The following is a 115,343-nucleotide window of genomic DNA, read 5'->3' on the forward strand; positions in this document are numbered from 1 at the left end:
TTCTTCGAGCTGGACATCCCCGAGCGTCAGCACTGGAATCAGGCGCTGATGCTCAAGCCTCTGCAAACGCTGGAGGCCTCTTGTCTTCAGTCGGCATTGACGGCGTTGGTCGAACAGCACGACGCGTTGCGTTTGGGTTTCTCTCAACAGGACGGCCAATGGCAGGCCACCTTCGGCATGCAGAACACTCGTGAGCTGCTCTGGACCCATGAGCTGGACAGCATCGAGCGTTTGTCTGAGCTGGCCGATGAAGCGCAACGTAGCCTGGACCTGAAAAACGGGCCGCTACTGCGTGCCGTGCTGATCAACCTGCCACAGGGCGAACAGCGCCTGCTGCTGGTGATTCATCATCTGCTGGTGGACGGTGTGTCATGGCGGGTGTTGCTGGAAGACCTGCAACAGGCTTACATCGCCCTGGCAGCAGGTCAGCCAGCGCTGCTGCCGGCGAAAACCAGTTCGCTGAAAAGCTGGGCCGAGCACTTGCAGGCCTACGCGCAAAGCCCGGCGCTGGAGCAGGAGTTGGGCTACTGGCAGGCGCAATTGCAAGACGTCAGCGACGCCTTGCCGTGTGATCATCCGCATGGCGGCCAGCGACAGCAGCACGCGCTGTCGGTGGTCACGCAACTCAATGGCGATCTGACCCGGCAACTGCTGCAGGACGCCCCGGCGGCCTACCGCACGCAGATCAATGACCTGCTGCTGACCGCGCTGGCGCGGGTGGTCAGTCGCTGGACCGCGCAACCCCATGCACTGATTCGTCTCGAAGGCCATGGTCGCGAAGACCTGTTCGACGCACTGGACCTGAGCCGCACGGTGGGTTGGTTCAGCAATGTGTACCCGGTCAGGCTCACCCCACAGGCCTCGCTGGCCGATTCGATCATGACCATCAAAGAGCAACTGCGCGCAGTGCCCGACAAGGGCATCGGTTACGGCGCGTTGCGTTACCTGGGCCGCGAATCGGCGCGGCAGACCCTGCAAGCCTTGCCGCTGGGCAGCATCGTGTTCAATTACCTGGGGCAGTTCGACGGCAGCTTCGACGCACCGCAGGCACTGTTCACACCCTCCGCCGACAGCAGCGGTGCCTCACAGAGTGCCGCTGCGCCGCTGGCTGCGCCGATCAGCATCAACGGTCAGGTCTATGCCGGTGAGCTGCGGCTGAGCTGGACCTTCAGTGGCGCGGTGTTCGAGCGCGACACCATGCAGCGCCTGGCCGATGAGTACACCGCCGAATTGCAACAGCTGATTGCCCATTGCACCACCGAAGGCGTGGCGGGGGTGACCCCGTCGGACTTCCCGCTGGCGTGCCTCAGTCAGTCGCAGTTAAGCCGTTTGCCGATACCTGCCGGGCAGATCGAAGACCTCTACCCGCTGGCACCGATGCAGCAGGGCATGCTGTTCCACACCTTGTTCGAGCAGGAGGCGGGCAATTACATCAATCAGATGCGCATTGAGGTCAGCGGCCTGGACGTGCCGCGTTTCCGCGCCGCCTGGCAGGCCACGCTGGATGCCCATGAGGTGCTGCGCAGTGCTTTCATCAGCCATCTGCAGCCAGCGCTGCAAGTGGTCTTGCGTGATGTGCGCATGCCTTTTGTCGAGCTGGATGCCCGGACGCAGTCGTCCGGCTGGATCGACCAATGGGCCGATGCCGACCGCCGGCAGGGTTTCGAGCTGGTCCACGGGCCGTTGCTGCGCCTGGCCGTATTGCGCACCGGCGAGCAGAGCCATCAGCTGATTTACACCAGCCATCACATCCTCATGGATGGCTGGAGCAGCTCGCGCCTGCTCGGTGAAGTGCTGCAACGCTATAGCGGCCAGACACAGCCGAGGCAGGTCAGCCGCTATCGCGATTACATCGAATGGTTGCAGCGCCAGGATGCCGGGCTCAGCGAGCGTTTCTGGACCGATCAACTCGCCAGACTCGATGAGCCCACGCGTCTGGTTCAGGCCTTCAAGGCGCCTGAGAACGGCCAGGGGCACGGTGATTACCTGCACTTGATCGACGCCGAGAATACCCGTCAACTGAGCGAGTTTGCCCGTGAGCAGCGCGTGACCCTCAATACGCTGGTGCAATCGGCCTGGCTGCTGGTGCTGCAACGCTATACGGGGCAGTCCAGCGTCACCTTCGGCGCAACCGTGGCCGGGCGTCCGGCTGATCTGCCGGGTGTCGAGGAGCAGCTCGGGCTGTTCATCAATACCCTGCCGGTGATCGCCAGCCCGCGTGCCGAGCAACGGGTGGCGGAGTGGGTGCAACAGGTGCAGGCGCAGAACATCGCCTTGCGCGAGCATGAACACACGCCGCTGTACGAGATTCAGCGTTGGGCCCGCAGCGCTGGCGAGGCGCTGTTCGACACCATTCTGGTGTTCGAAAACTACCCGGTGTCCGAAGCCCTGCAACAGGCTGCGCCGCCCGGGCTGGTGTTCGGCGGCCTGCGTACGCAGGAGCAAACGCATTATCCGCTGACCCTGGTGGTCAATCTCGGCGAAACCCTGTCGCTGCGCTTCAGCTACGCCCGCGAGGCGTTCAGTGAGCAACACATGGCGCAGTTGTCGGCGCATTTCCAGCAGGTCCTGCAGGCGCTGACGCATGACGCACAGACGGCGCTTGGCGAACTGGCGCTGTTGAGCGACCGTGAGCAGCAGCATGTTCTGCGCGAGTGGAACGCCACAGCTGCAGACTTCCCCAGTGAAGCCTGCCTGCACAGCCTGATCGAAGCCCAGGTATGCGCCACGCCGGACGCTCCGGCGCTGATTTTCGCTACTGAACAACTGAGCTACGCGCAACTCAACGCCCGCGCCAATCAGCTTGCGCATCGCCTGCGTGAGTCGGGCGTTGGCCCGGACGTATTGGTGGGTATCTGCGTCGAGCGCAGCCTGGAACTGGTGATCGGTCTGCTGGCGATCATCAAGGCCGGTGGTGCCTACGTGCCGCTGGACCCGGACTACCCCGAGGATCGTCTGGCCTACATGATGCAGGACAGCGGTATCGGTTTGCTGTTGACCCAAGCGGCGCTATTGGAGCGTTTGCCTGTTCCGCCTCAGGTGCAGAGCCTGTGCCTGGATCAGGACGGCGACTGGCTTGCCGGTTACAGCACCGCCAACCCGGTCAACCTCAGCCATCCATTGAACCTGGCTTATGTGATTTACACCTCCGGCTCGACCGGCAAGCCCAAGGGCGCGGGCAACAGTCATCGTGCGCTGGTCAACCGTCTGCACTGGATGCAGAAAGCTTACAAAATTGATGGCAGCGATACCGTTCTGCAGAAGACACCGTTCAGTTTCGACGTATCGGTCTGGGAATTCTTCTGGCCGCTGATGACCGGCGCACGTCTGGCCATGGCGCTGCCGGGTGATCACCGCGACCCCGAGCGGCTGGTGCAGACCATCCGTGAGCATCAGGTCACGACGCTGCATTTCGTGCCGTCAATGCTGCAGGCGTTCATGACTCATCCCCAGGTGGAAAGCTGTAACACGCTGCGCCGAGTGGTATGCAGCGGCGAAGCACTGCCTGCCGAGCTGGCCGCTCAGGTGCTCAAGCGCTTGCCGCAGGCCGGTTTGTACAACCTGTATGGCCCGACCGAAGCGGCCATCGACGTGACCCATTGGACTTGTAGCACCGACGATATCCTCAGCGTGCCGATCGGGCAGCCGATCGACAACCTGAAAACCCATATTCTCGACGACGGCCTCCTGCCTGCTGCACAGGGCGTGGCGGCGGAGTTGTACCTGGGTGGCGTCGGTCTGGCGCGTGGTTATCACAACCGTGCAGCACTGACGGCCGAGCGCTTTGTGCCGGACCCGTTCGACGAACAGGGCGGCGGCAGGCTGTACCGCACCGGCGATCTGGCGCGTTATCGCGACGCAGGTGTCATCGACTACGCCGGGCGTATCGACCATCAGGTGAAGATTCGCGGCTTGCGCATCGAACTGGGCGAAATCGAAGCGCGTCTGCATGAGCATGCCGCCGTGCGCGAAGCCACGGTGATCGACATCGACGGGACGTCCGGCAAGCAATTGGTCGCTTATGTGGTGCCGACCGATGCCGCTGATGCGCCGGACGTTCTGCGCGAGCGTCTGCAGGTTCATCTCAAGGCTCATGTGCCGGATTACATGGTGCCGGGCTACTTCGTATTTATCGATTCGATGCCACTGACCGCCAATGGCAAGCTGGATCGCAGAGCACTGCCGAAGCCGGACGTGGCCCGCTCACAGCAGGGTTACGTGGCGCCGCGCACTGCATTCGAGCAGCGTCTTGCTGAGTTGTGGGAGCAGGTGTTGCACGTCGAACGGGTCGGGCTCAACGACAACTTTTTTGCCTTGGGCGGGCACTCGCTGCTGGCGGTTTCACTGGCGGGCAGGATTCGCGAGACGTTCGATATCTCCATCAAGCTGCATGACTTGCTGTTGCTGCAGACCCTGGGCGAGCTGGCTGATTTCATGCGTGCCGATGAAGCCAGGGTCAAATCGGCGGTCATCGCCATGAACGCCAATGGCTCGACGCATGCGCCACTGTTCTGCCTGCCGCCGGGCGGTGGTGGCACGTATTCGTATTACCCGCTGGCGGGCAAATTGGGCGACAGCCGACGGGTTTACGGGTTGGTCAACAAGGCCTATGTGGTGCCGGGCTGGTTCGATACGTCGTGGCCGGACATGGTCGATTACTACGTCGAGCTGATCCGCACGACCCAGCCACACGGGCCTTACAACCTGCTGGGTTGGTCGATGGGTGGCGCGCTGGCCATTGAGGTCGCGCATGTGCTGGAGCGCGCTGGCGAAGTGGTGAGCTTTCTCGGGCTGGTCGACACCCAGCTACCGACATCGGCTGGCATGGAATGGGTCGAAGAGGACCCGCACGTCACCACGCAGCAGCAGGGCGAAAACTACTACCGCGGCCTGATCAAGAGCCTGCAGGCCTTTGTGCCGGGCTTGCAGGAGCAAACCATTGTCGACCTGATCGAAACGGCCCGGCAGTCGGTGACCGGGGAGAGTGAAGTGATTGATCGAGTGATCGAGCAGATCGCGCTGCAACACGCAATGAACGTCGACAACCTGCGCAGCATGTTCCAGGACATTGCGGTGCAGGACGAAATCGAAACCGGTTACACATTGCTGGAAGCCAACGCGAAACTCAGCCAGGCGTTTACCTTGAAGACTCTCAATGTAAAGGCCGATTGCTGGTGGGCAGGGCAAAGCCGCAAACCGGGGCAGATTGCCAAGGCTGAAGCAGTGCTGCTGGAACAGTGCTCGGTCAACGGACTGCGCAGCTCGACGACGATTGATCAACGACACGACAACCTGGTGATCGCTGAAGCATTTCTGCAGGGGCTCGCCGAGCGGTTGGTGTGACGCAGAGCGTCACGAACGGCATTCCCACGCGGAGCGTGAGGAACGATAGGTGTCCGGGATGGAGTGCGAGGAGCGATGGGTGTCTTGGCTGGCGCGTACGGGACGATAGGGTCAGGGCTTGAGTGTGAGGGATGAGACGCGTCCTGAAGAGCACCATCGTGCCCATGCTCCAGCGTGGGCATGCCTTTCTGGACGCTCTGCGTCCTCTCTTGAGTGCGTGGCGCGGTATCGATTGTGACGCAGAGCTTCACGCGCGGCATTCCCACGCGGAGCGTGAGGAACGATAGGTGGCCGGGCTGGAGTGCGAGGAGCGATGGGTGTCTTGGCTGGCGCGTACGGGACGATAGGGTCAGGGCTTGAGTGTGAGGGATGAGACGCGTCCTGAAGAGCACCATCGTGCCCATGCTCCAGCGTGGGCATGCCTTTCTGGACGCTCTGCGTCCTCTCTTGAGTGCGTGGCGCGGTATCGATTGTGACGCAGAGCTTCACGCACGGCATTCCCACGCGGAGCGTGAGGAACGATAGGTGTCCGCTGTTGATCGCGAGGGGCAAGCGTCGCTTAAAAATCACCGCGCAGGGTCAGGACGTAGTTGCGCGGGTCGCCGTAATAGTTACCGCGGTCGATGTCGCCGGTGGCCTTGTAGTATTTGCGATCCAGCAGGTTGTTGCCGTTGAGCGCCACCGACCAGTGTTCGTCGATTTTCCACGCGACCCGGGCATCCCAGATGGCCCGGCCAGCGTTATCGATGGGTTGGGTCGACTCGTGTTCCGAGTAGCCGCTCTGCGCCGAAACCCCGCCGCCGACGCTCAACCGACGCCAGGCGCCGGGCAGGGTGTAGCTGCTGGTCAGGCGCAGCATATGCCGGGGTGTTTCTGCTGAAATGGACTGTCCGTCACTGCCGCGGGTGATGTTGAGCGTGTACCCGGCGAGGGTCTGCAATCCCGGTAACGGCTCGCCACTGATTTCCATGTCGACGCCCTTGCTGCGCCGGATATCACCGTTCAGGTAGCAGGTCCCATAGGCATCATTACTCAGGCACTGGCCGGCGTTGGCGTCATCCTCGACGGCTACGTCCTTCTGCTTCACATAAAACAGCGCCAGTGACACGTTCAGACGTTTGTCGAACAGTTCGCCCTTGATTCCGGTTTCGTGGCTGGCGCCGATGGCCGGATCAAGCAGCGTGCCTGATGCCGTTCGATAGGCGCTTTGCGGCAGGAAAATATCCGTGTAACTGGCGTACCACGACCAGTCCCGGTTGAGGTCGTAGATGACCCCCGCAAACGGCGTGACCTGGTTGTCCTCCTGCGCGCGACGGGTTACGCCTGCGGATGTGGTCTGATAGTCATAGCTGCTGACCCGGCCGCCCATCACCAGGCTCAACGATTCCGTCAGGCTCAGACGCAGGTTGCTGTAGAGGCCATAACGTTTGTCGCTGTAGTCGGTACGGCGCCAGGCCGGGCGCACAGGTTCGGCAATCGCGTCGTGGTCGGGGTTGAAGATAGCCAGCGGCTGATTGGCGTTGACCGTGGCATAGCGCGACTCGCGTTTCTGTTCGGACCCATTACCGCCGACGGTCAACTGGTGACTCAGGCCAAAGGCGTCGAACCGGCCGTCCAGGTGCGCGTCGATGCCATCGCTATGGATATCGTCCGAGCGAAACAGGGTTCTGACCAGTCGGGAACCGCTCTGCGTCGCCGGGTCGATGGCGCCCTGTGCGTAGGCCACCTTCTGATCGAAAGCACCCTCGGAGCGGGTTGCCGACAGTGTGCCGCTCCAGTTTTCGTCAAAGCGGGTTTCCAGCTCGCTGAACACTTCGTCAGTGCGGGTCTGGTGGCGGTTCCAGTCCTGGGCCAGCGACGTCGAGCGCGGCAGGTCGATGGCCTTGCCGTTGCTGTAGCGGGGCAGACCGAAGATCGAAAAGCCTTGGGTGTCGGCGTTCTGATGGCGCACGCCCAGGGTCAGGGTGGTGTGTTCGCTCAGGTCGGTTTCCAGGATGCCGTAGAACAACGGCGCGGTTTTCTGCAGACCATCGGTGAAATAGCTGCGGTCTTCATAGGACGTTACAAAACGCCCGCGGATGCTGCCGGAATCGTTGAGTTTGCTGCTTCCATCCAGGTCGACCCGGTAGTTGTCCCAACTGCCTGCGCGGGTGGTAATCGAGAACTGCGGCAGGGCGGTCGGGCGCTTGCGGACCAGATTGACCGCGCCACCGGGGTTGCCTGCGCCAATCAGCAGACCGGCCGCGCCGCGCAGTACTTCGACGCGGTCGTAGATTTCCATGTCCGGGGTCATCCAGCCGGTCACGCTGTAACCCTGACCAGCCACGCCATCGATGATGTAACTCTCGTCCTCCAGCGCAAAGCCTCGCGAACTGAAGACATGAGAGCCGAAATTGCGTTGGGAAAAGGTGATGCCGGGCGTTTGTGCCATCACCTCGTCGAGGCCGGTGAGGTTTTTGTCGTCCATCACCTGGCGGGTCATGACGGTGACCGACTGCGGCGTTTCGCGCAGCGACTGAGCGGTCTTGTTGATGCTCACGCCGGTGGCCGAATACGCGCCGCTGCCCTCGGTGGTGATGCCGAACGAATCGCCCTTGATCGCCACCGGCCCGAGGCTCATGGTTTGTGCGGAGGCAGCAGCGCCAAGGGTCAGGGTGTTGTCTTCAAGACTGTGCGCTACGTTGGCTTTTTTCAGCAGGTCGGCGACGGCCTGTTCGGGCGTCAGCCTGCCGTGCACCGGGCTGCTGAGCTTGCCGTTCAGATCGTCGGGGTTGTAGAGGATTTGCAGATCGCACTGGCGGCCCAATTCCTTCAGGGCACTGCTCAGTGTCTGGGCCGGGATATCGAACTCGAACTCCTCCGCCAGCGCCTGTCCCTGGACACTCAACGCCAGCACCAGCCCCACACTGCCCAGACGCAGGCCGAGCGTTTTCACGCGGCCTGTGCGCAGACGGCTGGAGGATGTTTGCATGGGAGGGATGGCTCGTTGAGATCAATGGCGAAGGATAATGCATTTGCGGTGGAGTTGGTGGTATGCAGATGTTTGCGGAGTGTCCCGGCCCCCAGCGTTCCGCTCGCTCGAACGCTCATGGGCCAGTATGTTGTCCAAAAATGCATCGTCTGAACTACAGTCTTCGCGAACAAGTTCGCTCCCACGGCCTTCGGCCAGAATCAAAAGCGGGCTTGTATATAACGCTGAATGCAGAGCGTAGGCGCTAGAATCACGCCTATCGTTTACTTAGATCAGAAATCTCCCCGCAAGGTCAGGACGTAGCTGCGCGGTTCGCCATAGACGTTGGAGCGATCGGTGGCGATCGAGGTGGTGTAGTACTTGCGGTCGAACAGGTTTTCGGCGTTGAGTGACACCTTCCAGTTTTCGTCCAGTTTCCACGACGCCCTGGCATCCCAGATGGCCCGACCGGCCACGCCAAGCTCTTTGTTGGACGGCACTTCGTAACCCGAATCCGCCGACACACCGGCGCCCAGGGTCAGGCGGTTCCAGGCACCCGGCAGGTTGTAGCTGGTGTTGAGGCGCAGCATGTGTTTCGGCGTTTCGTAAGCCACATCCGAATCACCGTTGTTGCGCAGCATGTTGTAGGTGTAACCGCCGAACACTTGCAGCCCCGGTAACACTTCACCGCTGGCCTCGACATCGACGCCCTTGCTGCGGCTGATGCCGTCCTGCAGGTAGCAGGAGCCGTCGGAGCTGGTAGGGCACAGTTCAGTGGTGTTCACATCAACGGCGGCCACATCTTTCTGCTTGATGTAGAACAGCGCCATCGACAGGTTCATGCGCTTGTCGAATAGCTCACCCTTGAAGCCGGTTTCGTAGTTGGAGCCGATGGCCGGGTCCAGTGGCGAGCCGCCAGCGGAGACGTAGTTGGCCTGTGGCGTGAAGATGTCGGCATAACTGGCGTACCACGACCAACTGTCGTTGATGTCATAGATGACGCCCGCGAACGGCGTGAATTCCTGAGTCTGCTTGGATTCGTAACTGTTTGCCGCACCGGTTTTGACGTCGTACTTGTAGTCATACCAGCTGAGGCGCGTGCCAAGCACCACGCTCAACGGTTCGCTCAGGTGAATACGCGTGTTGGCGTACAGGCCCGCGCGTTCTTCGGTGGTGTCGATGTCGGTTTGCCAGGCTGGACGGGCTGGTTTGGCGAAAGCGCTCTGATCGACATCGAAGACGTTGACGGCGGTGCGCCTGGTCACGGTCGCCTGATGCGTGTTGGCGTTCTGCTTCGACCAGTCGGCACCCAGGGTCACCTGATGTTCGAGGCCGAACGCGTTGAAGTTGCCTTCCAGCTGGCTGTTCAGACCGACGCTGTCGACCTCGTCCTTGCGAAACAGCGTGCCCTGAAAGTTGGAGCCCGCCAGCGTCACGGGATTCACTGCGCCCCGTGCGTAGGCAATGTTCTGATCGAAGCCACCCTGGGAATAGGTCAGCGAGGTCCGGCTGGTCCAGTCCTCATTGAAGCGATGCGCGACTTCGGTGAACACCTCGGTCATGTCGCTTTCATGGCGATTCCACTTCTGCGCCAGGTTGGTCGAGCGCGACAGGCCCAGCGACTGGCCGTTGCTGTAGCGCGGCAGGCCATAGATCGAGTAGCCGTTGATGACCTGTTCCTGACGTCGCAGGCTCATGGTCAGGGTGGTGTCGTCGCTCAGGTCGGCTTCGACGATGCCGTACAGCAGCGGCGTGCGGCTGTCGCGACCATCCAGATAGGAGCCGCTGTCATCGTAGGCCGCGACCATGCGCCCGCGCAGGGTGCCCGAATCGTTGAGCTTGCCGCTGCCATCCAGGTCGACCCGGTACTGGTCCCAGGAACCGGCGCGGGTGGTGATCGAGAATTTGTTATCGGCAGTCGGGCGTTTGCGCACCAGATTGACCGCGCCGCCGGGCTGCCCGGCACCGACCAACAGCCCTGACGCGCCGCGCAGCACTTCCACACGGTCGTAGATGGCCATGTCCGGCTGCATCCAGCCGGTGATCTGATAGCCCTGACCGCCAATGCCGTCGACCAGGAAGCTTTCCGCCAGCAGCGAGAAGCCACGCGAGGTGTACACGTGACCGCCGAAGTTGCGGTACTGGAAAGTGATACCCGGGGTGTCTTCCAGCACGTCGCTGAGGCTGGTGAGGTTGTTGTCATCCATGACTTGCCGAGTCACCACGCTCACCGATTGCGGTGTTTCGCGCAGCGATTGCGGTGCACCCTTGCCGATACTCACTGCGCCGGTGGTGTAGGAACCGGTGCCGTCGGTGGTGGTGCCCAGGTAATGCGAGTCGATTGCAGTCGGGGCCAGATTGACGGTGCTTGTGGTGTTCGAATCGTCTGCGACGGTTTCCTGTGCCTGACCGGCGACCGGCATGCACAGCGCAAGACCCATGGCCGCCATGGATGGCCGGGAGCGGAACATCTGACTGAGCATCAACGCTTTGCTGAGCGGGGTGAGTCGTGACGGGTTGTGCATGAATTGGCTCTTTCCAGTGAGTATCGGCAAGGAGATTGGGAGCGTCGTTCAGGCCTGCGCAGTCGGGTCCAGCCGTCGACCGGGCAGGCGTGAGCCACTTTTTTATGGGGCGTTGCGCGAGAGATGGCTGGGCGCGCAATTCGCTGTTAATGAGAACGAAAGCGAATAACGTTTATTTAATGTTTTTTTCACAATCCACGAAAAAAGATGGCGCTTGGCTAGCAATTGAGGGTGGCGCGGAGCGGCCAGGCAAAAAAAGCCCCGCTCGCGGACGGGCCGGGCGGGGCGTTTCAGGTGCGAGTGAATCACGCCGTAATGGTTTTATCGCGGGTTTCGTTGCGAACCTGTTCGACCTGAATCTGCCCGGCCTGCATCCGCACCAACTGGTCGGCGACGTAGAAATAGCGGTCGTCATGGGAGATCACGATGATGGTCTTGCCCTGCTGCTTCAGTTCCGGCAGCAGTTCGGTGTAGAACACGCGACGGAACGCCGGGTCCTGATCGGCGGCCCACTCGTCGAACACCAGCACCTGCCGCTCGTCCAGCCACGCATTGATCAGCGCCAGGCGCTTGCGCTGACCGGTCGACAGATCGGTGGTGGTGAAGGCACCGTTCTCGATCCTGACCTTGTGCGCGATGTCCAGGCGCTCCAGGTATTTGCCCGCGTCCTGCGGCAGCGCGGCCTGCCCCTGCAACGGCTCGTCGAACAGGTAGTAGTCGGCGAAAATCGTGGTGAACAGCTGGCGGTAGTCATCCAGGTTTTCCGCGCTGACGGGCTGGCCATTGAGGCGGATCTCACCCTGTTGCGGGGTGTACAGGCCCAGCAGCAGCTTGATCAGCGTGGTCTTGCCACAACCGTTCTCGCCGACGATGAACACGATGTCGCCCTGTTTGATGCTCAGGTCGACCGGGCCGAGGTGGAAGGCGTCGCTGCCCTCGACGGGCGGGTAGTCATAGCGCAGGTTGTGCAGCTCCAGCGTGTGCATGCTGGGCAGCGACGTCGGGCTGTCACTGACCAGCAGGTGCGGTTCGGGGCTGGAGAATTTCCATGACAGCTCGGCAATGCGGCGCATGGCGATCTGCGCACGGCTGATGCCGGGCAGGGCAGTGATCAGGCGCTCCAGCGGGCCTTTCATGTACAGCATCACCAGCACGAAGCCGCCCAGTACGGTCTTTTCGGTCGTCGGCCAGAGCGCCTGAAAGGCGATGGCCATGCCGATCACCGCGAAGAACAGCATCGAGCCGAAGGTTTCCGCGCTGACGAAGATATTGGCAGCGCGAATGTTCGAGCGGCAGATGTGTTCGGTGGCCCCATGAATCTTCTCGTCGAGCATGTGCTGACGACGCTTGCGCTGGATGCGCAGTTCCTTGGCGCCTGCGGACAGCGCCTGGTAGTGCTTCTGCAATTCGTCTTCGCTGTTGCGCGCGGCCAGAATGCTGCGCATGCCAAACGCATGCGCCAGGTATTGCGCGCCGGTGCCGAGCACCACGGTGAGCGCCGTCAGCGCCAGAATCTGCCAGGACAGCACGGCCAGATAGGTCAGGCAGCCGAGGGTGACGGTAAACGAAATCACCATCGGCGCGACCGACAGGGCAAAGGTGCTGATGGTGTTGACGTCGTTGAGCAGCACCGGGATCAGGCGGTGCGCGCGATAGCGTTCCAGCTGCTCGATGGGCGCGACCAGCACCTTGGCTGCCAGCTCGCGGCGCAGGTTGGCGACGACCCGCTGGCCGACGTAATTGGTCGACAGGTTGGACAGGGTCGAGCACGCCAGGGTCAGCACACACAATCCGGCGAACAGCAGCGCGGTCTGCGTGTCCGGCCCGCCGGGCATGTTCATCGCGTTGTTGATGGTGGCCAGCAGCCCGGTGACGCTCAGGCCGCTGACAATCCCCAGCACGGTCGATAGCGCCACCAGCCACCAGAATGGCTTGAGGATTCTCAGGGTTTCCCGGGCGAGGCTTTCAGTTGTGCGGGTCATGGTGTGTCTCGTCATTGTCCGTGAGTGCGGCGTGGGCTATCGCCGGCCGAGGGTGCGCATGAAATCGGTCAAAGGTCGCGGGCGACCCGGAAACCCAGCCAGTCACCCCGTACATCCGGCTGGCGGCTGTTGCGGTTGCCGGAGCGCGAGAAGATCGGCGCTTCGGTCCAGTCATTGCCGCGAATCATCTTCCAGGTGCAATCACCGGCCAGCCATGCGCTGCCATCGGTGGGCGCGCCGTTGTAGTTGCTGGTCTCGCAATCGGCAGTCCATTCGTAGACATTGCCGTGGGCGTCGTAGATGCCGAAATCATTGGGGCTGTAACTGCCAGCGGGTGCCGTGTAGCTGAAGCCGTCTTCCGGGCCGTAAGTGTTGGCATGTTTGGCGATGCTGTAGGGCTTGCCTTCGTCCATCGGAAACGGGAACGAACCCTTGCTGCCGCCGCGTGCCGCGTATTCTCGCTGGGCTTCGCTGACCATGTGGTAGGACTTGCCGGTCTTTTTCGACAGCCATTCGACATACGCCTTGGCTTCGTTCCAGTCCATGCACACTGCAGGCTGACGCGGGCTCAGCGGGTAGCGCGGCTTGCCGGCCTTGCACTCGCGGCCTGGCCGGGTATCGCCATCCGGCATCGTGTAGCCGGAGCTCTTGATATAGGCATTCCACTCGCCGCTCAGCACCTGAAAACGGCTGATGGCGAAGGGTTTGGCGAAGGTCACGTCGTGCAGCGGGCCTTCGTCCGGCTGACGACCCAGTTCCTCTTCGGGCGCACCCATGGTGAAGGTGCCCGCAGGCAGCACGACCATTTCCGGGCAGTCCTTGCAGTCCTTGAACACTTTTCCGGGCGCGGGCGTGGCGGCGAGGGTGGTACCGCATAGCAACAGGCCGAGCAGGGCGGACAGGGGCAGCAATGTTTTTTTCATGACGGGTCTCGATGGAAAACGGAAAACAGGTGAACGGTGCAGGCGTGTCAGGCGCGTCGGGCGAGCAGCGTCATGAAGCGATCGATTTCGGCTTCGCTGTTCAGCAGCCCTGGCGCGGTGCGCACCACCGGGCCGACGTCGCGACTCACCGCGTCAACGACCATGCGCTGCTTCATCAGCCAGGCCGCCACGTCGTCGCACGATTGGCCCTTGAGCCGGAAGAAGCTGAAGCCCGCCGACAGCGCAGGATCCATGGGCGTCACCAGCTCGACATTGGGCTGGGCCTTGAGGCGCTGCTTGAGGTCACTGTTGAGCTGGTGAATACGTGCCTGCACATCGGCCTTGCCCAGTTGCAGGTGCAGTTTGAAGGCCTCGTTCAACGCCCAGCGGTGTTCGAACGAGTGGTAGCCGCCGGGCGTCATGATCGTGCTGAAACCGGTGGCTTCCGAGAACGTCGGGATCAGCGGCGTGAGGTCCTTGACCTGTTCCGAGCGGGCGCAGACGATGCCGGTACCGCGTGGACCGAACAGCCACTTGTGGGTGCCGGCGACATAGAAGTCGCACTTCATCTCCGGGAAGTCGAGGTTCTCGACGCCAAAGCCATGCACGCCGTCGACCACATAGAGGATGCGGTCCTGGTCGTCACGGTTGCGGTTGTGTTCCTCGACCAGATCGCCGATGGCCCCGATGGGCAGTTTCACGCCGCTGCCGGACTGCACCCAGGTCATGCCCAACACGCGCGTCTTCGGCTGGATACTGCGCGCGATGGAGCCGATGATTTCGTCGACCGAGACGGTAGCCGGGTCCTTGAACAGGCGAATCTTGCGAACCTGCGTGCCGTCGCGCTGCTGGCGGAATTTCAGGATGTCGCGGACGCAGGAATGCTCGTGTTCGGTGGTCAGAATCTCCTGATCCGGGCGCACATGAATACCGCCGTAGATGATCGCCAGGCCTTCAGTGGTGCTGCCGGTCAGGGCGATCTGGCCGGGTTGGGCCTTCAGGTACTTGCCCGCCCAGACGCGAACCTCGTGTTCGCGGCGCTCGGTCTCTCCCACGTCCCAGTCCATGGCCAGACCGGGATTGCGGTCGATATGCGCGCGATGCTGTTCGATGGCCTGGCGAACCGGTGCGGGGTGCGAAGTGACCAGAAAATTCGAGAGGTGAACGTAGTCCGGGTCCTGATTGAACAATTGTTTCAGGCGCGTCCATTTATCCGTGGAGGCCGGCTGAATGGCTGGCGTCATGGCCGCCGTTGCCAGGCCGGAGCCCAGTGGCAGGGCTGCGGCCAGCACTCCGGCCTGTTTGAGAAAGGTTCTGCGATCAGTCATGAGCGTCTGCGCCTGAGGGTCGGGTAGCGGCGTTTGAGAGATTCATGTGTTTCACATCCGGACGGGCAGCCGCCTGAACCTGCTCCCAGACGCGCAGAAAGTTGCCGCCCCAGAGCTTGGTGATATCCGCTTCGGCGTAGCCGCGCTCGATCAGTTCGGCCGTCACGTTGCGGATTTCGCTGACATCGTTGAAGCCTTTCACACCACCGCCATCGTTGAAGTCGGAGCTGATGCCGACATGGTCGATGCCGATTTTGCGGACCGTGTAATCGATGGCGTCGACGAAATCCTTGACCGTTGCTTTGGGCTCCTCCTCGAGAATCGCGTACAGCTTGCTGGCATAGGCGCCGAAGCGTTGCTCCGGCCAGACGGTGATGATCGGGTCGCCGGGCATCAGCGCCATGGCCAGGTTCGGCAGCGGTGGCAGGTCGAAGTCCTTGCGTAGCGCATTGAGCTTGTTCTGGGTTTTCTGGGTCAGCGGCTTCAAATAGGCTGGGAACGCCACGATTTGCACCACGCCGCCGCTGCGCTTGATGAGCTGCAGTTCCTCGTCGCTGAGGTTGCGCGGGATGTCCACCAGCGCACGCGGCGCCGAGTGCGAGGCGACCATCGGCGTGCGGCTCAGCTCGCTGACCTGTTGCAGCGCCTTGCTCGACATCTGCGACACGTCGATGATCACACCCAGGTCATTGAGGCGTTGCACGGCCTGCCTGCCGATCTCCGACAGGCCGCCCAGAGCGTCGGGCGTGTCATTGAGAAAGGGCAGGGGGCGTGAAGAATCGGCCCAGCTGTTATTGCCGACATAACTGAAACCGAACATGCGCATGCCGCGTGCGGCCCAGTGGTCCAGCAGGCTCAGGCCATTGCCCAGCGGGTAGGCGTTGAGCATGCTGATGAAGATCGCAAACTTGCCTTCGCCGTGCAGGCGGCGCATGTCGTCCGGGGTGTAGGCGATGCCGACCTGATTGGGGAAATCGCGCACCAGCCCGCTGATGATTCGGTAGCGCACTTCCTGCTGATGGCGTGCTTCGTCGACGAAACCGGGTGTCGGACGATGCGGGGCGTTGTCGCCGTTCCAGATCTCCGGCCAGCCGAATACCGTCAGCGCTGCACCGGACAGGCGTCCGCGTGCGGCTTTCACCAGGTCGAACTGCCCCGAGCCGTCCTTGTCGGCTTCGTTGCCCTCGCTGCCGAATTTCATCGGCACGGTGATGTGGCTGTCGAAGGAAATGATCCGCTCCTGCAGGTCGTCGGCCTGCTGCATGACCTTGACCGGGTAGCCTGCTGGCGACCAGTAATTCCAGGCCAGAAAGCCCGTACCTGCACTGATCGCCAGGGCCAGTGGCAGGCCGATGAAGAGAGCTTTTTTCCAACGCGGTCTTGTCATTTCCGTCTCGTGTGGTTAACCGTTGCGCAGCCTGCGACGGCTGTTGCTATCTGGTGGAGAACGAGCGGATCACCGAGAAATTTAGCGCGGGCTCATGGATGTGTGTGCAGCGCTAAATTTGTCTGCCGGGTTTACGTTCTAGCTTGGATAACGGCTGTCTCGGGGCTGTAACAGGTAGGGTAATGACGATTTCTCGACGAGGGTTCATAGCGGGTCTGGCGCTGACCGGTGCGGCAGTTCCGGCAGCGTATTACGCGCATCGGGAACTCACCCGGGTCGACCTGCCGGAAACGCCGGGCGAAGCGACGGCGGGGCCTGCCGATACCGCCACCCAGCGCCTGGCCGACAAGCTGCGCGGTGTGTGGACTCTGCGCTTCGAAGGGCGCGATGCCGGACTGAGCGGTGCGCCGCTCGAAGGCCTGGAAATGTTTCTCGACATCGCCCCGCGTGGTCGCGGCCTGCGCGGCTATATCGACACGGCCGGGCAATTGCGCGGCGATGCGCTGCCGCGCTTTCGGGTGATTGGCGATCTGCAACCGGCCAATGCCGCAAGACTCTACCTGCGGGTCATGGACGGCCATGCCGGCAATGATCCGCACAGCGACAACCCGGATTACGAATTCAGCCTGACCCTCGATGAAGTCTGGGGCGCGTTCGGTAACGCCGGCAGCGGCACCCTGAGCGGGCGTATCGAACGTCTTGACCGACCGCTGGCTCTGCCGGAACTGGAAAACCGTCTGATCGCGATCAAACAGGTGTTTCCAGAAGCGCGGGAAAGGGTGGGCCTGAGTCCGCCGTTTCTGGCCTGGCTGGTTTCCAGGGAGCATCGTCTGTTCCATCAGCTCTGGCATGCCTCGCGAGACAAGTGGCACAAATTGCCCGAAGACAAGCGTAACGCCCTGCGCGGCATCGGCTGGCAGCCGGGACCGCGTGACCATGAGCGCGATGCGCGTGGCCCGCACAAGGACCGCAACGGCTCGGGTGAAGACTTCTTTTATATGCACCGGCACATGCTGATCCAGGCACGCAGGATTCAGGACTTGCCGTCCTGGCCGCGTTTTCCGCTGCCGCAGCCTGAGCTGGAACGCGACCGCCTGGGCTTTGCCCGCTATTTCGACAATCACGACGGTTGTTCGCTGCCGCCCAACTGGCTGGCGCATGGTGACGAGGAATACACACAGCTGGTCAGCGATATCAAAAGCCACGAGACGTTTCATACGCATTTTCAGGTCTGGGAATCGCAGTATCGCGATCCGCGCTTTTTGTCGAAGCTGACCCTGGGCCAGTTTGGTTCGCAGGTCGAACTGGAACTGCACGACTGGCTGCACATGCGCTGGGCGTCGGTGGCCCGCGACCCGGCCAACGGGCAGCCGGTGCCGATGGCACGTCGTTCGGATGATTTTGCCGAGCGCTGGTTCGAGCCGGAAAACGACTTTCTTGCCGACCCGTTTTCATCGCACGTGAACCCGGTGTTCTGGATGTTCCATGGCTGGATTGACGACCGCATTGAGGACTGGTTCCGCGCCCATGAGCGCTTTCATCCGGGCGAAGTGAAGCGCCTGCAAGTCAACGGCGTGCCGTGGTTTGCGCCAGGCCGCTGGGTGAGTGTCAGCGACCCGTGGCTGGGGCCTGAAACGCACGGTTGCAGCACAGTGCCCGGCCAGACTGCAGGCACGACCATGGAAATGGACCCGGAAGTCATGAAGCTGGCGCTGCGCATCACCTTCGCGGCCGATGACAAACTGAGCAACCTGCTACGCCGCGTGCCGCGCCGGCCCTGGTATGCACGGAATCTGCTGCCGGAGAGGTGGTTTTGAGCAGCGCTGGCTCCTAGGCTCTGTACGAAAAGTGGCTGCGCTCGGTNGAGCGCGACCCCGGNTTTGCCTTGCCTGACCTTCGCTCGCCGACTTTTCGTACAGAGCCTAACGCACTCCGCTCTGTCGGATATTTCATGAATGCCCCCCTGATTCTCGAACAAAAGGCGTAGGGTGGCGCCAGGTCGCAAGCTGTCTGGATGTTCGGCCGTTTCTCATCCCTTCCTTGCTTGCGCCCTCGAGAACACCTTTCATGACACCCGGAATTTTTGACGCGAACAACATTCACTTTGATCTGGGCCCCGATGCCGGTGGCAACTGGTCTGAGGTCATGCTGGAGCATCACGGGCTTTACTGTGAGTTCGATAAAACCCTGTCGGGCAACTCCACAGCGCAAAGCTGGAGCCTGGGGGCTATTGGTGTCACGCAGGCTGATCTGAAATCGCTGGTATTGATCCCGGTTGGAGAAGAACAGGATTGCTGGCAGGGGGAATGGCTTTATCTGAAGCTTATGACCGGTGGGTATGTCGATATCGACGAAGCCGGAAAGCAACATCGCTTCATGGCTGGCAGCATGTTCTTCATCGATCCCGGGCAATCCTTTCAGGAGTCGTTTACCCAGCATGGGCAAATGACCGTATTGCGTATTCCCAAGTCCAGTTTGCGCGATCGGGGCCTGAGGCATTCGTTGCCGGGGCTGATGGTTGCCGACATGGAGTCGGCAGACATACGCGCAGCCCGTGACCTGATCCACTGCATCGCGCAGCAACAGGCGGCCCCTGGCTTGGTCATACGCGAGTTGATGGGCAGACAATTGCTGGAGCTGATTGACGCCATGCTGGGCGGCCCCGGCGACAAGGCAGTTTCGCGCAGCACTGATGTCGTGCTGTTGCGCGCCAGACGTTACATTTACACGCGTTTGAGTGACACCGAACTCGACTGCGCGGCCATTGCCGGTGCCGTGCATGTTTCAGTCAAGCACTTGCAACGCTTGTTCCGGAGTCAGGAGACGACGGTGATGCGTGATGTCTGGAATATCCGCCTGCAACGCGCACAGCAATTGCTCAGTTCGACCCGCACGCTTCGGCCAAGTGTTCAGGACGTTGCCTGGCAGTGCGGTTTCACCACGGCAGCGCATTTCAGTCGCGCCTACCGGGCACAGTTCGGTATTTGCCCCTCGCATGTTCGGGCTACTTTCAACTGAGCAACTTCTGCTCTCGCCTTATCAGTTGAAAGCGCCTTGTGGACATCCCTCACGCGCCTTGCAGGTAACGGTGATACGCCGTCTGCGCCCTAGAATCGATCCTGTCATTCAGTGACTGATTCATCTCAATGGCTGCTGCGCTGACGCATCGGTCACAGCCCACCGTTATTCATCTTTCGCGATTGGCCACGGCAGTTTTGCGCCGTCAATTCATGGAAGTTTTACAAAGGCACTCTTATGGAAAGTTATACCGGCGCAACCGACACTGCAGACTTTGCACGTCGTGTTGAAGACAATCAGCGGCGACTGAAAGCCAGTCTGAAGGGCGCTTACGATTACATCGTGTGTGGCTCCGGCACCTCCGGGTCGGTCGTTGCGCGGCGTCTGGCAGAGAATCCCGACGTCAGTGTTCTGCTCCTGGAGGCAGGCGGCACCGATGATGTGCCCAGTGTTACCGATGCCAGTATCTGGTTCACCAACCTGGGCAGCGAGCGCGACTGGCAGTTTCAGGCACAACCCAACCCGCACCTCAATAACCGGGCCATTCCCTTGTCGATGGGCAAGGTGCTGGGCGGTGGATCCTCGATCAACGTGATGGTCTGGGCGCGCGGGCACAGCAGTGACTGGGACCACTTTGCCAGCGAATCAGGTGATCCGGCCTGGAATTATCAATCGACACTCGCCACCTATCGACGTATCGAGAACTGGCAGGGTACGCCAGACGCACTGCGCAGAGGCACGGGCGGTCTGGTCTTCGTGCAGCCTGCGCCTGATCCCAACCCGATTGCACCAGCCATGCTGGGAGCGGTGGCGGAGCTCGGAATGCCTGTTTTCGATGACCAGAACGGCGCGATGATGGAGGGCGCGGGTGGCGCGGCACTGGTCAATATGTGTCTGGAAAACGGTCGTCGCCGTTCGATTTTTCGCAGTTATGTGTACCCGCTGATGGCGCAGCCCAACCTGACGGTCCTGGCCCACACCCATGTATTGCGCGTGTTGCTGGAAGGCAAGCGAGCGGTCGGGGTCGAGGTCATTCATGAAGGCAGGATCATGAGTTTCAGAGCACGAGAGGAAGTCGTGCTGTCACTGGGTGCCATCAACACACCCAAGGTGTTGATGCTGTCCGGAATCGGCGATGCGCAGCAACTGGTTCGGCATGGTATCGCTCCGCTAGAGAATCTGCCGGGTGTCGGCCAGAATTATCAGGACCACATCATGGTCTCGGGGTGCATCTGGGAATACGAACAGGCTCATGCGGCGCGCAACAACGCCGGGGAATCGACGTTCTTCTGGAAGAGTGATCCGGCGCTCGATGTACCCGATATCCAGACCTTTCTCGCTGAAATGCCCATTGCCTCGTTTGAAGCGCAGGCGACGTTCAACCCTCCGGCCAGCGCATGGTCTTTGTTGCCGGGGCTGGTACGGCCCAAAAGCCGTGGCTCGATCACGTTGTCTGGCGGCGGGCACCGGGACGCACTGAGAATCGACAGCGGTGCGCTTGCCGAACCCGAAGATCTGCAGGCGCTGGTGCGTGCAGTCGAATTTTGCCGAGAGATCGGCAACAGCTCGACCCTGCGCCCGTTTGTACGCCGTGAGGTGATGCCCGGAAAGATGAACCGCAAGGATCTGGAGTCGTTCGTGCGCAACACCGCATCGACCGTCTGGCACCAGTCCGGTACGGCCAGAATGGGTATTGATGAGTTATCGGTGGTGGACGCGCAATTGCGCGTCTATGGCATCGACAATCTGAGGGTCGCGGACGCCTCGATCATGCCGCGAGTAACCACCGGCAACACCATGGCCCCGTGCGTGATCATCGGGGAGCGCTTGGGCAGTCTGCTCACTGGCAAGTCCTGAATAATTTGATCCATGCCGTAGATCATGCAGCGAGTGCCCGGTGGGTACTCGCTGACTTTCACCTTTTCGAGAGCATCATCATGAGCAGGCTTCAAGGCAAAATTGCGATGATTACCGGCAGCAGCAGCGGCATCGGTCTTGCGACCGCCCAGCGTTTTGTGGAAGAGGGCGCCTATGTGTTTATCACGGGTAGACGTCAGCCCGAGCTGGACGAGGCCGTTGCACGTATAGGTCGTAACGTGACAGCCGTACAAGGCTATGTGTCCAGTCTTGACGATCTGGACCGACTCTACGCAGTGGTCAGGCGCGAGAAAGGCTGCATTGACGTGCTCTTTGCCAACGCCGGCATTATGGAAATGCAATCCATCGATGGCGTCGATGCGGCGCACTACGACAAGGTTTTTGATACCAACGTCAAAGGCCTGTTGTTCAGCGTGCAAAAGGCACTGGTGTTGATGCACGACGGCGGCTCGATCATCTTGAATTCGTCCATTGCCGCCAACAGGGGGCGTTTCGGGCTGCAGCACTTACAGCGCTACAAAGGCAGCCATACGCTCGTTTGCCCGAACATGGACAGCCGAGCTGCAAAGTCGAGGTATTCGCGTCAATACACTGAGCCCGGGCCCGATCGACACGCCGATCATGGGCCTGGAAGGGCTTGCGCAAGAGCACGTCGCTCAAATGAAAGCAGCGCTGATCAGAGGTATTCCACTGGGCCGTCTTGGCCGCCCTGAGGAAGTGGCCGCGGCCGCGCTGTTTCTTGCCTGCGACGACAGCAGTTTCATTGCGGGTATCGAGATGTGTGTAGACGGGGGCAAAGCGCAAGTTTGAGGAATAGCGGGCCTGAAGCCCGCTCAGCGCACCTGCCAGCCACCGCCCAGCGCTTTGTACAGCGCGATGCTCGCCTGCACCCGTGCCAGCCGCAACTGCACGCTTACGTCCTGTGCCTGGTAAAGGGTGCGTTGGGTTTCCAGTACGGTGAGCAGGTCCTCGGCGCCTTCCTGGTAGCGGCTTTGGGCGATGCGGAAGGCGGTTTGCGCCTGTTTGAGTTCTTCTTCGTGCCAGTAGCGCTGTTGATCCAGGCCGCGAATGCTGTTCAGGGCTTTTTCCACGTCGGCGAAGCTGTTGATGATCGCGCCGCGATAGGTTTCCAGCAGTTCTTCCTGACGCGCTGTGGCCTTGTCACGCTCGGCGGCCAGACGGCCATTGTTGAAGATCGGTCCGACCAGCCCGGCAGCGAGGCTGCTGAACGGTGCGCGCAGCCAGTCTTCGGCGCGGGTGTTTTCGGTGCCGAGCCGGGCGCTCAGGGTCAGTTTTGGCAGCATGGCGGCGCGGGCGACGGTGACATTGGCCTGTGCCGCCGCCAGGTCAGCCTCGGCCTTGGCCAGATCAGGGCGGCGGGTCAGCAGTTCGCTGGGCAGGCCGGGGCCGATGTCCGGCCAGTTCAGGGTGTCGAAGGGCTGATCCGCGAGGTGCAGATTCTGCACCGGCTGACCGAGCAAGGCTGCCAGGGTGATCAACTGCTCGTTGGCCAGTTGCTGAACGCGGGGCAGTTCACGCTGCTGGGCCGCAACCAGATTTTTTTGCTGCGCCAGCTCGAGGGCGGTAGCTGAGCCCGATTCATAGCGGGTTTGCACCAGGCGCAGTACGTCTTGGGCGTTGGCCAGATTCAGTTCGGCAATCCGCCCTTGCTCGCGCGCCGCCAGGGTTTGCGCATAGCGATCGGCGACGTTGGCCAGCAGGGTCAGCTCCACGGTCGCCTGATCGAACTGGCTGGCGCGCAGCCCTTGGAGTGCGCTGTCGCGTCCCGCTGCGATACCTCCCCAGAAATCCACCTCATAGCTGGCGGTCAGGTCGCTGGTGAAGTTGTTGGTGTTGTTGTCGTCGGAAAGGTTGGCCTTGCGGTCGCTGTTGCGCAGGAACCGGTTACGTTCGCCGCGCAGGTCAAAGGCCAGTTCCGGGAGCAAGGGCGCGCCGCCGATAATGGCGCTTGCCTGTGCCTGACGAACCCGTGCCATCGCCGCAGCGACTTCATGGCTGTCAAGGCTGGCCTGTTCGATCAGACGATTCAGCTGTGGGCTGCCGAACTGCTGCCACCAACGGATATCACTGCGCTGTGCGGCGGCGTTTGCGGCAAACGCCCAGCTTGCCGGTGGCTGGATGCCGCTGTCCGGCGGCGGAGCAGGCGTCTGGCAGGCGCTCAGCAACAGGCAGGCAGTCAAAACGCAAAGGCTAGGCTTCATTGATCGATCATTCACTGGTGAGGGCCGCGACCGGGTCGAGGCGGGCAGCTTTGCGGGCCGGCATGAAGCCGAAGATCACGCCGGTAATCAGGGCGCAGGCAAACGCCCCGGTCACAGCCGGCAGGGTAAACGCAACGGCCACCTTACTCAGCAACAGCGCTGCGCCCATGCCCAGCGCCAGCACGATACCGGCCAGCCCGCCGACCACGGAAAGCATCACAGCCTCGGTAAGAAACTGCCGCAGGATGTCGCTCTGTCGCGCACCGGTGGCCATGCGGATGCCGATTTCACGGGTGCGTTCGCGCACTGTCATCAGCATGATGTTCATCACGCCGATACCACCGACCAGCAACGAAATGGCGGCAATCGAGCCGAGCATCAGCGACAGGGTGTTCTGGGTGCGTGCTTCGGCCTGGATCATCGCGGCGTTGTTGGTCAGTTCGTAATCCTGTTTGCCGTGATGCAGTTGTTGCAGCAGCTCGCGGATCGCTGTTTCGGCCTGTTTGACGTTGTTGGCGTCACGGGTGGCGATGGTGATGTACTCGGGGTCCTGCGTGCCGAACAGGCGGATACTGGCCGACGAGTAGGGGATGGCGATGCGATTGTCGCTGTCCAGATCGCCGGACGTGGCGCCTTTTTCCTGCAGCACGCCGACCACCTGAAAAGGCACGTTTTCGATCAGGATGTACTGGCCGACAGGGTCGTTATGCTCGCCGAACAGTTTCTGGCGAACCTTGTAGCCAATCACTGCGACGGCGGCTGCGCTCTGCTCATCCGCTTCGCTGAAATAACTGCCTTCCACCACCGGCCAGTTGAAGATCGCCGGAAAATGCGTGTCATTGCCGCCGACGTAACTGGAGTGATCGACGTTGCCGTAGCGCACCCCGGCCTGGCCGCCGTTGACCGGCATGATCATTTTCACCTCGGGCAACTGGCCCAGCGCGGCGACTTCCTCCAGGGTGATGACGCCTTTCGGCGCGCGCGGATTGGGCGCCTTGCCGTTGAGGTAAATGATATTGGAACCGAACGAGGACATCTGCGCCATGACCTGACGCTTGCTGCCTTCGCCGACGGCCAGCATCACCACCACCGACGCCACGCCGATGACGATGCCCAGCAGGGTCAGCGCGGTTCGGAAGCGATTGATCCACATGACGCGCCACGCCGCCTGAACCGCCTCGAGCAGCTCGCCTTGCCAGGCGCCGTGGCTGCCGCTGCCCTCGCTCAGGCGCTTGCGCAGGTCGACCGCCTGCAGCGTGCCCGGATTGACTGAGCGCTGCACGTCAGAAGCATCTCGAGCCGTATCACTGATCACCAGCCCATCGCTGATTTCGATGACCCGTTTGGCGCGCGCCGCCACTTCCCGGTCATGGGTGATGAGGATCACCACATGGCCCTGGCTGGCCAGTTCGTCCAGCAGGGTCATCACCTCCGCGCCACTGTGGCTGTCCAGCGCACCGGTGGGCTCGTCGGCGAGGATGATGTGCCCGCCATTCATCAAGGCGCGGGCGATGGAAACCCGTTGCTGCTGGCCGCCGGACAACTGATGCGGTCGATTGCCGGTGCGCGACGCCAGGCCCAGTCGGTCAAGCAGGGCGGCGGCCCGCGCATGACGCTCTGCGGCGGGCGTCCCGGCATAGATTGCCGGCATTTCGACGTTTTCCTGTGCCGAGCCGGACGGAATCAGGTGATAGCCCTGAAACACGAACCCGAACGCTTCACGGCGCAGCCAGGCGAGCTCGTCGCTGCCCAGTTCGGCGACGTTTTCCCCGGCGAACAGGTATTCGCCCGAGGTCGGGCGGTCCAGGCAGCCGAGGATGTTCATCAGCGTCGACTTGCCGGACCCGGAAGCGCCGACAATCGCCACGAACTCACCGGCATGAATCGACAGATCGATGCCGCGCAGCACGTTGACCCGTGGGCTGTCGCCTCCGCCGTAGGATTTGCGGATGCCTCGCAGGTCGATCAGCGGCGTGCGCATTCAGCCTCCGCTGCCGACAGAGGCGGGCACCAGCAGGCGCTCACCTTCATTCAGCCCGTCGAGTACCTGCACGCGCAGGCGGTCGCTGATGCCAGTGCGTACCTGACGGTTCTGCACCTCACCATTGGCAGATAGCACTTGGGCGGTCTGCCGATCGGCCTGCGCCCCGTTTCGCAACGCCGCGAGTGGCGCGGTGAGGGTGTTCTCGGCTTTTTCGGCGACGAAGAATATCTGTGCGGTCATTTCTGCCATCAGCGCCTGATCGCTGTTATCCACGTCCAGCAGCACGGTGTACAGCACCACACGGCCACCGCCGTTCTTGCGCGAACTGCTCGGGCTGCCGCCGCCCTGATTGGCTTGATCCAGCGGCCTGGGCGGCACCGGCAGGATCTGCCGCACGGTGCTGCTCCAGCGCCGGTTGCCGCCGCTCAAGGTGGTGAAATAGGCAGTCATGCCGGGTTTGACATGGCCGATATCGGCTTCCGAGACCTCGGCCCAGACCGTCATCGGTGACAAGCGGGCGATGCGCAGAATCAGCGGGGTCTGTTGTTGCGCGTTCAGCGTCTGGCCTTCACGTGCATCGAGGGCGACCACTGTGCCGCTCATGGGCGCGAAAATACGGGTGTAGCCCAGCGCTGCTTCGTCGCTGCGCAGCGCGGCCTGAGCTTCGAGAATCTGCGCCTTGAACATGTCGACCCGTGCCTGGGTGGCGCGAAATTCCGATTCCGCAGCCTGAACGTCCTCGGCCCGTGTGGCGCCGCCTGCGGCGAGGCGCTTCTGGCGCTGCTGCTTCTGTTCTGCAAGTTCGTGCAGCGCACGCTGCTCCTGCAATTGCGCCTTGAGGTTATCGATGGCGTAGCGTGCAGCGTCGAGTCTGGCCTTTTGCGTCGAAGGGTCGATTTCGACCAGCAAGTCGCCTTCCTTGACCTGATCGCCGACCTGGGCATGGATTTTCATGATCTGCCCGCTGGCCTGCGAGCCCACATCCACGTAACTGCGCGGCTGCAGGGTACCGAGCGCCGTGACGCTGTTTTCGATCGTGCCGCGGGTCACCGTCACGGTCGCGGCGCTGCTTTTGCTGTCGGGCAGGATCTGCCAGGCGCATACGGCAATGACCGGGAACAGGCACAGCGCCACCAGGAGGGCGCGGCGAGGATGTCGAGAGCGTTTCATGCAGATTCCTGCGCTGGGAGATCAGTCGGTCGGTGAACGACGGCCACGAGAGCTGCCCTTTAAACGAGGCATGCCAGCAGGAATTTAGCGTTGATCACGGGTTACCCGCTTCGGCTAAACATCAGCGTCCGTGCTTCGTTTAACGGGAGCGGCTAATTCGGGTCGTCTTGTCGAGTTGGAGTCAGCGTGATTATGTCCAGACCCCTGTGCGGTTTTGTGTTTGCAGGTCTTTCGTTCGCTGTGATTTTCCCTGCGCAAGGCTTGGTTGAGCCTGGAAAACAGGCGGCCAGTGCCGAGATCCGGCGAACCGGTTTTGGCGTGCCGCATATCGTTGCCGCCAATGAGCGCGGTCTGGGTTACGGCATCGGTTATGCCTATGCGCAGGACAACCTGTGCCTGCTGGCCAATGAGATCGTCACCGTCAACGGCCAGCGCTCGCGCTATTTTGGCCCCGATAAGGCGACCCTTGAGCAGCGCAACAATATGGCCAGCGACCTGTTGTTCCAGTGGCTCAATACGCCGCAGGCACTGGCGGATTTCTGGAATGCGCAGCCGCTGGAGATTCGCCAGTTGATGCAGGGCTATGTCGCCGGTTACAACCGCTCGCTCGATGAACAGAAGGCCAAGGGCCTGCCGCAGCCCTGTGCGGCCGAGTGGGTTCGGCCGATCAGTACCGATGATCTGGTGCGCTTGACCCGTCGCCTGCTGGTAGAGGGGGGCGTGGGGCAGTTCGCCGAAGCGCTGGCCGGTGCTACGCCGCCTGCGCTGCAAAAGCCAGTGCAGGTAAATGCTCAGCAGGTTCAGGCGCTGCAACTGGCTGCTGCGCGCAACCAGCGGTTTGCTCTGGAGCGCGGCAGCAATGCCGTGGCAATAGGGCGCGAGCTATCGGCCAACGGGCGCGGCATGCTGCTGGCCAATCCGCATTTTCCATGGGCTGGCGGCCTGCGCTTCTATCAAATGCACCTGACCATTCCCGGCAAGCTCGACGTGATGGGCGCAGCCTTGCCGGGCCTGCCCCTGATCAATATCGGCTTCAATCAGCATCTGGCCTGGAGCCATACCGTCGACACGTCGAAACACTTCACGCTGCATCGCCTGCAGCTCGACCCGAAGGATTCCACCCGTTACCTGCTGGATGGCAAATCGGTTGCCATGGACAAGCAGCAGGTGAGTGTCGACGTGAAGCAAGCCGATGGCAGCCTGAAGTCGGTGCCACGCATTGTCTATTCGTCCAGGTTCGGTCCGGTGGTGCAGTGGCCGGGCAAGTTGGACTGGGACGAAAAGTTTGCCTTCAGCCTGCGTGATGCCAATCTGCAAAACGACCGTGTGTTGCAGCAGTGGTATGCAATGGACAAGGCTGACAGCCTCAAGGCGTTTCAGGATTCGGTGCGCAAGATCCAGGGCATCCCGTGGGTCAACACCCTGGCAGTCGATGCGCGGGGTCAGGCGCTGTACATGAACCTCTCGGTGGTGCCAAACGTCGACGCCGTCTGGCTTGCCCGATGCAGTGATCCGCGCATCGGCACGGAACTGATCGTGCTCGACGGCTCGCGCAGTGAATGCAACTGGGAGGTTTCCGCAGAGGCGGCACAGGCCGGTATTTATCCCTCTTCCCGTCAGCCGCAGTTATTGCGGACCGACTTCGTGCAGCACTCCAACGACTCGGCCTGGATGGTCAATCCGGCTGCGCCGTTGAAGGGCTTTTCGCCGCTGATCAGCCAGGACAGCCAGCCGCTGGGGCAGCGAGCACGTTTTGCGCTGGATCGGCTGGGCAGCCTGAAGAAGGCGGGCAAGATCAGCGTCGAGAACCTGCAAGCGATGGTCATGGACAACGAGGTCTATCAGGCCGGGCAAGTGCTGCCGGATCTGCTCAGGTTCTGTGCCTCGGAGCTGGGTGATGATGCTGCGCGGCTGACGCCGCTGTGTACCGCACTGAAAGCCTGGGATGGACGCGCTGACCTGAACAGTGGCATCGGGTTCGTGTACTTCCAGAGAATCGTGACGTCCATGCAGGCTGTTGCCTCGCGCTGGCGTGTTGCGTTCGACCCGCGCGACCCGGTTCACACGCCGAGCGGGCTGGCGATTGAGAACCCGCAGGTCGCCACTGCATTGCGCGCCGCCATGCGGGCCGCAGTGGATGAAGTGGCCAAGGCAGGCCTCTCGGCAAGCAGTCAATGGGGCGACATTCAGGTGTCCAGCATCAGCGGCAAGCAGATCCCGATTCACGGTGGTCCGGCCGGGCTTGGCATCTACAACGCCATGCAGACCGTGGCAGGCAAGGACGGCAAGCGCGAGGTGGTCAGTGGCACCAGCTACCTGCAGGTGGTGACGTTCGACGAGCACGGCCCAAGGGCGCAGGGTTTACTGGCGTTCTCTGAGTCGAGCAATCCACAGTCAGCCCATTCAAGCGACCAGACTGACGCATTTTCAAAAAAACAATGGCAGGCGTTGCCGTTCACTGAACAGCAGATCAAGGCTGATCCTGCGAATGAGGTGCAGGTGATAAGCGAGGAGCCTGATCGCTGAAAGAGGCAAGAAAAGCGTTTGGGCCATGCGGCCCAAATGCGCTTATCGGTAATCAGCCGCCCGGTGTGTCGATATCGGCGTCAACGCCAGTGGTGGGCTGATGATTGCGTAAATCCTCGGTTTTTTCTTCCGGCTCGTGGTCAGGCACGTAGGCGCTGTCGCTGGTTGACTGGCCCTGCGACTGAGTCTGTGACTGACTTGGGGAAGGCGTCTGGCCCTGGCTCTGGCCATTGCCCTTTTCAGTCTCGGGTTTTACATCCCCGACTTGCGGCTCGATTGCCGGATCGTTGCGGTCCGGGCCCGGGCTGGCAGGTGCGTCCTGATTTGGCGTCGGTTCTTTCTGACGTTGCGGTTCGATAGACATGAGTACCTCGATATCGGTTTCAGAAAATGTTCTGACACAGTTTCGAGGAGTAGTAATGGGGATCGTTCGATTCAGTTGCCGAATGGTGATGCAGTGGGAAGTGCTGCGTGCAAGGCTGTTGGATAAGCGCTGTTCGCGAAAGGCCCGTACGTTGCATGAGATGCATCGACCGGATAACAGCCTTCGCGAACAGGTTCGCTTCTACCAGTGCGCTTCAGCGCAGTCAGAGCACTTTTTTGATCGCGTCACACACCACGTCGATGTTCTTCTGATTCAGCGCGGCCACGCAGATACGCCCGGTGTCCAGCGCGTAGATACCGAACTCGCTGCGTAGGCGCTGGGCCTGTTCGGCGGTCAGACCGGAGTAGGAGAACATGCCGCACTGGCGCGCGACGAAGCTGAAGTCTTGACCGGCCGGGTTGTCAGCCAGGCGCTCGACCATCGCCTTGCGCATGCCCTGGATGCGCAGACGCATTTCGCCCAGTTCCTCTTCCCACATTGCACGCAACGCAGGGTCGTTAAGCACCGCAGCGGAGATGATCGCACCGTGGGTCGGCGGGTTGGAATAGTTGGTGCGGATCACGCGCTTGACCTGGGACAGGACGCGAGTGGTTTCTTCCTTCGATTCGGTAATGATCGACAGCGCGCCGACGCGTTCGCCATACAGCGACAGTGATTTGGAGAACGAGCTCGAGGCGAAGAAGGTCAGGCCCGACTCGGCGAACAGGCGCACTGCCAGGGCATCTTCCTGAATGCCCTGACCGAAGCCTTGATAGGCCATGTCCAGAAACGGTACGTGGCCCTTGGCCTTGACCACTTCCAGCACTTTTTTCCAGTCATCCAGGCTCAGGTCGACACCGGTCGGGTTGTGGCAGCAGGCGTGCAGCACGACTACCGAGTTGTTCGGCAGGTTGTGCAGGTCTTCGAGCATGCCGGCACGGTTCACGTCGTGGGTGGCAGCGTCGTAGTAGCGGTAGTTCTGCACCGCAAAGCCTGCGGTTTCGAACAGCGCGCGGTGGTTTTCCCAGCTCGGGTCGCTGATGGCGACGACGGCATCGGGCAGCAACTGCTTGAGGAAGTCGGCACCGATCTTCAGTGCGCCGGTGCCGCCGACCGATTGGGTGGTCAGCACACGGCCCGAGGCGATCAGCGGCGAATCAGCGCCCAGCAACAGTTTTTGCACGGCCTGGTCGTAGGCGGCAATACCGTCGATCGGCAGGTAGCCACGCGGCGCATGCTGGGCCACGCGGATCTTTTCGGCTTCGGCCACGGCGCGCAGCAGGGGAATGCGCCCGTCTTCATCACAGTAGACGCCCACGCCAAGGTTGACCTTGGTACTGCGGGTGTCGGCGTTGAAGGCTTCGTTGATACCCAGGATCGGATCGCGGGGTGCCATTTCGACAGCGGAAAACAGGCTCATGGTGCGGCGGCTCTTGGTGAAGAGTGGGAAGGGGACACGCTGAGGCTCGATGCGCCAAAGCGGTGCGCAAACTGAGCGTAGTATAGAGAGCATCCCCTCGGTGATCGACAGTGCAGGGCGGGTTTTTTACAGGTTTTTGCGCATATTTGTAGAACGTTCGTTCGGTTAAAACCTCAATGCTTTAAGTGCGTGCCTTGAAAGGCTGATATATGACTCCATCTATTAGCCATCACTTCAAAACATCGCACGCCTGCTTCCCGGCGGGAACGGCTGTTTGCGATGATTTCGTCGTTGCGCGCCGTCATGCGCCGACGAATATTTCCAGTTGTGCCGTCGAGGCGGTCAGGTCGCGGAAGGTTTCACGCGAACCCCGTCACACGCGCACCATTCAAGAGGTCAGTTATGTCCGAGTTCCAGCTCGTTACCCGCTTTGAGCCAGCCGGCGATCAGCCCGAGGCCATTCGCCAACTGGTCGAAGGGATCGACGCCGGGCTCGCGCACCAGACCCTGCTCGGGGTGACCGGGTCGGGCAAGACGTTCAGCATCGCCAACGTGATTTCCCAGATCAAGCGTCCAACGCTGGTGCTGGCACCGAACAAGACCCTGGCGGCGCAGTTGTATGGCGAATTCAAGGCGTTTTTCCCGAACAACGCCGTGGAGTACTTCGTTTCCTACTACGACTACTACCAGCCGGAAGCTTACGTGCCGTCGTCCGACACCTTCATCGAGAAGGATGCCTCGATCAACGACCACATCGAACAGATGCGTCTGTCCGCAACCAAGGCGCTGCTGGAGCGCAAGGATGCGATCATCGTCACCACGGTGTCGTGCATCTACGGCCTGGGCAGTCCGGAAACCTATCTGCGCATGGTCATGCACATCGATCGTGGCGACAAACTCGATCAGCGTGCCTTGCTGCGCCGCCTCGCCGACCTGCAGTACACCCGTAACGACATGGACTTTGCCCGTGCGACGTTCAGGGTGCGCGGTGATGTGATCGATATCTACCCGGCCGAATCCGATCTGGAAGCGATCCGGGTCGAGCTGTTCGATGACGAGGTCGAGAGCCTGTCGGCGTTCGATCCGCTGACCGGCGAGGTGATTCGCAAGCTGCCGCGCTTCACCTTCTACCCGAAAAGCCACTACGTCACCCCGCGCGAGACGCTGATCGAGGCGATGGAAGGGATCAAGGTCGAGCTGCAGGAGCGCCTCGAATACCTGCGCAGCCAGAACAAACTGGTGGAAGCTCAGCGTCTGGAGCAGCGCACCCGTTTCGATCTGGAAATGATGCTGGAGCTGGGCTACTGCAACGGTATCGAAAACTACTCGCGCTACCTGTCGGGCCGTCCTTCCGGTGCGCCGCCGCCAACCCTTTTCGATTACCTGCCACCGGATGCCTTGCTGGTGATCGACGAGTCCCACGTCAGCGTGCCGCAGGTCGGCGCGATGTACAAAGGTGACCGTTCGCGTAAGGAAACCCTGGTCGAGTACGGCTTCCGTCTGCCATCGGCACTGGATAACCGCCCGATGCGTTTCGACGAGTGGGAGGCGATCAGCCCGCAGACCATTTTCGTCTCGGCGACCCCGGGTAACTACGAGGCCGAGCACGCCGGGCGTATCGTCGAGCAGGTGGTGCGTCCGACCGGCCTGGTGGACCCGCAGATCGAGATTCGTCCGGCGCTGACCCAGGTCGATGATCTGCTGTCGGAAATCCACAAGCGCGCCGCGCTGGAAGAGCGGGTGCTGGTCACCACGCTGACCAAGCGCATGTCCGAGGATTTGACCGACTACCTGAGCGACCACGGGGTGCGCGTGCGTTACCTGCACTCGGACATCGATACGGTGGAACGTGTCGAAATCATCCGCGACCTGCGCCTGGGGACGTTCGATGTGCTGGTGGGCATCAACCTGCTGCGCGAAGGCCTGGACATGCCGGAAGTGTCGCTGGTGGCAATTCTCGATGCCGACAAGGAAGGCTTCCTGCGCTCCGACCGTTCGCTGATCCAGACCATTGGCCGGGCGGCACGTAACCTCAATGGTCGGGCGATTCTGTATGCCGACCGGATTACCGGCTCGATGGAGCGCGCCATCGGCGAGACCGAGCGGCGACGCGAGAAGCAATTGGCGTTCAACCTGGAACATGGCATCACCCCCAAAGGTGTGTTCAAGGACGTCGCCGATATCATGGAAGGCGCCACCGTCCCCGGCTCGCGCAGCAAAAAACGCAAAGGCATGGCCAAAGCCGCCGAAGAAAACGCCCGCTACGAAAACGAACTGCGCTCGCCGAGCGAGATCAACAAACGCATTCGCCAACTGGAAGAAAAAATGTACCAACTGGCCCGCGACCTGGAATTCGAAGCCGCCGCACAAATGCGCGACGAAATCGGCAAACTGCGCGAGCGGTTGCTGGCGGTTTGAAGCATTGGACACGCCACCTCTCATGCCGGTGCGGCGACCCCCGGATCAGTGTCAGGGCGAAGGATCCCGACGAAGTCGGGCCGGAAACGGAGCAGGGGGCTTTGGTCACTTTGGCCCCTTCGAAGTGACTCGCCGAGGGGCGAAAAGGTGACCTGAGTCGAACCCCCATTTACCTGACAAAGAAAAACCGCCGTGTGACGCAGAGCGTCACGAACTGCATGCCCACGCGGAGCACTGGCACGATAATCAGCTGAATTTGTTTACAACTCCGGACGCGGAGCTTGCGGAACGAGAGGCGTCCGGGCAATTGCCTTTGTTGCTGGAGCCTCATGCCCCCGGCCTGTTAACATTCTGCGCTTGATCGACCTAATTCGGGATTTTCCATGACCACCGTTCGTACCCGCATCGCGCCATCGCCCACAGGCGACCCCCACGTCGGCACGGCCTACATCGCGCTGTTCAACTACTGCTTTGCCAAACAGCACGGCGGCGAGTTCATCCTGCGCATTGAAGACACCGATCAACTGCGCTCTACCCGCGAGTCCGAACAGCAGATCTTCGACGCACTGCGCTGGCTGGGCATCGACTGGAGCGAAGGCCCCGACGTCGGTGGTCCGCATGGCCCATACCGCCAAAGCGAGCGCGGCGACATCTATAAGAAATACGCGCAGCAACTGGTCGACATGGGCCATGCCTTCCCGTGCTTCTGCACCGCCGAAGAGCTGGACCAGATGCGCGCCGAACAGCAGGCCAGGGGCGAAACCCCGCGCTATGACGGTCGCGCCTTGCTGCTCTCCAAGGAAGAAGTCCAGCGCCGCCTGGATGCCGGCGAGCCACACGTGATCCGCATGAAAGTGCCGACCGAAGGCGTCTGCGTCGTCCCTGACATGCTGCGTGGCGAAGTCGAAATCCCGTGGGACCGCATGGACATGCAGGTCCTGATGAAGACAGACGGCCTGCCGACCTACTTCCTCGCCAACGTCGTCGATGACCACCTGATGGGCATCACCCACGTACTGCGCGGCGAAGAATGGCTGCCATCGGCACCCAAACTGATCCTGCTGTACGAGTACTTCGGCTGGGACAAGCCGCAGCTGTGCTACATGCCGCTGCTGCGTAACCCCGACAAGAGCAAGCTGTCCAAGCGCAAGAACCCCACGTCGGTGACCTTCTACGAGCGCATGGGCTTCATGCCCGAGGCGATGCTCAACTACCTGGGGCGTATGGGCTGGTCGATGCCTGACGAGCGCGAAAAGTTCTCCTTGCAGGAGATGGTCGACAACTTCGACCTGTCGCGTGTTTCGCTGGGCGGGCCGATTTTTGATATAGAAAAGCTGTCCTGGCTCAATGGCCAATGGCTGCGTGATCTGCCGGTCGAGGAGTTTGCCTCGCGTCTGAAGACCTGGGCGCTGAACCCTGACTACATGATGAAGATCGCACCGCACGTGCAGGGCAGGGTAGAGACCTTCAGTCAGGTTGCACCGCTGGCCGGCTTCTTCTTTGCAGGTGACGTCACGCCTGATGTGAAGCTCTTCGAACACAAGAAGCTGTCTCCGGAGCAGGTGCGCCAGGTGATTCAGTTGATCCTGTGGAAGCTGGAATCGCTGCGTCAGTGGGAGAAGGACCGGATCATGGGCTGCATTCAGGCCGTGGTCGAGCATCTCGAGCTCAAGCTGCGAGACGCCATGCCATTGATGTTCGCTGCGATCACCGGTCAGGCCAACTCGGTCTCGGTGACCGATGCGATGGAAATCCTCGGCCCGGACCTGACTCGCTTCCGCCTGCGTCAGGCCCTCGATTTGCTGGGCGGCGTTTCCAAGAAAGAAAACAAGGAATGGGAAAAGCTGCTGGGCTCGATTGCCTGAGGCATTACCTGTTCCTGTGAATCGCCCCCGGTTTTCCGGGGGTTGAAAGGTAAGTGGTTGTATTACCGACAAAAAACTTTGCAAATTGTAGAAAATAAATTTGACAGCCCTGTCACTCACGCTTAATATGCGCCCCGTCCACTGATGTGGGGCTTTAGCTCAGCTGGGAGAGCGCCTGCATGGCATGCAGGAGGTCAGCGGTTCGATCCCGCTAAGCTCCACCAATTTTGCCAGGGTTCATCGTTCGATGAACCTGACTGAAGGTTTTGCGTCCCCTTCGTCTAGTGGCCTAGGACACCGCCCTTTCACGGCGGTAACAGGGGTTCGAGTCCCCTAGGGGACGCCAGTTTCACCGAGGGATGCCGGAAGGTTGATCTCCGCCGAGAGGCGTAAATCCGGGGCTTTAGCTCAGCTGGGAGAGCGCCTGCATGGCATGCAGGAGGTCAGCGGTTCGATCCCGCTAAGCTCCACCAAATTTAGCATTTCAGAGTGCTGCTACACTGCTCTGAAATGATGTGAAACAAGCGGATCCAGCGACCGTTTGTTTTGCAAGAAGGTTTTGTCCCCTTCGTCTAGTGGCCTAGGACACCGCCCTTTCACGGCGGTAACNCGGGGCTTTAGCTCAGCTGGGAGAGCGCCTGCATGGCATGCAGGAGGTCAGCGGTTCGATCCCGCTAAGCTCCACCAAATTTAGCATTTCAGAGTGCTGCTACACTGCTCTGAAATGATGTGAAACAAGCGGATCCAGCGACCGTTTGTTTTGCAAGAAGGTTGTGTCCCCTTCGTCTAGTGGCCTAGGACACCGCCCTTTCACGGCGGTAACAGGGGTTCGAGTCCCCTAGGGGACGCCAGTTTCACCGAGGGATGCCGGAAGGTTGATCTCCGCCGAGAGGCGTAAATCCGGGGCTTTAGCTCAGCTGGGAGAGCGCCTGCATGGCATGCAGGAGGTCAGCGGTTCGATCCCGCTAAGCTCCACCAATTTTGCCAGGGTTCATCGTTCGATGAACCTGACTGAAGGTTTTGTGTCCCCTTCGTCTAGTGGCCTAGGACACCGCCCTTTCACGGCGGTAACAGGGGTTCGAGTCCCCTAGGGGACGCCACGATTTCCCGCTCTGCGGGACCAAGGGTCATTCGATTATTGAATGGCCCTTTTGTTTTTTCAGGGTTTGAAAAATCCTTCCTTTCTGTTTTTATCTATTGCCACACTCAACTGTAACCGACTCTCGTGCCGATACTGCGTTGGCATGCCGTTCAGGACACTCCGCGTCCTCTATGTGTTCGCAACGCAGTGCGCCGCGAACTACATCCTCGCGCTGTAGCCCTCTTGGTTATACACAAATCTTGTGGGAGCGAGCTTGCTCGCGAAGAGGCCGGTATAGCCCCCAGGAAATAGGGGTTGGATGCATCGTCTTCGTGAGCAAGCTGACTCCCACAGGTCTGTGTCCAGTCTGCACGTACGGTTTCAGGCCTTTTATCCGGGCTTATCCAGACTTGTGTATGACTCTGAGCGCTGTAGCGTGAAGAGCAAAAGGCGTTCGGAGGGGCGCTTTTCATGCCAACGCGTGTGAACGCGCGCCATGACCCGCTACACTCCCGCCAATTACATCCACTCAAGCAGGAGCACGCATGGTCTGGGACCGGGCAACGCCGTTTGTCATCGATCTGAACGTCGCCGCCGAAGACATCGACGGGCTGGGGCATGCCAATAACGCTGTTTATGTGTCCTGGCTGGAGCGCTGTGCCTGGCGTCATTCGCAGTTCCTCGGGCTGGACCTTACCGAATACCGGCGTCTGGATCGGGCGATGGCGGTGGTCAGGCATGAGATCGACTACCTTGCCAGCGCCTACGAGAACGACGAGCTGCAATTGGCGACCTGGATCGTCGACTGGGATCGCCGCCTGAAAATGACCCGCTGCTTTCAGCTCAAGCGTCCTGCCGACAACCTGACCTTGCTGCGCGCGCAAACCACCTTTGTCTGCATCGAACTGTCCACTGGTAAGCCCAAGCGTATGCCTGCCGAGTTCATCGAGGGCTACGGCGCAGCCATCTCTGACAGCGCCGTTCCCAATCCGCACGCCGGGCAGTAAACTGCCGGACTTTTTTTCGAGTGTGACCCATGCAAATTGCTCTGGCGCCCATGGAGGGGTTGGTCGACGACATCCTGCGTAATGTGCTGACGAAAGTCGGCGGCATCGACTGGTGCGTGACCGAATTCATCCGGGTGTCCGAGCGTTTGATGCCAGCGCATTACTTCTACAAGTACGCATCGGAATTTCACCAGGGCGCGAAAACTGACGCAGGCACGCCGTTGCGCCTTCAGTTGCTGGGCTCTGACCCGGTGTGCCTGGCCGAAAACGCCGCGTTCGCCTGCGAGTTGGGTGCACCCGTGCTGGACCTCAACTTCGGCTGCCCGGCCAAGACCGTCAACCGCTCGCGGGGCGGCGCAATCCTGCTCAAGGAGCCGGAACTGCTGCACTCGATCGTCAGCCAGGTGCGCCGTGCCGTGCCCAGACCTATCCCCGTTACCGCCAAGATGCGCCTGGGGTACGAAAACACCGATGGCGCGCTGGACTGCGCCAGAGCGCTGGCTGACGGCGGGGCAGAGCAAATCGTCGTTCATGCGCGCACCAAGGTCGACGGCTACAAGCCTCCCGCGCACTGGGAGTGGATTGCGCGCATCCAGGAAGTGGTCAATGTCCCGGTGGTCGCCAACGGGGAAATCTGGACCGTTGAGGATTGGCGCCGTTGCCGTGAAATCTGCGGTGCGCGGGACATCATGATCGGTCGCGGTCTGGTGGCGCGTCCTGATCTGGCCCGGCAGATCGCTGCAGCGCAGAAGGGCGAAGAGGTCGTGCCCATGACCTGGGACGAGTTGCAGCCGATGCTGCGGGTCTTCTGGCAGGACTGTCTGGCGAAGATGACACTGATTCAGGCGCCGGGCCGGCTCAAGCAGTGGCTGGTGCTGCTGACCAAAAGCTACCCCGAGGCGACTCTCATGTTCAATACATTGCGCCGCGAAACCGACTGCAATCGCATCAGCGTATTGCTGGGTTGCGCGCCCGGTTGCTTACCCAGAAGCTGATCCCGACGAACGGCCAAAAAAATCCTGAAAAAAGTCTCTTGAAAAGCGAATGGCTGTCCCTACTTTGGTGATCAAGCGATGCCGAACACGGGTCGCGTAAACCACTCGCTGATAAACAGGAGAATTGTTATGGCTACTGCATTTTCTCTGGCTCCACTGTTTCGCAACTCAGTGGGATTCGACCGCTTCAACGACCTCTTCGAGTCGGCGGCGCGAAATGAGACAACCAGCGGCTATCCGCCCTACAACGTCGAGCGGCACACCGATGACCATTATCGAATCGTGATTGCTGCAGCAGGCATGCAAGAGCAGGATCTCGAGTTGCAGGTTGAAAAAGGTGTGCTGACCGTGATCGGCAACAAGCGCGAGCAAGAAGCCGAAAACGTGACGTATCTGCATCAGGGTATTGCCCGGCGTGAATTCAAGCTGTCATTCAGGCTGGCGGACAATATCGAAGTCAAAGGGGCCGATCTGTCTCACGGTCTGCTGAATATTGACCTGGTGCGCAACGTGCCGGAAGAAGCGAAACCAAAACGCATTCCGCTCAATAGCCAGAAAGCGCTGGAAAACTGATCCGACAGGTGATGTTGAGTCAGCGGCATGTAACGGGGAAGGCGCCTGCGGGGCGCCTTCCTTTTTTCAGTCCTGATGTGCGGTTTGCTGCGCAGGCCCCCTGAGCTCCAGCAGGGACTCGAACTGCGGGCCTGGCAGCGGTTCGCTGAACAGATAGCCTTGATAGGTGTAGCAGCCGACTTTTTCCAGAAACGCCAACTGCTCTGAGGTTTCAACGCCTTCAGCGATCACGTTCAGGTTGAGACTCTGCGCCATGGCGACGATGGCACGGATGATTTCTGCGTCGTTGGGATCACTGGTAGCGTCCTGGACGAAGGACTGGTCGATCTTCAGCGTATCCACCGGTAAGCGCTTGAGATAGGTCAGGGACGAGTAGCCGGTGCCGAAGTCGTCCATCGCAAAGCTGACGCCCAGTGCCTTGAGGCTGAGCATCTTGAGGATGGTGTCGTCCAGGTTCTGGATGACGATACCTTCGGTGATTTCCAGCTTGAGCATGGATGCAGGCAACTGATGCAGGGTCAGGCTGCGTTCCACGCGCTCGATGAAATCGTGCTGCAGAAACTGTCGCGGGCTGATATTGACGCCCATCAGGAATCTGTTTTCCGGGATCAGCCCTTGCTTTAACAGCAGGCCACCGGTTTTACAGGCCTCGTTCAGAATATGGCTGCCGACCTCCAGAATCATCCCGCTTTCTTCAAGTATCTGCACGAACTGATCGGGCGCCAGCAGGCCGTATTCGGGGTGTTGCCAGCGCAGCAGGGCCTCGGCCCCTGTGATGTATTCGTTACGACAGTCGACCTGGGCCTGGAAGTGCAGGTGAAATTCGTTGCGGGTCAGCGCCAGGCGCAAGTCATTTTCCAGGCGCAGGCGCTGGCTGACGGCCTGTTGCATGGATACGTGGAAAAACTGTGAGGCGTTACGCCCGCAATCCTTGGCCCGATACAGGGCAATATCGGCGCGCTTGAGCAGATCGGCCGGGGTCAGGCCATCATCCGGAATCAGCACCACGCCGATGCTCGGCGTGACCTGCAGACGATGGCCGTCGAGAAACATCGGCTCGGCCAGCAGGTTGCGCAGGTTGTCGGCCAGCTCCCGGACTTGCCGGGTGACCTCGTCCTGCGAGCCTTCCAGGCCGCAGATCAATACCACGAATTCGTCGCCGCCGAGGCGTGCCACGGTGTCTTCCTGGCGCACGCTGGCTTCCAGGCGCGCGGCGATGATGCTTAAAACGCTGTCGCCTACCGGATGGCCGAGCGAGTCATTGATGTGCTTGAAATGGTCCAGATCGAGAAACAACAGGGCGCCGCGCAGATTCTGGTGCTGGAGCAGCGACACTTGCTGGCTGAGGCGGTCGAGCAACAGCGCGCGATTGGGCAGCCCGGTCAGTGGATCGTGATAAGCCAGGTGCTGGATCTGCGCCTGGGCATTTTTGAGTTCGCCGATGTCGCGGGCATTCATCAGCAGGCAGGCGGTGTTGTTCAGGGTGATGAACTCGACCGATATATCCAGCACCAGGGGCGCACCGTGCTTGTCTCGCCCGTTCATTTCACGATGATGCACGCGGCCTTTCTGGCGCAGTTCTTCAAGCATGTGTTCGCGCTGCAAGGTGTCGGTCCAGATGCCGACTTCATGCGCTGTACGGCCGAGCACTTCCTGGGCGCTGAAACCGGTCAGGCGGCTGAAGCCATCGTTGACCTCGACATAGCGGCCCGAGTCGATTTCAGTGATGGTGATCGAGTCGGGACTTGAATGAAACGCCTTGGCAAATTTCTCCTCGCTGGCCTCCAGTGCGACCTGAGCACACTGCTGGGTAATGTCCAGCAGTGTGCCGGACAGCCTGACGGGCTGGCCCTGTTCATCCCGGTAAATCCGCGCGCGGCTCTCAAGCAGGCGTGACGTGCCGTTTTTCAGCCGGAACCGGTAAGTGACTTGCAGGCAGTCCTGCCCGGTTTCGAGCGCCGCGGCATAGAGCGCGCGCATTCGGCGGCGTTCTTCGCCGGGCAGGCTGCCGAAGAACTGCCCGCCAGACTCATTGAAGGGCATTGCCGGCATGCCGTGCAGCAGCGCCGCGCGTGCTGAGGCTTGCAGCCGGTTGCGGACGATATCCAGATCCCAGGTGCCCATTTGCGCCAGTTCCAGTGCCAGCTCCAGGCGATCACGGGTTTCCTGCAGGATCCGCTCTGCGTCTGTCAGCGGCAACCTAGCAGAGACCGACTGTGCGGCAACATTCGGCACGGCGTTATCCGGTGGGTTGGGCATGTTATCCGAGCCTTTGATCGATAGGGCGGCCAGAGCGATCTGCCTGCGGCCTGCTGCAGCATCTGTTCACTGTGTCTGCGCATCGAGCAGTTTCATGAATGCCCGTGCCGCATTTGAGAGCGTGCGTTCGGTGTGCAGGATGTAGCCTAGCTGGCGATTGAGCTGTACGCCCGGCAGCGGGATGCGCGCCACCTGTTCGTCGAGCATGGTGCGCGGCAGAACGCTCCAGGCCAGGCCGATGGAAACCATCATTTTTATGGTCTCCATATAGTTGGTGCTCATCGCGATGTTGGGCTTGAGGCCCTGAGCCTCGCACAATCCGCTGACAATATGATGGGTAAACGTGTTACCGCCGGGAAATACCGCCGGATAGCGCACAATATCCTCCAGCTTCATCGGGCCGCTGTTGGCCAGCGGGTGCTCGGGGGCCGCGACGAAATCCAGCGGATCGTCCCAGACGGGCACGGCGCGGATCAGCGTATGCGGCTCGGGCGCCAGTGTAATGACTGCCAACTCGGCGCGCCCGTGAAGAATTTCTTCATAAGCAATTTCCGAATCCAGGAACTGGATGTCCAGTGCAACCTTCGGGTAAGTGCGGGTAAAGGCGCGCAATATCGGCGGCAAACGGTGCAGGCCGATGTGGTGGCTGGTCGCCAGAGTCAGCCGCCCGGTGACTTCCCCGGTCAGGTTGGTCAGGGCCCGGCGTGTGTCATCCAGCACGTTGAGAATCTGGTAGGCGCGCGGCAACAGGGCGCGTCCGGCCTCGGTCAGACTGACTTCGCGGCCCAGGCGATCGAACAGGCGTACGTTGAGTTGCTGCTCCAGACCGGCAATGCGTTTGCTGATGGCCGGCTGGGTCAGGTAAAGGCGTTCGCCTGCCCCGGAGAAACTGCCCGTTTCAGCGATGGCGATAAAGGCATTGAGGTTGGCCAGGTCCATGGTCGGATTCCAGTTGGTTATCCAAAGTATGAAAATTATGAATTTGAGTTATTTAAGCATATTCCATAGGATGACCGCACAAGCCAAGGGGTCATCGCAACGATTGCCCAAGGCATAGAAACAAGCTGATGAGGAAGTACGTCCGATGGCCGGGAAAACGCTCTACGACAAGCTCTGGGATTCGCATTTGGTCAAACAGCGCGACGACGGTTCGGCGCTGATTTACATTGACCGCCATATCATCCATGAAGTGACCTCGCCGCAGGCGTTCGAAGGTCTGCGGCTGGCGAAGCGCAAGCCGTGGCGGATCGACTCGATCATCGCCACGCCTGACCACAACGTGCCGACCACGGCCGAACGCAAGGGTGGCATCGGTGCCATCGAGGATCAGGTGTCGCGCTTGCAGGTGCAGACCCTCGACGATAACTGCGACGAATACGGCATCACCGAATTCAAGATGAATGATCCGCGCCAGGGCATCGTTCACGTGATCGGCCCGGAGCAGGGTGCAACCCTGCCAGGCATGAGCGTGGTCTGCGGCGACTCGCACACCTCTACCCACGGCGCCTTCGGTGCGCTGGCCCACGGCATCGGCACTTCCGAGGTCGAGCACGTGCTCGCCACCCAGTGCCTGGTCGCCAAGAAAATGAAGAACATGCTGGTGTCGGTCGAAGGGCAATTGCCCTTCGGCGTGACGGCCAAGGACATCGTTCTGGCGGTGATCGGCAAGATCGGCACGGCAGGCGGTAACGGTTACGCCATCGAGTTCGCCGGCAGCGCGATTCGCGACCTGTCGATCGAAGGCCGTATGACCATCTGCAACATGTCCATCGAAGCGGGTGCCCGGGTCGGCATGGTGGCCACCGACGAGAAGACCGTCGAGTACGTCAAAGGCCGTCCGTTCGCACCCAAGGGCGCGGAGTGGGACCTCGCTGTCGAAGCCTGGAAGGACTTGGTGTCCGACCCGGACGCTGTGTTCGATACCGTGGTCAGGCTGGATGCCGCACAGATCAAGCCGCAGGTCAGCTGGGGCACTTCGCCGGAAATGGTCCTGGCGGTCGATCAGAACGTGCCGGACCCTGCGCAAGAGCCGGATCTGGTCAAGCGTGGCTCCATCGAGCGTGCGCTCAAGTACATGGGCCTGAAAGCCAATCAGCCGATTACCGATATCCAGCTGGACCGGGTATTCATCGGTTCCTGCACCAACTCGCGTATCGAAGACCTGCGTGCTGCGGCCGATGTTGCCAAGGGCCGCAAGGTGGCCACGACCATCAAGCAGGCCATCGTGGTGCCGGGCTCGGGGCTGATCAAGGAGCAGGCCGAGAAGGAAGGGCTGGACAAGGTGTTCATCGATGCTGGCTTTGAATGGCGCGAACCGGGCTGCTCCATGTGCCTGGCGATGAATCCGGACCGCCTGGGGTCCGGCGAGCACTGCGCGTCGACTTCCAACCGTAACTTCGAAGGTCGTCAGGGGGCCGGTGGCCGGACGCATCTGGTGAGCCCGGCAATGGCCGCTGCCGCTGCGGTCAATGGCCGTTTCATCGATGTTCGCGACCTGATCCAGCACTGAGGAGTCCTCTATGAAAGCCTTTACCCAGCATCATGGCCTGGTCGCTCCTCTGGATCGTGCCAATGTCGACACCGACCAGATCATTCCCAAGCAGTTTCTCAAGTCGATCAAGCGCACCGGCTTCGGCCCGAACCTGTTCGATGAATGGCGTTATATGGACGTGGGGCAGCCTTACCAGGATAACTCCAAGCGTCCGTTGAACCCTGACTTCGTCCTCAACCACGAGCGTTACCAGGGTGCCAGCGTGCTGTTGGCCCGGGAAAACTTCGGCTGCGGCTCCAGCCGCGAACACGCCCCGTGGGCACTGGAAGAGTACGGTTTCTGCGCAATCATCGCGCCGAGCTACGCGGACATCTTCTTCAACAACAGCTTCAAGAACGGCTTGTTGCCGATCATCCTGTCCGAAGAAGACGTCGATCAACTGTTCAAGCAGGTGGAAGCCACGCCCGGCTATCAGTTGAATATCGATCTGCAGGCGCAGACCGTGACCCGTCCGGATGGCAAGGTCCTAAGCTTCGAAATCGATGCGTTCCGCAAGCATTGCCTGCTCAATGGCCTGGATGACATCGGCCTGACGCTGATGGACGCTGAGGCAATCGCCGGTTTCGAGAGCAGGCACCGCGCCAGCCAGCCATGGCTGTTCCGCGACTGATCGATCAACAGCGGATGCTGCATGTTTGCCAGTAAGGTGCAATTGCGCCTTGCTGGCAAAAGTGTTTTGGCCGGACGCTAAATTTTCTGTGGTATTGAGCGTTTCAAGCAGGCGTTGTCAAAGACGCCGATGCACAAAATCGAGGATGTTATGAGCAAGCAGATTCTGATTCTCCCAGGTGATGGTATTGGTCCGGAAATCATGACCGAAGCGGTCAAGGTGCTGGAGCTGGCCAACGAAAAGTATCAACTGGGGTTTGAATTGACCCACGACGTGATCGGTGGCGCGGCCATCGACAAGCACGGCGTGCCGCTGGCCGATGAAACCCTGGATCGTGCCCGTGCGGCCGACGCCGTGCTGCTCGGTGCAGTCGGCGGCCCGAAATGGGACACCATCGAGCGTGACATCCGTCCTGAGCGCGGTCTGCTGAAAATCCGTTCGCAACTGGGCCTGTTCGGCAACCTGCGTCCGGCGATCCTGTATCCGCAACTGGCCGACGCGTCGAGCCTGAAGCCGGAAATCGTCGCCGGCCTGGATATCCTGATCGTTCGCGAGCTGACCGGTGGTATCTACTTCGGTGCGCCACGCGGTACGCGGGTGCTGGATAATGGCGAGCGTCAGGCCTACGACACGCTGCCGTACAGCGAAAGCGAGATCCGCCGCATTGCCAGGGTCGGTTTCGATATGGCCATGGTGCGTGGCAAGAAGCTCTGCTCGGTGGACAAGGCCAACGTACTCGCGTCCAGCCAGCTGTGGCGTGAAATCGTCGAGCAGGTCGCCAAGGATTACCCTGAAGTCGAACTGAGCCACATGTACGTCGACAATGCCGCCATGCAACTGGTGCGTGCACCCAAGCAGTTCGATGTGATCGTGACCGACAACCTGTTCGGCGACATCCTCTCCGATCAGGCGTCGATGCTCACCGGCTCCATCGGCATGCTGCCGTCGGCCTCGCTGGACACGGCCAACAAAGGCATGTACGAGCCATGTCACGGCTCGGCGCCGGACATCGCCGGCAAAGGCATTGCCAACCCGTTGGCGACCATTCTGTCGGTGTCGATGATGCTGCGTTACAGCTTCAATCTGACCGATGCGGCCGACGCCATCGAAAAGGCTGTCAGCCTGGTTCTGGATCAGGGTATCCGCACCGGCGACATCTGGTCGGAAGGCAAAGTCAAAGTCGGTACGCAGGAAATGGGCGATGCGGTAGTCGCCGCGCTGCGGAATCTGTAATCTCTCTGGCCCGCCGCCTGCTGTGTACGCGCAGAGCGGCGGTCCCACTTTTATTCAAGGTGTAGTTGCGATGAAACGTGTAGGTCTGATCGGTTGGCGTGGCATGGTCGGTTCCGTGCTCATGCAGCGGATGCGGGAAGAGCAGGACTTCGATCTCATTGAGCCGGTGTTCTTCACTACTTCCAATGTCGGTGGCCAGGCGCCTTCGGTGGGCAAGGATGTTGCGCCCCTGAAAGACGCCTACAGCATCGACGAGCTGAAAACCCTGGACGTGGTGCTGACCTGCCAGGGTGGCGACTACACCAATGAGGTGTTCCCCAAGCTGCGCGAAGCGGGCTGGCAGGGTTACTGGATCGATGCGGCGTCCAGCCTGCGCATGCAGGATGACGCGGTCATCGTGCTGGATCCGGTCAACCGCAAGGTTATCGACCAGCAACTGGACGCGGGCACCAAGAACTATATCGGTGGCAACTGCACCGTCAGCCTGATGCTGATGGGGCTGGGCGGCCTGTTCGATGCCGGTCTGGTCGAGTGGATGAATGTCATGACCTATCAGGCAGCCTCCGGCGCCGGCGCGCAGAACATGCGTGAGCTGATCAGGCAGATGGGCGCGGTACATGCCTCGGTGGCCGATGATCTGGCCAACCCGGCCAGCGCCATTCTGGATATCGACCGCAAGGTGGCTGAAGCCATGCGCAGCGAGTCGTTCCCTACCGAGAACTTCGGTGTGCCACTGGCGGGCAGCCTGATCCCGTGGATCGACAAGGCGCTGCCAAACGGCCAGAGCCGCGAAGAGTGGAAAGGCCAGGCCGAGACCAACAAGATCCTCGGTCGCTTCAAGAGCCCGATCCCGGTGGACGGCATCTGCGTGCGCATCGGCGCCATGCGCTGCCACAGTCAGGCGCTGACCATCAAGCTCAACAAGGATGTGCCGATTGCGGACATCGAAGGGTTGATCAGCCAGCACAACCCGTGGGTCAAGCTGGTGCCGAACAATCGCGAAGCCAGCATGCATGAGCTGAGCCCGACGGCGGTGACCGGGACCATGAGCATTCCCGTGGGGCGCTTGCGCAAACTGAACATGGGTTCGCAGTACCTGGGCGCTTTTACCGTGGGTGACCAGCTGTTGTGGGGCGCTGCGGAGCCGCTGCGTCGCATGCTGAGAATCCTGCTGGAGCGTTGAGGCTCGGTTTTACAGCAAACCCGCTTTCCGAAAGGAAGGCGGGTTTTTTAATGCCTGATACTTTTGATTGATCGCCCTTAATCCCTATATATGGGATTGAAATTTACATATTGAGATAAGTGTAACAACAGGTTTATAGTCGTCCTGCACTCACTTCCAAAAAAACAACAGGTGACGCAATGCAGGCGCAATTGATCGCGCTCGATTGGGGGACAACCTCACTTCGTGCTTATCGACTTGGCGAACACGGCCAGGTACTGGAACAGCGCGCATTGAGCGCGGGCATCATGCAGTTGCCGACCACGCCGCGGCTGATCGCGGGGCAGTTCTGCAGTGACGGTTTCGAGTTGGCCTTTGACCAGGCGTGCGGCGACTGGCTCGATGCCCAGCCGGACCTGCAGGTGATTGCCTGTGGCATGGTCGGCAGCGCACAGGGCTGGCGCGAGGCGGCTTACCGGGAAACGCCGGCCAGCGTCAATGAGCTGAGCGCAGCGTTGCAGACGGTGCGCAGCGTGCGCGGCGTGACGGTGCACATCATCCCCGGCGTCCTGCAGCGCTCGACCCTGCCCAACGTCATGCGTGGCGAAGAAACCCAGGTGCTGGGTGTGCTGGCAGGGCGCGAAGACGGGCAGGGCAGCCAGCCTCTGCTGATCGGTCTGCCCGGCAGCCACTCCAAATGGGTGCAGGTAGAACGGGGTCGCATCGTTCACTTCGATACCTTCATGACCGGCGAGGTCTACGCCGCGCTCTGCGCGCACACCATTCTGGGACGCACCATGCAGCCTTCGGAGGCGTTCGACGAGCAGGCGTTTGACCGCGGCTTGTCGATTGCCCTTGCCGACGCGGGCTCTGCGGGGCCGCTGTCGACGATTTTCAGCACACGAACGCTCGGCCTGACCGGGCAATTGGCTGCCAGTGCGCAATCTGACTATCTTTCCGGCCTGTTGATTGGCCATGAACTGGGCGCCATCGCCAGGCTGCATCTGCACAACCACGAACAATTGCCTGCGGTGATCCTCATCGGTAGCGATTCGCTGTGCACGCGCTATGCGCGCGGGCTGGCCGTTTGTGGCTTTCCCGGGGTGACATTGGCCGAGCAGGCGACCGAGCGCGGCCTCTGGCAGGTCGCCGTTCAGGCCGGCCTGATCGCGCGCCGCTCGTCCCAACACATTCGAGAGGTTTGACATGCTCAAGCAAGCATTGAAAGAAAATGGTCTGGTCGCGATTCTGCGCGGCCTGCGCCCCGAAGAAGCGCCTGCCATGGGCGATGTGCTGTACGAGGCGGGGTTTCGGGTCATCGAAGTGCCGCTCAACTCCCCGCAACCGTTCGACAGCATCCGCCTGTTGCGTCAGCAGTTGCCTGCCGATTGCCTGATCGGTGCTGGCACCGTGCTCACCGCTGAACAGGTGACTCAGGTCAAGGACGCCGGCGGGCAGGTGATTGTCATGCCGCACAGCGATGTCAAGGTGCTGCGTGCGGCCAAGGCGGCCGGGCTGTTCCTGTCGCCAGGGGTTGCGACGCCGACCGAAGCCTTTGCCGCGCTGGCCGAAGGCGCTGATGTGCTCAAGCTGTTTCCTGCCGAGCAGATGTCGCCGGCGGTGGTCAAGGCGTGGCTGGCTGTCCTGCCCAAGGGCACGATTCTGCTGCCGGTCGGGGGGATTTCGCCGGACAACATGAAGGTATTTCTCGACGCCGGCGTGAAGGGTTTTGGCCTGGGCTCCGGGCTGTTCAAACCCGGCATGAGCGTCGCAGATGTCACCGAGCGTGCCCAGGCTTATGTGGCGGCCTGGAAGCAGCACAGCGCAGCGCTTGCAGACTGAACGGCGCAGCAGACGCCGCCGTGCAGCAGCCGCTATCCAACAAGAGAATCAACAAGAGAAACCGCACCCATGAAAATCACCAAACTCACCACGTTCATCGTTCCGCCGCGCTGGTGCTTCCTCAAGGTCGAGACCGACGAGGGCGTTGTCGGCTGGGGCGAGCCAGTGGTCGAAGGCCGCGCGCACACGGTTGCTGCTGCGGTGGAAGAGCTTTCCGACTACCTGATCGGCAAGGACCCGCGCAACATCGAGGACATCTGGACCGTGCTGTACCGCGGCGGCTTCTACCGCGGCGGCGCGATCCACATGAGTGCGCTGGCCGGCATCGATCAGGCATTGTGGGACATCAAGGGCAAGGCGCTGGGGGTGTCGGTCAGTGACCTGCTCGGCGGTCAGGTACGTGACAAGATTCGCGTCTATTCGTGGATCGGCGGTGATCGGCCCGCCGATACGGCACGCGCCGCGAAGGAGGCGGTAGAGCGCGGTTTTACTGCGGTGAAAATGAATGGCACCGAAGAGCTGCAGTTTCTCGACACCTTCGACAAGGTCGACCTGGCGCTGGCCAACGTGGCCGCTGTGCGTGATGCCGTTGGGCCGAATGTCGGCATTGGTGTGGACTTCCATGGCCGGGTTCACAAGCCGATGGCCAAGGTGCTGATGAAGGAGTTGGACCCTTACAAGCTGATGTTCATCGAAGAGCCGGTGCTCAGCGAGAACTATGAAGCACTGAAGGAGTTGGCACCGCTGACCAGTACGCCGATTGCGCTGGGCGAACGGCTGTTCTCGCGCTGGGATTTCAAGCGCGTGTTGAGCGAAGGCTACGTCGACATCATCCAGCCCGATGCCTCGCACGCCGGTGGCATTACCGAAACCCGCAAGATCGCCAACATGGCCGAAGCCTACGACGTCGCGCTGGCGCTGCATTGCCCGCTGGGGCCTATCGCGCTGGCAGCGTGCCTGCAACTGGACGCGGTTTGCTACAACGCCTTCATCCAGGAGCAGAGCCTGGGTATTCACTACAACGAAAGCAACGACCTGCTCGATTACGTCAAGCACCCGGAAGTCTTCGACTACGACCAAGGCATGGTCAAGATCCCCAACGGCCCCGGCCTGGGCATCGAGATCAACGAAGAGTACGTCATCGAACGCGCCGCCATCGGCCACCGCTGGCGCAACCCGATCTGGCGGCATGCGGATGGCAGTTTTGCGGAGTGGTAGAACAACAACTCCGCTAACCATCGTTTCGGCGCCCTGCGCTCATCGCCATACATAAGCCCTGAAGAGCCCGGAAAATGGGCGTTCAGGCTTCTGCCCGCAGGGCGTAGGAGCGAACGTGTTCGCGACAAGGCCGACGTGTTCTCTGAAAATGTTTCGTTTGAACAATGTCTTCGCGAACACGTTCGCTCCCACGGCCTCTGGCCAGAATCAAAAGCGCACTGGTGCATAACGATGAGCGCTCTGCGCGGGAACGAGAACCGGCGTGCCTTCAGCTCAGTTATATCGAAACACAGACCTCAATAAATCCAACAAGAGGCTACATTCCATGCGCACTCGAACTCTGGAGGGTGCGGCATCCCTGGTGACGCCGTCCCGCAAACGTTTCTTTATCATGGTGCTGCTGTTCATCACGGTGGTGATCAACTACCTGGACCGCAGCAACCTGTCGATTGCCGCACCAGCGCTGACCTCCGAACTGGGCCTTGACCCGGTGCATGTCGGGCTGATCTTTTCTGCGTTCGGCTGGACTTACGCCGCCATGCAACTGCCCGGTGGCTGGCTGGTGGACCGCGTGCCGCCACGCATTCTCTACACCGCAGCCCTGCTGCTGTGGTCCATCGCGACCATCATGCTCGGCTTCGCCGCCAGCTTCATCGCCCTGTTCGTACTGCGCATGGCGGTCGGCGCGCTGGAAGCACCTGCCTATCCGATCAACAGCCGCGTAGTCACCACCTGGTTTCCCGAGCGCGAGCGGGCCACTGCCATCGGCGTCTATACCTCCGGGCAGTTCGTCGGCCTGGCGTTTCTGACCCCGGTGCTGGCCTGGTTGCAGGCGCACTACGGCTGGCAAATGGTGTTTGTCGTCACAGGGGGAGTCGGCGTGCTGTGGGCGGTGATCTGGTACACGGTGTATCGCGAGCCACGTGATTTCAAAGGCGTCAATCAGCAGGAAATCGAGCTGATCCAGGAGGGCGGCGGGCTGGTGGACATCCAGAAGGATGTCGAAAAACAGAAGCAGGCGTTCAGTTGGCTGGACCTGGGCATTGTGTTGAGCAAACGCAAGCTGTGGGGCATCTACCTGGGGCAGTTCTGCCTGAACTCCACGCTGTGGTTTTTCCTGACCTGGTTCCCGACCTACCTGGTGAAATACCGGGGCATGGACTTCATCAAGTCCGGCCTGCTGGCGTCGTTGCCGTTCCTCGCCGCGTTTGTCGGTGTGTTGTGCTCGGGCTTCTTCTCCGACTGGCTGATCCGCCGCGGGCATAGCGTAGGCTTTGCGCGCAAGCTGCCAATCATTGCCGGGCTGCTGATCTCGACCTCGATCATCGGTGCCAACTTCGTCGACTCGACGCCGCTGGTGATCACCTTTCTGGCGCTGGCGTTCTTCGGCAACGGCCTGGCGTCGATCACCTGGTCGCTGGTCTCGACCCTGGCACCGGCGCGCCTGCTGGGCCTGACCGGTGGCACGTTCAACTTCATCGGCAACCTCTCAGCCATCGCCACCCCGATCGTGATCGGCTTTCTGGCATCGGGAGACTCGTTCGCGCCTGCCATCACCTACATTTCGGCCCTGGCACTGTTGGGCGCGCTGTCGTACATCCTGCTGGTAGGGAAAGTGGAGCGTATCGAGCTCTGATGTCGACGCCTCTGGACTCAGGCGGCGATAATGCCGCCGGTTTTCGATCCGAACCCTTTTGATCCGAGCAAGGCCTCTCATGCACAACGATTCGATCACCCCTGAAAAAATCATCGGCAAGGATTCCGTACCCACCGGGACTCAGACCTTGCTGCGCGGGCTGGGGGTGGTGCAGGCGGTTGCCGGTGGCGCACGGGACCTCAAGGAGATCGCCCGGCTGATCGGCACCACGCGCAGTACCACGCACCGCCTGGCCAGTTGCCTGGTCGAGGAGCGTTACCTGCGGGTCGTTCCTCAGGTGGGCTATCTGCTTGGCCCGAAATTGATCGAGCTGGGGTTTCAGGCGCGTGAAGAGGTGCCCCTGGCGATGCTCGCCCGGCCGTATCTGGATCGCTTGTCGGAGCTGACCGGCGATACCGTGCATCTGGCAGTGCGGGAAGGGGACGACGTGCTCTATCTGCACAAGAATCCCGGTCGCAATGGTCCGGAAATGCGTTCGCGGGTCGGGCATCGGATGCCGCTGGTGCGCACCGGTATCGGCAAGGCGCTGCTGCTGGACAGTGCTCAGTCCGAGTGGCAACGGCTGTATGAAATCAGCATGCCGAGCACAGGTAGAAATCCGCTATGGCCTGCTCATGAGCAGCAAACCTGGGAGCAGTTGAAGGCGCGGCGCGAGGAGTATGTACAAGGGGGGTATGCATTCGATCTGGAGGACAACGAACCGTCGATCCGTTGTGTTGCAGCGCCGGTACGTGATGCCAGCAAACAGATCGTTGCCGGCATCAGTGTCGCCAGTACCGTGCCCTACATGCCGCTGGAGAAGATGGCCGAGCTGGTTCCGCTGATCAAAACCATCGCAGCGGAACTCTCGGCCGATCTCGGCGGCTGATCGGCAGTCGATCAGGCCTTCAGCGTGGCCATGTCGATCACGAAGCGGTACTTCACGTCACCGGCCAGCATGCGCTCGTAGGCTTCGTTGATGTTGCGAATATCGAGCATCTCGATGTCGCAGGTGATGTCGTTCTCGGCACAGAAATCCAGTACTTCCTGAGTTTCCGCGATACCGCCGATCAACGAACCGGCCAGCACGCGACGGCTCATCACCAGATTGGCTGCATGTACCGGCGGCTCGACCGGCTCGATCAGGCCGACGAGGATATGTACGCCATCGAAACGCAGGGTTTCCAGGTAGGGGTTCAGGTCATGCTGGACCGGAATGGTGTCGAGCAGGAAGTCGAAGTGCCCGGCAGCAGCCTTCATCTGTTCAGCGTCGGTGGATACGATCACATGATCGGCGCCCTGGCGACGCGCTTCCTGCGCCTTGGCGGCGGAACGAGTGAACAGGGTCACTTCAGCGCCCATGGCTTTGGCGAACTTGATGCCCATATGGCCCAGGCCGCCCATGCCCAGAATGCCGACCTTGTCGCCAGCCTTGACGCCGTAGTGCTTGAGCGGCGAATAAGTGGTGATACCTGCGCAGAGAATCGGTGCAGCGGCGGCCGGATCGAGTTTTTCCGGGACGCGCACGACAAAGTGCTCGGCGACCACGATGCTGTTCGAGTAACCGCCCATGGTGTTGCTGCCGTCCACGCGGTCTGGCGTGGCGTAAGTCATGGTCGGGCCTTCCAGGCAATACTGCTCGAGGTCTGATTTGCAAGCCGAGCATTCGCGGCACGAATCGACCATGCAGCCGACACCGACCATGTCACCGACCTGGTACTGGGTTGCACTGCTGCCGGTGGCAGTGACACGACCGACGATTTCATGGCCCGGCATCAGCGGGTAGACGGCGATGCCCCATTCGTTGCGTGCCTGGTGAATATCGGAGTGGCAGACGCCGCAATAAAGGATTTCGATGGCAACGTCGTCGGCACGCAGAGCGCGACGTTCGAAGGTCATCGGGGCGAGGGGTGCGGTAGCTGACTGTGCGGCGTAACCGATAGCTGTGTACATGTTTGACCTCGCAAGGTGTGAAGGAAGAGAGGCGAACCATTGTCCTGATACGGGCCCTTCGCGGCTATGGTGAATCCTCCGTGTTTCATGCCTATTCCTCCGGTCTGATAGTTCGGGGTCGGCGCTGAGGCGCAAATCTGCGATGATATGACTGTCTGTTTCTCTGTCAGGCGGTGCTCATGAACTTACCTGTTGTGCTGGATGGCAATGCCACCCTTGTGTCCCTGATCCAGCCGCTGGCGGTGCGCCCGGGGTTTGTCGCGACGCCGTTGCCGGAGGTACGTGTGCTTTCGGCGTTTGGTTATGTCGCCAGCAGCCCGCAGATCTACGAGCCAAGCCTGATGATCGTGGTACAGGGCAGCAAGGTCGCGTGCCTGGGGCCGCGCACATTCGAATACGGCACCGGGCATTACCTGATTCAGGCGCTCTCTGTGCCGTTCAAGTGTGAAACCTTCGCTACTCTGGAAAAGCCGCTTTACGGCGTTTCAGTGGCCATCGACCGGGTATTGCTCGGTGAGTTGGTGCAGGCGATGGGCCCGGTCACCGGCCAGGAGAGTCAGGTGCAGACGCCGGAATCGATGACCTCGGTGCGTATCGACAACAGCATGCGCGACAGTGTCGAGCGTCTGCTGCGTTGTCTGCATGATCCGCTGGAGTGTCAGGCCATGGGCCAGGCACGGATTCGCGAGGTGCTGTATAGCGCGCTGCGCGGACCGCAGTCAGGGGTTTTGCGTGCGCTGGTCGAGCAGCAGGGGCAGTTCGCACGAATTGCTTCTGCGGTGACCTACCTGCATGAGCATTATGATCACGCACTGAACGTCGACACGCTGGCCAGTTGCGCGAACATGAGCACGTCGACCTTTCATGAGCATTTCAAGCGCAGCACGCTGTTGTCGCCGGTGCAATACCTCAAGCGTCTGCGCCTGCTCAAGGCTCAGCAATTGCTGGTGGCCGAGGGCCTGGGGGTGGCGCAGGTCGCGCTCAAGGTCGGCTATCAAAGCGCGTCGCAGTTCAGTCGTGAATACAAGCGCTACTTCGAGCGCAGCCCGGGGGAGGAGAGCAGCAATCTGCGTGTCCCTGCCTGAATAAAAAAAGCCCCGAAAGGGGCTTTCTCTATTGAGGCTTGCTGCGGCTCATTACATATTCGGGTAAGTAGGTCCGCCAGCGCCTTCCGGTGCTACCCAGGTGATGTTCTGCGACGGGTCCTTGATGTCGCAGGTCTTGCAGTGCACGCAGTTCTGCGCGTTGATCTGGAAGCGCTTCTCGCCGTCTTCCTTGGTGATGACTTCATACACGCCAGCCGGGCAGTAACGCTGAGCCGGCTCGTCGTACAGCGGCAGGTTCTTGCTGATCGGGATGCTCGGATCGGTCAGCTTCAGGTGGCAGGGTTGTTCCTCTTCATGATTGGTGCTGGAGAGGAACACCGAACTGAGCTTGTCGAAGCTGAGCTTGCCGTCGGGTTTCGGGTAATCGATCTTCTTCGAGTCGGCTGCCAGCTTGAGGCAGGCGTAATCCGGCTTGGTGTCGTGCAGCGTGAACGGCAGCTTGCCGCCGAAAATGTTCTGATCGATGAAGTTGAATGCGCCACCCTTGATCGCGCCATATTTATGGATCGCCACGCCAAAGTTGCGGCTGGCGAACAGCTCTTCATGTAGCCAGCTGGCCTTGAAGGCATCCACGTAGGAGGTCAGCACGTCGCCACCTTCCTTACCGGCCAGCAGCGCGTCGGCCACCGAATCGGCGGCCAGCATGCCCGACTTCATGGCCGTATGGCTGCCCTTGATCTTGGCGAAGTTCAGCGTGCCCAGATCGCAGCCGATCAGCGCGCCGCCGGGGAAGACCATTTTCGGCAGGGAGTTCAAGCCACCCTTGGCAATCGCGCGGGCACCGTAGCTGATGCGCTTGCCGCCTTCCAGGTATTGCTTGACGACCGGGTGGTGCTTGTAGCGCTGGAACTCGTCGAACGGCGACAGGTACGGGTTGCTGTAGGACAGGTCGACGATCAGGCCGACCACTACCTGATTGTTCTCCAGGTGGTACAGGAACGAGCCGCCCGGATTGGCATCGTCCAGCGGCCAGCCTGCGGTGTGCACCACCAGCCCTTGTTCATGTTTGGCCGGGTCGACTTCCCAGATTTCCTTGAGGCCGATAGCGTAATGCTGCACGTCGGCTTCGTCGTCAAGGTTGAAGCGCTTGAGCAGCTGCTTGCCGATGTGACCACGGCAGCCTTCGGCGAACAGCGTGTACTTGGCGCGCAGTTCCATGCCGGGGGTGTACAGGCCTTCCTTAGGATTGCCTTCGCGGTCGACACCCAGATCCCCGGTGACGATGCCGCGCACTACACCGTTTTCGTCGAACAGCGCTTCCTGAGCGGCAAAGCCAGGATAGATTTCGACACCGAGGTTTTCAGCCTGCTGAGCCAGCCAGCGGCACAGGTTGCCCAGCGAGATGATGTAGTTGCCATGGTTGTGCATGGTCTTGGGGACGAAAAAGTCCGGTATTTTCTGAGCTTTTTCAGCATCGCGCAGCACATAGATGTCGTCGCGCTTGACCGGCGTGTTGAGCGGAGCGCCCAGTTCCTGCCAGTTGGGGAACAGTTCATTCAGCGCGCGGGGCTCGAATACCGCACCGGAGAGGATGTGCGCGCCGACTTCGGAGCCTTTTTCCACCACGCAGACGCTGATTTCCTGGCCAGCTTCAGCGGCCTTCTGTTTAAGGCGGCAAGCGGCAGAAAGCCCGGACGGGCCGGCTCCGACGATAACGACGTCGAATTCCATGTATTCGCGTTCCACAGGCTATCTCCTACTCTCAAGGCTCACGGTGTTTTTATGGGCACTGCTTTTTTGGTCGCTGCAGGCCGACGCATGGAGGTATTGAACCGTCCCGTCTTTTAATGGTTCGCATTATATCTACACCACTGCGCGGGTCCAATACAAACGTTTGTTTGAATCGGCCGCAGGCCAGATAAATCAAAGACACCAGACTCGGAACTGGCCGATTTGGCGTATTGACCGGAAAAGGCGTTGCGGTCAATATACGGGCGGTTTTGCGTTTGCCGTAGGCTGAAACGAGGTTTCCGGATTGCGGGCAATCTCTCAAAAGGCATCAGGCAGACGCGCTGCAGGCAACAGGTCAACGTCGCACGGCGCATTTTACACACCCAGCCGCTGCTTGACGGGTGACTCCCGGCTTTTATATGGCTTTTTAAAGTCGTCCGGGTGGCCTGCACGCATTGCGATTGCTTGTTGAGGACACATATCGATCGCCTGGTGCCGCCGGGCGACTTCTTTTCACCGGAGAGTGAGGAATCCATGAAGGTTCTTGTAGCTGTCAAACGAGTGGTCGACTACAACGTCAAGGTTCGCGTCAAGGCGGACAACTCCGGCGTCGATCTTGCCAACGTCAAAATGTCCATGAACCCGTTTTGCGAAATCGCCGTTGAAGAGGCTGTTCGCCTTAAAGAGAAGGGTGTAGCCACCGAAATCGTCGTCGTCACCATCGGTCCGACCACGGCTCAGGAGCAACTGCGTACCGCCCTGGCGCTGGGTGCCGACCGCGCCGTGCTGGTCGAGTCCGCCGAGGAGCTGACTTCTCTGGCCGTGGCCAAGCTGCTCAAGGCCGTGGTCGACAAGGAGCAGCCACAGCTGGTGATCCTTGGCAAACAGGCCATCGACAGTGATAACAACCAGACCGGCCAGATGCTGGCTGCGTTGAGCGGCTACCCGCAGGGTACGTTCGCATCCAAGGTTGAAGTGACCGGTGACAAGGTTGCCGTGACCCGCGAAATCGACGGCGGCCTGCAGACCGTTTCCCTGAGCCTGCCAGCCATCGTGACCACGGACCTGCGTCTGAACGAGCCACGCTACGCTTCACTGCCCAACATCATGAAGGCCAAGAAAAAGCCGCTCGAAGTGCTGACCCCGGATGCGCTGGGCGTTTCCACGGCCTCGACCAACAAGACCCTCAAGGTTGAAGCGCCGGCTGCACGCAGCGCCGGCATCAAGGTCAAGTCGGTGGCCGAACTGGTCGAGAAACTGAAAAACGAAGCGAAGGTAATCTAAATGACGATCCTGGTTATCGCTGAACACGACAACGCGACCGTAGCCCCGGCTACGCTCAACACTCTTGCTGCTGCCCAGAAGATCGGCGGTGACATCCATTTGCTGGTGGCCGGGTCCGGCGTGAGCGCCGTTGCCGACGCCGCCGCCAAAATTGCCGGTGTGACGAAAGTGCTGGTGGCCGACCACGAAGCCTACGCGCACCAACTCCCTGAAAACATTGCACCGCTGGTCGTGGAGCTGGCTGCAGGCCATAGCCATGTTCTGGCTGCGGCAACGTCCAATGGCAAGAACATCCTGCCGCGCGTCGCTGCTCAGTTGGATGTCGATCAGATCTCCGAGATCGTTTCGGTGGTTTCCGCTGACACCTTCACTCGTCCGATCTATGCCGGTAATGCCATCGCCACCGTACAGTCGACGGCTGCGGTCAAGGTCATTACCGTACGTGCCACCGGCTTCGACCCGGTGGCTGCAGAGGGTGGCTCGGCCGCTGTCGAGGCGGTGTCGGCTGCTCACGATGCCGGCAAGTCCAGCTTCGTCGGTGAAGAACTGGCCAAATCCGATCGTCCGGAACTGACCGCGGCCAAGATCGTCGTTTCCGGTGGTCGCGGCATGCAGAACGGCGACAACTTCAGGCACCTGTACACGCTGGCCGACAAGCTCGGTGCGGCAGTGGGCGCTTCCCGAGCTGCGGTCGATGCCGGTTTCGTACCCAACGACATGCAGGTCGGTCAGACCGGCAAGATCGTTGCTCCTCAGCTGTACATCGCAGTCGGTATTTCCGGCGCCATTCAGCATCTGGCCGGTATGAAGGATTCCAAGGTGATCGTTGCGATCAACAAGGATGAAGAGGCGCCGATCTTCCAGGTCGCCGATTACGGTCTGGTGGCTGACTTGTTCGAAGCCATCCCCGAGCTGGAGAAGCTGGTTTAAGCCACGCGCTTCCACTATAAAGAGAACCCGTTCCATTCGGGGTTTGCGCACCAGCGGTTTACGGTGCGCCTGCCTGGGTGAAGCGGGTTTTTTATTGCGTATCGAAAGGACTTTTCATGGTGCATTCCCGGCTGCTGTCTTCGCTTCTCCTCGGGCTGATCACGCTGCCGACGCTGGCATCCGCCGCAGGCAAGTGCGAGCGTCTGATCGTGACCGGCAGCCCGGACGCGCCGCCGTATCTGTGGCGTGATCCCCAGGATCCGCGCCACCTGATGGGGGCCAATGCCGATCTGCTCACCCAGGCGGCAGGCGAGCTGGGTATCAAGGTCGAATTTCTGTATGGCGGCAAGCGCAGTCAGGCGCTCGAAGAGGTGCGCACCGGGCGCATGGACCTGCTGGCTGACGCGCCATTGAATGCCGCACAACTCGAAGCGCTGGATTACATTCATCCGCCGATCGTGCAGAACGAGATCATGGTCTGGACGCGTCACGATCACAGCGTGCCGTTCAATGCCGTGAGCGAGCTGCAGGGCCATCCCGGCGCCATGTCGGAAAAGACCCGCCTGACGCCTTCCTTCGAGGTGCTGGCCAGGCAGAATCTGACCCTGGAGCGCCTGCCCGCACTCACACCTGCCTTTCAGAAGCTGGCATTGGGTGAGGTGGATTACGTACTTGCCGGGCGTTATGCCGGTATGGTCATGGTGCAGACGCTGGGTCTTTCCAAAGACCTGACGGCACAGCCTCTACCGGTCGATACGCCGGGTTTCTATCTGGCCTTGTCGTTCAACTCGGCCTGCAATGAACCATGGTTGCGCGGACAGCTGGCGAAAAAGATGACAGAATCGGCCGCCTCTGGCCTTGCGGGCGATGTCATCAGGCACAACCTGGAGTTGTGGAAAGCCCAACTGTTGCAACCCGCCAGCGCCAGCGCACCCAACAAGTAGGGATGTTTTTGTGAGTATTCGTTTTTCAATTGCCGTCATGGCAATCGCCACGCTGGCCGGTTGCGCCAGTGATCCGGTACCAACCGAGCAATTCAAGCTGACCGAGCAGGCGCTGGAGCAGGCCAAGGCGGTCGGCGCGAGTGATGATCAACCCGAGATGGAAGTCGCTCAGGCAGGGTTTGCCGAAGCCCGCGCTTCCATGGCAAGCCATGCCTACAAGGACGCGCGTATGAAAGCCGAGCAGGCCGAGCTTGATGCGCGCCTGGCTGAAGCGCGAGTGTTGACCCTCAAGAGCCAGGAGCAGGTCAATCAGTTGAATACCCGCCTCAATCGCTTGCGCAAGCAGCTGGGGGAGGCGCAATGAAGCGTATTCCGCGTGTCCTGAGTGTGTGTCTGTTGCTGGGTGCGGCTGGCCTTTATGGTTGTGCCGGTCACCAGGACAGCGGCCAGGCGTTGCAGCAGGCCAGTGCCGACTTCCAGAAGGTCAAGGAAGATACCGATGTGCTGCGCAGTGCACCCAAGGATGTCATTCGTGCGGGTGAATCGCTGGCTCGCGCCGAGCGTCTGTCCAGTTACCTGGGGAGTGGCGCCGATGTCGCTCACTACGCCTACCTCAGCAGCCGCTACAGCGAGATCGCGCGTGAGCACAGCAACCTGATGCTGAGTCAGGAGCGTCTGGCGAAAATGGACATGGAACGTCAGCGTATGCAGTTGGCACTGCGCGAAGCCAAGTTGGCCAGCGCCCAGCAACAGGGCCGTTGGCTGGAGGATCAGATCCTCAGCCTGGCCACCACCGAAACCGACCGCGGGCTGGTCATGACCCTGGGCGATGTGCTGTTCGACGCCGGACATGCCGAGCTGAAAAACTCGGCCAGCCGTACCATTCTCAAGGTTGTGCAGTTTCTGCAGATCAATCCGCGCCGAGTGGTCCGCATCGAAGGCTATACCGACAGCACGGGCGATCGTCAGGAAAACCTGAGGCTCTCGAAAGACCGGGCGCAAGCAGTCGCTGATGTGCTGATGGACCTGGGCATCGACGAAAAACGCATTCAGGTCGAAGGCTATGGCCAGGAGTTTCCTGTGAATGCCAATACCTCCGAGCGGGGCCGCGCGCAAAACAGGCGTGTCGAGATCGTTTTCTCGGATGAAAAAGGTCAGCTGGGCGCAGCTCGCTGATAAATAGACGATAAAAAGCCCGATGCCGGAAACGGCCTCGGGCTTTTTTGTCTTTAATCACATTGATTATGGCGTTTCTGCCCGCGTTTATTTTCACTCAGCAGCCATCAATGCTGGCCTGTCTTCAAACTGTTCCCGTACACTTCCGATCTGTGCCGGTTATTACGCATCTGTATTTTCAAAAATAATAAATCACCGGTCTTTTCGAGGCTGTGTCATGACCAATCTCTTGCTCTACCAGCGTATCGCTCAGCAGTTGGCCGAAGACATCCGCCGTGGTGTGTATCAGCCCGGCGAGCGTGTGCCGTCCGTTCGCAAAATGAGTTCGCAGCTCAACGTCAGCCATGCGACTGTATTGCAGGCTTACGCGAACCTTGAAGACCAGGGGCTGATCCGGGCGCGTCCTCAATCCGGCTACTACGTCCATCAAACGCCCGCGCTGACAGCGTCCACCCCGGATATCGCGCGGGTCGAGCGGCCCGGCCTGGTCACACGCAGCAGCATTATCCAGCAAGTGCTCGAAGAGTCGCGCCGCGAAGGCGTATTCGCCCTAGGGGCTGCCGTGCCTCATGTGGATTACTTGCCGGTGCGCGCGCTGCATCAGCAGCTGGCCAAGGTCACGCGTTTTCACAGCCCACGGGCCTTCAGTTACATGTTCAGCCCTGGCTTCGAACCCTTGCGCAGGCAGGTCGCGATCCGCATGCGCGACGCCGGTGTAGTGGTCGACCCGTCAGAAGTGGTCATCACTCACGGCTGCGTGGATGCGCTGCAGATGGCCCTGCGGGTGCTGACCCGGCCCGGCGATCTGATAGCCGCCGAATCACCGGCTTATTACGGGTTGCTGCAACTTGCCGACCTGCTGGGTTTGAAAGTCATCGAAATTCCCAGTGATCCGGCCACCGGCATCAGTCTTGAAGCCTTGCAACTGGCGGCCAATCAATGGTCCATCAAGGCCCTGGTGCTGACCTCACGGCTGAGCAATCCACTGGGCGGCACCATGCCCGAGGAGCGGCAGAAAAACCTGCTGCGGCTGACCTCGGATTTCGATATCCAGGTGGTTGAAGACGACGTCTACGGCGAGTTGATGTTCGAAGTAGGGCGGACCAAGGCGCTCAAGTCCTTCGACCGGCTGGGGAGGGTGATTTACTGCTCAAGCTTCTCCAAGACCTTGTCACCGGGTGTGCGCATCGGCTGGATGATAGCCGGCAAATACCAGGCGGAAATTCAGCGCCTGCAGACCTTCAGTACTCACTCTGCGTGCAGTGTCACGCAAATGGCCGTCGCCGCGTACCTCGAAAACGGCGGCTATGATCGACACCTGCGCTTCATTCGGCTCGAATACCGCAAGAACCTCAGTGCGTATCAGCTGGCGGTGCAGCAGTTCTTTCCCGAAGGCACGCAGATGAGCCGTCCCGCAGGGGGCTTTATCCTCTGGGTCAGTCTGCCGGGCAGGGTCAATACCCAGGAATTGCACGTGCGTGCGCTCGAGCAGGGCATCAGCATTGCACCCGGGCTGATTTTCAGTAATACCGAGCAGTTCAACCACTGTATTCGTTTGAATTGCGGCATGAAATGGAACAAGGAAGCCGAGCGGGCATTGATGACATTGGGGATTCTGGCCAAGCAGTTATGTCAGGAAGCTGTCCAGGCTTATTGATTGGCAAAGATATTTGTCAATTCTTCGGAACTCTTGTCTTGTCAGGTTGGCCTCAAAAGGACAGCATGTGTTTCTTTCCGGCTTTTTGCCACTGTCTTGCCTGACTTTTTGCCTATGAATGTTTTTCGCTGTCTCGGATTGCTTGTCGTCGTACTTCTGAGTGGTTGTGACGCTCCGGATACCTCTGTGCCCAAACCCAAGACCGAGGCGGTCATCACAGCGCCGGTATCGCCCGAGGTGCATCTGAAGACTGAGGCACCTGCGGAGGCAGCCGCCACCGATGCCAGGCAAATCAAGGCGCCGGACACCATGCATCAGCTGATGCCGGGGGTGCCAGTCGTGCCTGTGGTGGTCGGAAAGGAAAAGTCAGAACCTGCAGCACCCCAAAGCGCCAAATCGGCGGCGTCCGAAAAAGCGTCTTCCAAGGTCGCGGCAGCCAAGGCGCCTGCGAGCAAGCGCAAGAACGCCAAGGATGCCAAGACGGCCAGCGTCAAGGATGTGCGAATCAAATCGCCCAAGCTGGATCTGAGCCTGCCTCCCGAACTGGTCAAGGAACTCGACCCGCCTGCCAAGGTGATTACCAGCAAGCGCAAGCCGATATTGCCGCAGATGTTCAGCGACAAGGGCGACTCTGCGAACCCTGGTCCGTTCGAGCTCGAAGGGCGATTGCTGACCAACGAAATGCAATTGCAGATGCGCAACGAAAACCGTCGCGACGTGGAAGGCGCTGCGCTGGACTTCAAATTCAAGCAGTAAGCCCTGCCTGTCGTCCGATACGGCGTTTTCAAACAGACGTTTTGACGGTTAATATCCTTCCTCTTTTTCAATTTTCACAAAAGGGTGTCTGGTCATGGACTGCCGTTCCGGTTGTGGAGCGTGCTGCATAGCGCCTTCCATAACGTCTCCCATACCCGGTATGCCCGACGGAAAGCCTGCAGGCGAGCGTTGTCTGCACCTGTCGGTCGAGTTTTTGTGCGCCTTGTTTGGCAGGGCTGAGCGGCCCGCCGTATGCAGTCAGTTCAAGGCGGCAGAGGATGTCTGCGGTGTCGACCAGGCGGATGCCATTCGCCTGATCGGTTGGTGGGAAAAAGCCACTGCGGTGGCCTGAAAAAGTGTTTTCGAGCACAAATGCTTCTTCGGAACTTCAAAACAAGGAATAAAACAATGGGTCCGCTGTATCGCATGGCTGTTGCTTGTGGTTTGACTGTAATGCTTGCCGGAACGGCGCAGGCTGAAGAGTGGAAAGAGGTCAAGAATCAGGAGGGCATCAAGGTTTCGTTGAGCGACGTGCCCGGGTCTGATTACAAGGCTTATCAGGGCATTGCGCTGATCAATGCCAGCGTGAGCAAGTTGCGCGCGCTTCAGGAGGATGTCACGGGCGCCTGCGCCTGGATTCATGAGTGCAAGTTGCAGAAAGTGCTCAAGCACGAAGGCAACAAGACCTGGACCTACAGCCAGTTCAACACTCCCTGGCCAGTGACGCCTCGCGATTCTGTGCTGTTGATCACCACTCAGGAAGGCCCTGACGGGAGTGTTACCCGTAATCTTGAAGAGCAGCCTTCGTACATCCCCGAAGAAAAGGGCTATGTGCGCGTAACCGAGGTCAAGGGCTTCTGGAAAATGGTGCCCAAAGGGCCGAACCAGACTGAAGTGACCTATCAGGTTCACACCGAGCCGGGTGGCAGTGTGCCTTCTATGCTGGCCAACAAGTTCGTTGTCGATGCGCCGTTCAACACCTTGAAAGCCCTCAGGGAGCGTGCTGCGCAAACCCCATGATGTGCATCGGATAGCNGCTGCCAATGGCAGCCCTTTTTTTGCGTGTGGCGCTTACTTGCGGTCTTGCAGGGCGACGATGTCGCGTTGCACGTTGCCGGTGTACAGCTGGCGAGGGCGACCGATCTTGTAGGGGCTGGAGAGCATTTCCTTCCAGTGCGAGATCCAGCCGACAGTCCGCGCCAGGGCGAAGATCACGGTGAACATGCTGGTCGGAATGCCGATGGCCTTGAGGATGATGCCCGAGTAGAAGTCGACGTTCGGGTACAGCGAGCGCTCGATGAAGTACGGGTCGGTCAGGGCGATCTCTTCGAGGCGCATGGCCAGTTCGAGTTGAGGATCGTTGGTGATGCCCAGTTCTTTCAATACTTCGTCGCAGGTCTGCTTCATTACGGTGGCGCGCGGGTCACGGTTCTTGTACACGCGGTGACCGAAGCCCATGAGCTTGAACGGATCGTTCTTGTCCTTGGCCTTGGCAATGAACGTGTCGATGTTCGACACGTCGCCGATTTCATCGAGCATGGTCAGTACCGCTTCGTTGGCGCCGCCGTGGGCAGGGCCCCAGAGCGCTGCGATACCGGCTGCGATACAGGCGAACGGGTTGGCACCCGAAGAGCCCGCCATGCGTACGGTGGAGGTCGACGCGTTCTGCTCGTGATCGGCGTGGAGGATGAAGATCTTGTCCATCGCCTTGGCCAGCACCGGGCTGATCGGTTTGATCTCGCACGGGGTGTTGAACATCATGTGCAGGAAGTTTTCCGCGTAGCTGAGGTCGTTGCGCGGGTACATCATGGGTTGACCCATGGAGTACTTGTAGACCATCGCTGCCAAGGTCGGCATCTTGGCGACCAGACGGACTGCGGAAATCTCGCGGTGCTGCGGGTTATTGATATCCAGCGAGTCGTGGTAGAACGCCGACAGGGCGCCGACTACGCCACACATGACGGCCATCGGGTGGGCGTCACGGCGGAAACCGTTGAAGAAGGTCTTGAGTTGTTCGTGAACCATCGTGTGGTTCTTGACCACGGCCACGAACTGGGCTTTCTGCTCGGCGGTGGGCAGTTCACCGTTGAGCAGCAGGTAGCAGGTCTCGAGGTAGTCGGACTGCTCGGCCAGTTGTTCGATCGGGTAGCCGCGGTGTAGCAGAATGCCATTATCACCATCGATGTAGGTGATCTTCGAATCGCAAGAGGCCGTGGACATGAAACCAGGGTCAAATGTGAAGCGGCCGGTGGCGGTCAGGCCGCGTACGTCGATCACGTCCGGACCCACTGTACCGGTCAGAATTGGCAGCTCGACGGGGGCAGCGCCCTCGATGATCAACTGCGCTTTTTTGTCAGCCATGTGGCCTCCTATTTATGCTTCAAATCATCAGACAGGCCCCCCACGCAGGGCCCGCATCACTATAGTGAGATAAATTCTAAAGTCAATTTGCCTAAAGTCGTGTTCCGCAAGGGCTCGGCCGTGGATTTTTCAGACGGTTTACTGCCATTTACGCCTTTTGTCGCGGCAACGCAATCCGCTATTGGCGGTACGTCTGCGCGTTGTCATTAGTAACCTAACTGTCTATACTCGGCGTCCGACCGCCAGAGGCTTTTGGCCTGTTTCAAGGGGGTCGTCACTTCCTGGGTGGTGGGTACCTGACCAGTGCACTTCCCAACAACTTGCCCTGATTGTTAGGGGCTCTTCAGTGTGAAAAAAAGCCGTGAATAGCCAACGACCTGTAAATCTAGACCTAAGGACCATCAAGCTCCCAGTCACCGCTTACACGTCCATCCTTCACCGCATCTCCGGTGTCATCCTCTTTGTCGGTATTGCAATCATGCTGTATGCAATGGACAAGTCGCTGGCCTCCGAAGAGGGATTTGGTGAAGTCAAGGCGTATATGACCAGTCCGCTGGCCAAGCTGATCATCTGGGGACTTCTGTCTGCCCTGCTGTACCACCTGGTGGCCGGTATTCGTCACCTCATCATGGACTCGGGGGTAGGCGAGACGCTTGAAGGCGGAAAGCTGGGCTCCAAAATCGTTATCGCGGTTTCCGTGATTCTGATTCTTCTGGCGGGAGTATGGATATGGTAACCAACGTCACCAACCTGTCGCGTTCGGGCCTCTATGACTGGATGGCTCAGCGTGTCTCCGCAGTCGTGCTCGCGGCTTATTTCATTTTCCTGATCGGTTACATGGTCTTTCACCCGGGTCTGAGCTACGCCCAATGGCATGGTCTGTTCGCTCACAACGGAATGCGTATCTTCAGTCTCCTGGCCCTCGTTGCCCTTGGCGCCCACGCCTGGGTCGGCATGTGGACCATCGCGACCGACTACCTGACGCCGATGGCGCTGGGCAAGTCCGCAACTGCAGTACGTTTCCTGTTCCAGGCGGTATGCGGCGTTCTGATGTTCGCCTACTTCGTCTGGGGCGTGCAGATTCTTTGGGGTATCTGATCCATGGCTAACATTAATGCGCTTTCTTTCGACGCCATCATCATTGGTGGTGGCGGTGCCGGCATGCGCGCTGCGCTGCAGCTCGCCCAGGGCGGTCACAAGACTGCCGTGGTCACCAAGGTTTTCCCGACCCGCTCGCACACCGTATCCGCGCAGGGTGGCATCACCTGTGCAATCGCCTCCGCCGATCCGAACGATGACTGGCGCTGGCACATGTACGATACCGTCAAGGGCTCCGACTACATCGGTGACCAGGACGCTATCGAATACATGTGTTCCGTAGGTCCGGAAGCGGTCTTCGAGCTCGAGCACATGGGCCTGCCGTTCTCCCGTACCGAGCAGGGCCGTATCTACCAGCGTCCGTTCGGTGGCCAGTCCAAGGACTTCGGCAAGGGCGGGCAGGCTGCCCGTACCTGCGCTGCCGCCGACCGTACCGGTCACGCACTGCTGCACACCCTGTATCAGGCCAACCTGAAGGCAGGCACTGTATTCCTCAACGAATACTATGCAGTGGATCTGGTAAAGAACAACGACGGCGCCTTTGTCGGCATCATCGCAATCTGCATCGAGACAGGCGAAACCTCGTACATCCGCGCCAATGCAACCGTGCTGGCGACTGGCGGTGCAGGCCGTATCTACTCGTCGACCACCAATGCCCTGATCAATACCGGTGACGGTATCGGCATGGCGCTGCGTGCCGGTGTACCTGTTCAGGACATCGAAATGTGGCAGTTCCACCCGACCGGTATTGCCGGTGCAGGTGTACTGGTCACCGAAGGTTGCCGCGGTGAAGGCGGTTACCTGATCAACAAGCACGGCGAGCGTTTCATGGAGCGTTATGCTCCGAACGCCAAGGACCTTGCCGGTCGTGACGTTGTGGCACGTTCCATGGTCAAGGAAATCATTGCCGGTAACGGCTGTGGTCCCGATGGCGATCACGTGATGCTCAAGCTCGATCACCTTGGCGAAGAAGTGCTGCACAGCCGTCTGCCAGGGATCATGGAGCTGTCCAAGACCTTTGCTCACGTCGATCCTGCGACCGCTCCGATCCCTGTCGTACCAACCTGCCACTACATGATGGGCGGCGTTGCCACCAACATTCATGGTCAGGCGATCACTCAGGATGCGGCGGGCGTCGATCAGATCATTCCAGGTCTGTTCGCGGTAGGTGAAGTGGCTTGCGTATCGGTTCACGGCGCAAACCGTCTGGGCGGCAACTCGCTGCTCGATCTGGTGGTGTTCGGCCGCGCTGCGGGTATCCACCTCGAGCAGGCGCTGCGTGAAGGCGTCGATTATGCGCGCGCTTCCGAGTCCGACATCGATGCTGCCCTCGCGCGCCTTGCCGGCCTGAACGAACGCACCACCGGTGAAGACGTCGCGTCCCTGCGTAAAGAACTGCAGAGCTGCATGCAGAACTACTTCGGTGTATTCCGTACTGGCGAATACATGCAGAAGGGTATCGCCCAGCTGGCTGATCTGCGCGTGCGTATCGCCAACGTCAAGATCAACGACAAGAGCCAGGCGTTCAACACCGCCCGTATCGAAGCGCTTGAACTGCAAAACCTGCTGGAAGTTGCCGAAGCCACGGCGATTGCTGCAGAGCATCGTAAAGAGTCCCGCGGCGCTCACGCTCGCGAAGACTTCGAAGATCGCGACGACGAGAACTGGTTGTGCCACACCCTGTATTTCCCGGGTGACAAGCGCGTGACCAAGCGTGCCGTGAACTTCTCGCCGAAGACTGTTCCGACTTTTGAACCCAAGATTCGGACTTATTAAGGGGTGGCCGATATGTTGCAAGTCAGTGTTTATCGTTACAACCCTGAGCAGGACGCCGCGCCGTTCATGCAGGAGTTTCAGGTCGATACCGGTGGCAAGGACCTGATGGTGCTGGACGTGCTCGCCCTGGTCAAAGAACAGGATCAGGGGTTCTCTTATCGTCGCTCATGCCGTGAAGGCGTGTGCGGTTCCGACGGCATGAATATCAACGGCAAGAACGGCCTGGCCTGCATCACGCCGCTGTCGGCTGTCGTTGCCAAGAACAAGCTGATCGTACGTCCGCTGCCTGGTTTGCCGGTTATTCGTGACCTGGTCGTCGATATGAGCATCTTCTACAAGCAGTACGAGAAGGTGAAGCCGTTCCTGCAGAACGACACGCCGGCTCCGGCCATCGAACGTCTGCAAACACCGGAAGAGCGCGAAAAGCTCGATGGTCTGTACGAGTGCATCCTGTGCGCTTGCTGCTCGACTTCCTGCCCGTCCTTCTGGTGGAACCCCGACAAGTTCCTGGGTCCTGCTGCACTGCTGCAAGCCTACCGTTTCCTGGCTGACAGCCGTGATACCCGCACCAGTGAGCGTCTGGCTTCGCTTGATGATCCGTTCAGCGTATTCCGCTGCCGCGGCATCATGAACTGCGTCAACGTCTGTCCGAAGGGCCTTAACCCAACCAAGGCTATCGGTCACGTACGCAACATGCTGTTGCAGAACGGCGTCTGATTCATCGCTTTATCTGTTACACCGTTGTACTGAAGTGGCTACGGCGCAGGCTTCAACCGGCGCCGTAGTTTTAACCTGAGCAGTAGCTCGCAAAGCTGCGGCTCTTATTTTGAAGAAATGAGACCAGCAGGGGCATCCGGGCTGGTACCCGGACTATCTGCGTGATCCCTGGTGACTTGATACAGTCGCTGCACACGACTATTTCAGGATTGCTCTGGTGTCTTCGCCGGTGGTGTCCCCTTACCGAGGGTGACCAAGCATGCAAGAAAGCGTGATGCAGCGCATGTGGAACAGTGCCCACCTATCCGGTGGTAACGCTGCCTATGTGGAAGAGCTCTATGAGCTTTACCTGCACGACCCTAACGCTGTGCCAGAAGAATGGCGCACCTACTTTCAGAAGTTGCCAGCAGACGGCAGCTCTGCCACTGATGTATCGCACTCGACCATTCGCGATCATTTCGTGTTGCTGGCCAAAAACCAGCGCCGCGCTCAACCGGTGTCCGCCGGCAGTGTGAGCAGCGAACACGAGAAGAAGCAGGTTGAAGTGCTGCGACTGATCCAGGCATATCGGATGCGTGGCCACCAGGCTGCCCAACTCGATCCGCTGGGCCTGTGGCAGCGCCCTGCGCCTGCGGATCTGTCCATCAATCATTACGGCTTGACCAATGCCGATCTTGATACGACCTTCCGTGCCGGCGACCTGTTCATCGGCAAAGAGGAAGCGAGCCTACGCGAAATTCATGAAGCGTTGCAGCAGACATATTGTCGCACCATCGGCTCCGAGTTCACTCACATCGTGGATTCCGAGCAGCGCAACTGGTTCATGCAGCGTCTCGAGAGTGTTCGTGGCCGTCCGGTGTTCTCGGCTGACATTCAGAGCCACCTGCTCGAGCGTGTTACCGCAGCTGAAGGCCTCGAGAAATACCTGGGTACCAAATACCCGGGCACCAAGCGTTTCGGTCTGGAAGGCGGCGAAAGCCTGATTCCAATGCTGGACGAGCTGATTCAGCGTTCCGGGTCCTATGGCACCAAGGAAGTCGTGATCGGCATGGCCCACCGTGGCCGCCTCAACGTACTGGTGAACACCTTCGGCAAGAATCCTCGCGACCTGTTCGACGAGTTCGAAGGCAAGAAGAAAGTGGAACTGGGTTCCGGTGACGTCAAATACCACCAGGGCTTCTCTTCCAACGTCATGACCGCAGGCGGTGAGGTTCACCTCGCCATGGCCTTCAACCCGTCTCACCTGGAGATCGTGTCTCCGGTGGTCGAGGGGTCGGTGCGTGCGCGTCAGGATCGTCGCAACGATCCGAACGGCGACAAGGTTCTGCCGATTTCCCTCCACGGCGACGCGGCCTTTGCCGGCCAGGGCGTGGTCATGGAAACCTTCCAGATGTCGCAGACTCGCGGCTTCAAGACGGGCGGTACGATCCACATCGTCATCAACAACCAGGTGGGCTTCACCATCAGCAACCCGCTGGACTCGCGTTCTACCGAGTACGCCACCGACGTCGCCAAGATGATCCAGGCGCCGATCCTCCATGTGAATGGTGATGATCCGGAAGCCGTGATGTTCGTGACCCAGCTGGCCATCGATTACCGCATGCAGTTCAAGCGCGACATCGTGATCGATCTGGTTTGCTACCGTCGCCGTGGCCACAACGAAGCTGACGAGCCGAGCGGCACCCAGCCTTTGATGTATCAGCAGATCACCAAGCAGCGCACCACGCGCGAGCTGTATGCCGAGCATCTGATCAAGACCGGCGTTCTCGACGATGCCCGCGTTCAGGCCAAGGTCGACGACTACCGCAGCGCGCTGGACAACGGTCTGCACGTGGTGAAAAGTCTGGTCAAGGAGCCGAACAAGGAATTGTTCGTCGACTGGCGTCCATACCTGGGCCATGCCTGGACTGCGCGTCACGACACCCGCTTCGATCTCAAGACCCTGCAGGAACTGTCCGCCAAGCTCATGGAGCTGCCGGAAGGCTTCGTCGTGCAGCGTCAGGTTCAGAAAATCTACGAAGACCGCCAGAAGATGCAGGCCGGTGGCTTGCCGATCAACTGGGGTTACGCCGAAACCATGGCGTACGCCACACTGGCATTCGAAGGTCACCCGATCCGCATGACGGGGCAGGACATCGGTCGCGGTACGTTCTCGCACCGTCACGCCGTGCTGCACAACCAGAAAGACGCCGGGACCTATATCCCGCTGCAGAATCTGTACTCCGGTCAGCCACGTTTCGACCTGTACGACTCCTTCCTTTCGGAAGAGGCCGTACTGGCATTCGAATACGGTTATTCGACTACCCAGCCTGATGCGCTGGTTATCTGGGAAGCCCAGTTCGGCGACTTCGCCAACGGCGCTCAGGTGGTTGTCGACCAGTTCATCACCAGCGGCGAGCACAAGTGGGGCCGTCTGTGCGGTCTGACCATGCTGTTGCCTCATGGCTATGAAGGGCAGGGGCCAGAGCACTCGTCGGCCCGTCTGGAGCGTTACCTGCAATTGTGCGCCGAGCACAACATTCAGGTGTGCGTACCGACGACTCCGGCGCAGATCTATCACTTGTTGCGTCGTCAGGTCATCCGTCCGCTGCGCAAGCCGCTGATCGTGCTGACACCGAAGTCGCTGTTGCGTCACAAGCTGGCTGTTTCGACTCTGGAAGACTTGGCCGAAGGCTCGTTCCAGACCGTCATTCCGGAAATCGATACCCTCGATCCGGCCAAGGTCACGCGTCTGGTGCTGTGCAGCGGCAAGGTTTACTACGATCTCCTGGAAAAACGCCGTGCCGAAGGGCGTGAAGACATCGCCATCGTTCGCCTCGAGCAGCTGTATCCGTTCCCTGAAGATGATTTGATGGAAACCATCGCGCCTTATACCAACCTGCAGCATGTGGTCTGGTGTCAGGAAGAGCCGATGAACCAGGGTGCCTGGTACAGCAGCCAACACCATCTGCGTCGCAGCATGGGCAACCACAAACGTGAACTCGTTCTCGAGTACGCCGGTCGTGATGCTTCTGCCGCTCCAGCATGTGGTTACGCTTCGATGCACGCCGAGCAGCAGGAAAAACTGCTGCAAGATGCCTTCACTGTTTAACGCCTTCGAGCATTAGAAACCGAATTAAGGAATTACAGATAATGGCTATCGAGATCAAAGCCCCCTCTTTCCCGGAATCCGTTGCCGACGGCACCATTTCCACCTGGCACAAGCAGCCGGGCGATGCGGTAAAACGTGACGAGCTGCTGGTCGACATCGAGACCGACAAGGTCGTTCTCGAAGTACTGGCCGAAGCCGACGGCGTGCTGGTATCGATCGTGAAAGGCGAGGGCAGCACTGTCCTGTCCAACGAAGTGATTGCAACGCTGGACGCTGGTGCTACTGCTTCTGCTGCGCCAGCTGCCGCTGCGGCCGCGCCTGCCTCGGCTCCTGCTGCGGCTCCCGCTGCACCTGCCGGCGCTGGCGAAGAAGACCCGATTGCTGCGCCTGCTGCGCGTCAACTGGCTGAAGAAAACGGCATCAACCTGGCCAGCGTCAAGGGCACCGGTAAAGACGGCCGTATCACCAAGGAAGACGTGGTTGCTGCAGTTGAAGCGAAGAAATCCGCTCCGGCCGCTGCGCCTGCCGCCAAGCCTGCTGCCGCCGCGGCTCCTGTGGTCGCTGCTGGCGATCGCACCGAGAAGCGTGTGCCGATGACCCGCGTGCGTGCAACCGTTGCCAAGCGTCTGGTCGAAGCCCAGTCGAACATGGCGATGCTGACCACTTTCAACGAAGTCGACATGACCGAAGTCATGGCACTGCGTTCGAAGTACAAGGACCTGTTCGAGAAGTCGCACAATGGCGTACGCCTGGGCTTCATGTCGTTCTTCGTCAAGGCTGCCACTGAAGCGCTGAAGCGCTTCCCGGCCGTCAACGCGTCGATCGACGGTTCCGATATCGTTTACCACGGCTATGCTGACGTCGGTGTCGCGGTTTCCAGCGATCGCGGTCTGGTCGTACCGGTTCTGCGTAACGCAGAGCACATGAGCCTGGCTGAAATCGAAGGCGGCATCGCCACCTTCGGCAAGAAAGCCCGTGACGGTAAACTGTCCATCGACGAGATGACCGGCGGTACGTTCACTATCACCAATGGTGGTACTTTCGGTTCGATGATGTCGACGCCGATCGTCAACCCGCCACAGGCTGCAATTCTGGGCATGCACAACATTCTGCAGCGTCCGATGGCGGTCAATGGTCAGGTTGTGATTCGCCCGATGATGTATCTGGCGTTGTCGTATGATCACCGTTTGATCGACGGCAAGGAAGCGGTAACCTTCCTCGTGACCATCAAGAACCTGCTGGAAGATCCGGCTCGTCTGCTGCTGGATATTTGATGACGCAGCCCCGGGCTGCACACGACAGGCTGCGCAAGAGCGCAGTCTGTCGCACAGCCCGGGTCTTGCAGATTACATCTAATGAACAGGTTGCAACGCTCGTCTGTAAAGCATCACAGACCTGCCTGCAGCTTGCAGGTTAAAGCTCGCAGCTATAGAGGAATTCTTTTTTATGTCCCAGAAATTCGACGTGGTAGTGATTGGCGCAGGCCCTGGCGGTTATGTTGCCGCCATCAAGGCTGCGCAACTTGGTCTCAAGACTGCCTGCATCGAGAAGTATCAGGACAAGGAGGGCAAACTGGCCCTCGGCGGTACCTGCCTGAACGTGGGTTGCATTCCTTCCAAGGCACTGCTCGACAGCTCCTGGAAATTCTATGAAGCCAAGAACGGCTTCAGCGTGCATGGCATCTCGACCTCTGAACTGAACATCGACGTCCCAGCGATGATCGGCCGCAAGTCGACCATCGTCAAAGGCCTGACCGGCGGCGTTGCCAGCCTGTTCAAAGCCAACGGCGTGACCACGTTGCAGGGCCACGGCAAACTGCTGGCCGGCAAGAAAGTTGAACTGACCGCAGCCGATGGCACTGTCGAAATCATTGAAGCGGATCATGTGATCCTGGCTTCGGGTTCGCGTCCTATCGACATTCCGCCAGCGCCTGTTGACCAGAAAGTCATCGTCGATTCGACTGGTGCTCTTGAATTCCAACAGGTTCCACAGCGTCTGGGCGTGATCGGCGCTGGCGTGATCGGTCTGGAACTGGGTTCTGTCTGGGCTCGCCTGGGTGCCCAGGTTACCGTTCTGGAAGCGCTGGAGAAGTTCATCCCGGCAGCCGACGAAGCGGTTTCCAAGGAAGCGCTGAAAACTTTCAACAAGCAGGGCCTGGACATCAAGCTGGGCGCTCGCGTGACCGGTTCCAAGGTCGAAGGCGAGCAGGTTGTGGTCAGCTACACCGACGCTGCCGGCGAACAGTCGATCACCTTCGACCGTCTGATCGTTGCCGTGGGCCGTCGTCCGGTTACCACTGACCTGCTGGCTTCGGACAGCGGCGTCGATCTGGACGAGCGCGGTTTCATCTACGTTGATGACTACTGCACCACCAGCGTTCCGGGCGTATACGCCATTGGTGACGTGGTTCGCGGTCTGATGCTGGCGCACAAGGCCTCGGAAGAGGGCATCATGGTTGTCGAGCGCATCAAGGGCCACAAGGCCCAGATGAACTACAACCTGATCCCGTCGGTTATCTATACCCACCCGGAAATCGCCTGGGTCGGCAAGACCGAGCAGACGCTCAAGGCCGAAGGCGTTGAAGTCAACGTCGGTACGTTCCCGTTCGCAGCCAGCGGCCGTGCCATGGCAGCCAATGACACCGGCGGTTTCGTCAAGATCATTGCCGACGCCAAGACCGATCGCGTACTGGGTGTTCACGTTATTGGCCCGAGCGCTGCAGAACTGGTACAGCAGGGCGCAATCGCGATGGAATTCGGCAGCAGCGCAGAGGACATCGGCATGATGGTCTTCTCGCACCCGACCCTGTCCGAAGCGCTGCATGAAGCTGCACTGGCTGTGAATGGCGGCGCCATCCATATCCAGAATCGCAAGAAACGCTAAGACAACAAGAGAAACCACGGCGCAGTGCCCGTCGTTGGCCTTGCAAGCAGGGCTTACCGCGGAATCTGCGCCGGACTCGACCTCTCAGGCGGCTTCATGAGTGTCCCACGGCACTTGCGGAGTCCACCCGGAGTAGCGGTCACAGGTGGTGCGGCACGCCGACGTGCAGCACCGAATGCGCAGTACCTAAACGAAGACGGTAATAAGCATGAATCTTCACGAGTATCAGGGTAAGCAGCTGTTCGCTGAGTACGGCCTGCCAGTATCCAAGGGTTACGCGGTAGACACCCCGGAAGCAGCAGCAGAAGCCTGCGACAAGATCGGCGGGACCGAGTGGGTCGTCAAAGCCCAGGTTCACGCAGGTGGTCGCGGTAAAGCGGGCGGCGTAAAGCTGGTTCGCAGCAAGGAAGACGCTGCAGCGTTCGCTCAACAGTGGTTGGGCAAGCGCCTGGTGACTTACCAGACTGACGCCAACGGTCAGCCAGTGACCAAGATCCTGGTCGAGTCCTGCACCGACATCGCCAAAGAGCTGTATCTGGGCGCTGTGGTCGATCGTTCCAGCCGTCGTATCGTGTTCATGGCTTCCACCGAAGGTGGCGTGGACATCGAGAAGATCGCGCACGACACTCCTGAAAAGATTCTCAAGGCCACCATCGATCCACTGGTTGGCGCTCAGCCGTTCCAGGGTCGCGATCTGGCATTCCAGCTGGGTCTGGAAGGCAAGCAGGTCACTCAGTTCGCCAAGATCTTCACCGGTCTGGCCAAGCTGTTCCAGGACCATGACCTGGCACTGCTGGAAGTGAACCCGCTGGTGATCAAGGCTGACGGCGATCTGCACTGCCTGGACGCCAAGATCAACATCGACGCCAACGCCATGTACCGTCAGCCAAAGCTGAAGGGCTTCCACGATCCTTCGCAGGACGATCCTCGCGAAGCTCACGCCGCCAAGTTCGAACTGAACTACGTTGCGCTGGAAGGCAACATCGGCTGCATGGTCAACGGTGCCGGTCTGGCCATGGGTACCATGGACATCGTCAACCTGCATGGCGGCAAGCCTGCAAACTTCCTTGACGTTGGCGGCGGTGCCACCAAGGAACGTGTTACCGAAGCGTTCAAGATCATTCTGTCCGACGCCAACGTCGCTGCAGTTCTGGTCAACATCTTCGGCGGTATCGTTCGTTGCGACATGATTGCCGAAGGCATCATCGGCGCAGTGAAAGAAGTCGGCGTTAAAATCCCGGTTGTTGTTCGCCTTGAAGGCAACAACGCTGAGCTGGGCGCTAAAGTACTGGCAGAAAGCGGTTTGAACATCATCGCGGCTACCAGCCTGACCGACGCTGCTCAACAAGTTGTCAAAGCCGCGGAGGGCAAGTAATGAGCGTCCTGATCAATAAAGACACCAAGGTTATCTGCCAGGGTTTCACTGGTTCGCAAGGTACCTTCCACTCCGAGCAAGCCATTGCCTACGGCACCAAGATGGTTGGCGGCGTGACACCAGGCAAGGGCGGCACCACGCACCTGAACCTGCCAGTGTTCAACACTGTGAAAGAAGCGGTAGACACCACTGGCGCAACCGCCAGCGTCATCTACGTTCCGGCTCCTTTCTGCAAGGATTCCATCCTTGAAGCAGCGTTCGGCGGCATCAAGCTGATCGTGTGCATCACCGAAGGCATCCCGACCATCGACATGCTGGAAGCCAAGGTCAAGTGCGACGAGCTGGGTGTGGTCCTGATCGGCCCTAACTGCCCAGGCGTCATCACTCCGGGCGAGTGCAAGATCGGTATCATGCCAGGTCATATTCACTTGCCAGGCAAGGTAGGCATCGTGTCGCGCTCCGGCACCCTGACTTACGAAGCTGTGAAGCAGACCACTGACGCCGGTTTCGGCCAGTCCACCTGCGTCGGTATCGGCGGTGACCCGATCCCGGGCTCGAACTTCATCGACATCCTGAAGCTGTTCCAGGAAGACCCGAAGACCGAAGCGATCGTCATGATCGGCGAGATCGGCGGTTCGGCTGAAGAAGAAGCCGCTGCCTACATCAAGGCGCACGTGACCAAGCCGGTTGTTTCCTACATCGCTGGTGTGACTGCTCCTCCGGGCAAGCGCATGGGCCATGCCGGTGCAATCATCTCGGGTGGTAAAGGTACTGCAGACGAGAAGTTCGCTGCACTGCAGGACGCTGGCGTGAAAACCGTGCGCTCCCTGGCAGACATCGGCAAGGCCCTGGCCGAGCTGACCGGTTGGCCGACCAAGTAAGCCTCGCTTGCTTTTCGGGTAATCGACAAAAGCCACCTTCGGGTGGCTTTTGTTTGGGCCGCTGAAAAACGCAGCGGTGCGTCCTTGTGCTGCTTGCGTCTATCGATTGTTATTCATCTGCCATTCCTGACAGGTCAATTCCCATATCTGTTCCTGAGTGGTCCCGCAAACAAACTGTGCTTCCTGAACGGTCACAAGGCGCATGCCTTCGCGCCGCGACAGGCGGCACGACGCTTCATTAAGGGGCGCAGGACCAGGCGTGGCGAATACAGGGTCGGCGTGGGTATCGCACTCGGATGGGTGATGTCAGGCATGGAAATAAGCTGCCGGGTATAGAGAGGAGGCCCAATCTATCTGTCAGGAAACGGTTGGTCTGTCAGGCATTTCTCGTTTTACAGCGGCTTTTGCAGCTGCCAGTTCAGGGTGCGTTGTCGGGTGACTCGCCCTGAGACAGTGCATTTTCGAGCGAAGTTGGCTACCCTGTCCGCCGTTTTTGCGTTGCCCTCACGAGGGGCGTTTCGCAAGGTACTGCCACGTCTTACGCCGACGGGCTGCGTCTGCCCCATTCATGGGTGACGTCCCATCCCTTTTTCGATTCCGTGTGGTCCCTCGTAATGAAAGTGTTGAAAGGCCAGGACATCCTGGCACTCGGTTTTATGACATTTGCCCTGTTCGTCGGGGCTGGCAACATCATCTTTCCCCCTATAGTTGGCCTGCAAGCCGGGCCGCATGTGTGGATGGCAGCGCTGGGCTTTCTGGTCACTGCGGTTGGCTTGCCGGTCATTACCGTGATTGCTCTGGCCAGGGTCGGCGGCGCGATGGATGCCCTGAGCAGTCCGATTGGCAAGATCGCTGGCGGGGCGCTCGCTGCCGTCTGCTATCTGGCGGTCGGTCCGCTGTTCGCCACGCCACGTACCGCCACGGTATCGTTCGAAGTCGGCCTGGCACCTCTGACCGGCGACACCCCGATGGCATTGTTTCTCTACAGCCTGGTGTATTTTCTGGTGGTGTTCTGGGTTTCGCTGTACCCGGGGCGCTTGCTCGATACCGTCGGACGCTTTCTGGCGCCGCTGAAGATCATTGCGCTGGCGGTTCTGGGCATTGCGGCATTCGCCTTGCCGGCGGGCGGAATAGGGGAGGCGGAGCCCGCGTACGCCGCAGCACCGTTTTCCCAGGGGTTCATCAATGGTTACCTGACCATGGATACGCTGGGGGCGCTGGTCTTCGGTATCGTTATCGTCAATGCGATCCGCTCTCGCGGTGTCGAATCGCCCCGTCTGATCACTCGCTACGCGATCATTGCCGGGCTGATCGCCGGGGTGGGGTTGGCGCTGGTGTATGTCAGTCTGTTTCGCCTTGGTTCCGGCAGCCACGCCGTGGCGGCCGGTGCGAGCAATGGCGCAGCGGTTCTGCATGCCTACGTGCAACACACCTTCGGTTCGCTGGGCAGCGGGTTCCTTGCCGTGCTGATTTCCCTGGCGTGTCTGGTCACTGCAGTAGGCCTGACCTGTGCCTGCGCCGAATACTTTGCCAAGGTGCTGCCGCTGTCCTACAGAACGCTGGTGATTATCCTCGCCGTGTTCTCGCTGCTGGTGTCCAATCTCGGGTTGACCAAACTGATCCAGTTTTCGATTCCGGTGCTCACGGCGATTTATCCGCCGTGCATCGTTCTGGTCGCGCTGAGCTTCTGCAAGGAACTCTGGCAGAGCCAGGGACGCGTAGTGGCACCTGTGATGCTGGTTTCGCTGGTGTTTGGCCTGATCGATGCGCTGAAGGGCGCCGGTTTCGCCGACGCGCTGCCCGATGTTCTGAGCCATCTGCCGCTGGGTGATCAGGGGCTCGCGTGGCTGGTGCCTGCTGTTGTCACGCTGGTGGTCGCGGTGGTGGTCGACAGGGCCATGGGCAAGCGTAGCGAGGCGCTGGCTTGAAGGCCGTGCGTTAGACGATTGCGCAGGAAAAANGGCCCGCTATAAGCGGGCCTTTTTAGTTCTGCGAGCGTATCAGCCTTACTTGGTGGCTGGTGCTGCTTCTGGCGCCTTGTCGGCGTTTTCATTGGCGCGCTGCTGAGCGGCTTCAGCGTTCTTCTGAGCGGCTTCCTGGCTTTCCTTGGCCGCGTCATTCACTTTTTCCTGAGCCTTTTCCATCGACTCCTGGGACTGCTGAGCTGCCTTGTTGGCATCTTGCTGAGTGTTTTCGGACTTTTTGTCACAGGCGGCAAGGCCCAGGGTGGCAGAAAGCATCAAGGCATAGGCTAAAGATTTACGCATGGGGTGTTTCTCCTTATTAAGTATTCACGAGCCTAAGAGCCTGCCCCCGCGAGTTAAGTTCCACCCGTGACGACAATAATGGGGAGCGCTGTTGCACGGCCGTTACACACTGATGAAACCGGGCCGATCATGAGCCTTTCCGGTGAGCGCCGAGCAAGCCGGTTCGCCTTGTGCCCGGTGCACGAAACATGCTCCACGCATCATGGGCTCTTGAAATCCTCGACCCAGCCCCCACCTTGATGACTACCCGCTGTCACACAGGCTGCTGCCTGACCGTGACGGCTTATACCATCCAGATCGGAGTTTGATGATTATGAGTGTGGAAACTCAAAAGGAAACCCTGGGCTTCCAGACCGAGGTAAAGCAACTGCTGCACCTCATGATCCATTCGCTGTATTCCAACAAGGAAATTTTCCTTCGCGAATTGATCTCGAACGCGTCTGACGCGGTCGACAAATTGCGTTTTGAAGCGTTGTCCACGCCCGAGTTGCTGGAAGGCGGCGCGGAGCTGAAAATTCGTGTGAGCTTCGACAAGGACGCGAAGACCGTTACGCTTGAAGACAACGGCATCGGTATGAGCCGTGAAGACGTGATCACCCACCTGGGCACGATCGCCAAGTCCGGCACCGCTGATTTCATGAAAAACCTGTCGGGCGACCAGAAGAAGGACTCGCACCTGATCGGTCAGTTCGGCGTGGGCTTCTACTCGGCGTTCATCGTAGCCGATCAGGTCGAAGTGTTCAGCCGCCGTGCCGGCACGCCAGCGAGCGAAGGCGTGCACTGGTCCTCCAAGGGCGAAGGCGAGTTCGAAGTTGCCACCGTCGACAAGGCTGATCGTGGCACCCGCATTGTTCTGCACCTGAAAAACGGTGAAGAGGAATTCGCTGACGGCTACCGCCTGCGTAACATCATCAAGAAATACTCCGACCATATCGCCTTGCCGATCGAACTGCCCAAAGAGCAGGCTCCGGCAGCCGAAGGCGAGGAGGCGCCGGCGCTGGAGTGGGAAACCGTCAACCGCGCCAGCGCACTCTGGACCCGTCCGCGCACCGAGGTGAAGGACGAGGAGTATCAGGAGTTCTACAAGCATGTCGCGCACGACTACGAGAACCCGCTGAGCTGGAGCCATAACAAGGTCGAAGGCAAGCTGGAATACACCTCGCTGCTGTACGTGCCTGCGCGTGCGCCGTTCGATCTGTATCAGCGTGAAGCGCCGCGTGGCCTCAAGCTTTACGTCCAGCGCGTGTTCGTGATGGATCAGGCAGAGTCGTTCCTGCCGCTGTACATGCGCTTCGTCAAGGGCGTGGTCGACTCCAATGACCTGTCGCTGAACGTTTCTCGCGAAATCCTGCAGAAAGACCCGATCATCGACTCGATGAAGTCGGCGTTGACCAAGCGCGTGCTGGACATGCTGGAGAAGCTGGCGAAAAACGAGCCCGAGAAGTACAAGGGTTTCTGGAAAAACTTTGGTCAGGTCCTCAAGGAAGGTCCCGCAGAAGACTTCGCCAACAAGGAAAAAATTGCCGGTCTGCTGCGTTTCGCATCGACGTCCGACGACAGCGGCGAACAGAGCGTTTCTCTGGCCGAGTACCTGGCGCGTGCCAAGGAAGGTCAGGACAAGATTTATTACCTCACTGGCGAATCCTACGCACAGGTCAAGAACAGCCCGCACCTTGAGGTCTTCCGCAAGAAGGGCATCGAAGTGCTGCTGCTCACCGATCGTATCGACGAGTGGCTGATGAGCTACCTGAGCGACTTCGATGGCAAGGGCTTTGTGGATGTGGCGCGTGGTGACCTGGATCTGGGCAATCTTGACTCCGAAGAGGACAAGAAGGCTCAGGAAGAGATCGCCAAGGACAAGGAAGGCCTGATCGAGCGCCTGAAAGCCGCGCTGGGTGAATCGGTGAGCGAAGTGCGGGTTTCCCATCGTCTGACCGATTCGCCTGCGATTCTGGCCATTGGCGAGCAGGATATGGGGCTGCAAATGCGTCAGATTCTGGAGGCCAGCGGGCAGAAGGTGCCAGACTCCAAGCCTATCTTCGAATTCAACCCGGCTCACCCGTTGATCGGCAAGCTTGATGCCGAACAGAGCGAAGACCGCTTCGGCGATCTGTCGCACATCCTGTTCGATCAGGCCGCGCTGGCCGCCGGTGACAGCCTCAAGGATCCGGCCGCTTACGTGCGCCGTCTGAACAAGTTGCTGGTAGAACTGTCGGTTTGATAGCCGGTTGACAAGAAACCCGCCTCGGCGGGTTTTTTGTTTCAGTTCCCGCGACACGTCTTTCATCTCTCCAACGATCAGGAGTCAGTAATGAGCAGCAATATCGAAATTCGTTCTGTGGTCTATCAGATTGATGGTCAGCCCTATGAAAGCCGTCTGGTGTACGACACCCATGCTACTGCTGCACAGCCAGGTCTGTTGATGGCGCCCAACTGGATGGGCGTCAGCAAGGGCGCCGAAGACATCGCCAAAGCGGTAGCAGCCGAGGGCTATGTCGTGTTGCTGGCTGACCTGTATGGTCAGCAGATTCGCCCCGGTAACAATGACGAGGCGGGCGCTGCCATGACGCCGCTCAAGAACGATCGCAGCCTGCTGCGCAAGCGTATGCAGGCAGGACTCGACCAGTTGTTGAGCCAGGGGGATGTGGCTCTGGACTCAAGCAGAATCGCAACCTTCGGCTTCTGCTTCGGCGGCTGCTGCTCTCTGGAGCTTGCGCGTACCGGTGCTGAACTGAAAGCCGCGATTTCCTTCCACGGCACGCTGGATACGCCTAACCCGGCTGACGCCAAAAACATCAAGGGCTCGGTGCTGGTCCTGCACGGTGCTTCTGACCCGTTGGTGCCGAAAGAGCAACTGCCGGCTTTCGAAGACGAGATGAATGCCGCTGGCGTGGACTGGCAACTGTACAGCTACGGTGGTGCATTCCACTCCTTCACAGATCCGCACGCCAACGTGCCGGGCATGATGATGTACGACGCCAAAGTGTCGAACCGCGCGTTCAAGTCGATGCATGATTTGCTGAAAGAAGTGTTCGGCTGAATGAATACCTATCGCGCTTAGGGCGTGCCGGAGAACACTATCGTGCCCATGCTCCGCGTGGGCATACCGGAGAACACCAGCCACTTTTCCCCATTCACAAAAAAGGCGCCTCGAAAGGCGCCTTCTTTGTTTGTCGCAAAAGCGGTATTACTTGCCCGCCCAGCGCTTCAAGACCAGCGTGGCGTTGGTGCCGCCGAAGCCGAAGCTGTTGCTCATGACCAGATCGATCTTCGCATCTTCCTTAGTCTTGAGCAGGATAGGCATGTCGGCAACCACCGGGTCCAGTTCGTCGATGTTGGCCGAACCTGCGATGAAGTTGTTTTCCATCATCAACAGGCAGTAGATCGCTTCGTGGACACCTGCGGCGCCCAGCGAGTGGCCCGACAGGCTCTTGGTGGAGCTGATCGCCGGAGCGTTGGCGCCGAATACTTCGCGCACGCCTTCCATCTCCTTGGCGTCGCCGACCGGAGTCGAGGTGCCGTGGGTGTTGATGTAGTCAATGGCACCCGAATCGATGTCGCCCAGCGCCATCTTCATGCAACGAATGGCGCCTTCACCGCTTGGTGCGACCATGTCGTAGCCATCGGAGGTCGCGCCGTAGCCGACGATCTCTGCGTAGATCTTCGCGCCACGCGCCAGAGCGTGTTCGAGTTCTTCGACAACGACCATGCCGCCGCCACCGGCAATGACGAAACCGTCACGCTTGGCGTCGTAGGCACGCGAGGCTTTTTCCGGCGTTTCGTTGTACTGGGTGGACAGTGCACCCATCGCGTCGAACAGGAACGACTGGCTCCAGTGCTCTTCTTCGCCGCCACCGGCAAAGACGATGTCCTGCTTGCCCAGCTGGATCTGCTCGACAGCGTTGCCGATGCAGTGCGCGCTGGTGGCGCAGGCGGACGAGATGGAGTAGTTCACACCCTTGATCTTGAACGGCGTGGCCAGGCAGGCCGAAACGGTGCTGCCCATGGTCCGCGTGACGCGGTACGGGCCGACGCGCTTGACGCCTTTCTCGCGCAGGGTGTCCAGCGCTTCCATCTGGTTCAGGGTCGAGGCGCCGCCGCTGCCGGCGATCAGGCCGGTACGCACGTTGGAAACCTGCTCGTCGGTCAGGCCCGAATCGGTGATGGCGTCTTTCATCGCCAGGTAGGCATAGGCTGCCGCATGGCCGACGAAACGGAAGATCTTGCGATCGATCAGCTCTTCCAGGTTCAGGTCGATGGAGCCGGAAACCTGGCTGCGCAGACCCATTTCGGCATATTCCGGGTTGAAGCGGATGCCAGGGCGGTTAGCACGCAGGTTAGCGGTGACGGTGTCTTTGTCATTGCCCAAGCAGGAAACAATACCCAGACCAGTGATAACGACGCGGCGCATGCGAGTACCCTTAGAAATTTTCAGTGGAAGTGAACACGCCGACCCGGAGGCCTTCGGCGGTATAGATTTCGCGACCGTCGACACTGACCGAACCGTCGGCGATGGCCAGGTTCAGTTTGCCCTTCAGGACGCGCTTGATGTGGATGTTGTAAGTGACCTTCTTGGCGGTAGGCAGCACCTGACCGAAAAACTTCACTTCGCCTGAACCCAGGGCACGACCACGGCCGGGGTTGCCCTGCCAGCCAAGATAGAAACCGACCAACTGCCACATGGCGTCGAGGCCCAGGCATCCAGGCATGACCGGATCACCTTCGAAGTGGCAGGCAAAGAACCACAGGTCCGGATTGATATCCAGTTCGGCGACCAACTCACCCTTGCCGAACTTGCCGCCCTCATCACTGATGTGCGTGATGCGATCAACCATCAGCATGTTGGGGGCGGGCAGTTGCGCATTACCTGGGCCGAACAGCTCGCCACGACTGCAGCGCAGCAGGTCTTCCCGGGTAAAGGCGTGTTGTTTGGTCATGCGAGCTCCTCAATAATCTTGTGCGGCAGGTTGTGGCGCCACTGGCCCGAACGCCAGTTCTGGCGTGTTATTTTCGCCAGGACCCTGTCCGGCAGCCTACTCATAGACTGTTGCGTTGTAATGAAAGTCACAGCGCAGGTGAAATCAAGGTACACCTGTACACTGAATTTTGTCATTCAGCCGATTTTGCTGGCCGATCTGGATGCCAAGACTGCCGCAATTTAACATTTATCGCCAGTCACAGGTGCTTCAAAGGACAGCCAGCGCTGTAAAACCTGCTGTAAATCAGCATGTTTGAAGGGTTTGGGCAGGTAATCATCCATTCCTGCCTGCAAGCAGGCGTCCCGATCACCCTGTAACGCGTTGGCCGTCAGGGCAACGATTGGGATTCGCTCCAGCCCGGAAAGTTGCCTGATTCGACGGGTGGCCTCATAGCCATCCATGACCGGCAGTCGGCAATCCATGAGAATCAGCGCGTGGTTGCCTGCGCTTGCCTTCGCCACCGCTTCGGCACCGTCGACAGCGATGTCGACCTCGCACCCCAGATTACGCAACATGGCCTGCACCACCGTGCGGTTCACGGGGTTGTCTTCGACCAGCAGAATGCTGCGCTCCCGGCCATGTGCATCGAGTATCGACAGCGGCTTGGCAATATCCACCGAAGCGTCGCGCGAGACGGGCAGGGGGATCTGCAGTGTGAACAGCGAGCCCGAACCTTCCGCGCTTTCGGCGTGCAAGGTGCCGCCCATGCGTTCGGCCAGGGTCCGCGCAATCGGCAGCCCCAGACCCGTGCCGCCGTAACGTCTGGAAATCGAGCTGTCGGCCTGCTTGAACGCATCGAACATCGACTCCAGTCGCTCGGCGTCGATACCGATGCCGCTGTCCTGAACCGCGCAGGTAAAGTGCAGCCGCTCATCGTCGAGCATTGCCCACCTTGCGTCGACGCAGACCTTGCCTTGCTCGGTGAATTTAAGCGCGTTGCCGATCAGGTTCACCAGAATCTGGCGAATGCGGGTCGGGTCGCCTATGACGTTTATCGCCTCAAGACCTGGCTGAATGTGCAGTTCCAACAGCAGCTTGCGTTGCGCGGCGCTGTGGTTGAAGGCGTGGGTCGAGGCGCTGACCAGTTCAGCCAGGTTGAACGATATGCCTTCCATTTGCAGGGCATCGCGCTCGATGCGGGAAAAATCGAGGATGTCGTTGATGACCCGCAGCAGATGCTCGGTGGATTCGGTCGCCAGCGTTGCGTACTCGCTCTGCTCGTGGGTCATCTGCGTGGTTTCCAGCAACTGCAACATGCCCAGTACACCGTTCATGGGCGTACGCAGTTCGTGACTCATCATGGCCAGAAAATCCGATTTGGCGCGGTTGGCCTGTTCGGCTTCTTCCCGGGTCTGGATCAGTTGTGCCACCGAGCGTTGCTGCTCGAGGCTGGCGCGGTGCAGGTTCTCCGCCAGGTTGTTGATGTGCCGCGCCAGCGCACCCAGCTCGGCATCATCGCTGACCGGCATGGGCGTGTGGTAATCGCCCTGTTGAATTGCCTTGAGGGCTTCGCCCATAGCGCTGATGGGTCTGGACAGGCTCAAGGCCAGGCTGCGCGCCAGCAGAAAGGCGAACAGCAAGGCCACCATCGCCAGGACGCCAGCCTTGAGCAGGATCTCTTGCTGACGTCGGCTGAATGCTTCGCTGGACATACCTACCAGCACCCGGCCCAGATAACTCTGTGAAGCGCCTTGCGCGGGTTGGCTTTTCCCTGCGGCGGGCGTGCCTGGATTGCCATGAATGGTGGTGCGCTGCGGCTGAACGGGGGCCAGAAACACTTCCATCTGCCGGGTCTGCTGCTCGTTTTCGCGCGGCTGGTCTATGTAGATTACGGCGGTGTTGGAGCTGTCCTGAATTTCCACATAGCGAACGCTGGGCATGGACAAGGTGGCGCGCATCAACGCCTTGAGCCCTTCGATATCGCCCGAGGTCACGCCTGGCTCGACCGCAGTCGCCAGCTGATTGGCGATCAGTTGCCCGGTGTGATTGAGCTCCTGACGCAGGTCCTGAATACGCACGAACGTAAAAAAGCTGATCAACAGAGCTGTCAGCAACAGGGCAGGGCCAAGGCTGATGATCTGTGTGCGGGTATTGATGTCCCAATGCCGAAACTTCATCGACTGTGGGCCTCGCGCGCAACGCACTGCGGAGGTGGTTCGATTGATGCGTCCATGCCTGTTCGCCCGGTGGTCGCGAATCGCACCGGCTGCACAAGGCAGGGCCGATTCGTGATGATTCATGCTGTGCGCGCATGTTAACCGAGATGGCGCGTGTTTCCAGCGAACTTGTCGATGGATGCCATCCTGCGTGCATAACAGATCAGCTTTGTCGCTGGCTGATAACGTGTTGCTCCGTATAATGACGGCATCGCCACTTGAATGGCTCTGGATGGATAGTTTTATGACCACACAGCAACCCGTCGCGGTGCTTGGCGGTGGCAGCTTCGGTACGGCCATTGCCAATCTGCTGGCCGAGAACGGCCATCAGGTTCGTCAGTGGATGCGCGATCCGGAGCAGGCTGAGGCCATTCGCGTCAATCGTGAAAACCCCCGTTACCTCAAGGGTATCAAGATTCGTCCTGAAGTCGAGCCGGTCACCGACCTGACGACTGTGCTCGACGCCAGCGAACTGATCTTCGTCGCCTTGCCATCGAGTGCCCTGCGCTCGGTGCTGTCGCCTCACGTCGAGCGCCTCAATGGCAAGATGCTGGTGAGCCTGACCAAGGGAATTGAAGCGCAGAGCTTCAAGCTGATGAGTCAGATCCTCGAAGAGATCGTCCCGCAGGCGCGTATCGGCGTGTTGTCCGGGCCCAACCTGGCGCGGGAAATCGCGGAGCATGCGTTGACTGCAACAGTGGTTGCCAGTGAAGACGAAGCGCTGTGTCAGGCGGTTCAGGCTGCATTGCACGGGCGCACCTTTCGCGTCTATGCCAGCAATGACCGCTTTGGTGTCGAGCTGGGCGGGGCACTGAAGAACGTCTACGCGATTATTGCCGGGATGGCGGTGGCGCTGGACATGGGCGAAAACACCAAGAGCATGCTGATCACCCGGGCGCTGGCGGAAATGACCCGTTTTGCGGTCAGCCAGGGCGCCAACCCGATGACCTTTCTCGGCCTGGCCGGGGTGGGCGATCTCATCGTCACCTGCTCCTCGCCGAAAAGCCGCAACTATCAGGTCGGCTTTGCGCTGGGCCAGGGGTTGACGCTGGATGAAGCGGTCACCCGCCTGGGCGAGGTGGCCGAGGGCGTGAACACCCTCAAGGTGCTCAAGGTCAAGGCGCAGGAAGTGCAGGTCTACATGCCGTTGGTCGCCGGGCTGCATGCGATTCTTTTTGAAGGCCGTACGCTCAGCCAGGTCATCGAGGCACTGATGCGGGCCGAGCCCAAGACGGACGTCGATTTCATTTCGATTACCGGCTTTAATTGAATTCAGTCTGATCAGGAGAAGGTCTTGAACGAATCGAAAATCCAGCACAACGAATCGATCCTGCTGCGCATTCTGTGGATGCTGCTGTTTCTGGGTGTATGGCACGTCGCGCAAATCATTTTGGCGGGCGTGGTGCTGGTGCAATTGGTTTATCGCCTGATTTACGGCGCGCCGAATGGCGGCCTGATGAACTTCGGCGACAGCATCAGCCAGTACCTGGCGCAGATCGGTCGCTTCGGGACCTTTCACAGCGACCACAAACCCTGGCCTTTCGGCGACTGGCCAGCGCCGCGCGCGCCCGAAGGCGAGGCGGCCCATCATGTCCCGCCAGCGGCCCAGCCGGTGCGCGATGAGGAGCCAAGGCCATGAAGGTTTGGGTACTGCGTCATGGCGAAGCGCAGTCGCGGGCGCGCAGTGATGCCGAACGCGAGTTGACTGCACACGGACGTGAGGAAGTGCTGAAAAGTGCGCTGCACCTGACAGACAAGCCCGTGCAACGGATCATCGCAAGTCCCTACGTGCGAGCACAACAGACTGCCGAGCTGGTGCGTCAGTCGTTGGCATTCGATGACTCGATCGTCACCGCGCCCTGGCTTACACCCGACGGCAGCCCGCGTGAGGTGCTGGCGCAACTGGACAAGCTGGGTGTCGACGAAGTGCTGCTGGTCAGCCATCAGCCTCTGGTGGGCGAACTGATCGGGGTACTGGCGCACGGCAGCCCGCAGCAGGCCGAGCCGATGAGCACGGCCAGTCTTGCCGAGCTGGAAGGCGAGTTCTTAGTGGCAGGCGGGATGCGCCTCAACAGCGTCAGGCACGTCTGAACGGTCTGTGCGAGCAATGAATGACCGCCGCGAATGCGGCTCTTCCGGAAAAAGGATTTAGCATGAGCATATGGCGTCAGGCTCCCGATATCGAAGCCCTCATGGCGGCTCAAAAGAACACCATTGGCGAGGTGCTGGACATTCGCTTCGAGTCTTTCACCGATGATTCCCTTACGGCCAGCATGGTGGTCGATCAACGTACCCACCAGCCTTTCGGACTGCTGCACGGCGGCGCATCCGTGGTCCTGGCCGAGTCGCTGGGATCGATGGCCAGTTATCTGATAGTCGATCCGAGCAAGTACTTCTGCGTCGGGCTGGAGGTCAACGCCAACCATTTGCGCGGTGTGCGTGCCGGCCGTGTCACCGGTGTGGTCAGGCCCGTGCATATAGGCCGGACCACGCATGTGTGGGACATCCGTATCAGCAACGACGAAGGCAAGCCAAGCTGCATTTCGCGCTTGACGGTGGCCGTTGTACCGCATGGCAAAGAGCCTCCAGTCAATTGAGTGTTTTCAGCTATTACGGACGCATTCTCAGGTCCGGTTTGGCCGTTGTGAGAGGGTATCTTTTCTCTTAGTGTTTGAGTGTTCCCTGGAGGGAGCACTCATTCTCAGGAGGATTGATAATGACCGAAGAAAAGCCAGCCTCACCCGGAGAGAGCCCTGCGCCTGAACAGACGGTTGCGTCTGAAACGCCTGCTTTGCCGGGCAGTTCACCGCCCTTTGGCGGAATACTCACCGGTCAACCGATATCTGCTGCAACTCCGCCTGCTGCCAAGGCTCCACCGCAACACGGTGAATTGAATCTGGAAAAGCGCTTGAAGTCGGTCTATGCGGATAACCTGATGACCTCAGCCGAGTTCATGGCCTTGCGTGATGATGCCGACATGCTGTTCGACAAGCTGAAGGTCCAGTTTCCCGACAATGGTGCCCTCGCGCTGTTCCAGCCGTTGTCGGATGTCGCAGTACAAGCCATGCAGTTAGCCATCCTGGATTTCAGAAAGGCCAAGCCCTCTGCTGAGGCCAAGGCCCTTGCCAAACAGTCTTTTGGTTTTCAGGTCGCCTATATAAAGGCTTGCCTGGACCGTTTTACCCAAGCTTTATAGGCCTTCACGCCGCTCCGACCGCCGTATCGGGTAATCCTGATGGCCGGAGTGACACCTGCGATGGCGGTTCCAGTCATTGCCGATCTGCAAAGCAACTTGGCACAATCGTGACTCGCCCGCTCATGGAAGTATTGGCATGTCGCAACCCGTGTTCTTTGCTCACGCCAATGGCTTCCCTTCAGCGACGTACAACAAGCTGTTTTGCGCGCTGGCGCCGGAGTATTCGGTGGCTCATCTTGAGCAACACGCCCATGATCCGCGTTTTCCGGTAGATGACAACTGGCTGAATCTGGTCGATGAGTTGCTCCACCATCTGCGTGAGCAGCCGGGCCCGGTGTGGGGGGTAGGGCACTCGCTCGGCGGCGTGTTGCACCTGCATGCCGCATTGCGCTGCCCGGAACTCTATCGGGGCGTGGTGATGCTCGACTCACCGGTCCTGGGGCTGGCTGATCAGTTAGTCATACGCGCTGCCAAGCGGCTGGGTTTTATCGACCGCATCACGCCAGCGGGTCGCACCCTGGGCCGGCGTGAGGCGTTTGACGATCTGCAGTCGGCACGCGCCTACTTCGCGGGCAAGACCCTGTTCAGCCGCTTCGATCCCGACTGCCTGACCGCCTACCTGCAACATGGTCTGCGCGAAGACGGCGGGCAGTGGCGTCTGCGTTTCGACCCGGCGACCGAGATCAGCATCTACCGCAGTATCCCGCACACCAGCCCAATGCCGTCACGGCAACTCAAGGTGCCGCTGGCCATGGTGCGCGGCAAACATAGCCGGGTGATCATGCCTCATCATGGTTATCTGGCCCGACGCATGCGCGAAGGCGAATACCTGTCCATGCCCGGAGGGCACATGTTTCCCCTTGAACGACCGGATGAAACCGCATTGCTGCTCAAGACGCTGCTGGCTCGCTGGGACGCGCGCAACGCCTCAAGGGTGACGGCGTGACGTTTACCGTGGAGGAGGTGCGTTTCAATCTGGGCCATATCGAACTGGCGGCGCATCTTTACGGCCCCGAGGACGGCCAGCCGGTGATTGCCCTGCATGGCTGGCTCGACAACGCCAACAGCTTTGCCCGTCTGGCACCGCAACTGGAGGGCCTGCGCATTGTGGCGCTTGATCTGGCCGGGCATGGTCATTCAGGGCATCGGCCTGCCGGGGCGTCCTATGCGCTGGCCGACTATGTGTTTGATGTGCTGCAGGTCGCCGAGCAATTGGGCTGGCCGCGCTTCGCCCTGATGGGGCATTCGCTGGGCGCGATCATTTCGGTATTGCTGGCCGGGTCGTTGCCGGAGCGCATCACGCGGCTGGCACTGATCGATGGTTTGATTCCCTTGACCAGTGACCCCGAATCCGCTGCCGAGCGCATGGGCTCGGCCATGCAGGCACAGCTCAGGCTGTCGGGCAAGAAAAAGCCGGTTTACGAAGATCTACAACGCGCTGTCCAGGCGCGAATGAAAGGCACCGTTCCGGTCAGTCGCGAGGCTGCAGAATTACTCGCGCAGCGCGGCCTGATGCCGGTACCCGGCGGCTATACCTGGCGCAGCGACAGTCGCCTGACCTTGCCGTCTGCGATACGTCTCACGCATCAGCAGGCAATGTCTTTCGTCAATGCTATCCGTTGCCCGACGCAACTGCTGGTCGCTGCGGGCGGTATGCTGGCGAAAAACCAGCTTGTGCTGTCCGGACTGCCTTTCGACGTCGTGCAGCTTGAAGGTGGCCATCATCTGCACCTGGATGACCAGCAGGGTGCGAGCGCTGTTGCACACTGTATCAATCGCTTCTTCGCTGCTTCTTGACTTGAGACCGGCAACTGCCGACGCTGGACGGGTTGAAACAGGAGTCAACCGTGATGGATCAATCCGCAGCCTCTGGTGACCGCCTCGCTGGCGATCTTTTATATTTTCACTCCCTGCTTGCCTGCCAATGAGAGCACTCATGCGTTTATCAAGTGTTCCCGTTGTTGCCTTGTGCATGTCTATGTTCAGCGCTGTGCTGTGCGCCGCCGATGTACCAGGCAGCAGCGATCTGCAGATCCTGCCGCGTCTGGCCGACACGGAAATCGTCGATTATCGTCAGGCTGCCGAGCTCGAACGGGTCTATCCCATGGGCTCGATCCGCAAGATCAGCGGCCAGTTGCGTTTCGACGGCCAGGTCAGTGCGCGTGGCAATCTGACGTCGGTCACCTATCAGTTACCTGCAGAGCGGACTTCCGACGACGCCTTCACCGCGGCTCGTGAAACCTTGCAGCAGCAGGGCGCCGAGCTGTTGTTCTGGTGCCAGGCGCGCGACTGCGGAGAAAGCAGCCTGTGGGCCAACGAAGTGTTCGGCAACGCCAAACTGTATGGCGCGGATGACCGCCAGGCTTACCTGTTGCTGCGTCTGGCAGAGCCGCGCAGCGACACGCTGGTAGCGCTTTACAGCATCACCCGTGGCAACCGCCGGGCCTACCTGCATGTCGAGCAGTTTGAATCCTCTGCGCCACTGGGCGAACTGCTGCCGACCTCGGCCACCTTGCTGCGCCAGCTGCGAAGCACCGGCAAGCTGGAACTGCCCCGTCTGAGCGGCGAACCACAGGATGCCTGGATTACCCTCGTTTCCCGCGCCCTCAATCAGGACAGCAGCCTGCGCGCCACGGTGTCCGGACCCAGTGCCGGCGCCTGGCTTGACGCCCTGATCGCCAAAGGTGTTCGCGCTGCCCGGCTCGAGGCGGGCGTCACTGAAGGCAAAGGGCTCAAGATCGAGGTTATCCGCTAGAACAGCGATGGCGGACGCGCAGGTTCGCCATTATGCTCGCTCCCTCTGATCCTTTTTAGTGGATAGCGCATGTTCAACAATGACCGTCTGTTGGTGCAGATTCTGCTGCTGGCGCTGTTTGGTGCCTGTCTCTGGGTGATGGCGCCGTTCTGGTCGGCGCTGGTCTGGGGCGCGGTACTGGCCTTCGCCAGCTGGCCGTTGATGCGTTTGCTGACCCGCTGGTTCAAGGGCCGTGAGTCGTTGGCCGCGCTGGTGATGTGCCTGTGCTGGATGCTGCTGGTCGCGGCGCCGCTGGTATGGCTGGGCTTCAATCTCGCCGACCATGTGCGTGACGCTACAGGCCTGATCAAGGATATTCAGGTCGACGGCTTGCCCGATCCACCGCAATGGCTGGCGGGTATTCCGCTGGTGGGCGAACGACTGGTAGCGCTGTGGACCACCATCGATCAGCAAGGCGCGGCGTTCATGGCGACGCTCAAACCGCATCTGGGTCAGGTCGGTAACTGGGTGCTGGCACGCAGTGCGCAGATTGGCAGCGGGATTCTGGAACTGACCCTGAGCATCGTCTTCGCCTTCTTTTTTTACAGGGACGGTCCGCGCCTGGCCGCATTCGTGCTCAGCCTGCTGGAGCGCCTGATCGGGGAGCGCGCCCAGTATTATCTGGATCTGGTCGCTGGCACGGTGCAACGCGTGGTCAACGGGGTCATCGGTACGGCAGCGGCCCAGGCGGTACTGGCGCTGATCGGCTTCCTGATCGCGGGCATTCCCGGCGCGTTGGTGTTGGGTATTCTGACTTTTCTGTTCAGTCTGATCCCGATGGGCCCACCCCTGGTCTGGCTGCCTGCCACTGCCTGGCTGGTCTGGCAGGGCGAGTACGGCATGGCGATATTTCTGGGCATCTGGGGGATGTTCATCATCAGTGGCGTGGACAACGTGCTCAAGCCATACCTGATCAGCAGGGGCGGCAATCTGCCGCTGGTGATTGTCTTGTTGGGTGTGTTCGGCGGATTGCTGGCGTTCGGCTTCATCGGCCTGTTCATCGGCCCGACGCTGCTGGCAGTCGCCTACAGCCTGCTGACCGACTGGGTCGGCAGCGAGCGTGCCCGCAGCCGCTGACGGCGAAAGTTTCCGCCGCGCCATGACGGGCGGCGGAGCCTCGCTTTACGCAGCGGTATCCAGGTACTTGCCGACCGGCTTGCTGCTCTGGGTGTCATATTTTTCGCTGAGTGCGGCGATCATCTTGTTCAAGGCCTGAGTCGCAATCTGGTTGGTGTTGCCCTGATCAATGGTGCTGTCACTCTGTTTCAACGCGGCAGACAACTCGGAGGCGCTGATACTGTCGTTGCTATCGCTGTCCAGCGCACTGAACAGGCTGGCGCTGTCAGTACTGCCGGAGGTGCTCATCTGCGCAGGCGGCATACCGGCAGGAGGCTGTTGCGGTTGCATACCGGCGACCAGCTCCTCAAGGCTGACTGTGCCGTCCTCGTCAGTGTCCAGTGCATCGAACACCTGGCTGCTGTTCGCCGTACTGCCCGCATTGCTCAGGCCGGTGGTCAGCTCGTCGCTGCTAATGGCGCCATCGCCATCGCTGTCCAGCGCGCCGAGCAGATCTTCTGCCTGTTCATCGACCGACTGCATGGGCGGCGGCGGAGGTGGTGTCATCGCGGCCAGTTCGTCGGCATCGAGGCTGTCATCGTCGTTGCTGTCCAGATCGCTGAATGCCTTGCTCAGGCTCACAGTGATGCCATCCTTGCTGTTCGACGACAGGGCCGAGCTCAGCTCGTTCTTGCCAATGCTGCCGTCGCCATCGGTGTCCAGCTTGGCCAGCAGCTCTTCCTGAAACTTCTTGTTGCTGGTGCTGGAGGTTGCACTGGTCGAACTGGTGTAGCTGGAGAAACTGCTGCTTATCCCACTGATCATTGGTCTCACTCCCCTGAGATGAATGTACCCGGTAACGGTGTACCGGCTTTTGCAGACTCGGGGCGTCAGTTGTCGAGGGGATGTAGGCTTTGTACGCGGAGCGTTACAGAGTGCGTCACAGTCGTGGCAGGTCCAGTATCGCCGTCAGGCCGCCGCCTGGCGTTTGCGCGAGCGACAGCTCGCCGCCGATACGCCGCGCCGCTTCCCGCGCAATGCTCATGCCCATGCCTATACCGCCGGAGTTGCGGTTGCGAGAACCTTCCAGTCGGTAGAACGGCTCGAACACGGCTTCGTGAAACTCAGGTGCAATGCCAGGCCCGTGATCGACCACGGAGATGCGCACCCGCTCGCTGCTGTCCTCGATCACGATGTGTACGCTGCCGGCATAACGCAGAGCGTTGTCGACCAGATTCTGCAGGCACGAGCGCAGTGCCATCGGCTGCGTCTTCAGCGGTTTGCACTGGCCTTCGTACTGTACGTCGTCGCCATTGTCCTGGGCATTCTCGGCCTGCGACTCGATCAGTGCCTGCAGGTCGAACTGCTGCAGGCCTTCGCTGCGTCGGTGTTCATTGAGGTAGGCGAGCGTGGCGTCGAGCATGCTGATCATGTCATTGAGGTCCTGAGTCATCTGGCCATGCAGCCTGGGCTCTTCGATCTGTTCGACACGCAGCTTGAGCCGCGAAAGGGGGGTGCGCAGGTCATGGGATACCGCAGCCAGCATGCGCCCGCGCTGCTGCATCTGTTCGCGGATCTTGCGTTGCATCAGATTGAAGGTGTGCGCAGCCTGTCGGGCTTCCTGCGGACCGCTGATTTCCAGTGGCGGGCTGTCGAGGTCTTCACTCAGGCGCTCGGCTGCTTCGCTCAGGCTCTGCACGGGACGGCTGAGGGCCTTGGCGCCGTACCACGCGGCAATGATCAGGGTGATGAACTGGAAAAACAGCAAGATGACCGGGCCACCGAGCATCGGCGGTCTGTGCATGGGCCGCTGATCGAATTGCCCATGTTCGGCGTTGAACTCGTTGGACGGCGGCGGCGGGGGGCGCATGCCGTACTGGGTGAACCAGATGAAGGCCAGCAGGTGCGCCAGCAGAATGGCCAGCAAGGCGCCACCAAACAGACGCGCAAACAGTGTATCGAATCTGCGGATCAACCCAGCTCCCTGGCATCGAACAGATAGCCTTCACCGCGCACGGTTTTGATCAGTTGCGGATTCTTCGGATCATCGCCGAGCTTCTGGCGCAGGCGCGAGACCAGTAAATCGATGCTGCGGTCAAACGCCTCGATCGAGCGGCCTCGGGCAGCATCGAGCAACTGCTCGCGGCTCAGCACCCGATGCGGCCGTTCGAGAAACACACGTAACAGGCGAAACTCGGCGTTGGACAGCGGCACCACGAGGCCGTCGGCGGCGGTCAACTGACGCAGGACGCTATTCAGGCGCCAGGCGTCAAAGCGAATGGTGGTGCGCTGATCGCTGCGTTCGTCGCGGACCCGGCGCAGAATGGTCTGGATGCGCGCGACCAGTTCACGCGGCTCGAACGGTTTGGCCATGTAATCGTCGGCACCCAGTTCCAAGCCGATGATCCGGTCAGTCGGTTCACAGCGTGCGGTCAGCATCAGAATAGGGATATCCGATGTACTGCGCAGCCAGCGGCACAGTGACAGCCCGTCTTCACCGGGCAGCATCAGGTCCAGCACCACGACATCGAAGGTTTCATCGGTCAATGCCTGACGCATCTGCGTGCCATCGGTGACGCCACGAGCGTTGATATTGAAGCGCGTCAGGTAATCGCAGAGCAGCTCGCGAATGGCCACATCGTCATCGACGATCAGCGCACGAACGCTCCAGCGCTGCTCGGTCGATGTGGCATCCAGGGGGGTATCGGGAAGTGCTTGCATAATGCGTCTGTCGCCTGCTTGTGCCGCCATGGACTGGCTGCTGTTGAAGATCAACGCTGCCCCTCATGCTACTTCGCCGGGAGGCTCGGCGGTAGGGTGGCGCGACCGAATGTCGTGCGCATGTCATAAATGTATCGAGATTGATACGAGCGCCTGTCGAGCCTGCCCTGCGAAGCTCACCCTGATAGTTATGACAGTATCCAGTGTCGCGCAACTGCCGTTTAATCGAACGGGCTACCGGCCTGGATGGCTGGTTCTGGGCAGACAAGTTTTTGTCGAGAAAGCCAGGGTCTGTTGCCGTTTCATCGCGGCTCGGGATGAAAGGACGACAGTCCTTGGGGGCATGATCAATCCGCCCGTACGTTTTCTGCATAAACAGGGGCGGCAATCGGATAGCAAAGGAGTGCTGATGATGGTCGATTCAAAAACAACAACGGCTTTAGATGACAATCAAAAAGAGCGTATCGCCCATGGGCTGGCGGGCAGTGGACCCGATTCGGAGCTCGACGCAGACCTTGCTCTGGCAGAGGTGACGGGCGTTGTGGACCCTGTCGATGGAACGCTGAACAAAGATGTCCTGCTCGGTGAGTTTCTTGAGGTCACCTTGCTTCAGTGGGCAGGACTGGTCACTGATCCGGGCGACTTCGATACTTTTTTCATCGATTGGGCCATCGGTGCAGAGGCGGAGACGGACGCGTTTAAAGAGGTGTTTAGCGATATCATTACCGCACCGGTGGCTCCTGGCACCTTTCCCAAGAAGATCCAGATTCCGTTGAGCAGTTTGATGCAAGGCCTGGAAAAGCCTGCAGACGGTACTTACAGTTTGCGCTACCGGATCAGACAACCGAATGATCAACAGACCACCAGCCCGTCGATCAACCTGATCGTCGATACCACGCCGCCGGGCGGGCATTCTGAGCCAGAGCAGATGATTCTGGATACAGATCAGTTGACCCAGGCGTATCTGGATGAACATCCGGACGGTCTGGTCGGCACGCTGCCTGACTATTACGACTGGGCGCCTGACCACAGGGTAGCTTTCTATTACGTCGGCAATCCGTTGCCCGAAAAACCCGAAGATCTGCCGCCTCCGGTCGATGTCGTTAACCTGCCCGGCCCGACTAACAATACGCTGAAATTCCCGGTTTCGGTCATTGGAGCGTCCAGGGACGATGCCTACTACATCGCCTACTTTCTGATCGACAAGGCCACCAACCGCACTCCGCTCTCCAACTACAAGCGCATAGACGTAGCGCTGGGACTGTTGCCCGACAACCTGCAAGACCCCGTCGTGCCATTGGCAGAAAATGATAACTTGATCGACCTGCCTGACGCAGGAATCGGGGTCCAGGTATCGATCAAGTCGTTCGATAACTGGAAGCCGACCGACCGTATCGAAGTCACCTGGGGCGCAGGAATGCTGAGATCCGAGGAAGTCGGCAGCTATCCAGAGTTTCCGCTTTTGATCAGGGTCCCTGGTGAGGTTCTGCGTGCTCAATACAATTTAGCGACTGGCGGTGACCAGGCCACTAATGTGAGTTATCGAATCCTGCGTGGCATTCTCCCTTCCGCAGTGAAAAGCACCAGCGTCAATGTCAATTTCTCCACTATCGGACCTGATCCCATAACCGATCCTGTATGGCCGGATCCAGTCAACGATGCGTTGCCGCTGGTCGAGGTCCGTGGCAAGACTTCCGATTCAGCGAACGTCCTGACAGCAGCGGATAAAGGCGAGGCTGCCAGGGTCCTTTTCAAGCTGTATATCAATCTTCAGCCGGGTGAAATGATCGATTTCTACTGGGGCACAAGGCTCACTTCATCGGCCACCTACACCGTACTGCCTTCAGACGCAGCGGGTTCCGATCGTGAGGTTGAAATACCCTGGGATGATATCTTTGCGGAAGGCAATCGCGTTGATTTGCCGGTTCATTACCGCATCCATGCGCCCGGTTCAGCAAACACCCAGCACTCGAAAGAGACTCTGGTCAACGTAAGCGCCATTGTTATCACCCCGGACGCACCGCTTTTCGAGGGCACCAGTACAAGTGGCTGGCTGAACTGCGATTCACTCTTCGCCAACGGCATCGGAAATCCGGCCACGGGTGAGCCGGGGATACGGGTCCGCGTTCCGGATCTTTCGAAATATCTGTCGGACGGTGAGACTGTTACTTTGCACTGGTACGCCTCTACAGGAACTACAGGCGACGCTCTTATTCCGGGCACAGAAAAAGAGGAGGCTATCGTGCTGGGAGCCGACCATCCGGCTACCGGTTTCACCTGGCTGGTCACGCCCTACGCGACACACATTCTGCCTGTCTATAATCCTGCAAGCGGCAGCCCGAACGGGAGCGCGAGGATCAAGTACTCCTTCATCATGAGCGGCGCAACCGAAACCATTACCTCGTTGGAAACCACCGCCCGGGTAGGGATGTACGACGCAGTTGGGGCGTGTCCTATCGTGTTCAAGTCACGTAAACCGAAGAAAAAGTAAGGAAGGTCGCCGGTTCAGGGTGCCTGCGGCAGGCGGCAGGCACCCTGTGGGGTATAAGCAGGCTCAGGTTGCTCCCAAACGGTTTAGGAAGGCCGGCGCGTACCGGGTCATGTCACCTACGCTTATTGGTATTTTCCCCGACGATCTTCTGCTGTCAGAACCTCCCTACGTTTACCTAGGAAACGTCCTACAGAGCATTCGGTTGGATCCCCGTAGTCTTTCGGCCTCTCTCCCGAGACCGCTTTCGGGCAGTCTTCACGGGGTTCAACCAGGTTTACCTCAAGGTAATGCATCGTCATGAATGCTCCATTCGTGCTGCGTCCGCTTTCATGGACATTGAAAACCGTTATTTTTCTCTCTCCCTTGCTGCCTGGCAGTCATGCCTTTGCGCAAATCCTTGTCAACACGCCGCAGACCATTGATGCAACAGGTCCGCTGGACAGCTATCGGGTTGTCAGCACCGGAAATCTGACGGCCAACGGCGCGACAACCCTGCAAATATCCACGATCACCGGGGCGCAGCTGACGCTCACTGGCAGTCAGGTCAGTGCAGGCACCAGCTCTTCAGCCGTCTCGTTGACCGGGGCAGATGCGTTGATTGTCGGCAGCGCCCTGACAGGTGGTGCGGATGGCCTGGGGATGGGCAATGAAAGTGCACGACTGGTCGGTTCCACTGCCACCGTCATCGGCAGCACGATCACTGCCACGAATCGCGGGATAAATGCTGGCTCGCTCAGCAACCTGACCCTGGAAAGTACTTCGGTGACGGCCACCGGCACCAATGGCAGAGGCATGGAGATGTTTGACTCCACGGTGAAGGCGTCCGGCAGTACCCTCACCGGGCAGCAATATGGCGTGCGCTTGCGCGCTGACCCGGCCGTACCCTCAAGCAATTTGTTGGTCCTTGAGGGAACCCGGGTCGAAGGTATCACCGGGTCGGCGCTGATCGTCGGAACGCCCACCGGTGCGCCCGCGACTGCCGATATCCAGGTCAACAATGGTTCTACGCTGACCGGCGGCAATGGCAAGATACTGGAGTTGATCAACGGCTCAACGGCGCAGATGACCGTGGACAACAGCCATCTGCAGGGCGATGTATCGGCGGGTGAGGGCAGTACCGCCAGCCTGTCACTGCAAAATAACGCGACCCTGACCGGACGCCTGGAGAACGTATCCAGCCTGTCGCTCAGCAGCCGAGGCCAGTGGGTGATGGTCGAGAATGGTCAGGTGAATGAATTGTCCATGGACGGCGGATCGGTCAGGTTTGGCGATGCGGCCTCGTTTTACACCTTGTCGCTCGCCAGCCTGTCGGGGAATGGTACGTTCATGATGGACGTGGATTTCGGTGGCAAGACCACTGACTTTCTTGACATCACGGGCAGTGCGACCGGCAGTCATACCTTGCTTATCGGTAGCACGGGGGCTGATCCGCTCAGCGATACCAGCTTGCACGTCGTGCATGCGGCAGCCGGCGATGCCAGCTTTTCGCTCTCAGGCGGCGCAGTGGACCTGGGCGCCTGGTCCTATGACCTGATCAAACAGGGCGATAACGACTGGTATCTGGATACCGCCACCCGGACCATCAGCCCGGGAGCACAGACTGTCATGGCGTTGTTCAACACGGCGCCGACTGTCTGGTATGGGGAGTTGAGCACGTTGCGTTCGCGCATGGGGGAGTTGCGCATGGACGAGGCCCGTTCCGGCGGCTGGATACGGACCTACGGCAACAAATTCAACGTGGCCGACGCCTCGGGCTTCGGATATCGGCAGGTTCAGAACGGTGTTGCTCTCGGCGCAGATGGCAAGCTGCCTGTGGGGTCGGGACAATGGCTGGCGGGTGTGATGATCGGGCAGAGCTCGTCTGACCTCAGCCTGGATCACGGTGCCAGTGGCAAGGTCGACAGCTACTCGCTGGGCGCTTACAGCACCTGGCTGGACAGCGAGAGCGGCTACTACGTCGATGGCGTGATCAAACTCAATCAGTTCAAAAACAAGGCCAGAGTCAATCTCAGCGATGGTTCCCGCACGCGCGGCAACTACGACAATCTGGGTGTTGGCGCGTCGCTGGAACTGGGTCGGCACATCAAACTGAACAACGGTTATTTTCTTGAACCCTATACCCAATTGGCGGGCCTGGTCGTTCAGGGCAAGGACTACGCACTGGACAACGGTATGCGCGCTGAGGGTGACCGCAGCCGGTCGCTGCTCGGCAAGGTCGGTACGACGGCGGGGCGCAGTTTCGATCTGGGCCAGGGACGTACGCTGCAACCTTACGTGCGGGTTGCCGTGGCTCACGAATTCGTCAACAGGAACGAGGTCAAGGTCAACGACAACGTCTTCAGTAACGACCTCTCCGGTTCCCGTGGCGAGTTGGGGGCGGGCGTTTCGGTGTCACTGTCTGACAACCTGCAGTTGCATGCTGATTTCGATTACAGCAATGGCGATGCCATTGAGCAGCCATGGGGCGCCAGTGCAGGCTTGCGTTACAGCTGGTAGCGACAGCGAAGCGGGGGGCTGATGCTTGATCGATGGCGCTGATGCGCCAACGGTCCTATCACTTGTGCCAGTATCCGCAAAAAAAAACAGGGTGTTAACTGACGGGCATGGCGGTCGGCAAACGGGTCGGCCACCGCTTTCTCCTACTGGAGGCCTGGCTCATGTCTGTCATTTCAAAGTGGATCGAACGGATCAGAGTCCTCTTCTGGCCGGCTTCAAGACGCAAGAGCATGCTGCTTGCGCCGCCTGTGATCGCCGAACTCCTGCCTGACGTACCCGGCGGTGAACCCAATCTGCTTCCCAGCAGTGCCTGGCTCGTGCCGTTGCGGGTCGATTTTCCCATGTGGCAAAACTCCGAGCCCACTCCGGGCGACCCTGAGTATCTGCGCGTGTACTGGAATGACCTGCTGTTGGAGGAGAAGGTCTGGACCAAACCTGTACAGCCTGTCGATCTGTTCATCATGATCGCGCAGCAATACCTGGGCGAAGGCCAGCATCGACTCCGTTATAGCGTCGAGACCGCCAATCAGGTGCAGACCGAATCCGAAACACTGGCCTTTGTCATTGATAAAACGGCACCGGTATTCGCAGACGAAGGGGCGCTGATTTTTCCGGAAGAAATCATCAGGGATGGTCTTACCTCGGCCTGGCTGGACTCTCATGGCAACACCGTGCTGGCCGAAGTGCCCGCGTATTTTTCGCCGAGCGCCGGGGATCTCATTATCTGGTACTGGAGCAGTACGCTGACGGGCTCGGAGCACACCGGAACCCTGACGCTTGAAGCGTCCGACATCGGTAGCACGATCAATATTGCCTTCGACAAGCAAATGGTTCTCGAGAGTGGCGATGGCATTCGTTATGTGTCCTACAGGTTGAAGGATCGCTCGGGGAATGCCGGGCCCCGTGCGCTGGCTGTTTCGCTGCTGGTGCGTGCTCAGCCAGTACCGCGTGTGCTGCCACCCCCGCGGGTTCAGAAGGCGTCAGGCTCGGCAAGCGCCAGTACGCTCGATCCGTTGGATGCCTATCAGGGCGCCGTGGTATCGATACCTGAGAGTGCCGTGATTGCTCCCGGTGACACCGTCCGCGTCCAATGGGCCGAGCCCGGCAGTGTGGGGGCCTTTCTTACGGAGGTAGCAGACTCGAGACTGTTCAACATTCCTTCCACACAGATTGCCCAGCATTTCGGCAAGTCGATCCCCGTTTATTATGAGGTATTCGAAAAAAGCGCCGCCCCGCCTTATCTTTCGGACCTGCATACGCTGAGTATCATGGTCATGACAGGCTTTCCGGTGGTGCAGTGTGACAAAGTCTCCGGGGGGCGTCTGAGCCTGCAGGACATTGCAGAGGGAGGCTACGCACGGTTCACGCTCGACAGTTGGTCATTCATGGGCACTGACCAGTTCCTCACCATCGAGGTGCATGGTGTCAGCAGTGCTGATAATCAATTGTTGATCGTTAACGTTCTGGATGAATACCCGGTGCCGCGGGTGGACGATAAAATCGACGCCGGTGTTATCAGCAAAACGGATTTGAAGGCATTTAATATAGGCACTCAGCTCGATGTCCGGGTGCGTGTGAGTTTCGACCAGACGCTCTCCTGGCAGTCTTTTCCTTCGCTCAGACCAACGTTGTACCCCTGAGGAGGAGGTCATGGACCGCCAGTTGGCAGTCCATGATGCATTGCTACTTGTAGGTCATCGTGAAGCTGAGGGCTCCTTTGGCCTTGCCCGGCCGGATCGCGCTGCTGGCCTGTGTCTGATAGAAGCGGGCGTAGAAGTTCAGCACAACGTTACCGGGTGTGATCGCCATGATTGGCACTTCGGTCTGCAACTCCATGGGCGTGACTCCATCACCTTTGAGAACCTGAATCCCCATGCCCTTGGCGTCCGAATCGCTGGTCAGGGTGAAAACCCCGCTGCCGACAGGGCCCTCGGGGACCGAGCCTTCGACACCATCGAGCTGGATATGCGCCGTTGCCACGAAGCCGTCACCCGTATAGGTCTCGCAGTTGCTCAACGCAATACTGAATGGCACCGCAGGTGTGGTGAAACCGGGACCGGTGAAGTCAGCGCTGTCCCACTCACCCAACTGCACCGTGTCGGCACTGACCGGATCTGCACCGACGCTGCACTGTGCCTGAAGTATTGTGCCGGTTAGCCCGAACTTCATGATCCTGCCAAGCGTTGTCACGCTTCCGGAGAACAGTTCACTGCCATTGAGCACATTGGGGCCGGAGGGAATCGGTCCGGTCTTGACCAGCGTGACATAGTTGTTCAGATGAAGAAAACGCAGGCTCGTGAGCATTTTCTCGTGGTCGTTGAGGCCGATGAACGGAACGGAGGCGCTGCCACCTACAGGCGTGAAGCAATTGGGGCAGTTCCTGTCATACGGAAACTCCAGTCTTACCCGCACCCCGACGCCCGGAATATTGGTTTGCAGTATCTTGCCTGTGAGGTCTTCCCCGTTTATAGGGTCCACCGTGCCCGGAAAGATCGGAGCCGTTGCCGTAGCGTTGAATTCCAGAAGCGCCGTGCCGTCATTTTTGCAGGCCGCCTCCAGGCCTGCCTGGTCTGGTGTGGCGTTAAGCATATCGATGCTGCCGATAAAGGTACCCACTGCGGCGTCTTTGGGGACGTAGAGCGTGCCGATGTCGCGCCGGTAATCCTTTATTCCCGGTGAGGAAACCCAATAACAATCGTTGCTCGGTGTGTCATCCGGTTCTTCGGAGTAAGCCGCAGCACTATAGCTGGTCCCCAACAGGATCAGACTGGGGAGCAGGGCATTCAATGCAGTGTTCATGGGGTGATTCCTGAAATAACAATGTCGCGGACGGCTCAGATCTGATGTCACTGGGTACACGTCATGTCTTGCATTCGGTAACCCTTGGCCAGAGGCATGCCCGCGGGGTCTATGTGCAGACGACACTGAGGGTCGCTTTTCTCACCCCAGCGGACATCGAGGATTTGGGCCTGCATGCCGGTAGACAGCAAAATCTGCCCGCCTTGCCCTGCGATGCCCAGGATGTTGCCCTGCGCATCGCTGACCTGGGCGCCGAATGGCAGCGGCTTGCCACTGTCAGTGGTTGCATTGATGACCAGGCGCGTCACCTTGCGCGCAGCGAAGGTGGTCTTGATCACGGCCCCCCTGGCAGGTACCACTTGAGTACTGGCGTTATCGATTTCCACCTCGGGCCCCAGTCGGTCGGTTTGCAAGGTGATCGGGTTATAGCGGTAGGGGCGCAGATAGGGCATCAATGCGTAGCCGCGACTATTGGTCCTGACACCGGTAGCGTTCTGTATGCCAACGCCGGGTGTATCGGGTACTTCGATCAGGGCGATGGTGTCGCCCAGATTCGGGCCGAACTCGATGCCGTCCGCATGCAGCAACAAGGCGCCACTGACGTTGACTGATGCACTTCGATAATCATTGCCCTGGGTCACGCCGGCGCCGAGGCTGGCGAAGGGCGCCTGATAGCCTGCCGCAAGGCCTGCACTTTGCTGTTTGCCGTCATCGTTGCTAAGACTGGCGTGATAATTGACGCGGTTTTCATAGAAGCTGCCGCTCAGGCTGCCCCGTTGACTGTGGCGATTGGCGCTGCTCTGCAGGTCGAGTGTGGCATTACTCGAATGGCCGGTGTCGAGGGGCATCGAGATACTCAGGCCGAACTGCCGGTCGTTGCCGCGGCTACTGTCTACGCTCAGTGACTGTGAGGCGTAGAAGTTGTAGGTGATCCCGGCACGATGGGTGTTGACGTTGAGTTGAAATTGCCGCTGCTCGATATCGCGGCCCCAGTAATCCTGTTGCGACAGCGTCAGACCTACGCTGCTGCGTGCGCCGATTCTTTGATGAATCGAAGTTTCCAGACGGCTTCGGCGGCTGCCTGTGAACGTAGCGTCGTTGCTGCGCTGACTGACGGCTTCGTCGAAATCCCGATAGCCTTCGGTGGAGTAGCGATAACCTGCGAAGCGCAGATTGGTATGGGTAGTGAACGCCTTGCCATACTTGATGGCGTAACTCATGCCCTGCACGCTGGACCGACCGGTTTGATCGATATTGGCGCGTGACCGGGTCACATCGAACGCCATTGCCCCCAGCAGGCCCATGTCCCGCGACACGCCCAGTGCAGCGGCGTGGTAGAAGTCGCTGGTCATCAGTCCGCCATAAAGGGTCGAGTTCCAGCCTGTTCCAACGGCCAGAGTGCCTTGCCACAGCCAGGGATGCTCGGTGGCGTAGGCGCCGTTGAAGCGGCCCAGGGCTGTGCTGTATTTCCAGACGCCTTCGCGCAACAGGTTGCTGATAGTCGAGTAAGGTTGGGTAAAGCGCCGGACCTGACCATCGGCCTCGGTCAGCACGATCTCCAGTTCGCCGCTGCCCGCCGTGTTCAGGTCATCTATTTCATAGGGGCCCGCACTGACATACGTGGAGTAGATCGGGTATCCGTTCTGCAGCACTTCGAGTTTGGCCCTGCTTTGCGCCACGCCACGAATCACCGGTGCGTAACCCTGCAGGGAATCGGGGAGCATCTCCTGATCGGTTTTGATCAACCCGCCCTTGATCGGCACGCTCCGGAAGACATCGCCGCCGGTGTAGGTTTCACCCAGGGTCAGGTTAGCGTGCGTGCCGGGCAGGTCGCGCTGTGCATGAGCGTAGGCTCTGGTCCATTCGCGATGTCCCTGTGCATCCTGGCGCACGCTTTGATTGCTGCGCAATCGCCATGATCCCAGGTTGATACCGGTGTTTAGGTACAGGTCTGCGCTGCTGCTGGTGCCTGTCTCCCTGTGGGTCGTCTGTTGCGCCGAGGTCTGGTAATTGATGAAGGCGGCGTTGATGCCGTAATCCCAAAGCGCCGGGTCCACTCGACCGTTGGCATCGCGGCGCATGGCGATCTGCGGTATCGAGATCGACAGTTGCAGTTTGCCGCCGTCGAGTACGACCCTGGAGTCCGGAATCAATTGCCCCAACGCGACACAGGCGACTTGCAACGAGGCCGGGTCGGCCAGACTGTCGAGGCGTACGCCGATCTGCTCCAGCAATTCCGACGACAGGCAGGGCAGCAGGCCGTTGCCTTGCGGGTCGGCATCGAAACGGATTTGCCGTTGGCCGAAATAGCGCATATTGACGTGGATTTCTACCCAATGGTCGCCTGGCCCGAGGCTCTCGACAACTGACAACTGGTTCAGCACGCTGGCCGCGGCCGCACTGTCATAGTCCTGGCCCTGACGCAGGAAGCCGGACTGGAAATTGACAGGGGTTGCCGCCTTGGTCAGTTCCAGCGGAACGGTCACGCTGCCGCACACAATCAGCACCTGCATAAAACGCAGGCGCACCGGTATGAACCCGGAATCGGGTAATAGGGTCATGTTCAATGTCCTGGGGATGAAGCGTGCCAGCGCTGTTTCAGTCAGTCAGCGTGGCCGTAGCTGTCTGCGGCTGGCTGTAGCCGCCGTAATCGTTGATCGCGGCAAACACCACCTGCAGGCCCGGTACCGCTTTCGTTTCGTTGAGCGTGTAATGGCGAGAGCTGAACGGGCCAAGCATGGCGACTTCACTGACCTTTTCAGTCCTGCCACCGCCGGAGACGTCGAGGCGAATGAACGACACATGAAAGGGCGTCGGATTCATGGCGGTCAGCTCTGCCTTGCCGGCAATCTGCCGGACCGACCATTGCAGGTCCTTGAGGCGGGCAATGGGGTTGTCAGTCAGCAGAACCGGGCGATAAAACAGTTTGATACGGGTACGCAGGGCAATATTCAGTACATTGCCTTGCGAAGAGTCGGCTTGAGGTATTTCCTGCACGTTAAAGTAGAACAATGACTCACGATCAGAGGGCAGGTCGTGGGGCAGGCCATTGATCTGTACCTGTTGTTCCTTGCCCGGATTAAGGCGGAAAAGTGGCGGCGAAGGTGCGAATGGAACGACGGTGACAGTGTCGTCTGCCTCCGTATTTACCCAGGTCTGCACCGCGAACGGGCGATCACTAGGATTGGATATGACCACCGACGTACTGCGCTTGTCGCCGTCGAACACTATACGCGTTGCGTTGACGGTCAGTGCTGCCTGGCTGGCGGGTATATAAGCTGCGCATATGAATAACATCATGCACCCCGCGAGGGCAGGTCTTTTAAAAGCCTGTTGGCAAATCATGGAAAGTTACCTTGTACGTTCAGATCCGAACGGACCTGAACGTAGTGAAGATGCTTCACGTGAAAAGACTATTGATCCTTACACAGTGAGCGAGTGGGTCGATGTATCAGTTGATCGCGACAACAAACTGGACATCCGCCGAAGCAGCACCGGGTTGAACGGTAGCCAGTGTCGAACGGTAGTAGGCGTTGAACACCATGTCGGTGACACCCCCCTCGACCAGTGGATAAGGCGCCGAGGCGTCGCCTGGTTTGATGGAGGTACCGGTCTGGTCCTTGATCACGATCGCAACGCCCTTTGCCCCGTCGACAGTAGGGGTGACGCCGAAGTAGTCGCCGCTGCTGTCAGGGGCGCCGATGAAGGTGACTTTGGCAGTGTTCGCGGCGCCGCCAGACGTAAGACCGCAACTACCGTCGTCATTGACGCGCAGGGCAAAGCTCTTGCCAGACAGTTCGTCACCGATGCCGGTGAAACGGTTGGCTTCGATAGAGCCCATGTTCACAACGTTGCCGATAGAGCCATCGCCCGGATTGACCACTTCGATAGGGCAGGTGGTGGCGGTGATCTTGCCTTCGAAACGGATGGTGCCGGGGCCGGGGTTGGCGGATGCGACAGTGCCGGTCAGTGTAGTCGCCAGAGCAAGGCCCAATACGGATAGCATTTTGTTCACGATTAAAACCTTATAAGTATTAAAGTTGCAGGACTAAAAATGTAACTATTAATGGTGTCTTGGTAGACGGTTTGTGTTGTGTGTCATGACGGGGCGGGAGTTTACAGCAGGAGCGTTAGTTACAAAGTCTCTGAAGCACTTTGTTTAATGGCGGGAGGTGTAGGATATTTCCTAAACTAGTGTCATACATTTAAAATCTTGAGTTTTATGTTGTTCCGGGTTTTTCATGGGGCTGTGATTTTTTGTTCGGGCAGAGAACCCGAAGGGCAAATGTAACGGTATAGAATTAGAGGCGATGACTGAAATGCCGCCGACAGTCACGAGTTTTTTGTCAGCGGCGGGAAGTTCAGCTTTGGTACATGCGAATATCGCGTATAACCTGGAATACGTCTGGCCCTAAGCCGGGAATCGGTTTAAGAAAAGCCGTTCGCTGTAGAAGCCATGAAGGGCCACTGGATGCTGCTGTATTAGTTGCCGATTGCTGGTTGACCCTGGCGTTAGGCCCTTTCGTCGGCCGCGGGTTCGGTTGAGGTGGCACACCCCTCAAGATGGACGCTCTTGGAATCTCCCCATCCCTAACCAATCCGGGTACGGCCAAATTCGCTGGGGCAGACCCACGTCGCGCAGCTATTCCAGGCGCGGCCTGCAAATCGTCAAGTGATCTCCTCAATATCTTACTTCCTTGGTCTAAAGCCTTGGTCGTAGCCTTGAGCGCGCTTTTAACCGCACTTTTCAATAGCATCCCACCGACGTCCAAAGGTATCGCGGCGTAGCCGACGTATTCCCCTATCCGAAGGGCTGTGTCGTCTCCTTTCGCCGCACCATAAGCAGTGGCAGCCGTTGATGCAGCACCCAGAACGGTCCCTGCCGCCAGCACCCCGGTTGCGACGTAGGCCGCCGCCTGTGAGGTCATCGTGATACCCAGGACCGTTACAGGAACCGAGGCGGGCGCGGCCAATCCAAACGATGCATATGTCGCGTAGGCACCTGCTGCCGTGAACGCTACGCCAACCGCAAGCATGACCCAGGTCATCATTCCAATACCCCCCGACATCTCTGCAGGTATCTCATCCTCATCGGGTCGTCGCAGCCTGCCACTCTGGGAGCTGGCGTCATGCCCGGTGGGGTCGCGCCAGGCAATGGGATTGCCCAGGCAATAGGTATAGGGGTTGACCCCGCCTGCACCAAAGGGGCTCAAGGAGTCAGGGCTGTGAAAACGCATCATGCCCGGGTTGTAGGCTCTGTAGCCGTTGCCCAGCAGGTACCAGCCCGTATCTGTCTCGCACACCTCGCCGTTGAACCCGGCAACGCTGAGCAGCACGTCATCGCTGTGGCGTTCTCCGTAGGCGCTGTAGACAGCCGTTCGCAACGTGTCCTGCTGGAACTCACCGAGAACGCTCTGGTTCGCATCCGTCAGCGACAGCAGGGTTTTGGCAGGTTCTCCGATGATCTGCTGGCCTATGGGTTGCTCGTCAATGTGCAGAAACTGAGTACGTCGGTCGTCCTGCACCGTGCTGCTCAACTGCTGGCCCTGATAAAAACGCAGTATTTCGCTGTCACTGCCATTGCGGGTGGTGGCCAGATGATTATGGCCGTCGTACGTGTAGGTGTTGATGGGCTCACCCGCCGGTTTTGCCACCCGAAGAAGGCGGCTCTGGCTGTCGTAGTGCAACTGGTTGCCATGCTCGTCAGTGCACTGATTGCCGTTGGCGTCATAGCTGAACGTCGGGTCCGGCGTGTCCCGTGGAGGCCTGTAGGTGATGCCCAGTAACTGGCATTGGTCCTCGGAGTCGGGGTCACCCTCTTTGCCATAGCGGAAAGTGGCTGTTTCAGTGTTGCCGTCGGCAAATTTGGTATAGCTCAGGGTCATGTTGTCCAGCTCGTCGAAGGTGAACGTCTGGCTGAGCATCGCCTTGTCGGAAGCGTGCACTGGCAACTTACTGCCTGAATAGGTGATGCCGGTCAGCCGGGCTCGGGTGTCATACCTGAACTCTTCCAGCAGCAGCGTGTTGCCCGCTTCCCGCAAGTGGCGGCTTCGCATGAGCCCGTCGGGTTGCCATTGCTGTTCCAGCGTACGTACAGGGTGATTGCCGGCAATCTGCGTCCTGAGCACTTCCTGCCCTTGGTCGTCATATTCCATACGGTTTATCAGGCGGGTCCCGGCGACGATGTCATGGGTTGTCATCTCGCAGGGCTGACCCAGTGTGTCATACCGGGTGGTCACCTTCACGTTGCCCTGAGCGGCACTTTCGAGTCGGCCGAACGAGTCATACCGGTAAGTCGTTTCCACGCCTTTGACACTGTTTTTGACGCCGCCTCTAACCCGGCCCTTGACTACGTCTTTAACCGGGTTTTTGACCTCTTTTTGTTCGACATCGGTGCGATACATCGTACGGCCCTGCAAGGATGTCCGATGCAGGGTTTGCCAGGTCCGGCCTTGCAGATCTTCCCAGGTCTCTTTGGTCAGCTGGTTATGCGCGTCATAAGCGTAAGCGCGCTTGCCCTGCTGATTAGTGGCAGAGACCAGGCGGGCACTGACGTTGTCATAGTCGAAACGGGCAGCGTCATCCGGTGCAGTACTGGAGACGATCTGGTCGGTGAGCTCCCGCTTGTAGGTGTAGCTGATGGCATCACCCATGGCCGTCGTGCGGGTTTTGACCTGCATTTGACCATCCTCGTACTTGTAGTGCTCCACACGTTGCCCTGCCTGCGTCCGTGTCAGACGGCCCAGCCCGTCGAACTTCTGTTCGCCTGTCAGGGTTTTGGTAATACCGTCCCGATGAATCACGCTCAGGCTGGTCGGCAGCTCGGTGGTGCTGAACGGTTCATATTCACGATGTGCCTCGCTGCTATCCGGCAAGCGTGTTCTGACCATGCGCGACCAGGCGTCATAGCTGAACAGGGTTGTGTCGTCTGACTCGTCAGTCTGCTGCGTGCAGCGCCCCATTCCGTCGTAGAGAAAGGTTTGTGAGCCCAGATCTTCTCCTGCTGCGTTCTGGCTCTTGATCTTGTCCGGTTTGCCGAACATGTTCAGCCAGGTCTCGCTACGACCACTGATCAGAGGTTCTGCGTCACTGCTTTGCACCCACGTCTTCTGGACCGGACCGTTATGTTCTTCACTGCCGATGGGGTCGTAGTACTGGTGGGTCTGTACGCCGTGATCCGAGGTAATGACAGACTGGCGGTTCCAGTCGTCGTAGGTGTAGGTACTTTGCGTGGTGAACCGTTGCTGGTTGTCGAACCAGTCGTAATCCATTTCGTATTGCACATTGTTCCAGGCGTTGTATTGCGCTGTATGGATCATGCGCATCGCTTTCAGATCATTGCTGTCGATGTGGTCCCGTTCCTCGAGTATTGCCCGGCCCAGGCCATCCATGACAGAGCGAGTCCTGACCTTGCGGGCGTCGGTCAGCACTTGTTCTGCATGCTGTCCCGGAGCGGAACACAGGGTGTACTCGTACTCGCGACTGGCTTCATAGCCAGCACTTGAATTCGGTGCGATCGTTTCCTTGGTAAGCCGGTTGAGCGCGTCATAGGCATAGCGGATCTCCACGCCTTCTTCCAGGGTCATCAGCACCTGGCCGGTCAACAACGACTGCTGTTGCTGCTTGCTTATGCGGGCATTGTCGAAGCCGATAGTGGTGATCTCTATCAGCTGTACCGGGACCTGCAAGTGTTCGCTGTTGTCCTTGTTGTTGCCCTTACCCTTGTTCTTGCGGTTGCTGCTGTTGCTGTGACTGATGCTGGCGTGGCTGTACTCGTAGACGGTAACGGTGTCCTTTCCATTCAGGGACTCGATATTTTTCCCGGTTCGACCATGCTGGAAAGGCGCGTCCGGCTGGTTGATGTGCTCCAGCAGGATCTTTTGCAACTCCACAGAGGTTCCATCGCTTTCAAGCTGCAGCAGTGTTTCGGTTTCCGGCACGATCCAGTCGGGTAACTCGCTGCCGGTCAGTGCAGGCAGCGCGCTGTAGCGATAACGTTTGGACAGGGTAGGGGCCCCTGGCTGCGACGACAGGGCGGGTTTGACCACTTTTTCTTTCAGTCGTGAGACAAACCCTTCCGCATCGCCGGGCAACCGTCGCCACCGGCGGCCGGGTACCAACTGCTGACTTCTTGGATCCCGTCGGCGCGTGTATGCACCAGCGGATTGCCGTAACGGTCATAGGTATTGGTGACGGTTTCTGTGCGCGTGCGCTCAGGCTCGTCCAGCCGTTGCCAACGGGTGGTGACTTCGCTGGGTAGCTGACAATCGTCGGGCTGTCTGGAGTAATGCACTTCCTCCAGGATGTTGTAGGCGGTGGTGACCGTTTGCTGGTTTTTGTTCTGGGTGGTGACTTCGCGGGTCTGCAAGTGAAAGCGGTTGAAGGTGCGCTCTATGCTGCGCACGGCCTTGTTGTCGACCCACAGGCTTTCGGTACAGACATAGTTGTACTCCTGCAGATATTTATAGAGGTTGTCCAGGCCGTCGTCTTTCCAGGCGATGGGCAACCCGGCACCGAGAAAATTTCGTGAGCGTTGCTGGCCGTCCTTGTAGGTATATCGCACATCGACCTTTGCCTGACTGAGGCCGGGATCGGTGATGTGTCTTGTCACTCTGGGTATGGGCTGGCGAGCGGCGCTGGATGGAAACGCATGGCCTTCATCCTGATAGTAAATTTCTTCGCTGCTTCCAGAGGGCGTCTCTACATGGTTGATGCATAACTGATTGCCGTTCTTCAGGGCATATTCGAAGCGCCACGACGCATTGTTCTCGGTGGGCAGAGTGATGCACGTTACGTGTTTTGTGCCGGTGAGGGTCATCAAAAAGCGCGCCAGTGGAGTACCGCCAGTGCCCGCGTACGGATGCAGTTTCAGCTCGACGGATGTACTACTGCGTGCAATTGCCAACAGCGTCTGACCCAGGTCGTCAGTGATCGAAGCAAGTCTGTAGGTGCTGCTGTTGAACACCGTGTGCTCGAGCGCGATGCTGTGTCCCGACGGGGCGATGATCTTTACCGCCCAGGCCATTTTTTTATTACCGCTGCTGTGCAGCTTGAGGATTTCCATCAGACCTGATTTGTGCACCACCCGGTAAGACGTATCGTCCTGTTTGTAGAAGTGGAAGGTGTCAATTTTCTTCTCGGTCATCGTCAGTAGACCGTTGCTGCCGGTGCCGTCGACCCGGAAGGTCTCGCCTGTGCTCAGGGACAGGATCTGGGTGGCAGGGTCGTACTGCGACAACTGCAGGTTCCAGCCCAGGCCGTAGCCGCTGTCCAGCGTATTGAGCTGATTGTAGGACAGGTCGAGTCGGAACCCTGGCCCGCGCAGGTCATTGCTCTGCAGATCGGGCATGCTGATCGATATGTTGTAAAGCCCGGTGCGTGGGTCGACGCCGCTTTTCAGACAACTCATGAAATTGAGCGCGTTGGAGTGCACGGAAGTGGAAGCAGCCATGGAGCGGACCTCGCTGATTGATGCGTGCCAAGCGCAGCGGTGTCTGACGATTGTGCAGTCCTTGCGCTCTGGTCATTGACGACCCCCAAGCCTGAACGCCCTGAGGCGTCCGTGTGGCTGGAAGTCTTGCCTAACCCTAACAGTCCTTACCCGGGCAACAACCTAGCAGTAGTGCTAGTGGGCAACCGATGGGCATCGGCGTAAAAAAAGTCCTATCCGCACTTGCAGGGTCAACCCTTGCGACCTACCCATTTCAGCGGAAACGAGAAAGGAGTCTCACTCATGGCGCTGAATTTCCCCGCCCCCAAGGTGCCTGACTTGCAGCAGCCCGGGAACTACCTCGATCTGGATCAGTTGGGCAGTGCCGACCTGACCACCTGGATCGACTACCCAGGGATCAAGAACGGCGATCGGTTCATGCCCAACTGGCGAGGTTGCGGCGCCCTGGGCGAAGTGGACGACTACGTCAACGATTTGATCGAGGTCGCGGGGCTGCAGCCTGAAGGTATGCTGCTGATGATCACTAACCCGTTGCTGATGAGGCTTGACCAGGGCTGGGTGTTTTACTCGTATGTAGTCGAAGGCAGCATCGAGGAATCCCAGCGCCTGTTCTTCTATGTCGGCAAACGTCCGTCAGCCGCCGCCGGGCTGGGGGTGCCGCAATGCAAGGAGTCTCACGATCTGAAGCTTGACCCCGGCCTGCTGTGGGATCTTTCTGAGCTGTCGATCGTGACGCCGTCGTATCTGGCCATGCGCGAGGGCGACAGAGTGACCCTCACACTGGATCTTTATTACAGTGACGGCAGTTTCGCGCTCCCTGTTATCCTGTCCCGGGTATTGGCGCTGGAAGAGGTGGGCCAGCCTTTGCAGTGGTCGATACCGACTAACGAACTGGTGCCAATTGAAACGGGTGGCTTCGCGCTGATGAGCTACCTCATCGAGTACGGCGATCCCGCATTGACAACGGTTTCGGTCACCCAGTCGCTGGCCATGGTCATACCCTCCTTGGCGTTATTGCCGGCCTTGAAGATCAAGGATTTCAGCGGCGGCTCACTGGACCCGGAAGCCTTCCCTGGCGGCATCACCCTGCTGATCGATCCTTTCGGCATGCAGATCAATGACGATGTCGTGGTTTACATCTCCAGCGGCAATCAGCTGGTGCAGACCCTGAGGGCCGACATATCCAATATCGACAGTGGCGTGCTGCAGTTCTCGCTGGCGAAGGCCTGGCTTTCTGCCAATAACGGCAAGAACATCGAGCTGATGTATCAGTATGCGCGACCGGGCCATGCCGCCAGCTCGTTGCCGCTCAAGGTAACGCTGAGCCGTCCGCTCGATCTTCCTGTGCCCGTTATCGACGACGCCCAGATCGAGAGCGCTGAAGAATGGGGAGTAGTGGGCTATATCCATGCCTCGTTGCTGCTGAGCGGGGTGAGAATTCGCATACCGAAAGATGTGTTCATCGGCGACGACTACACGATACAGATGCACTGGGAGGGCAATACAGGCACGGGCAGCTTTATCGCCGATCCTTCGCCAGACAACCCGCACCTGTTCATCATCCCGTCCACAGCGGTCCCGGCCAATATGGACAAGTGGGTGAGCGTCTATTACAGCGTCGTTTCACCGTTGCAATCAGGCACTTCGCCAGTCTTCAAGCTGGAAGTCAGAGGCCTGGGCTTCGTTTGGCCATATATCCAGATCATGCGACCACGCGTTACCGATACCCTGCTTTACCTTGGCTGTGTGCCACCGGAAGGTGCGCTTCTCGAGCTGGCATCCTGGGCCTACATGGCACCCGGGCAACG

The 115,343-nt window shown here is 59.8% G+C and carries 81 protein-coding genes, 7 tRNA genes and 3 pseudogenes (1 of these 91 running past the window's edge); 62 read left to right on the plus strand and 29 right to left on the minus strand.

Annotation, left to right across the window (positions count from 1 at the left end):
- Positions 1-5,343, plus strand: a 5,343-nt coding sequence (locus tag AO388_RS01370) for a non-ribosomal peptide synthetase (protein ID WP_236713883.1), incomplete at its 5' end; no start/stop codon positions are given.
- Positions 5,344-5,902: 559 nt separating this feature from the next.
- Here AO388_RS01370 and AO388_RS01375 read toward each other — a convergent pair.
- The 6 genes from AO388_RS01375 to pvdM all read right to left on the minus strand — a co-directional run bounded on the left by AO388_RS01375 (position 5,903) and on the right by pvdM (position 16,438).
- Entirely contained in the window at positions 5,903-8,314 is a 2,412-nt protein-coding gene (locus AO388_RS01375; protein ID WP_058415962.1) for a TonB-dependent siderophore receptor, read from the minus strand.
- 272 nt (positions 8,315-8,586) lie between these two features.
- Positions 8,587-10,818, minus strand: coding sequence for a TonB-dependent siderophore receptor (locus AO388_RS01380; RefSeq protein ID WP_003433158.1), 2,232 nt, complete (start codon positions 10,816-10,818; stop codon positions 8,587-8,589).
- A 305-nt stretch (positions 10,819-11,123) separates the two neighbouring features.
- Positions 11,124-12,800 (minus strand): cyclic peptide export ABC transporter, encoded by a 1,677-nt coding sequence (locus tag AO388_RS01385; RefSeq protein ID WP_058415963.1) that lies wholly within the window; start codon positions 12,798-12,800, stop codon positions 11,124-11,126.
- Positions 12,801-12,868: 68 nt separating this feature from the next.
- Positions 12,869-13,723 carry a dihydropyoverdine dehydrogenase gene (pvdO, locus tag AO388_RS01390; RefSeq protein ID WP_058415964.1) on the minus strand — a complete coding sequence of 285 codons (855 nt, stop codon included), beginning with the start codon at positions 13,721-13,723 and terminating at the stop codon, positions 12,869-12,871.
- A gap of 47 nt (positions 13,724-13,770) precedes the next feature.
- Positions 13,771-15,051: a pyoverdine-tailoring periplasmic protein PvdN gene (gene pvdN / locus AO388_RS01395; protein ID WP_058415965.1), complete on the minus strand. Its 1,281-nt coding sequence runs from the start codon at positions 15,049-15,051 to the stop codon at positions 13,771-13,773.
- Positions 15,044-16,438 (minus strand): pyoverdine-tailoring dipeptidase-like protein PvdM, encoded by a 1,395-nt coding sequence (gene pvdM / locus AO388_RS01400; protein ID WP_058415966.1) that lies wholly within the window; start codon positions 16,436-16,438, stop codon positions 15,044-15,046. Before pvdM ends, pvdN begins: the two co-directional genes overlap by 8 nt.
- Positions 16,439-16,620: 182 nt before the next feature.
- Here pvdM and pvdP point away from each other — a divergent pair, with 182 nt between their 5' ends.
- The 4 genes and pseudogenes from pvdP (at position 16,621) to AO388_RS01420 (ending at position 22,144) form a co-directional block, all read left to right on the plus strand.
- Positions 16,621-18,255, plus strand: coding sequence for a pyoverdine maturation tyrosinase PvdP (gene pvdP, locus AO388_RS01405; RefSeq protein ID WP_058415967.1), 1,635 nt, complete (start codon positions 16,621-16,623; stop codon positions 18,253-18,255).
- A gap of 250 nt (positions 18,256-18,505) precedes the next feature.
- The gene (locus AO388_RS01410; RefSeq protein WP_058415968.1) at positions 18,506-19,456 is read left to right on the plus strand and encodes an AraC family transcriptional regulator; all 951 of its coding nucleotides are present in this window, start codon (positions 18,506-18,508) and stop codon (positions 19,454-19,456) included.
- A 237-nt stretch (positions 19,457-19,693) separates the two neighbouring features.
- A complete protein-coding gene (locus AO388_RS01415) occupies positions 19,694-21,313 on the plus strand; it encodes a GMC family oxidoreductase (RefSeq protein WP_003366627.1) in 1,620 nt (539 codons plus the stop codon).
- Positions 21,314-21,393: 80 nt separating this feature from the next.
- Positions 21,394-22,144, plus strand: a pseudogene (locus tag AO388_RS01420) (SDR family oxidoreductase).
- 23 nt (positions 22,145-22,167) lie between these two features.
- Here the strand turns inward: AO388_RS01420 and AO388_RS01425 are convergent.
- The 3 genes from AO388_RS01425 to AO388_RS01435 are packed head-to-tail and all read right to left on the minus strand — an operon-like array spanning position 22,168 to position 26,710.
- The gene (locus AO388_RS01425) at positions 22,168-23,556 is read right to left on the minus strand and encodes an efflux transporter outer membrane subunit (protein ID WP_058415969.1); all 1,389 of its coding nucleotides are present in this window, start codon (positions 23,554-23,556) and stop codon (positions 22,168-22,170) included.
- Between the two features lie 7 nt (positions 23,557-23,563).
- On the minus strand, positions 23,564-25,537 hold the full coding sequence (locus AO388_RS01430) for a MacB family efflux pump subunit (RefSeq protein ID WP_058415970.1): 1,974 nt from the start codon (positions 25,535-25,537) through the stop codon (positions 23,564-23,566).
- Positions 25,538-26,710, minus strand: coding sequence for an efflux RND transporter periplasmic adaptor subunit (locus AO388_RS01435; protein ID WP_058415971.1), 1,173 nt, complete (start codon positions 26,708-26,710; stop codon positions 25,538-25,540). It abuts the gene before it with no gap.
- Positions 26,711-26,902: 192 nt separating this feature from the next.
- On the opposite strand from AO388_RS01435, the gene pvdQ reads away from it, so the two are divergent.
- On the plus strand, positions 26,903-29,236 hold the full coding sequence (gene pvdQ, locus AO388_RS01440) for a bifunctional acylase PvdQ (RefSeq protein WP_063613796.1): 2,334 nt from the start codon (positions 26,903-26,905) through the stop codon (positions 29,234-29,236).
- Positions 29,237-29,288: 52 nt separating this feature from the next.
- On the opposite strand, the gene AO388_RS01445 is transcribed toward pvdQ, so the two are convergent.
- On the minus strand, positions 29,289-29,600 hold the full coding sequence (locus AO388_RS01445; protein WP_003366637.1) for a hypothetical protein: 312 nt from the start codon (positions 29,598-29,600) through the stop codon (positions 29,289-29,291).
- Positions 29,601-29,823: 223 nt separating this feature from the next.
- The gene (locus AO388_RS01450; RefSeq protein WP_003366639.1) at positions 29,824-31,020 is read right to left on the minus strand and encodes an amino acid aminotransferase; all 1,197 of its coding nucleotides are present in this window, start codon (positions 31,018-31,020) and stop codon (positions 29,824-29,826) included.
- A gap of 402 nt (positions 31,021-31,422) precedes the next feature.
- On the opposite strand from AO388_RS01450, the gene uvrB reads away from it, so the two are divergent.
- The 12 genes from uvrB to AO388_RS01510 all read left to right on the plus strand — a co-directional run bounded on the left by uvrB (position 31,423) and on the right by AO388_RS01510 (position 38,959).
- Positions 31,423-33,438, plus strand: coding sequence for an excinuclease ABC subunit UvrB (gene uvrB, locus AO388_RS01455; protein WP_058415973.1), 2,016 nt, complete (start codon positions 31,423-31,425; stop codon positions 33,436-33,438).
- A gap of 383 nt (positions 33,439-33,821) precedes the next feature.
- Positions 33,822-35,303 (plus strand): glutamate--tRNA ligase, encoded by a 1,482-nt coding sequence (gltX, locus tag AO388_RS01460; protein WP_058415974.1) that lies wholly within the window; start codon positions 33,822-33,824, stop codon positions 35,301-35,303.
- A gap of 148 nt (positions 35,304-35,451) precedes the next feature.
- A tRNA-Ala gene (locus tag AO388_RS01465) sits at positions 35,452-35,527 on the plus strand.
- A gap of 46 nt (positions 35,528-35,573) precedes the next feature.
- Positions 35,574-35,649: transfer RNA gene (locus tag AO388_RS01470), tRNA-Glu, on the plus strand.
- Between the two features lie 51 nt (positions 35,650-35,700).
- Positions 35,701-35,776 (plus strand) — tRNA-Ala (locus AO388_RS01475).
- A gap of 138 nt (positions 35,777-35,914) precedes the next feature.
- Positions 35,915-35,990, plus strand: a tRNA-Ala gene (locus AO388_RS01480).
- Between the two features lie 88 nt (positions 35,991-36,078).
- A tRNA-Glu gene (locus AO388_RS01485) sits at positions 36,079-36,154 on the plus strand.
- 51 nt (positions 36,155-36,205) lie between these two features.
- A tRNA-Ala gene (locus tag AO388_RS01490) sits at positions 36,206-36,281 on the plus strand.
- 46 nt (positions 36,282-36,327) lie between these two features.
- Positions 36,328-36,403: transfer RNA gene (locus tag AO388_RS01495), tRNA-Glu, on the plus strand.
- A gap of 526 nt (positions 36,404-36,929) precedes the next feature.
- Positions 36,930-37,391 (plus strand): acyl-CoA thioesterase, encoded by a 462-nt coding sequence (locus AO388_RS01500; protein WP_054081903.1) that lies wholly within the window; start codon positions 36,930-36,932, stop codon positions 37,389-37,391.
- A 29-nt stretch (positions 37,392-37,420) separates the two neighbouring features.
- Positions 37,421-38,386: a tRNA dihydrouridine synthase gene (locus tag AO388_RS01505; RefSeq protein ID WP_054081902.1), complete on the plus strand. Its 966-nt coding sequence runs from the start codon at positions 37,421-37,423 to the stop codon at positions 38,384-38,386.
- Positions 38,387-38,515: 129 nt separating this feature from the next.
- Positions 38,516-38,959 (plus strand): Hsp20 family protein, encoded by a 444-nt coding sequence (locus AO388_RS01510; protein WP_003316521.1) that lies wholly within the window; start codon positions 38,516-38,518, stop codon positions 38,957-38,959.
- Positions 38,960-39,025: 66 nt separating this feature from the next.
- Here AO388_RS01510 and AO388_RS01515 read toward each other — a convergent pair whose 3' ends face one another.
- Both AO388_RS01515 and AO388_RS01520 read right to left on the minus strand, forming a co-directional pair.
- A complete protein-coding gene (locus AO388_RS01515) occupies positions 39,026-41,218 on the minus strand; it encodes a putative bifunctional diguanylate cyclase/phosphodiesterase (protein ID WP_058415975.1) in 2,193 nt (730 codons plus the stop codon).
- A 66-nt stretch (positions 41,219-41,284) separates the two neighbouring features.
- Entirely contained in the window at positions 41,285-42,157 is an 873-nt protein-coding gene (locus AO388_RS01520; RefSeq protein ID WP_003433130.1) for a LysR family transcriptional regulator, read from the minus strand.
- Positions 42,158-42,302: 145 nt separating this feature from the next.
- Between AO388_RS01520 and leuC the strand changes: the two genes are divergently transcribed.
- The 9 genes from leuC (at position 42,303) to AO388_RS01565 (ending at position 52,359) form a co-directional block, all read left to right on the plus strand.
- Positions 42,303-43,727: a 3-isopropylmalate dehydratase large subunit gene (gene leuC / locus AO388_RS01525; protein WP_058415976.1), complete on the plus strand. Its 1,425-nt coding sequence runs from the start codon at positions 42,303-42,305 to the stop codon at positions 43,725-43,727.
- 10 nt (positions 43,728-43,737) lie between these two features.
- The gene (gene leuD, locus AO388_RS01530) at positions 43,738-44,379 is read left to right on the plus strand and encodes a 3-isopropylmalate dehydratase small subunit (protein ID WP_003366655.1); all 642 of its coding nucleotides are present in this window, start codon (positions 43,738-43,740) and stop codon (positions 44,377-44,379) included.
- Positions 44,380-44,529: 150 nt separating this feature from the next.
- The gene (gene leuB, locus AO388_RS01535) at positions 44,530-45,612 is read left to right on the plus strand and encodes a 3-isopropylmalate dehydrogenase (RefSeq protein ID WP_003366657.1); all 1,083 of its coding nucleotides are present in this window, start codon (positions 44,530-44,532) and stop codon (positions 45,610-45,612) included.
- A 70-nt stretch (positions 45,613-45,682) separates the two neighbouring features.
- A complete protein-coding gene (gene asd, locus AO388_RS01540; RefSeq protein ID WP_002552957.1) occupies positions 45,683-46,795 on the plus strand; it encodes an aspartate-semialdehyde dehydrogenase in 1,113 nt (370 codons plus the stop codon).
- 179 nt (positions 46,796-46,974) lie between these two features.
- Positions 46,975-47,979: a 2-dehydro-3-deoxygalactonokinase gene (locus tag AO388_RS01545; protein ID WP_003433124.1), complete on the plus strand. Its 1,005-nt coding sequence runs from the start codon at positions 46,975-46,977 to the stop codon at positions 47,977-47,979.
- A 1-nt stretch (position 47,980) separates the two neighbouring features.
- Positions 47,981-48,616 carry a 2-dehydro-3-deoxy-6-phosphogalactonate aldolase gene (locus AO388_RS01550; protein ID WP_003433123.1) on the plus strand — a complete coding sequence of 212 codons (636 nt, stop codon included), beginning with the start codon at positions 47,981-47,983 and terminating at the stop codon, positions 48,614-48,616.
- A 69-nt stretch (positions 48,617-48,685) separates the two neighbouring features.
- The gene (gene dgoD / locus AO388_RS01555; protein ID WP_003366667.1) at positions 48,686-49,834 is read left to right on the plus strand and encodes a galactonate dehydratase; all 1,149 of its coding nucleotides are present in this window, start codon (positions 48,686-48,688) and stop codon (positions 49,832-49,834) included.
- Positions 49,835-50,159: 325 nt separating this feature from the next.
- Positions 50,160-51,470, plus strand: coding sequence for an MFS transporter (locus tag AO388_RS01560; RefSeq protein ID WP_058415977.1), 1,311 nt, complete (start codon positions 50,160-50,162; stop codon positions 51,468-51,470).
- Positions 51,471-51,549: 79 nt separating this feature from the next.
- Positions 51,550-52,359: an IclR family transcriptional regulator gene (locus AO388_RS01565; RefSeq protein ID WP_058415978.1), complete on the plus strand. Its 810-nt coding sequence runs from the start codon at positions 51,550-51,552 to the stop codon at positions 52,357-52,359.
- 11 nt (positions 52,360-52,370) lie between these two features.
- Here the strand turns inward: AO388_RS01565 and AO388_RS01570 are convergent, their stop codons facing one another.
- A complete protein-coding gene (locus AO388_RS01570; protein ID WP_003366675.1) occupies positions 52,371-53,423 on the minus strand; it encodes an NAD(P)-dependent alcohol dehydrogenase in 1,053 nt (350 codons plus the stop codon).
- A 179-nt stretch (positions 53,424-53,602) separates the two neighbouring features.
- Here AO388_RS01570 and AO388_RS01575 point away from each other — a divergent pair, with 179 nt between their 5' ends.
- Positions 53,603-54,508: an AraC family transcriptional regulator gene (locus AO388_RS01575; RefSeq protein ID WP_054081899.1), complete on the plus strand. Its 906-nt coding sequence runs from the start codon at positions 53,603-53,605 to the stop codon at positions 54,506-54,508.
- Between the two features lie 51 nt (positions 54,509-54,559).
- Here the strand turns inward: AO388_RS01575 and AO388_RS01580 are convergent, their stop codons facing one another.
- Positions 54,560-56,215 carry an electron transfer flavoprotein-ubiquinone oxidoreductase gene (locus AO388_RS01580; RefSeq protein WP_003366679.1) on the minus strand — a complete coding sequence of 552 codons (1,656 nt, stop codon included), beginning with the start codon at positions 56,213-56,215 and terminating at the stop codon, positions 54,560-54,562.
- Positions 56,216-56,734: 519 nt separating this feature from the next.
- On the opposite strand from AO388_RS01580, the gene AO388_RS01585 reads away from it, so the two are divergent.
- From AO388_RS01585 to AO388_RS01625, 9 genes are all read left to right on the plus strand, one after another.
- The gene (locus AO388_RS01585; protein ID WP_003394537.1) at positions 56,735-57,484 is read left to right on the plus strand and encodes an electron transfer flavoprotein subunit beta/FixA family protein; all 750 of its coding nucleotides are present in this window, start codon (positions 56,735-56,737) and stop codon (positions 57,482-57,484) included.
- Entirely contained in the window at positions 57,485-58,414 is a 930-nt protein-coding gene (locus tag AO388_RS01590) for an electron transfer flavoprotein subunit alpha/FixB family protein (protein WP_003366683.1), read from the plus strand. It begins immediately after the preceding gene.
- 116 nt (positions 58,415-58,530) lie between these two features.
- The gene (locus AO388_RS01595; RefSeq protein ID WP_054081898.1) at positions 58,531-59,358 is read left to right on the plus strand and encodes a substrate-binding periplasmic protein; all 828 of its coding nucleotides are present in this window, start codon (positions 58,531-58,533) and stop codon (positions 59,356-59,358) included.
- Positions 59,359-59,368: 10 nt separating this feature from the next.
- Positions 59,369-59,722 carry a DUF4398 domain-containing protein gene (locus AO388_RS01600; protein WP_003345625.1) on the plus strand — a complete coding sequence of 118 codons (354 nt, stop codon included), beginning with the start codon at positions 59,369-59,371 and terminating at the stop codon, positions 59,720-59,722.
- Positions 59,719-60,534 (plus strand): OmpA family protein, encoded by an 816-nt coding sequence (locus tag AO388_RS01605; protein WP_058415979.1) that lies wholly within the window; start codon positions 59,719-59,721, stop codon positions 60,532-60,534. The genes AO388_RS01600 and AO388_RS01605 overlap by 4 nt, the downstream gene beginning before the upstream one ends.
- 217 nt (positions 60,535-60,751) lie before the next feature.
- Positions 60,752-62,191 (plus strand): aminotransferase-like domain-containing protein, encoded by a 1,440-nt coding sequence (locus tag AO388_RS01610; protein WP_058415980.1) that lies wholly within the window; start codon positions 60,752-60,754, stop codon positions 62,189-62,191.
- Positions 62,192-62,305: 114 nt separating this feature from the next.
- Positions 62,306-62,947, plus strand: a complete 642-nt coding sequence (locus AO388_RS01615) for a translation initiation factor 2 (protein WP_072364648.1) — start codon at positions 62,306-62,308, stop codon at positions 62,945-62,947.
- Positions 62,948-63,041: 94 nt separating this feature from the next.
- Complete coding sequence (locus tag AO388_RS01620; protein WP_003366694.1) at positions 63,042-63,299, plus strand: YkgJ family cysteine cluster protein; 258 nt, start codon at positions 63,042-63,044, stop codon at positions 63,297-63,299.
- A 56-nt stretch (positions 63,300-63,355) separates the two neighbouring features.
- Positions 63,356-63,967: an START domain-containing protein gene (locus tag AO388_RS01625; protein ID WP_003366696.1), complete on the plus strand. Its 612-nt coding sequence runs from the start codon at positions 63,356-63,358 to the stop codon at positions 63,965-63,967.
- A 51-nt stretch (positions 63,968-64,018) separates the two neighbouring features.
- Here AO388_RS01625 and gltA read toward each other — a convergent pair whose 3' ends face one another.
- Positions 64,019-65,308 (minus strand): citrate synthase, encoded by a 1,290-nt coding sequence (gene gltA, locus AO388_RS01630; RefSeq protein WP_003366698.1) that lies wholly within the window; start codon positions 65,306-65,308, stop codon positions 64,019-64,021.
- A gap of 361 nt (positions 65,309-65,669) precedes the next feature.
- Between gltA and sdhC the strand changes: the two genes are divergently transcribed.
- The 9 genes from sdhC to sucD all read left to right on the plus strand — a co-directional run bounded on the left by sdhC (position 65,670) and on the right by sucD (position 77,129).
- Positions 65,670-66,044 carry a succinate dehydrogenase, cytochrome b556 subunit gene (sdhC, locus tag AO388_RS01635; protein ID WP_003423585.1) on the plus strand — a complete coding sequence of 125 codons (375 nt, stop codon included), beginning with the start codon at positions 65,670-65,672 and terminating at the stop codon, positions 66,042-66,044.
- Positions 66,038-66,406 (plus strand): succinate dehydrogenase, hydrophobic membrane anchor protein, encoded by a 369-nt coding sequence (gene sdhD, locus AO388_RS01640; protein ID WP_003316551.1) that lies wholly within the window; start codon positions 66,038-66,040, stop codon positions 66,404-66,406. The genes sdhC and sdhD overlap by 7 nt, the downstream gene beginning before the upstream one ends.
- A 3-nt stretch (positions 66,407-66,409) precedes the next feature.
- The gene (gene sdhA, locus AO388_RS01645; RefSeq protein ID WP_003419913.1) at positions 66,410-68,182 is read left to right on the plus strand and encodes a succinate dehydrogenase flavoprotein subunit; all 1,773 of its coding nucleotides are present in this window, start codon (positions 66,410-66,412) and stop codon (positions 68,180-68,182) included.
- A 12-nt stretch (positions 68,183-68,194) separates the two neighbouring features.
- Complete coding sequence (locus AO388_RS01650; RefSeq protein WP_003343563.1) at positions 68,195-68,899, plus strand: succinate dehydrogenase iron-sulfur subunit; 705 nt, start codon at positions 68,195-68,197, stop codon at positions 68,897-68,899.
- Positions 68,900-69,158: 259 nt separating this feature from the next.
- Positions 69,159-71,990, plus strand: coding sequence for a 2-oxoglutarate dehydrogenase E1 component (locus tag AO388_RS01655; RefSeq protein ID WP_003366703.1), 2,832 nt, complete (start codon positions 69,159-69,161; stop codon positions 71,988-71,990).
- Between the two features lie 41 nt (positions 71,991-72,031).
- Entirely contained in the window at positions 72,032-73,264 is a 1,233-nt protein-coding gene (gene odhB / locus AO388_RS01660) for a 2-oxoglutarate dehydrogenase complex dihydrolipoyllysine-residue succinyltransferase (protein ID WP_003433108.1), read from the plus strand.
- A gap of 172 nt (positions 73,265-73,436) precedes the next feature.
- Entirely contained in the window at positions 73,437-74,873 is a 1,437-nt protein-coding gene (lpdA, locus tag AO388_RS01665; protein WP_003409846.1) for a dihydrolipoyl dehydrogenase, read from the plus strand.
- Between the two features lie 208 nt (positions 74,874-75,081).
- Positions 75,082-76,248, plus strand: a complete 1,167-nt coding sequence (gene sucC / locus AO388_RS01670; RefSeq protein WP_003316561.1) for an ADP-forming succinate--CoA ligase subunit beta — start codon at positions 75,082-75,084, stop codon at positions 76,246-76,248.
- Complete coding sequence (sucD, locus tag AO388_RS01675; protein WP_003316562.1) at positions 76,248-77,129, plus strand: succinate--CoA ligase subunit alpha; 882 nt, start codon at positions 76,248-76,250, stop codon at positions 77,127-77,129. Before sucC ends, sucD begins: the two co-directional genes overlap by 1 nt.
- Before the next feature lie 99 nt (positions 77,130-77,228).
- Here the strand turns inward: sucD and AO388_RS29515 are convergent.
- Positions 77,229-77,372: pseudogene (locus tag AO388_RS29515) on the minus strand (GNAT family N-acetyltransferase); the annotation flags it as partial.
- 371 nt (positions 77,373-77,743) lie between these two features.
- Between AO388_RS29515 and brnQ the strand changes: the two are divergent.
- Positions 77,744-79,057 (plus strand): branched-chain amino acid transport system II carrier protein, encoded by a 1,314-nt coding sequence (gene brnQ, locus AO388_RS01680; protein WP_003433107.1) that lies wholly within the window; start codon positions 77,744-77,746, stop codon positions 79,055-79,057.
- A 78-nt stretch (positions 79,058-79,135) separates the two neighbouring features.
- Here brnQ and AO388_RS01685 read toward each other — a convergent pair whose 3' ends face one another.
- On the minus strand, positions 79,136-79,396 hold the full coding sequence (locus tag AO388_RS01685; protein WP_003366710.1) for a hypothetical protein: 261 nt from the start codon (positions 79,394-79,396) through the stop codon (positions 79,136-79,138).
- 313 nt (positions 79,397-79,709) lie between these two features.
- Between AO388_RS01685 and htpG the strand changes: the two genes are divergently transcribed.
- Both htpG and AO388_RS01695 read left to right on the plus strand, forming a co-directional pair.
- Positions 79,710-81,617 (plus strand): molecular chaperone HtpG, encoded by a 1,908-nt coding sequence (htpG, locus tag AO388_RS01690; RefSeq protein ID WP_003366712.1) that lies wholly within the window; start codon positions 79,710-79,712, stop codon positions 81,615-81,617.
- Between the two features lie 90 nt (positions 81,618-81,707).
- Complete coding sequence (locus AO388_RS01695) at positions 81,708-82,436, plus strand: dienelactone hydrolase family protein (protein WP_003366714.1); 729 nt, start codon at positions 81,708-81,710, stop codon at positions 82,434-82,436.
- 147 nt (positions 82,437-82,583) lie between these two features.
- On the opposite strand, the gene fabB is transcribed toward AO388_RS01695, so the two are convergent.
- The 3 genes from fabB to AO388_RS01715 form a co-directional block, all read right to left on the minus strand.
- Entirely contained in the window at positions 82,584-83,807 is a 1,224-nt protein-coding gene (gene fabB, locus AO388_RS01700; RefSeq protein ID WP_003433104.1) for a beta-ketoacyl-ACP synthase I, read from the minus strand.
- A gap of 10 nt (positions 83,808-83,817) precedes the next feature.
- Entirely contained in the window at positions 83,818-84,333 is a 516-nt protein-coding gene (gene fabA, locus AO388_RS01705; protein ID WP_003316569.1) for a 3-hydroxyacyl-[acyl-carrier-protein] dehydratase FabA, read from the minus strand.
- 221 nt (positions 84,334-84,554) lie between these two features.
- Complete coding sequence (locus tag AO388_RS01715; protein ID WP_058415981.1) at positions 84,555-86,492, minus strand: ATP-binding protein; 1,938 nt, start codon at positions 86,490-86,492, stop codon at positions 84,555-84,557.
- 283 nt (positions 86,493-86,775) lie between these two features.
- On the opposite strand from AO388_RS01715, the gene AO388_RS01720 reads away from it, so the two are divergent.
- The 9 genes from AO388_RS01720 (at position 86,776) to AO388_RS01760 (ending at position 93,598) form a co-directional block, all read left to right on the plus strand.
- Positions 86,776-87,801, plus strand: a complete 1,026-nt coding sequence (locus tag AO388_RS01720) for an NAD(P)H-dependent glycerol-3-phosphate dehydrogenase (RefSeq protein WP_003433101.1) — start codon at positions 86,776-86,778, stop codon at positions 87,799-87,801.
- Positions 87,802-87,879: 78 nt separating this feature from the next.
- Positions 87,880-88,170 carry a DUF4389 domain-containing protein gene (locus AO388_RS01725; protein WP_235591891.1) on the plus strand — a complete coding sequence of 97 codons (291 nt, stop codon included), beginning with the start codon at positions 87,880-87,882 and terminating at the stop codon, positions 88,168-88,170.
- The gene (gene sixA, locus AO388_RS01730) at positions 88,167-88,622 is read left to right on the plus strand and encodes a phosphohistidine phosphatase SixA (RefSeq protein WP_058396468.1); all 456 of its coding nucleotides are present in this window, start codon (positions 88,167-88,169) and stop codon (positions 88,620-88,622) included. Before AO388_RS01725 ends, sixA begins: the two co-directional genes overlap by 4 nt.
- A gap of 62 nt (positions 88,623-88,684) precedes the next feature.
- Positions 88,685-89,128, plus strand: a complete 444-nt coding sequence (locus AO388_RS01735; RefSeq protein WP_003366728.1) for a hotdog fold thioesterase — start codon at positions 88,685-88,687, stop codon at positions 89,126-89,128.
- 119 nt (positions 89,129-89,247) lie between these two features.
- Positions 89,248-89,727, plus strand: coding sequence for a hypothetical protein (locus AO388_RS01740; RefSeq protein WP_058415982.1), 480 nt, complete (start codon positions 89,248-89,250; stop codon positions 89,725-89,727).
- A gap of 136 nt (positions 89,728-89,863) precedes the next feature.
- Positions 89,864-90,673, plus strand: a complete 810-nt coding sequence (locus AO388_RS01745) for an alpha/beta fold hydrolase (protein ID WP_003366732.1) — start codon at positions 89,864-89,866, stop codon at positions 90,671-90,673.
- A complete protein-coding gene (locus AO388_RS01750; RefSeq protein ID WP_003433093.1) occupies positions 90,670-91,524 on the plus strand; it encodes an alpha/beta fold hydrolase in 855 nt (284 codons plus the stop codon). The genes AO388_RS01745 and AO388_RS01750 overlap by 4 nt, the downstream gene beginning before the upstream one ends.
- A 139-nt stretch (positions 91,525-91,663) precedes the next feature.
- Positions 91,664-92,482, plus strand: coding sequence for a DUF4892 domain-containing protein (locus AO388_RS01755; protein ID WP_058415983.1), 819 nt, complete (start codon positions 91,664-91,666; stop codon positions 92,480-92,482).
- A gap of 69 nt (positions 92,483-92,551) precedes the next feature.
- A complete protein-coding gene (locus tag AO388_RS01760; RefSeq protein ID WP_044308390.1) occupies positions 92,552-93,598 on the plus strand; it encodes an AI-2E family transporter in 1,047 nt (348 codons plus the stop codon).
- A 45-nt stretch (positions 93,599-93,643) separates the two neighbouring features.
- On the opposite strand, the gene xopAW is transcribed toward AO388_RS01760, so the two are convergent.
- From xopAW to AO388_RS01775, 3 genes are all read right to left on the minus strand, one after another.
- Entirely contained in the window at positions 93,644-94,402 is a 759-nt protein-coding gene (gene xopAW, locus AO388_RS01765) for an EF-hand domain-containing protein (protein ID WP_003433090.1), read from the minus strand.
- Between the two features lie 115 nt (positions 94,403-94,517).
- The gene (locus tag AO388_RS01770; RefSeq protein WP_058396467.1) at positions 94,518-95,552 is read right to left on the minus strand and encodes a sensor histidine kinase; all 1,035 of its coding nucleotides are present in this window, start codon (positions 95,550-95,552) and stop codon (positions 94,518-94,520) included.
- On the minus strand, positions 95,549-96,298 hold the full coding sequence (locus AO388_RS01775; RefSeq protein WP_004661894.1) for a response regulator: 750 nt from the start codon (positions 96,296-96,298) through the stop codon (positions 95,549-95,551). Before AO388_RS01775 ends, AO388_RS01770 begins: the two co-directional genes overlap by 4 nt.
- Before the next feature lie 409 nt (positions 96,299-96,707).
- On the opposite strand from AO388_RS01775, the gene AO388_RS01780 reads away from it, so the two are divergent.
- From AO388_RS01780 to AO388_RS01790, 3 genes are all read left to right on the plus strand, one after another.
- Positions 96,708-98,789: a hypothetical protein gene (locus AO388_RS01780; protein ID WP_003366745.1), complete on the plus strand. Its 2,082-nt coding sequence runs from the start codon at positions 96,708-96,710 to the stop codon at positions 98,787-98,789.
- A gap of 297 nt (positions 98,790-99,086) precedes the next feature.
- Positions 99,087-101,285: an autotransporter outer membrane beta-barrel domain-containing protein gene (locus AO388_RS01785; protein ID WP_058415984.1), complete on the plus strand. Its 2,199-nt coding sequence runs from the start codon at positions 99,087-99,089 to the stop codon at positions 101,283-101,285.
- Between the two features lie 107 nt (positions 101,286-101,392).
- Complete coding sequence (locus tag AO388_RS01790; RefSeq protein WP_058415985.1) at positions 101,393-102,925, plus strand: hypothetical protein; 1,533 nt, start codon at positions 101,393-101,395, stop codon at positions 102,923-102,925.
- 43 nt (positions 102,926-102,968) lie between these two features.
- Here AO388_RS01790 and AO388_RS01795 read toward each other — a convergent pair whose 3' ends face one another.
- From AO388_RS01795 to AO388_RS01815, 5 genes and pseudogenes are all read right to left on the minus strand, one after another.
- On the minus strand, positions 102,969-104,084 hold the full coding sequence (locus tag AO388_RS01795) for a fimbrial protein (RefSeq protein WP_003366756.1): 1,116 nt from the start codon (positions 104,082-104,084) through the stop codon (positions 102,969-102,971).
- A gap of 47 nt (positions 104,085-104,131) precedes the next feature.
- On the minus strand, positions 104,132-106,645 hold the full coding sequence (locus AO388_RS01800) for a fimbria/pilus outer membrane usher protein (RefSeq protein WP_058415986.1): 2,514 nt from the start codon (positions 106,643-106,645) through the stop codon (positions 104,132-104,134).
- 37 nt (positions 106,646-106,682) lie between these two features.
- Positions 106,683-107,429, minus strand: a complete 747-nt coding sequence (locus AO388_RS01805; RefSeq protein WP_032609410.1) for a fimbrial biogenesis chaperone — start codon at positions 107,427-107,429, stop codon at positions 106,683-106,685.
- Between the two features lie 106 nt (positions 107,430-107,535).
- Positions 107,536-108,099, minus strand: a complete 564-nt coding sequence (locus AO388_RS01810) for a fimbrial protein (RefSeq protein ID WP_003366760.1) — start codon at positions 108,097-108,099, stop codon at positions 107,536-107,538.
- A gap of 346 nt (positions 108,100-108,445) precedes the next feature.
- Positions 108,446-113,535, minus strand: a pseudogene (locus AO388_RS01815) (RHS repeat-associated core domain-containing protein).
- A gap of 282 nt (positions 113,536-113,817) precedes the next feature.
- On the opposite strand from AO388_RS01815, the gene AO388_RS01820 reads away from it, so the two are divergent.
- On the plus strand, positions 113,818-115,343 hold the 5' portion of the coding sequence (locus AO388_RS01820; protein ID WP_058415987.1) for a hypothetical protein. 262 nt of this gene lie beyond the right edge of the window; only the first 1,526 of its 1,788 coding nucleotides appear in the window; it begins with the start codon at positions 113,818-113,820; its stop codon lies beyond the right edge, outside the window.

This window comes from Pseudomonas sp. ICMP 10191 (genome assembly GCF_001467335.1).
GTDB lineage: Bacteria > Pseudomonadota > Gammaproteobacteria > Pseudomonadales > Pseudomonadaceae > Aquipseudomonas > Aquipseudomonas cerasi.

What these genes read in the sequence shown, in the direction of transcription:
- AO388_RS01375 (WP_058415962.1), bottom strand. Translation starts at nt 8,314, where the DNA reads ATGCAAACATCCTCCAGCCGTCTGCGCACAGGCCGCGTGAAAACGCTC.
- AO388_RS01380 (WP_003433158.1), bottom strand. Translation starts at nt 10,818, where the DNA reads ATGCACAACCCGTCACGACTCACCCCGCTCAGCAAAGCGTTGATGCTC.
- AO388_RS01385 (WP_058415963.1), bottom strand. Translation starts at nt 12,800, where the DNA reads ATGACCCGCACAACTGAAAGCCTCGCCCGGGAAACCCTGAGAATCCTC.
- pvdO (WP_058415964.1), bottom strand. Translation starts at nt 13,723, where the DNA reads ATGAAAAAAACATTGCTGCCCCTGTCCGCCCTGCTCGGCCTGTTGCTA.
- pvdN (WP_058415965.1), bottom strand. Translation starts at nt 15,051, where the DNA reads ATGACTGATCGCAGAACCTTTCTCAAACAGGCCGGAGTGCTGGCCGCA.
- pvdM (WP_058415966.1), bottom strand. Translation starts at nt 16,438, where the DNA reads ATGACAAGACCGCGTTGGAAAAAAGCTCTCTTCATCGGCCTGCCACTG.
- pvdP (WP_058415967.1), top strand. Translation starts at nt 16,621, where the DNA reads ATGACGATTTCTCGACGAGGGTTCATAGCGGGTCTGGCGCTGACCGGT.
- AO388_RS01410 (WP_058415968.1), top strand. Translation starts at nt 18,506, where the DNA reads ATGACACCCGGAATTTTTGACGCGAACAACATTCACTTTGATCTGGGC.
- AO388_RS01415 (WP_003366627.1), top strand. Translation starts at nt 19,694, where the DNA reads ATGGAAAGTTATACCGGCGCAACCGACACTGCAGACTTTGCACGTCGT.
- AO388_RS01425 (WP_058415969.1), bottom strand. Translation starts at nt 23,556, where the DNA reads ATGAAGCCTAGCCTTTGCGTTTTGACTGCCTGCCTGTTGCTGAGCGCC.
- AO388_RS01430 (WP_058415970.1), bottom strand. Translation starts at nt 25,537, where the DNA reads ATGCGCACGCCGCTGATCGACCTGCGAGGCATCCGCAAATCCTACGGC.
- AO388_RS01435 (WP_058415971.1), bottom strand. Translation starts at nt 26,710, where the DNA reads ATGAAACGCTCTCGACATCCTCGCCGCGCCCTCCTGGTGGCGCTGTGC.
- pvdQ (WP_063613796.1), top strand. Translation starts at nt 26,903, where the DNA reads ATGTCCAGACCCCTGTGCGGTTTTGTGTTTGCAGGTCTTTCGTTCGCT.
- AO388_RS01445 (WP_003366637.1), bottom strand. Translation starts at nt 29,600, where the DNA reads ATGTCTATCGAACCGCAACGTCAGAAAGAACCGACGCCAAATCAGGAC.
- AO388_RS01450 (WP_003366639.1), bottom strand. Translation starts at nt 31,020, where the DNA reads ATGAGCCTGTTTTCCGCTGTCGAAATGGCACCCCGCGATCCGATCCTG.
- uvrB (WP_058415973.1), top strand. Translation starts at nt 31,423, where the DNA reads ATGTCCGAGTTCCAGCTCGTTACCCGCTTTGAGCCAGCCGGCGATCAG.
- gltX (WP_058415974.1), top strand. Translation starts at nt 33,822, where the DNA reads ATGACCACCGTTCGTACCCGCATCGCGCCATCGCCCACAGGCGACCCC.
- AO388_RS01500 (WP_054081903.1), top strand. Translation starts at nt 36,930, where the DNA reads ATGGTCTGGGACCGGGCAACGCCGTTTGTCATCGATCTGAACGTCGCC.
- AO388_RS01505 (WP_054081902.1), top strand. Translation starts at nt 37,421, where the DNA reads ATGCAAATTGCTCTGGCGCCCATGGAGGGGTTGGTCGACGACATCCTG.
- AO388_RS01510 (WP_003316521.1), top strand. Translation starts at nt 38,516, where the DNA reads ATGGCTACTGCATTTTCTCTGGCTCCACTGTTTCGCAACTCAGTGGGA.
- AO388_RS01515 (WP_058415975.1), bottom strand. Translation starts at nt 41,218, where the DNA reads ATGCCCAACCCACCGGATAACGCCGTGCCGAATGTTGCCGCACAGTCG.
- AO388_RS01520 (WP_003433130.1), bottom strand. Translation starts at nt 42,157, where the DNA reads ATGGACCTGGCCAACCTCAATGCCTTTATCGCCATCGCTGAAACGGGC.
- leuC (WP_058415976.1), top strand. Translation starts at nt 42,303, where the DNA reads ATGGCCGGGAAAACGCTCTACGACAAGCTCTGGGATTCGCATTTGGTC.
- leuD (WP_003366655.1), top strand. Translation starts at nt 43,738, where the DNA reads ATGAAAGCCTTTACCCAGCATCATGGCCTGGTCGCTCCTCTGGATCGT.
- leuB (WP_003366657.1), top strand. Translation starts at nt 44,530, where the DNA reads ATGAGCAAGCAGATTCTGATTCTCCCAGGTGATGGTATTGGTCCGGAA.
- asd (WP_002552957.1), top strand. Translation starts at nt 45,683, where the DNA reads ATGAAACGTGTAGGTCTGATCGGTTGGCGTGGCATGGTCGGTTCCGTG.
- AO388_RS01545 (WP_003433124.1), top strand. Translation starts at nt 46,975, where the DNA reads ATGCAGGCGCAATTGATCGCGCTCGATTGGGGGACAACCTCACTTCGT.
- AO388_RS01550 (WP_003433123.1), top strand. Translation starts at nt 47,981, where the DNA reads ATGCTCAAGCAAGCATTGAAAGAAAATGGTCTGGTCGCGATTCTGCGC.
- dgoD (WP_003366667.1), top strand. Translation starts at nt 48,686, where the DNA reads ATGAAAATCACCAAACTCACCACGTTCATCGTTCCGCCGCGCTGGTGC.
- AO388_RS01560 (WP_058415977.1), top strand. Translation starts at nt 50,160, where the DNA reads ATGCGCACTCGAACTCTGGAGGGTGCGGCATCCCTGGTGACGCCGTCC.
- AO388_RS01565 (WP_058415978.1), top strand. Translation starts at nt 51,550, where the DNA reads ATGCACAACGATTCGATCACCCCTGAAAAAATCATCGGCAAGGATTCC.
- AO388_RS01570 (WP_003366675.1), bottom strand. Translation starts at nt 53,423, where the DNA reads ATGTACACAGCTATCGGTTACGCCGCACAGTCAGCTACCGCACCCCTC.
- AO388_RS01575 (WP_054081899.1), top strand. Translation starts at nt 53,603, where the DNA reads ATGAACTTACCTGTTGTGCTGGATGGCAATGCCACCCTTGTGTCCCTG.
- AO388_RS01585 (WP_003394537.1), top strand. Translation starts at nt 56,735, where the DNA reads ATGAAGGTTCTTGTAGCTGTCAAACGAGTGGTCGACTACAACGTCAAG.
- AO388_RS01590 (WP_003366683.1), top strand. Translation starts at nt 57,485, where the DNA reads ATGACGATCCTGGTTATCGCTGAACACGACAACGCGACCGTAGCCCCG.
- AO388_RS01595 (WP_054081898.1), top strand. Translation starts at nt 58,531, where the DNA reads ATGGTGCATTCCCGGCTGCTGTCTTCGCTTCTCCTCGGGCTGATCACG.
- AO388_RS01605 (WP_058415979.1), top strand. Translation starts at nt 59,719, where the DNA reads ATGAAGCGTATTCCGCGTGTCCTGAGTGTGTGTCTGTTGCTGGGTGCG.
- AO388_RS01610 (WP_058415980.1), top strand. Translation starts at nt 60,752, where the DNA reads ATGACCAATCTCTTGCTCTACCAGCGTATCGCTCAGCAGTTGGCCGAA.
- AO388_RS01615 (WP_072364648.1), top strand. Translation starts at nt 62,306, where the DNA reads ATGAATGTTTTTCGCTGTCTCGGATTGCTTGTCGTCGTACTTCTGAGT.
- AO388_RS01620 (WP_003366694.1), top strand. Translation starts at nt 63,042, where the DNA reads ATGGACTGCCGTTCCGGTTGTGGAGCGTGCTGCATAGCGCCTTCCATA.
- AO388_RS01625 (WP_003366696.1), top strand. Translation starts at nt 63,356, where the DNA reads ATGGGTCCGCTGTATCGCATGGCTGTTGCTTGTGGTTTGACTGTAATG.
- gltA (WP_003366698.1), bottom strand. Translation starts at nt 65,308, where the DNA reads ATGGCTGACAAAAAAGCGCAGTTGATCATCGAGGGCGCTGCCCCCGTC.
- sdhD (WP_003316551.1), top strand. Translation starts at nt 66,038, where the DNA reads ATGGTAACCAACGTCACCAACCTGTCGCGTTCGGGCCTCTATGACTGG.
- sdhA (WP_003419913.1), top strand. Translation starts at nt 66,410, where the DNA reads ATGGCTAACATTAATGCGCTTTCTTTCGACGCCATCATCATTGGTGGT.
- AO388_RS01650 (WP_003343563.1), top strand. Translation starts at nt 68,195, where the DNA reads ATGTTGCAAGTCAGTGTTTATCGTTACAACCCTGAGCAGGACGCCGCG.
- AO388_RS01655 (WP_003366703.1), top strand. Translation starts at nt 69,159, where the DNA reads ATGCAAGAAAGCGTGATGCAGCGCATGTGGAACAGTGCCCACCTATCC.
- odhB (WP_003433108.1), top strand. Translation starts at nt 72,032, where the DNA reads ATGGCTATCGAGATCAAAGCCCCCTCTTTCCCGGAATCCGTTGCCGAC.
- lpdA (WP_003409846.1), top strand. Translation starts at nt 73,437, where the DNA reads ATGTCCCAGAAATTCGACGTGGTAGTGATTGGCGCAGGCCCTGGCGGT.
- sucC (WP_003316561.1), top strand. Translation starts at nt 75,082, where the DNA reads ATGAATCTTCACGAGTATCAGGGTAAGCAGCTGTTCGCTGAGTACGGC.
- sucD (WP_003316562.1), top strand. Translation starts at nt 76,248, where the DNA reads ATGAGCGTCCTGATCAATAAAGACACCAAGGTTATCTGCCAGGGTTTC.
- brnQ (WP_003433107.1), top strand. Translation starts at nt 77,744, where the DNA reads ATGAAAGTGTTGAAAGGCCAGGACATCCTGGCACTCGGTTTTATGACA.
- AO388_RS01685 (WP_003366710.1), bottom strand. Translation starts at nt 79,396, where the DNA reads ATGCGTAAATCTTTAGCCTATGCCTTGATGCTTTCTGCCACCCTGGGC.
- htpG (WP_003366712.1), top strand. Translation starts at nt 79,710, where the DNA reads ATGAGTGTGGAAACTCAAAAGGAAACCCTGGGCTTCCAGACCGAGGTA.
- AO388_RS01695 (WP_003366714.1), top strand. Translation starts at nt 81,708, where the DNA reads ATGAGCAGCAATATCGAAATTCGTTCTGTGGTCTATCAGATTGATGGT.
- fabB (WP_003433104.1), bottom strand. Translation starts at nt 83,807, where the DNA reads ATGCGCCGCGTCGTTATCACTGGTCTGGGTATTGTTTCCTGCTTGGGC.
- fabA (WP_003316569.1), bottom strand. Translation starts at nt 84,333, where the DNA reads ATGACCAAACAACACGCCTTTACCCGGGAAGACCTGCTGCGCTGCAGT.
- AO388_RS01715 (WP_058415981.1), bottom strand. Translation starts at nt 86,492, where the DNA reads ATGAAGTTTCGGCATTGGGACATCAATACCCGCACACAGATCATCAGC.
- AO388_RS01720 (WP_003433101.1), top strand. Translation starts at nt 86,776, where the DNA reads ATGACCACACAGCAACCCGTCGCGGTGCTTGGCGGTGGCAGCTTCGGT.
- AO388_RS01725 (WP_235591891.1), top strand. Translation starts at nt 87,880, where the DNA reads ATGCTGCTGTTTCTGGGTGTATGGCACGTCGCGCAAATCATTTTGGCG.
- sixA (WP_058396468.1), top strand. Translation starts at nt 88,167, where the DNA reads ATGAAGGTTTGGGTACTGCGTCATGGCGAAGCGCAGTCGCGGGCGCGC.
- AO388_RS01735 (WP_003366728.1), top strand. Translation starts at nt 88,685, where the DNA reads ATGAGCATATGGCGTCAGGCTCCCGATATCGAAGCCCTCATGGCGGCT.
- AO388_RS01740 (WP_058415982.1), top strand. Translation starts at nt 89,248, where the DNA reads ATGACCGAAGAAAAGCCAGCCTCACCCGGAGAGAGCCCTGCGCCTGAA.
- AO388_RS01745 (WP_003366732.1), top strand. Translation starts at nt 89,864, where the DNA reads ATGTCGCAACCCGTGTTCTTTGCTCACGCCAATGGCTTCCCTTCAGCG.
- AO388_RS01755 (WP_058415983.1), top strand. Translation starts at nt 91,664, where the DNA reads ATGCGTTTATCAAGTGTTCCCGTTGTTGCCTTGTGCATGTCTATGTTC.
- AO388_RS01760 (WP_044308390.1), top strand. Translation starts at nt 92,552, where the DNA reads ATGTTCAACAATGACCGTCTGTTGGTGCAGATTCTGCTGCTGGCGCTG.
- xopAW (WP_003433090.1), bottom strand. Translation starts at nt 94,402, where the DNA reads ATGATCAGTGGGATAAGCAGCAGTTTCTCCAGCTACACCAGTTCGACC.
- AO388_RS01775 (WP_004661894.1), bottom strand. Translation starts at nt 96,298, where the DNA reads ATGCAAGCACTTCCCGATACCCCCCTGGATGCCACATCGACCGAGCAG.
- AO388_RS01780 (WP_003366745.1), top strand. Translation starts at nt 96,708, where the DNA reads ATGATGGTCGATTCAAAAACAACAACGGCTTTAGATGACAATCAAAAA.
- AO388_RS01785 (WP_058415984.1), top strand. Translation starts at nt 99,087, where the DNA reads ATGAATGCTCCATTCGTGCTGCGTCCGCTTTCATGGACATTGAAAACC.
- AO388_RS01790 (WP_058415985.1), top strand. Translation starts at nt 101,393, where the DNA reads ATGGCGGTCGGCAAACGGGTCGGCCACCGCTTTCTCCTACTGGAGGCC.
- AO388_RS01795 (WP_003366756.1), bottom strand. Translation starts at nt 104,084, where the DNA reads ATGAACACTGCATTGAATGCCCTGCTCCCCAGTCTGATCCTGTTGGGG.
- AO388_RS01800 (WP_058415986.1), bottom strand. Translation starts at nt 106,645, where the DNA reads ATGACCCTATTACCCGATTCCGGGTTCATACCGGTGCGCCTGCGTTTT.
- AO388_RS01805 (WP_032609410.1), bottom strand. Translation starts at nt 107,429, where the DNA reads ATGATTTGCCAACAGGCTTTTAAAAGACCTGCCCTCGCGGGGTGCATG.